The sequence below is a fragment of the Campylobacter vicugnae genome, from assembly GCF_002139875.1.
In the GTDB taxonomy this organism is placed as follows: domain Bacteria; phylum Campylobacterota; class Campylobacteria; order Campylobacterales; family Campylobacteraceae; genus Campylobacter; species Campylobacter vicugnae.
Window position 1 is genome coordinate 862,923 of the sequence record NZ_CP018793.1, and the last position, 115,343, is coordinate 978,265.

A 115,343-nucleotide genomic window follows, 5' to 3' on the forward strand; every position below is an offset into this window, starting at 1 on the left:
TCATAGCAACATGAGGTAGCTCGCTAGGAAAGACCAAAAGCCCAAGTGTAAGAAAGATGAATATCTGCATCATCCAAGCTATTCCATCAAAGAAACCAGTTAAATTCTTTTTATACAAAAACTCCTTTTTATTAGCGATAATTCCAGCTACATATACTGCAATATATCCATTACCGCCAATCTTTTCTGTCAAACCAAAAAGCACAGCAACCAAAGCTATTAAAAGCACTGGATATAACCCCCAAGAGCCCAGCTTTACTCTATTTATAAGGCTTGGGATTATAATACCAAATACATAACCCATTGTGCCACCAAGGATAAACTCAAGTATAAGCTTGATACTCATTGTGTATGGATCTATAACTGTAGTAGCTGTAAGAAGTCCAAGTAGAGTAATAGTTAAAAAGATAGCCATCGGATCATTGCTACCACTTTCAAACTCAAGTAGCGAAGCAAGATTATTTTTAAGCTTAGTTGAACGCATTATAGAAAATACTGCTGCTGCATCAGTCGAGCTAATAATCGCACCAAATAGTAGCGACTCAAGCATAGAAAAACCAATTATATAATAAGCAAATACTCCAGTAATCACAGCTGAGATAACAACCCCAAAAGTTGCTAATACTATACCACTTTTAAAAATAGGTTTTATTGATTTATAATTGGTATTAAATCCACCAGAAAATAGTATATATATAAGTGCTATAGTTCCTACATTTTCAGCTATTTTAGCATTATCAAATTCAAGTCCTATAAGCCCATCGCTACCTGCTAGCATACCAATTGCTAAAAACATAAGCAGTGCTGGAACTCCATATTTATCAGATATTTTGCTAAATAAAACACTAAGGATAAATAATCCTCCAAATATAATCAACGAGTTATCCATAATTATCCTTGATTTAAGTTATTATTTATTTTGCACTTTAAAGCCTTACTAATAATAGCTTTAGCCACAGCTTCTCTCTCTTTAATTAAATAAAAATGATCTCCAAAATCAGTATAAAGCCCCTTCTCAATAGTATCAGCAAATCTTATGATAGTATTTACATCATACCCTAGATTTTTTATAGAGTTTGCTATTAATTCTGATTTTTGCTCATTACTAACAGCAATTATTGCTGCTATGCAATTTTTAATATGAGCTTTTTCTAAAGTAGTTTTTTGAATAGCATTTCCATAATATACATTATCACTACTATTCTTACCACGCTCTACTAAATTTAAATCATTTTCAAGTGCTATATATGAGCAACCTTTAGCCTTTAATTGCCTTACTATTTCACGACCAAGCTTACCATATCCACATACTACAAAATGGTTTTTATACTCTGGAATATCTATATTTACAAGCTCTTCTATCTCATCTTGTTCTTTTGTAGTTACAACTGCTTGCATTAGCTCATCTTGCTCTTCCATGCTATCAGCGATTTTGCTCACATTTTTTAAGATAAATGGAGTAAGAACCATAGATATAACTACTACAGCAGTTAAAATCTGCAATGTTTTATCATCAGCCATACCTTTTACAGATAATAATGTAAATATAGCTAGAGCAAACTCTCCAACTTGAGCTAAGCTTAGCGCTGCTTTTAATGCGACTTTTTTTCTAGTTGATATCATTAAGAATAGATAAATAATCAAAGCTTTAATTATTAAAACAGTAATCAAAACTAAAGCAATTATAAAAAGATTATTAGCAATTACATTAAAGTTTATCTGCATACCAACTGTTATAAAAAATAGACCCAAAAGAAGATCTCTAAAAGGTATAAGGTCTGTCTCAATCTGATGCTTATACTGTGTTTCAGCTATTAGCATACCAGCGATAAAGGCTCCAAGCGAATAACTAAATCCAAAATAGTGTGCTAAAAAGCTAGAGCCAATAACCATAAATAAAATAGTAGTTATAAATATCTCTTTTGAATTTGCACTCACTACTAAATATAAAACACGACTTAATATATACTTACCAATAAAATATAATATTACAATTAATATTACAGCACTAACCATAGATGTAAATATCAAAGAGCTTACAGCGCCATCTTTTACATTAAATATATCTATCATTAAAAGCAAAGGAATAACTGCTATATCTTGAAATAATAACATTCCAAGTACCTTGCGTCCATAACGCTTTGATATATGTCCATTATCATTTAATGTTTTTAAAACTATTGCTGTGGAACTAAGAGATAATGCAAAGCCTATAATAATAGCGCTTTTAATATCTACATTAAATATATAAACCGATAAAATGCTACATGCAAAACCAGTAGCAAATACTTGAATAGGACCATATATAAATACATATTTTTTCATTGACATTAGATGCTTAATACTAAACTCAAGCCCAATAGTAAACATCAAAAATACAATCCCAAATTCAGCTACAAAACTTAAATCATGATTATTTTTTAACCCAAAAAGTTGCGAGATAAAGATTCCTGTAGCAATATAACCTATAATAGTTGGGATTCCATATCTGCGAAATATAAGATTAAATAAAACAGCACAACCAGCTGTTATTACAAATATATATATGATATTATCCATTTTCTCTACTTTTTATCATTTACAAATATTAAATCAAAACTACTACCACGCTTGACTAGCGAACCTTTATTTTGTGTTTTTATATTTGCTCTTAACTCCTCTATTACAGCTTCATACTCTTCAAGTCTTTGTTTTAAGCGCAAAATCACATCAACACCTGCTAAATTTACACCTAAATCTCTAGTAAGTCTTAAAATCATCTTAATCCTATCAAGATCTTTTTCGCTATAAAGTCTCATCTTGCCTTCGGTTCTGCTAGGCTCTACTAATCCCTCTCTTTCATATTGTCTTAGAGTTTGGGGGTGGATACTTAAAACCTTTGCTACTACGCTTATTAGATAGACTGGCTCTTCATAATCTCTCATACCGTCTCCTTTATAGTTTGCTTTGCAACATATCTCTTAATTGCGGATCAATCCGCTCAATATCTGGTAAAATTATATTAGTAACTAAATACATATCGCCATAGATGTTGCTTTTTCTATTTTTTACACCATAACCTTTCAATCTAATTTTTTGACCATTTTTAGTATTAGGCGGTATTTTGATTGATACATCTTTTTTAAATGTTTTTACATTAATTTTATCACCAAAAAGAGCAGTTTTAAGAGTTAAATCTAAATTTTTATATAGATCATCGCCATCTCTTTTATACTCCTTATCCTCTTCTATATTTACAGTAATAATTAGATCTCCTCTATGACTTCCAGCACTTTTACCTTTATTTCTAGCGCGTAGCTTTTCACCGCTATTTAATCCTGCTGGAATTTTGATTTTAATCTTTTCGCCATTTATGCTAAACTCATAATCACCGCCATTTACAGCTAGCTCAAATGAAATATTTATCCTAGCTTGAATATCTAAATTTTGCCCAAATCCTTGATCAAAACCATCAAATCCACCAAAACCTGTTGAACTAAATCCACTAAATCCTCTCTTAGATCGTCCTGCACCACCAAAATTGCCAAAAATTTGATTTAAAATATCATTTATATCTGCATTGTCGCCAAAGTTTGCTCTAGAAAAATCATGGAAACTCTGTCCGCCAAACATACTATCTCCATATTGATCATACTGCCTACGCTTAGTCTCATCGCTTAAAATTTCATAAGCTGCATTAATCTCTTTAAATTTCTCTTCTGCGCCTGGTTCTTTATTAATATCAGGATGATACTGTCTAGCTAGCTTTCTATAGGCTTTTTTAATCTCATCGCTACTAGCATCTTTAGAGATTCCCAAAGTTTCATATAAACTATTACTCATTATATAACTCCACTTATATCTTTTTATATATATTATATCATAAAAGTTGAGCTAGTGTCAATCAACTTATTTAAATTCATTTGTATAAATATTAAATTTATATTTATCCCTACATAATATAATCCAAAGCAACTTTTTAAAGGGGAATAATATGAAAAAAATAACATTAATATCACTTATAGCAGCCTCAACAATTTTTGGTGCTAATGTAGAATTTCGTGATGCAAACCCAAATTTTAACCGCATAAATCCAACTATAGACCAAAACTCAATCCTATCATATAATAGTTCAATTCAAAAAGCAAAACAGACAGTTGTAAATATATCAACAACCAAAACTACAAAGGTAAAAAATAATCTAAATAACCTAATGAATGATCCATTTTTTAAAGAATTTTTTGGTTTTGGTTTTAATATTCCAGAACAAAGAAGCAAAAAAAGCTCATCTCTTGGTTCAGGTGTAATCATCTCTAGCGATGGCTATATAGTTACAAATTATCATGTAATAGAAGATAGCGATGAGATTATAGTATCAATGTTAGATAATTCAAAAGAGTATAAAGCTAAAATAATTGGCTCAGACCCAAAAACAGATTTAGCAATTATAAAAATAGATGCTAAAAATCTAGAACCAGCATATTTTGCTGATAGCTCTAAGCTTCTTGAAGGCGATGTAGTATTTGCTATTGGCAATCCTTTTGGCGTAGGTGGAAGTATCACAAGCGGAATAATAAGTGGATTAAATAAAGATAATATTGGATTAAATCAATATGAAGATTTTATCCAAACAGATGCCAGTATAAATCCTGGAAATAGTGGTGGTGCTTTAATAGATAGCCGTGGCGCCTTAGTTGGTATAAACTCAGCTATTCTTAGCCGAAGTGGAGGCAATAATGGAATAGGATTTGCCATTCCATCAAATATGGTAAAAACAATAGCTCAAAAGCTAATTAGCGATGGAAAGATAACTCGTGGCTATATTGGTGTGATGATTGCAAATTTAACAAAAGACCAAAAAGAGATATATAAAAATAAAGAAGGCGCGTTGATTACTAATGTAGAAAAAGACTATCCAGCTAGCAAAGCCGGCCTTCAAAGAGGCGACCTTATCATCAAAGTAGATAATAAAATCATAAAAAGTGCAAATGATTTAAAAAATATAATTGGTGCATACTCGCCAAATACAAAGATTAATTTAGAATATGAAAGAGCAGGAAAAATCTACTCTACTAAGCTCCAGTTAGCTGATACAGATGTTACTGATAATACAGCTGAAAATTTAAGCATTGATGGCTTAAGCGTGCAAAATTTAAGTGAAGAGATAAAATATAAATACAAAATACCTCAAGAGATAAAAGGTATATTAATCACAGATGTCAAAGATGGTTCAAATGCTGCACATACAGGTTTTGAAAGTGGAGATATAATTATTCAAGTAAATGAGAAGATTATAAATAATATTAATGAATTTAGCCAAGAGATAAAAGCATCAAAAGCATCAAAAAGAAAACCAATAATCTGGATAAATAGAGCTGGAATTTTAATGGGGCTTGTATTGAAATAATAGCTATTTTTGGCTATAATCAGCTCAAATTTATAAGGCAGATATATGATAAAGATTCTAATGATTGAAGATGATTTTGAGCTTGCAGAGATATTAAGCGAATATTTAGAGCAATTTGAAATAGAGGTTAAGATATGTGATGATCCATATCTTGGCCTTTCTACTCTTAATACAAGTAAATTTGATCTAGTTATTTTAGATCTTACCTTGCCAGGTATTGATGGACTTGAGGTTTGCAAAGAGATACGCACCAAGCATACAATTCCTATTATTATCTCTAGTGCTAGACACGATATAAGCGATAAGATAAATGCATTTGAATTTGGCGCAGATGATTACTTGCCAAAACCATATAACCCTCAAGAGCTTCTAGCTAGAATCAAAAGCCATTTACGCCGCCAAAGTATCACAATGCAAGAGATATCCCCAGCTCCAAAAGATCTAGTATGTGATGATTTTCGCCATATTATTACTCTAAAAGGCGAGCCGCTTCAGCTTACAGTTGCTGAGTATGATATCTTAAGATATTTAATTAAAAAAGAAGGTGGTGCTATAAGCCGTGAAGAGTTAATTTATAATTGCAACTCTATAAATGAAGATAGCACAAATAAAAGTATAGATGTTATCATAGGTCGTATCCGCACCAAAATAGGCGAAAATCCAAAAGAGCCAAAATATATCCACGCTATTAGAGGCGTAGGCTACAAGCTAGAACAATAAATTAAAACCAAAAAGGGCAAAATGAGATTTTCATCAATTTTTTACACCATTACGCTTATTTTCGCCCTTGGAATTGGGGCTATAGGAATAGCATTTTTATGGCTTATAGAGTATGATAAAGCCAATTACGCAAGAGAATTAAATACTAAATACTCTATTGTAGCTAGAGCTACTTTACTTCATTTAAATGAACTAATTAATGAAGATGAGTATAAAGAACAGGTCTCAAATTTATATATGCCCCAAATAGATAATATAGAAAAAAAAGAAAAAATACTAAATCAAGCTGTAATCTTAGAAGAGATTACTACTGAATTAGGATCAAGCGCTATATTATTTTATGAGAAAAAAAACTATTTAAAAGTTACCAAAGATGACAATACTCTACTTCTTATAGATACAGCATATCAGCCATATAGATATATAATTATTCAGATTATTTTTGCTTTTGTAGCTGGAATTATCTTGCTTACATATATATTTATTATTCGTAAGATTATGCCACTTGGAAAGTTAAAACGCCAGATTGATAAATTTGCTCAAGGGGATTTAGAGATCAAAAATGTCGCCACTGGAAATGATGAGATCAGTCAAGTAGCAAGTGCTTTTTATGATGCTGTTAGCCAGATTAAAAATTTAAATAATAGCCGTCAGCTCTTTTTACGCAATATAATGCATGAGTTAAAAACACCAATTACTAAAGGTAGAATTACTGCTGAGATGATTCAAAAAAATAAAAATCAAGAGCGTTTGATAGATGTATTTGAAAGATTAGAGAGCTTAATAAATGAATTTGCAGCTGTAGAGCGTGCCACTTCTAGATTAATAGGAGAATTAAAACCTTGTAAAGTAAGAGATGTAATAGATGAGGCTATAGATATTGCTATGGCTGAAGAGTCTAGCGTTGGAATTGAGGCTATAGATGATGCTACTGTAAAAGCAGATTTTAAACTTTTAGCAATTGCATGTAAAAATATAATTGATAATGCTCTAAAATATTCAGATGATAAATTTGTTAAAATCACAATCACAAACAATGAGATAGTATTTTCATCAAAAGGTCAGCCATTAGAAAATGATATAAAGCACTATATAGAACCATTTACACAAGGAACAAATGCCAAAAAAAGCTTTGGTCTAGGTCTATATATAGCACATAATATCTTAATAGCACATAAATTAAAACTAATATATAAATATAATAATGGAATAAATAACTTTATCTTTAGTGATATAAATTTAAATCAAGGCAAAAATATAGACAAATAATCCAAGTAACGCCAATAAAAGCATTATCCACTTTTTATATATTGCTGATAATGCAATAATATTATACCCTATAAACTGCCATAGCTCCAGATTAGCCTTGCCTTGAGCTGGTGCAAATTCAATAAATCTAATCATAAAATCATCAAAAAGCCCGCCTATTCCAAAAAGATGCAAAAATAGACTAACTGGATAAAATATTATAAAAACATAAGATAATGGAATTACGCTAATTTGATACCAGCTAGCTATAGGAAAAAAGTAATAAACAGGAATATTCATCGCTAAAAATACAAAAATCTCAAGAATTAAAGTATGCATTAAAATTCTCTTTAAACTACTAAGATCGCTTCTATTGCCAAAATGATAGATATATAAAAATATAAAATAGACCCCAAGACATGAAAAATAAAACCCAATAGAAAATAGTAATTGCGGACTAAAAGCTAATCCAATCAATATTGCTAAAACCAAATTTCCAAAGCTAAAAACCTTAAGCCCACGACTAAGTAACAAAAATCCAACCACTCCCATAATATATGAACGCAAGAAACTAGGAGTAAAATCTAAAATATATAGATAAAATCCCATTAAAATAAACAAAATCAAACTAATATAAAATCTTAAATTTAAGTATGGAAAATATCGGTCTTGTAGTGGTGCAATAGTAAATCTAGCTACAAAAAATACAAAAATAAATATTACACTAAGATGAAATCCGCTAATTGCAATAATATGCGCAATTCCCCAGTGAGTAACATTTTGACGCAACTCTTTACTCATTGGAGTTGCTAAATATAAGGCGCTATATAATTCTTGCATCTTAGGATTTTGGTGTTGAGATATGATTGCATTTTTAAGAATATTAGCAAGGCTATCATTTATATCAAGCTTACTAATCTTAAAACTAGGTAAGAAAAATCTACCAGTAATATAATCTTTAAATTTAAGATTTTTAGTTATTACCCCTACTTCGCAACTACTACATTTTGGCAAGTTCTTAGAGCGAGTATAAAATATAAAGTTATCACTTTTAAACTGCAAAACATAATACTCGGAGTTTTTTCCTTGTCTTTTATCGCTAAATAAAAGATCAGCCTTAATAAAATTATATGGCTTAACTTTAAAAGCTTCATAACTTCTAAACTCTAGATACAAATTTAGAGTAAAAATCGCAATACAAATAGCAATAAATACTCCAAATTGTCTAAAGTTAGAAAATAAATTCATCTACTTTGCAATGGCTTTATAGTAGCTTAGCTCATCATTTAATAACTCAAATTTTTGATTAAGGAGTGAAATTTGGGCTGAGATTAGATTATTTTGTGCTTCTAATAGATCTTTTAACTCAGCACTTCCTTCATTATATTTACTCTTATAAATTGCAACAATCTTAGCTTGATCGTTTGCCATTATGGCTAAATTATCATATGTTGCTTTATCAGTTTGATAAAATAATAGATATTTTAAAGACTCATTTATGGCATTTTTTAGCGTTTTTTCATAGCTAAATTTAAGTTTATTAAACTCAAGCTCGCTAATTTTAATATGTTTTTTAAGCTTAAAATAGTCCAAAAATGGCAAACTAAAACTCACAACTCCACCAAGTTGATTAAAATCAAAGCTATTTTTAAACTCTTTATCGCTATCGCTTAAATTTGCACCAAGACTAAGACTAGGCAAAAGCTCTTTTTGACTTAGACGATACTCATAAAAGCTCGAATTTAGCTTTGCTACTGCTTCGTTAATATCTGGACGATTTGAAAGCTCACCAACATCAAACTGGCTAATTCCTATAAATTCAACACCATCTAAGCTAAGCTCATCAAACCTTTTATCGCTTCTAGTAAGATTTTTTAAACTCTCATAGTTGGATTCTAGCAATCTTTGTGTAGAGTGAATTTGATTTTGAATTTTTAATATATTTTGAGAACTTTGCTTAATAGCTAAAAGCTCCTCCTTACCATTTTCAAATTTGACATTAACTATATCATCAAGCATCTTTGCATTATCTAAATTTTCTCTTAAACTACGCAAAGAGTCATTAAGATATAAGATATTAAAATAACTATTTGCTACTTGACTAATAATAGTTAATCTTAAATTATCCAATGTTAATCTACTAGAGTGCATTATCCACTCTTTTGATTTATAATTATCATATATCTTACCAAATATATCAAGTTCATAACTAAGGCTAAATTTAGAATTAAACTTACTGCTAAACTCATCACTTTTGCCTATATCTCTACTGCTATTTGCTCCTATCTCGCCACTCATTGATGGGATATAGCCATCACTTGCTATACCTGCATTTAGCATAGCTACTTCTAAATTTAACACCGCTACACCAATATCTTCATTATTTTTAAGAGCCAAATCGATAAGCTCATTTAAGGTAGTTTGGTTAAAATCTTTATGCCATTGTGGAGTATAAAACTCAACATCTTTAATCTCATAATCTAGCTTTTTGCTAGCACATCCGCCAAAGATAATAGCTATAAAAATAACAATTATATATCTCATTTTAATCCCTTAGTAGTGCATCAATTGGATTTAATTTAGATGCATTTTTAGCTGGAATATAACCAAAAATTATCCCAATAAGACTAGAAACTCCAATAGCTATAACAATCGAAGCTGTGCTAAATATCATCGTAAATCCAGTATCTAAAGCATTTATAATAGTACCAACTAAATATGCTAATCCAACTCCAATTACCCCGCCAATAGCACATAGCAATATCGCCTCTATTAAAAATTGTAGTAAAATATCTCTACTTTTAGCACCAATTGCCATACGAATACCAATCTCTTTAGTTCTTTCAAATACACTTACAAGCATAATATTCATAACTCCAATTCCGCCAACCATCAGTGAGATAAAAGCCACTCCAGAGATTAAAAGACTCATTGAATTTACAGTGCTTTGAACGGTTTGCATAATAGTATCTGAATTTATAGTAAAAAAGTCCTTTGTCCCTCGTATAGAACTCATAGCCTCTATTATCCCGCTCTCAGCTACTTGAGCATTTACCTCATCATTAATTTTTACAATTATTGAGCGAATGTTTTGTTGGCCTGTTAATTTATTTACTGCTGTAGTATATGGCAGATATACAGTAATATTATCAGCACCATACGATCCAGGGTCTTTATAACCAACTCCTATAATAGTAAAAGGTTGCTTATTAAATATAATTATCTTACCGATAGGATCAACACCATCAAAGAACTCTTTTTGAGTTAAATCATCAATTATAATATTTGATCTTGAAAATCTTAAATCATCAAATTCAAAATCCCTACCATGCGTAATTGTTACCCCAGAGACATTAAGCAAATTTTCACTTCCACTTCTTAGGCTTGCATCTATATTTTTATTGCCATATGTGAGCAATCCAGTAGCATTAATCCTAGGCGTAGCATAATCTACAAAACTAAGACTCTCAAGCATCTTATAGCTTTCAATACTAAAATCTTTTAACTTCCTAGCATTTCTATCGCCAAAGTTTTTACCCAAATTCAAAGTAATTGTATTTGTTCCCATGCTATTGATATTGGCTAGAATTTTTTGTTCGCTACCCTTAGCTAAGGCAACTACGCAAATAACAGAAGCAATACCTATAATAATACCAAGCATAGTCAAAAATGATCTAAGCTTATGCGATTTAATCGCTCCAATACTCATCATAAAGCTCTCTATTAAGCGATCTTTTAAAGCTTTAAAATTTGATTCTATAGATATATTTTTAGAGCTTTTTTCATAACATTGATTATTTTTTATATCATCTTTAATTATATTTCCATCTTTAATCTCTATGATACGATTTGCCCAACTCGCTATATCTTTATCATGTGTTACTATTATAATTGTATGGCCATCTTTGTGAAGCTCTTTTAAGATCTGCATTACCATCACGCCACTAGCACTATCAAGCGCTCCAGTAGGCTCATCACATAGCAAAATCTCACCGCCGTTCATCAGCGCTCTAGCAATACTTACACGCTGCTGCTGACCGCCACTTAGATAGTTTGGCATTGTATCGATTTTATGCTCTAGTCCAAGCTTAGATAAAAGTTCTTTAGCTCTGCTAAGTCTAGTATCTTTATCTATTCCAGCATAAATCCCAGGCAAGGCAACATTGCTTTTAACATCGTTGGAGCTAAGTAGATTATAACGCTGAAAGATAAAGCCAAATTTCTTTAATCTAAGATATGATAGATCATCTTTATTAAATTTACTTATATCTTTACCATCAAGCTCATATTTACCGCTTGTTGGAGTATCTAGACAACCCAAGATATTCATAAGCGTACTCTTGCCGCTACCAGATTGCCCTATGATAGCTACAAACTCACCCTTTTTTATCTCTAAATCTATACCTTTTAATACCTCAGTTTGAGTATCACCGACTTTGAAGGATTTACGAATTCCACTTAGTTTAATCATTATAACCTCATCGTCGGTCTTCTAGAATTGTTTATCATATTTTGCATACTAGCTGAATTTAGATGAAAATATATAACCTCTTCACCCTCGCTTAATCCGCTAACTATTTGAGTATTTATACCATTTGTAATTCCAGTTGTTATAGCTCTTTGTTCTATCTCTTCTTTATTTTTAATAAAAACAAATTTACCATTTTTATCTGATTTTATAGCCATCGTTGGTAAATATAATACATCTTTATTTTCAGCAATTATTATTTTATTCTCTGTTGTCATACCTATGCGAAGAGTCTCATCGTTATTATCTACATTTACCTTAGCATAATAATATACAGCTGAACTTGAGCTAGTACTGCTTGAATTTGAATTTGAAGTGGAGTATTTGCCATCACTTAAAGTAGTCAAACCTGGGTCAATTGAGCTAATTTGTGCATTATATTTTTTAAAATTATTTGATAAAATTGAGTATTCTACTCTATTTCCTACTTTAATATTTGGTATATCTCCTTCGCTAACTTGCAATCTTATCTCCATTTTGCTTAAATCTGCGATATTTACTAAGGTTGGAGTTGTTTGATTGGCGTTAATAGTTTGACCAACTTCTACTGGCACAGATACTACAACTCCATCAAATGGCGCTCTAATATCAGTATAACCCAAATTTGTTTTAGCAGTATTAATCTCGATTCCAGTCTGTTTGATTTGGGCTTGTATCTCTTTTAATGTAGCTAATTTTAAACTATAATTATCTTTTGCATTTTCTAAACTCTCTTGGCTTGTAGCATTTTGTTTTGCTAGATTTTGCTCTCTTTTATACTGCTTTAGTGCAATATCAGCTGAAATTTTAGCTGAGTTTAACTTAGCCTCTAAAATCTCCAAAGCTGCTAATTGCTGATCTAGTGTATTTTGTTGTTTTATGCTATCTATTTGAGCTATTTTATCTCCAGCTTTTATCTTATCGCCTACTTTTACATACAGCTCTTTTATCTGACCACTTACTTGAGCACCAACATCTACTAGATTACTAGCAAATACCTCACCTACTGCATCTACACTTTGTATGATATCTCCGCGTTTAACAACTGTTGTGATATACTCATCTTTTGACTCATCATCTTTTAATCCCCACCATAAAACAGCCCCACTAACAGCTATAAGACCGGTAATAATTAATAATTTTTTTGAAATTTTCATTATTTTCCTTAGAATTTTTTATTGCCATTGTATGAAATTTATGTAAATTTATTGTTAAGATTGCAATTTAGATTTAATCAATTTTAACCATATTTAGCTACAATATTGTCAAATTTAACCCAAAAGAAAAGATCATGAAAAATATATCAATAATTATACTAGCAGCTGGCAATGGGACTCGTATGAAATCACCTAAATCTAAAGTTCTACACACTCTAAGTGGTAGATCAATGATTGCCCATGTAGTAGAAAAATCACTACAAATATCTGATGATATCACAGTAGTTTTAGGCTATCAATTTGATGAAGTAAGCTCAGAGATAAATAGAGAATTTAACAATATAAATATTGTCGCTCAAGATACTATCAACTTTCCTGGAACTGCTGGAGCTGTAATGGCAGCAAAACCTAAATTTGATAAAACTCTAATAATATGTGCTGATATGCCACTAGTTGCAACTAGCGAACTAATATCGCTAACTCAATCAAATTCTGATATAACTATAGCTGCTTTTGAATCTAAAGATCCTTTTGGATATGGTAGAGTGGTAAAAAATGGCGATCAAGTTATCAAAATAGTAGAACAAAAAGATGCCAACGAAGATGAAAAAGCGATCAATCTATGCAACGCTGGGGCTTACTGCTTTAATACGGCTTTATTAAATTCAGTCCTACCGCAAATAAATAACCAAAATGCAAGCAATGAATACTATCTAACAGACGCCATAGAACTAGCGTTAAAAGCTGGCAAAAGCGTAAGTTCTGTCTTAGTAAATGAGCAAAACTTTATGGGTATTAATGACAAATTAGCTCTAAGCAAAGCTGAAAATATAATGCAAGAGCAGATAAAAGCAAATTTGATGAAAAATGGCGTTATCATTAGACTTCCTCAAACTGTATTTATAGATAGCAGAGCCAAATTTGAAGGAGAGTGCGAGATAGAGAGTGGCTGTGTGATTAAAGGCGATTGTCTTATTAAAAACTCTATAATTAAAAGCAGTTCAGTTATAGAGTATAGCACCGTAATTGATAGCGATATTGGCCCGATGGCACACCTAAGACCAAAAAGCCACATAGTCTCTACTCACATTGGCAATTTTGTAGAGCTTAAAAATGCAAATTTAAATAGTGTAAAAGCTGGCCATTTAAGCTATTTGGGAGATTGCCAAATTGATAGTGGAACAAATGTAGGATGTGGTACAATCACTTGCAACTACGATGGTAAAAACAAACATAAAACCATAATAGGCAAAAATGTATTTATAGGTAGCGATACACAGCTTATTGCGCCACTAAATATCGCTGATGATACTCTAATAGCAGCAGGTTCAAGCGTAACACACGATAGTCAAAAAGGCGACCTAATTATAGCTAGAGCCAAACAAAATAATAAAAGCGGATTCTTTTATAAATTCTTTGGTAAAAAAGATGAAAAATAAAAATATTCTCTTAGCAGTTTGTGGAAGTATTAGTTTTTATAAGGCTTATGAAATTTTAAGTCTGCTTAAAAAAAATGGAGCAAATGTTAAAGTATTACTAAGCGATGGAGTTCTTAAATTTGCTACTCCAGTGGGCTTTGAAGCTCTTAGCGATGGTGTTTTAACATCGTTTAATGAAAGCTGGACAAATGGCTTAGATCATATAAGCTTTAGTAAAAATGATCTGCTTATCATCGCACCAGCATCAGCTAATAGTATCAATAAAATTGCAAATGGAATAGCTGATAATATATTTTTACAAACAATTCTAGCAGCCTCTTGTCCTAAGATTATAGCTCCAGCTGCTAATAATAATATGCTAGATAATCCAGCTACAATTCGAAATTTAAAAATCTTAAATGATGATGGTTTTACAATTATTGAGCCAATTACTAAAACTTTAGCTTGTGGAGATTATGGAAAAGGTGCATTAAATGAGCCATGGCTAATTGTAGAAACTGCCAAAAGAGTATTAAACCAAGATGAGTTTTACAAAGGCAAAAAGGTTATAATCACCGGTGGTCCAACAACTGAAAAAATAGATGATGCAAGAGCTATTACCAATCACTCAAGCGGTAAAATGGCTAAAGCTTTAGCTGATAGTTTTTACTATGCTGGGGCTGATGTTGTATTTATTAGCTCTATTGATTTTAACGCCCCATATAAGATAATCAAATTTAAAAGCTCAGATCAATTAAATAGCATATTAAATCAGCAAATAGTTGCTCCAGATGATATATTAGTAATGTGTGCAGCAGTTAGTGATTTTATCTGTGTTAATCCCAAAGATGGAAAGATCAAAAAAGATCAAATGGGGGATAAAATTGAGTTAAAATTAAATATCGATATATTAAAAAATCTAAATTTAAAGTGCAAAAAAATTGGCTTTAAAATGGAAATGGACGCTAAAAACGCTCTAAATAATGCTACAAATATGCTAAAAAATAAAAATCTTGATGCAGTATGTTTAAATATCTTAGGAGATGATATTAAATTTGGCTCTAATGAGACCAAAATAAGCTTTATAACCAAAGATACAGTTATACAAACAAGCCTAGCACAAAAAGAGATAATCGCATCACAAATTACTAAATTGGCAAAAAATATATGATAAATAAGCTATCTCAAATTCAATCTGCTAAAATATCAAATAGTATCCCAACGATGATAAACTCTAGCTTGCCAGTTATCATCAAAGTATTAGAACAGACTAGATTTAACCGTTATAATATTAAATTTGGCACCAAAACAATCAGCACTACAAGCTATAAAGATCTAGAAGTAGGAAGCGAATACTACGCCAATATCGGATCTCAAAGTGGCGGTATGATAAATATAAACTCACTTATTAAAAGAGAGATTATAAAGCCAGTCTTAGATGATGGCATAAATCTTATTGAGATGGTAGCAAGCTCACAAGATCTATCATGGCTCATACCATATATTAAATCCAAAATGGCAAATTCAATCTCAAAAGATGAATTTAGCATATACGCAGATATGATTATGGCATTAAATGAGAATATACTTCATATACCATTTTATTATGATAACCGCTCAGCACTAATGCAAATTAGACTTGATAAAAATCCTAAAATTTATCTGATATTTTCTTTATTTGCACCAATAATTATCTCTATAAAAGATGGAAAAATTCGCCTAGTTAGCTCGCCTTATGCTAGTCTTAGCAAGGCCTTAGCTGATGAGTTAAAGTGTGAATTTGAAATTAAATCAGTATCACCTCTGTGGCAAAAAACAGTCATAAAGGCTATAATATGAATATATTAAATCATCTAGCTATAATTATGGATGGCAATGGAAGATGGGCTAAAAATCGCTCTTTAGTGCGGACTAACGGCCATAAAAAAGGCGCAGATGTAGTAAATGATATTGCCATATATTGTGCTAAAAATAATATAAAAAATTTAACACTTTATGCCTTTAGCACAGAAAACTGGAAACGGCCAAAAAGCGAAGTTGATTTTTTACTAAATTTGCTTTTGAAATTTATCAAACTCAAAGAGGGGCTTTTTTTACAAAACAATATTAGATTTCATACCATAGGTGATTTAAGTCCATTTAGCAATGAACTAAAAGACGCCATAGCAAATCTAAAAAACAAAACCCAAAACAATAATGGACTAAATTTAATCCTAGCAATAAATTATGGAAGTCAAAATGAAATTGTAAGAGCTGTAAATTTAGCTCTTGAAAATGGATATAAAATTACAGAACAAAGCATAGCCAAACATCTAGATAGTGCTAGCTTTGGAGATGTGGATCTACTTATTCGAACTGGCGGAGAACAAAGGCTTAGCAACTTTTTATTATGGCAGTCTAGCTATGCAGAACTAGCATTTACGCCAACTCTTTGGCCAGATTTTAACAGCAAAGAACTTGAAGATATTATATCTAAGTTTAAATCCACTCATCGTAAATTTGGGGCAATTTAATGCTATTGGTATTTTTTGTTTTTGGGGTATGTCTTGGCTCTTTTGCTACTGTATTGATAAATCGATTACCGCTTGGACAAGATTTTATACTATCTCGTAGCCGTTGTCCAAAATGCCACAAAAAATTAAGCCCATATGAGCTTATACCAATATTTTCATGGATATTTTTAAAAAGAGAGTGTAAAGGCTGTAAAAGCAAGATATCAGCCATATATATAATATCTGAAATCTTAATTGGTTTTTTAGCTATTTTTGCATATTTTATAGACTCAAATTTAATCTTAGCTCTACTTTTAGTAATAATTTTTACCATTTTTTATACTCTTAGCATAATAGATTTAAGACTAAAGGCTGTACCAAATGGTCTATTAATGAGTGGATATTTTTTGGCTATAATTTATGCTTTTATAAACGATATGAGCAATATCATAGACTCTTTTACGATTATTGGTATTATGGTGATTTTAAAAAGCACCCTAATCTTACGCCATAACAATAAAGGTAAAAATATAGAACCAATGGGAGATGGCGATAGTATATTTATAGCTTCTATGGTAGCAATTTTAGGACTTGAGTGGGGTTTTATCGCTTTATTTATAGCTGCTTTAATTCAGCTTGTAATTCATTTAATTAAAAAAGATAGAGCAATAGCTTTTATTCCAGCACTATTTATAGGATTTATCGCTATTTTATCAATTAAAAATTTTACCAATATAAACTTAGGATTAATATGAACAGGGTTAATAGATATCTATTTTCAAGCTTTTTATCAACTTTTGCCTCTTTATTTGCTACGCTATTTTTAATAGTTTCAATTGTATTTTTTATCCAAATTGCTAGAATTACTAGCTATATAGATATTAGTTTTTTTGAGCTTCTTAAATTATATCTATTTATGCTTCCACAAATTCTACTTTTTACTATACCTATTGGGTTTTTTGTTGCTTTAGCGATGAGTTTTTTTCGTCTTTCAAGGGAGAATGAAAGTATTGTAATTTTTACCCTAGGATACAATCCAAAAGATATAGCCAAATTTTTTCTAAAAATATCAACTATACTATCAATTACGCTATTATTTATAGCTCTTGTTGCGATGCCTACTGCAATGAATTTAAATAACAACTTTGTAGCATATAAAAAAACCAAACTAAGCCTAAATATAAAACCAAGCGAATTTGGGCAGAAATTTGGCGAGTGGATGGTATTTATAGATAAGCAAAATATAGATGAGAATCTCTCAAAATATGAAAATATTGTTTTATATAATCACAACAAAGATAACGAAAGATTTATTACTGCTAGTAGTGGCGATATCACAAATGAAAATGCAAGACTAAATTTAATCTTAAAAGATGGCTATATTTATGATATTAAAGATAACAAATGGAATGTTTCAAAATATGATTTTCTTACAATTCGTTCCAATATCAAAGATGATTCTAGTGATAATTTTAGTATATACAACTACTGGAAACAAGCCAGTAGCGATCCAAAAGTTGCTAAAAACCTTACAATATACTGCCTTATTGCCCTATTCCCTCTAGCTAGCACTCTATTTGCACTAAGCTTTGGAATTGTTACATATAGATATGAAAAAGGTATGGTATATATTGGAATATTTGCTGTTTTATCGGCATATTTTACAGCAATTTTACTACTATCTAAACATCCATTTTATGGAATTCCGCTTGTTTTTGTGGTTACATTTTTATTAAGTCAAGTAGCATTTATAAATAAAGTAGTAAAAAAATACTGATGAAAATTGCTCTAAAATATAGCTATGATGGATCTAAATTTAGCGGTTCTCAAACTCAACCAAATGTCCAAGCCGTAGAAGATGCTATAAATGAAGCATTAAATCATGTAGGAATTTATGAACCAGTACTATCAGGCTCTAGAACCGATAAAGGCGTTCATGCATTAAACCAAATATCAACCGTACATTGCGGTGATTTTTGGAATTTAAATAGATTAAAAGATCAAATTAGCCGTCATCTTAACCCATATATTAATCTTAAGGATATATGGATTGTAGATCAAGATTTTCATCCTAGATTTAGTGCAGTAGCTAGAGAGTATAGATATATAATCTATCACGGTGATAAATCACCATTTTTGAGTGATTTTGTATATTTTTATCCAAATTTAGACCTAAAAAGGTTAAATTTAGCACTTGCTTGCTTTATTGGTAAGCAAGATTTTAAACCATATTATAAGGTTGGAAGTGGTGAAAAATCAACTATTAGAGAGATTTATAAAGCCTATGCATATCAGATTCAAAAATCTGCATTTAGTATAAATAGGTATAGTGATAAGCCAAATTTAACTATTATTAAATTTAGAGCCAATGGCTTTTTAAGAGCTCAAGTTAGGCTAATGGTTGCAAACTCTATAAAAGCTGCAACTAGCGATGAAAAGCTAGAGGAGTTTATAGAGTTTCACAAAGCTCAAAAACCATTAACTAAAATGCCAGCCCCACCAAATGGATTATATTTAAAAAAGGTGTTTTTTAAGTAGAATTGATTTTGGCGGATAAATTCCGCCATTTGATTTAAAACTATTTAAGCAAGTTAAATATTTGGATTACCATTATATTTTATATCTTTAACATCCATTTCATCTATTTTGCGCACTATACTACCTATATCATTTGAGTTGGCTTTAGATATATCGCCTTCTAAATCTTGATAGCTATATATCATAGCTACAGTACTTACGCCTTCTATTTGTTCTAACATTTTAAAAGTAGCTAACTCTCCATCTAAATCTGCAGACTCTATGATAGCTACTATCTTATCATTTTCTTTAGCAGCTACTTCGCAGTTTGAAATCTTATCTATCTTCGTAGCCACTTCTTCGCAAAGATTAGGATTCATTAGAGTTATAACCACACTTGATATATTATTCATTACATACTCCAAAAATATATTTTATTATCATAGCTTGAACCAATTAGATACTCATCATTAAATATTAGATAGTTTAAAGAAGCACCATCATAATTAATATCTTTGATAATCTCCCCATTTTGATTTATAACCTTAATGCTATTTTCTGTACTAAATGCACCTTTATTAGCACCTACTCCTACACAATATACTAAAAATTTAGCCTCATAATAAAACTCTTTTGAGCCGTTATTAAAATATGATTTTTTATCAGCAGAACCACTAATTAAAAGCTTCCCATCGATACCAACACTATAAATTGTATCTTTTTGGGCATTTATTTGCTTTACAACTCTTTTAAGTTTAGTATCAAAGTAGAATATCACACCACCTTCAATCCCAATAGCTATAACACCATTTTTTCTATCAAAAGCAGCATCTCCAGTACTTGAAGTAGTTAATTTATTTTCAAAGACAACCTTACCATCTTTGAAGTTATAATACTCAACTTCACTGCTTAAAGTAACAAAAATTACATGATTACTATCGAGTAAAAATATCTTTTTAACTCCATCAGTAGGCATTTTAAAGCTCTTTAAATTTCCATTTTCTAAAATACCAAGCGACTTGGTTCCATTATCACTTTCATACAAGATGGCCACTACTTCATCAAGCTTATCAATGCTAAATATCTTTGGAGCGATATCATTATCAAAATAATTTGAGAACTTTGGTAGATCTATCATCTTATTTAGCTCTTGAGTCTTTATGCTATAATTATAAAGCTCACCATTATCAAGCCCTATTAATAGATCATCATTATCAAGCTTGACACTTACAGCATTTGCAGGCAAATTTAGCTCAAAATCAGCCCATAAAAATGTAATAGCCATAAATAAAACTACAAAAAATCTCATTAATTTCCCCTTATAATCACCGAGTTATTTACACATACACTCACACACTCACTACACCCTACGCATCTACTATTAACAGTAGGTCTAAACATACCCAAATACTCAATCGCTCTAAATTTGCATACATCTAAACAGTTATAACATATAACTTCATTCCATGCCAAACAAGTAGCCGTATTTATCTCTACGCTTGCATTTATTTTAGCCGGATAAGCCAAATTTAACACGCTCTTACCTATAGATTCACACGCTATAGCGCACTCTTTGCAAAAATTACAACCAAGCTTATTGGGATTAAACTTAACCCTATCGCTATCAATCTCAAGAAGCTCCCTATGACAACTTTGCACACAAGGCGCAGGGCAATCTATACAATCAAATTCTCCACTAAAATATGGTGGAGTTATAAAAGCAGGCTCTCTTTGCCTAAATTTAGCAAAGAGATTTCGCCTATCTATCATTTAATACCTTGATTTAAAACATCAATAAGATTAGATGATCTATTACCCTCACCGTCTCTAAAATCAGCTTTAAAATTATTTTTAACTAGCGGTTCAGCATCTGCTTGTGGCACATGGCATTGAACACAATTAAATCTCTCCATATTTAACTCAACTGTCTTTTTACCTGTAGATAGATACATATAGTGGCTTTGTGGAGCTGGAATAGTACCCATATCTTTAGCAGTATCTGGAGTATGACAAGTCAAACATGAATTAGACTCTATAGTAATTGGCAATAAGCCCTCTAAGCTATGTGGAATAAGTGGCGGAGCATTTTCATAGCTTCTTTCATATACCTCATTGCTACCTGGCAAATCGCCTTTCCAAGTAATTACTGGATTTTTTACATTTGATTCATCTTTTAGCTCTACATTTCTAAGACCAATTTGCGTATCTTCTACTGCTGAGTTCTGTCCGGTTCCTAGATTACAAGCTGTTAAAACTAGTGCCGCAGTCGCACTAAGTAAAATATTTTGCAAACTCTTTTTCATTGTTCTCTCCTAAATTTTAATATACTAAAATTAAGTGCATCATCATCACAAGCCTCTACACAACGTCCGCAACTTATACACTCACTTCTTATATTGCCACTTTGTTTGCCTACTATGTCTAAGACTTGCATCTCAGGACAGACAACCTTGCACTTATTACAGTGAGTGCAATTTTTACTATTGTGATAGATGCGTATTAGGCTAAATCTACTAACTAATGCCCAAAATGCTCCTAAAGGACATAGATGACCACATATTAAACGCTTACCTAAAAAAGCCTCTATACAGATAATTATAATAGCTATACTAATAGCTGATCCACTAAGATATACAACACCTCTAGTAAATGCTCCTATGTAGCTTATACTCTCAAAGGCTGCTATGCTAAATATAAAGCTAAATATCAAGCTTAACGCAAATAGGTAATATCTTGAATTTGAACTTATATTGATTATATTTTTACCAATTTTTAGCTTTGTTCTTATGTATGCGCCAAGATCTGTTAGAATATTTACTGGACAGACCCAAGAACAAAATGCTCTAGGTGCTATCAAAGCATAAAAAACAACCATAATCAAAGCTCCAATTACACTTGCACTCCCTACACTAAATCCAGCTAAAAATAGCTGAAGTAGAGCATACGGATCGCTAAGACCTATCATGCCAAAAAGCTCAGAGCTACTTAAATTACCTTTTAAGATATTAATGCCATATATGTTACCAGCTATAAATAACCCTAAAATAGTTAATTGAACTACTCTTCTAGCAATTGTAAATTTCATAGCTCATCCTCATTTAGATACTTAATACCTTTTTTGCTATCTAGATGCATCTTAGTATCAACATCTTTTAACTTAGCATCATCACCTTCTACCCAGCCTTTTACATAGTTATCGCCAACTTTGCCAATTACCATATCTCTTGGTAGTACAGTTATCGCAGCTTTATCAGTTATGCATGCTAATTCGCACTTACCACATCCTGTGCAGTAGTCACTATCAACTATAGGCAATAAGAAAGCATGTTTGCCTGTTCTTTCATTACGCTTATAATCTATCCATAAAGCTTTATCTATTAATGGACATGCACGATAACACGCATCGCACTGAATTCCAAAATAAGCCACACAGTTTTTCTCATCAACAACTGCTACACCCATTCTAGCCATATTAATATCTAAAGCCCCATCTTTTGTGACTAACTTAGGATCTAGTGCCTCAGTTGGACACTCAACTACACAAGGAATATCCTCACACATATAGCACGGGATATCTCTTGGAGTAAAAAATGGAGTTCCTATACCTACGCCACTATCTTTAAATTCAGCTAATTTTAGCGTATCAAAAGGACACGCCTCAACGCATAGCCCGCATCTAATGCAACGAGTTAAAAACTCATCTTCATCTAAAGCTGCAGGCGGACGCAGTTTAAGTACAGGCTTGGCATTTGCATACTCTTTATAAACAAAAGAACCAGCAGCCAAAAGTCCAACTAAACTAAAACCCGTCTTTATAGCATCTCGCCTTTGCATTTTTACGCCTTATAAACTTTTACAGCACATTTTTTAAAGTCTGTCTGTTTAGATAATGGACATGTCGCATCTAGACAAACTTTATTAATATACACATTTTCATCAAACCATGGCACATATACAAGACCTACTGGTGGTTTATTTCTTCCACGGAAGTCTACTCTAGCTTTTACTTTGCCACGGCGACTTTCTACCCATACAACATCATTTTGAGCTACGCCAAGTTTTTTGCCATCTTCTTCATTCATATAGCAAAGTGCTTCAGGAACCGCACGATATAGCTCAGGTACACGCATTGTCATAGTACCACTATGCCAGTGCTCTAAAACCCTACCTGTACATAACCATAGTGGATACTCTTTAGTTGGAATTTCAGGAGCGTCCATAAATGGTCTAAAGAATATTTTACCTCTATTTTTAATAGATGTTTTTTCTTGATTTGTCACTTTAGCTAAATCGCCACTTGGTAGAGCTGCGCCAGCATTACCATAAAATGCAAAATCGCTATTTGGAGCTGCTTTTTTAGCATATACATCATATTTAGTATTAAATCTCCATTGAGTCTCTTTACCATCAACAACTGGCCATCTTAAGCCTCTTACTCTATGATATGTATCAAAATCTGCTAAGTCGTGAGCATGACCTACACCAAATTTTCTATACTCTTCCCATAGATATTTTTGAACAAAGAAACCATAACCTTTAAATACATTACCATCACTACCTTCTACATTTCTGCTATCGCCATGAACTTCAGTATTATCAAATCCATTCATAACTGCATCATCTGCACTATATGATTTAGCTTCAGCATTTGCAAATAATACATCATATAGAGTTGTTTCTGGAGTATAGCCAAATTTAGCTGCTTCATCTAATACGCTTGGAATTGTAAGCTTATCATCTATTTTTTTCTCACCCCAAACTTCTTTTAGTTTAAATCGTTTACTAAATTCCATCATTTGCCATGTATCACTCATAGCTTCTCCTACTGGAAGTACTTGTTGTCTCCAGTGTTGAGTTCTACGCTCAGCATTACCATATGCACCCCATTTTTCATAGATCATAGCAGTTGGCAAGATAAGGTCAGCTACTTTAGCACTAATACCTGGATATGGGTCGCTTACTACGATGAAGTTATCCATATCGCGCGCTGCTCTAATCCAGTGATTAGCATTTGCAGTATTATGCCATGGGTTATTTACATGCACCCAGATAAATTTAATTTTACCATCTTCTAGATCACGCATAATTTTCATATATGGCGCACCTGGTTTTGGGTTTAGAGTTTTTGCTGGAAGTTTCCAAATTTTTTCTGTAATTTCTCTATGTTTTGGATTTGCAACAACCATATCTGCCGGTAAGCGGTGTGAGAATGTACCAACCTCTCTAGCTGTACCACAAGCACTTGGTTGGCCAGTTAATGAGAATGCGCCATTACCTGGTTTAGCTTGTTTTCCTAGTAAGAAGTGAACCATATAGCTTTGTTCATTTACCCATGTACCACGAGTATGTTGATTCATACCCATTGTCCAAAAGCTTACTACTTTGCGTTTTTGATCTATATAGTAGTTTGCTAAAGTTTGAAGTTTTTTCTTAAATTCCTCTAAATCCTCATTATCATCACCTTTAGCTAGTTTAGCTACAAAGTCAAGAGTATATGGAGCTAGAGCTTTTTTGAAATCTTCAAATGAAATTATCCAGTGTGCATCTGGAGCAGCTGTATGTTTATGCTCAATTGTATCACCAGCTTTCATACCTAAATATGCTAAAGTTACACCCTCAGCTTCTGTTAATACTTTTGATTTTTCTTTTGCAGCTGTATCAAGCTCGCTTGGTAGATATTTAGGGTGATTGATATTTGATCTCATACCATAACCAATATCAACTGGACCTGTTGTAAATGTACAATGCTCTTTTACAAATTTTTCATCAATTGCTTCTGGGTGATTATATACAATCTCTCTAGCAATATAGTTCCAAATAGCTAAGTCTGTTTGAGGTCTAAAAATAATCTCCATATCAGCTATATTTGAAGTTCTATTTGAGAATGTAGATAGATTTATAACTTTTACATTTTTAGGGCTTTGTAGTTTTCTATCACTTACCCTTGCCCATAGTACTGGGTGCATCTCTGCCATATTTGCGCCCCAGCATACTACTGTATCAGTTAGTTCAATATCATCATAACAGCCTGCTGGTTCATCTATACCAAATGTTTGCATAAAGCCTACAACCGCACTTGCCATACAGTGTCTAGCATTTGGGTCAATATTGTTTGAGCGGAAACCACCTTTAATTAACTTAACAGCTGAATAACCCTCTTGAATAGTATATTGACCAGAACCAAACACACCAATACCAGTTGGTCCAAGCTCATTATAAGCTTTTTTAAACTGTTTTTCCATCTCATCAAATGCGCGCTTCCAGCTAACTTCAACAAATTTACCATTTTTATCAAATTCACCTTTAGAGTTAACTCTTAAAAGTGGTTTAGTGATTCTATCTTCACCATACATAATCTTAGCATTAAAATAACCTTTAATACAGTTTAGACCACGGTTTACTGGAGCCAATGGATCGCCTTTTACAGCAACGATTTTGCCATCTTTAGTAGCAACAACAATACCGCAACCAGTACCACAAAATCTACATACTGATTTGTCCCAACGCCAATCTTGTTCTTTGTTAGCAGCACTTAGTGCGCTAGGCGCAGTAAGACCAGCTGCTGAACAAGCAGCTGCAACAGCTGAGCTCTTAATAAAATCTCGTCTATCCATGTTCGACCTTTCTAAAATAATGTAGAATTGGTGTTATTATATACCTTATATTTATGTTTTAAATCTTAAATTTTTTATTTATATTGTTATTTATATTATAAATTTTAAGTAAATCTAGACTTTAATACTCTTAATATCTTTTTATTAAAATTGTAAAATATATGGTAAAATCGGTATTTAGAATATATATATAATAAATTTTAGCAATTTAAAATTTACAAAATATTTGATATTTATTATCATAAATACTAAGTAAAATTATAAAAATATATAAATAAAATATCTTGTACTTTAGCTCAATTTATACAATAGTTTATAAATTTTTAATAATTGAAAAATAAGTTTTTAAATTAAAATTAATATTTAGAATATAAAATATATAGAATATATCCGAATTTAGATCTCTCTAAATTCGGATTAAATTATCACACATTAAATCTAAAATGCATCACATCGCCATCATTTACAATGTAATCTTTACCCTCTAATCTCATCTTGCCAGCCTCTTTAGCCTTAGCCTCACCGCCACAAGCTATATAATCATCATAGCTTATCACCTCAGCTCTAATAAATCCTCGCTCAAAATCATTATGGATAACGCTAGCTGCTTTTGGTGCTTTCCAGCCCTTATGAATAGTCCAAGCTCTTACTTCTACTACTCCAGCAGTAAAGTAACTAATAAGTCCAAGCTTTGCAAATGCTGTTCGTATAATACTCTCTAAGCCACTCTCACTTGCTCCTAAGCTCTCAAGCATCTCCTTAGCTTCAGCATCATCTAGACCGATTAGCTCCTCTTCTATTTTGGCACATAGTTTTATTACTTCTGCTCCACGCTCTTTGGCATACTCTTTTACTTTTTTTACATATTCATTATCACTAGCTATCTCATCTTCATTGACATTAGCACCATATATCACATCTTTAGCCGAAAGAAGTCTAAGCTCTTTATTTAAAGCTGTAAAAACATCACTATCAAACTCACTAAAAGTAACTGCACTTTTGCCGCTATCAAGATGCTCAGCCAATGCTTTAGCACACTCTAGGCTCTCTTTAGCACCTTTTACATTTGCTTTAGCCTCTTTGGTTAATCTCTCTATTTTCTTAGCAAGCTGTTCGATATCGGCTAAAATAAGCTCTGTTTCGATAATCTCAATATCTCTAATTGGATCAACACTATTTTCTACATGAGTAACATTTGAATCATCAAAACATCTTACCATATGAAGAATTACCTCAGTCTCTCTAATATTTGATAAAAATTTATTACCAAGACCTTCACCTTTGCTAGCACCTTTTACAAGACCTGCGATATCAACAAATTCAATTACGGAGTGTTGAATTTTATTTGGTTGAACAATTTTAGCTAACTCATCTAATCTAGGATCAGGTACTGGCACTATAGCTTTATTAGGTTCAATCGTACAAAATGGATAATTGGCTGCCTCGGCATTACTAGCCTTTGTTAATGCATTAAATGTTGTAGATTTACCCACATTTGGCAAACCTACTATACCTACTGATAATCCCATTATTTCTCACCTTTTTCATAATTTCTAGCTACTTTAGCAAGATAGTATAGACATGCTCTAACTCCAGCACCACTTGCACCAGCTGGATTACACCCCCAAGCCTTGCTTACATACGCAGGCCCTGCAATATCAAGGTGCAACCACTTATCTTTATACTCATCTTTTATAAATTTATCTAAAAATATACCTGCTGTAATTGCTCCGCCATATCTACTTGAAGAGATATTTGAGATATCTGCTATATCGCTTTTTATTAACTCTTTTAAATGTTCATTAAACTCTAAAATAGTTAAATACTCACCACTTTTACTAGCAAGATTTTTAAATTCACTTTGAAGTTCATAGTTGTTTCCCATCACTCCACTAGTATATTCACCAAGACCTACAACACACGCACCCGTTAGCGTAGCCATATCTATAAGAAGTTCAGGTTCAAGCTCACTTTGGGCCCAATCTAAACAATCAGCAAGAACCAATCTACCCTCAGCATCTGTATTTTTAACCTCAACTGTAACGCCACTGCGAGTAATTAAAACATCATCTGGCTTATACGCATCGCCACCTATCATATTCTCAGTAGCTCCAAGCACAGCATGGATTTCAAAAGGTAACTCCATTTTAGCAGCACCCATTATGATTCCCATTGCAGCTGCTGCGCCACTTTTATCGCTTTTCATTGTTACCATATAATCAGCTGGTTTTAAGCTTAATCCGCCACTATCATATGTAAGGCCTTTACCGACAAACACAACTTTTTTAATGCTTTTTTGCTTTGGAGTATATTTTAAATGGATTAAACGCGGCGGATGTACTGAGGCGCGATTAACTGCTAAAAATGCGTTCATATTTTGGCTTTTTAGATAATTTTCATCATGGATAACGCACTCAATATTTAAATAGCTTAAACTTAAATTCTTAGCATCTTGAGCCATCTTTTCAGGAGTATATATCTCAGGAATTTCATTTACAATATCTCTTGAAAAATTAGTCGCCTCAGCGATTATATGAGCGTGATCAATGCCAATTTGTGCTTCATTTATAGCTATTTTTTTGCTATTGTAATCCTCAGTTGAAATTAGAATTTTTTCTATTTTGCTATCTTTTTTCTCGCTTTTATAACGATCGAATTTATAATTAGCTAGCAAAAATCCTTCAGCAATAGCCTCAAAGCTTATCTTAGTACAATCTCCGTTATAACTAGCAATCTTTATACTATTAATATTTAAATCTTTTATAGCATTTAGTGCTGATGCACTAGCGTTTCTAAGCGAATTTGGATTAAGGTCTTTAATGCCTACATATATCTTTCTTTTGCTAGGTAGATTTAAAATCTTATCTCCCTTATATGAATAAAAATCAAATTCAGCAAAATCATCTACAAATCTATGACCTAAATCCTTATCTACAATAAAAATTATCTCATAATCAGCAGCAATATCAGCTACTTTTTTATCTATTAATTCAACAAACATTTCTTCTATTTTTCCTTTCATTTAATATTCTTTTTTCCATATATTTTATACCAAAGAATAAAGTTGCTAAAAATCCACCAATAATAGGCACAGCAAAATACCAGTGAGATTCAGCCCAATCAATTCCAGCCCAAATAAGCTGACCAAAATGCCAAGCTAGTAAAATAGTAATTGCAGCCCAAGCCCAAGCACTAATTAAATTTATAAAAGCAAATTTTTTAGCACTATATCTAGTAATACCTATACTCATCGGTATAATAGTACGAAATCCATACATATAACGCTGAATAAATATTATTGGCCAGCCAAATTTTTGAAGCAACAAGTGCGCTACGGCAAATTTACGTCGCTGCTTGACTAGCTTTCTTTGAATATATTTTTTATTATAACGACCAATATAAAAATATATCTGATCTCCTACAAATCCACCAAGTCCAGCCACAAATATAATAAGTCCTAAATTCACATGCCCCTCATGAGCAAATATACCACCTAAAATTAATGCCAACTCACCCTCAGCAATGCACCACAAAAATATAATTAAATATGCCCAGTTTTTATACTCATATAGTATATTTTTTAAAAACTCTTCCATTTTTAATCCCCTAAAACTACATATATTGGTCCATAACTCTCAAGCTCTTGAATTCCACCTATGCCAATATCAATTATAAAGGCAAGTTCAATCAAATTTGCACCAAGTTTTGATATCATCTCACAAGCTGCTTTAGCCGTACCGCCAGTAGCAATTAAATCATCTATTAATAATACATTTGCACCTGGCTTGTTACCAAACGCATCAATATGCATCTGAAGTTCATCTATACCATACTCCAATGAGTACTTTTGTGAAATAGTAGTATATGGGAGTTTATTTGGTTTTCTAGCCGGTACAAATCCTACGCCAAGCTTATTAGCAAGTGTAGCACCAAAGATAAATCCACGACTTTCAATACCAACTATATAGTCTAAATTCTTATCTTTATACCTATCATAAAGATGCTCCATCAAAAACTCAAATGCTTTAGCATCGCCTAAAAGTGTAGTAATATCTTTAAATAAAATTCCAGGCTTTGGAAAATCTGCAACTTCTCTTATAATTGAATTTAAATACTCTTTTTGTGCAAGTGATAATATCTTCATTTTTTTCCTTATAAATAATTTGCCTATAGTAGTGCTTCGATTTTACCTTCAAGCTCTTTTATCCTGGCTCTTAATTTATCATTCTCAATTCTATATTGTGAGTTTCTAGTTCTAAGACCAGTAACATCGCCTTTTATTTTATTTAATTCATCAGTTAAAATATCTATATTCCCAAGACTTCTTTGAAGTTGAACTTGAAGCTTACGAATTATAATCTCAGTATCATCTAGATTGTTTTTAACGAAATCACGCATCGCACGCTCTTTTTTAAGTAAAGTTTTATAATAAAACACCATAACAATTAAATATACACTACAACAGATAAAAAATGTATAAAAAATCCAATCTAAGAACATTGACAAACTCCTAGTTTTTCAACTCTTCTTTGATGTCTGCCACCACTAAATTCAGTAGCAAAAAACACCTCAACCATATCCTTAATAACCTCAGCACCTACAACTCTAGCACCAAAACACAGCACATTTGCATCATTATGCTCTCTAGATAGTCTTGCAATAGTAGCATTATGGCTTAAAGCACAACGTATATGAGAAAATCGATTAGCTGCCATAGATATACCAATTCCACTACCACATATCAAAACGCCAAATTCATCATTATGCTTGATACTATTAGCCACCAAAGCAGCAAAATCAGGATAATCAACACTATCATTAGAATTATCAGTACCTAAATCAAATACAGATAAACCCATAGATTCTAATATCTCTTTTACCTGAGTTTTTGCCTCATATCCGGCATGATCGCTAGCTATATAAATCTTAGAAATATTCATCTAAACCTACTTTTAATTTAATTAATTGATTATATCATATTAAATGATATAAATTTAATAACTTGCACTAAATTCAAATTATCTACTTAGCCATCTCTTCTAGACTGCTTGTTAGTCGTCCGATACGATCCCAACGGATTTTATAGTTCTCATCATAGCTTAAATATACAAACCACGGAGTACCAACTATATATTTATAAGGAACCGATCCCCAAAATCTACTATCGCTACTATTTTCCCTATTATCGCCTACCATAAAATACTCATTTTGCGGTACTTTAAAATAATATGCGTTAAAATTTAAATTTGCTATCTTAGGCAGCTCTGGTATCATCACTTCACTCATCGCAAAATCCACCATACCAGCAATAGTAAATGTATCAGCCTTTAATCCACCATAATTATCCTTATCAGTATTATTATCATAGTGAATTCCACTCATCTTATATGGCTCTTTTATAAACCTTTTACCACCTAAAATTACAATATCAGCATCTTTAAATTCTTTATCTATCTCATCATCGCCACCACTTGGACGAAGATACATAGCACCAGGAGCAAACACAACCTCATCAAATTCAGTAGCAAAATTACGCTTTACATAGTGAATTTTAGGATCTTTAGGATACCTAAAAACTACAATATCTCCGCGTTTTGGCCCATCACTTGCTATTAAATGGCCATCTCCATCGCTATCAGGAAGCACTGCAATCTCTACAAAAGGAATATGTGGAGTTGGAATTCCATATGAAAATTTCTTTACAAATAGATAATCCCCTACTAGCAAAGTATTTTTCATAGAGCCACTAGGGATTACAAAAGCCTGAGCAATAAAAAATATTATAAACAAAACTATAATTACTGTTCCAGTCCAACTACTACAAAAATTATAGAATTTAGAAAAAAATTTTCTCAAAACTTAACCTTTTAATTTTCTATTTTTAGCTGATTTTAATGTATTGCTAAGTAGCATAGCTATAGTCATAGGCCCTACTCCACCCGGAACTGGAGTTATCATAGAACACTTTGGAGCTACATTTTCATAATCACAATCCCCTACTAATTTACCACTATCTAAGCGATTTATACCCACATCAATAACTACTGCACCATCACTAACCATATCAGCAGTTAAGAAATTTGGCTTACCAACAGCTACAACAATAATTTCAGCATTTTGGCAAACTTTTGCTAAATCTTTTGTTTTAGAGTGTGCAATAGTAACCGTAGCACCTGCATTTAATAACAATGCCGCCATTGGCTTGCCTACTATATTACTTCTACCTACTACTACGGCATTTTTACCGCTAACTTCAATATTATACTCTTTTAAAAGCTCCATTATGCCAAGCGGGGTACAAGGCACAAATCCATCTAAGCCGCTATTTAATTTACCTACATTTATAGCATGAAATCCATCTACATCTTTGCTTGGATCTATCGCTTCTAAAATTTTATTACTATCTATATGTTTTGGAAGTGGAAGCTGAACTAAAATACCATCTATACTATCATCTGCATTTAAAAGCTCAATTAAAGCTAAAAGCTCTCCTTGAGTAGTAGATTCAGGCAATTTATGAGCTACTGAGCCCATTTCGCAAGCTATTGTAGATTTTTCTTTACTTGCAACATAAGTTTGACTAGCCTTATCATCACCCACTAAAACAACTGCTAAAGTTGGAGTAATTCCATTGCTTTTTAGAGCTAAAGCCTCAGCTTTTACTCTCTCTTTTACTCTGTTACTTATCTCTTTACCATCAATTATCTGCATTTTTAATCCCTTTATGCATTTTTTAATTACAAAAATTGTATCATACCTAAATTCAAATTAAACTCAGGTGAGATTTATGAAATTTATTGGCTTTTTTTTGCTTTTTACTACTTTTGCTTTTGGGAGTGAGTTTATTACTAAAAGCGAATACGCCAAAATGCTATATAAAAATCCACGCGGAATAGGCTGCAATAAGTGTCATGGCAGCAAGGGCGAAGGTGCATTAATAGTCAAATATAAAGCATTTAATAAAAAAAGCAATAAATATGAAGAGAGATCTTTAATGGCACCAAGAATAAATAATCTTGAATTTCAAAGATTTAAATTAGCTCTTGAAGATTCTAAAGGTATAATGCCATCATATTTTCTTACTCAAAATGAGATTGTAAATTTATTTGAATATATAACATCATTTAATAAGGATAAAAAAGATGAGAAATAAAGATGAATTTCTAGAGGCACAAAAATATATCCCAGGCGGAGTAAACTCTCCGGTTCGTGCCTTTGGCTCAGTTGGTTCTGATCCATTAATTATTGATAAAGGTGATCGTGAGTTTATATATGATATTGATGGTAATGAGTATATTGATTATGTTTTAAGCTGGGGGCCACTTATCTTTGGCCACTGCGATAAAGATATAGAAAATGCAGTTATTAATACAGCCAAAAAGGGTCTAAGCTTTGGAGCGCCATGTCTTCTTGAGACAGAACTTGCTAAGCTAGTTTTATCTAAATTCCCTCATCTTGATAAAATTCGCTTTGTAAGCAGCGGCACAGAAGCTACAATGAGCGCTATTAGACTTGCTCGTGGATATAGCAAAAAAGATGGAATTATCAAATTTGAAGGCTGTTATCACGGTCATAGCGATGGATTATTAGTAAAAGCTGGTAGTGGTGCTACAACTTTTGGCTACTCAAGCAGTCTTGGCGTACCAAATGATATAGTAAAAAATACCCATCTAGCCAAATATAATGATTTAAATAGCGTTGAAGAGTGCTTTAAAAATGCCGATATTGGCGTTATAATAGTTGAACCAATCGCTGGAAATATGGGATTAGTACCTGGTAGTGATGAGTTTTTAAATGGACTTAGAAAAATCTGCGATGAAAAAGGAGCAGTTCTAATTTTTGATGAAGTTATGAGTGGATTTAGAGCTAGTGCAACTGGTAGCTATGGATTAAATAAAATTAAAGCAGATATAGTTACATTTGGCAAGGTAATTGGTGGTGGTATGCCATGTGCAGCTTATGCTGGTAAAAAGGAGATAATGGAGCTAATTAGCCCACTTGGTGGAGTATATCAAGCTGGTACTTTAAGCGGAAATCCAGTCGCAATGGCTGCAGGTCTAGCCTCACTAAATAAAATTTATTCTAATGAGAATTTATTTATTAATTTAGAAAATAAGAGCAAATTTATAACTCAAGCAATGCAAGAAGCTGCTAAAGAAAATGGCATTCCACTTCAAACAGATGTAAGAGGCTCTATGTGGGGATTTTTCTTCAATGAAAATCCAGTAACCAACTACGCTCAAGCACTAAAAAGCGATACAGATAGATTTGCTAAATTCCATTTTGAAATGTTAAAAAAAGGAATCTATCTAGCACCAAGCCAGTTTGAGACTTGCTTTGTTTGCGAGCCATTAAGTCAAGCTAGCTTAGACAAAACAGCACAAGCTATAAAAGAGAGTTTTAAAGCGCTATGAGTGATAAAAGTAAAAAGATAAACACAGCCATAAAGGCAGCCGATAGTCTAAGCCTTGGGATTTCAATTGTTGTTGCAATTCTTATGGGTTTTGGTATTGGCTGGGGATTAAAAGAGCTAACTGGCTCAAACTGGGGTTTAGGTATTGGAATAGTAATTGGTGTAGGCGCTGCGATAAATAATATCTACAAAGCCTATAAATCTCAAGTAAAAAGCTACGCTGAATTTGATAAAAAGCAAAAAAGAGATGAAATTTAAAAATTTAGCCCTTTTTTATATAGTTTTAGATTCTATATTGATAGCTGTTACTTCGGCTTTTGGATCGGTTGAGCTTTTAAATTCACAAGTTGCATTTATATGCTCAACTTTGATTTTATTTGCTAGTTATTTTGGATACAAAAGTAGAGTCAAAAATAAAAGCATAAATTATCAGCTAAGCGAGCAAGAAATTGAACTTTTTGAAGATGATATAGATGAGCAAACCCAAGAGCTAGATACTCAAGATAGCAATAACAAAAATGATAAAAAACCAGCCAAATTCCGTAAAATAGATATTTTAGGTGCGTTTAAGCCACTTAGACTTATTGGCTATCTTATCTTGATTGTAGCCTTTTTTGCTCTACTTAGACAGGGAATTTTTGAGCCTATATCATTTTTGGTTGGACTTGCTTTAATGCCACTTGGAGTCTTTATCGCAGGAGTTTTTTATGGCAGGAAGTAAAAGAGCTATAACCTCGCTAAATGCTTTATTTATAGGTGTTAGCTTTATCTTTATAGCTAGTGGTTTAGTAGTTAGTTCTGCTGGTGTTTTGCTAAATGATATGGGCGCTTCAAAGACACAAATTGGCCTTATTACATCATTCTTTTTTATAGGTGCTATTACTTGCACTATAGTATCTCATAGGCTTATCTCTAAGGTAGGTCATATGAGAGCCTATGCTATATTTACGGCACTTTTTGCTATTTCAGCTCTTCTTCACGATATGAGCAACAATCTAATATTTTGGGCGATTTTAAGATTTATGCTTGGATTTTGCTATTATAGTATTGTTTTAATTGTAGAGAGCTGGCTAAATGAGAAGATTCCAAATTCAGTTCGCTCAAGAGTGCTTGGATTTTATGAGATTGTATTTTATAGCACTTTTGCCATTGGGGCTGTGATTATGAGTATGGATCTTAGCACTACTAAGGTTTTTTTAATAGGAACCATCTCAATTATTCTTGGCTCAATTCCTCTAAATTTTCTTAAAATCAAATCGCCAAAAATACCAAAAGCAATAAGCATTAGCCTACCACGGATTTATAATATAGCACCATTAGCCCTTGCTACAAGTATTATAGCTGGACTTACGATGAACGGATTTTTCTCTATGGCTTCGCTATTTATAATTACTCAAGGCTATACTCCAGCACAAGCTGGTATCTTTATAATCATCGGTATGTGTGGTGGATTTATGGCTCATACTATATTTGGAACAATTTCAGATAAATTTGGCAGAAAATTGGCAATTATTCTAGCTTCTAGTATAGCTTTATTTGCTTGTTTAGGATTTATATCTGTTAATCCAGATATTATTGCACAATATATTATTGTATTTTTTTTAGGATTTGGGATATTTGTACTCTATGCCCTAGCCTTAGCTAGAGCAAATGATATAGTTACAGATAAAAATGCCTATGTAGAAGTTGTAAGAGCTTTACTTTTTAGCTATTTGATTGGCTCATTTTTATCTACTATTATAATTGGATTTTTGATAAACCAATTTGGCTTTACAGCCTTTATATATTACTATATCGTTTTATTAGCATTTTTAATAATTTTTGCTATATTTCAAAAAAATGTACCAAAAGAACAAGAAGTGGCATTTACTCGCCATAGTGGCCACAGCGTAATATTTGATGAGTTAAATAATGATAATAGTAAATAATACCCCAACCCAGCAACCAACTCAAAATAAAGATGAAAAGAAAACTTCATCAAAGGAAAATAGCACTACAACTACCTTAAATGATGGCAAAACCATACTAAAAAAACCAACCCAAGGTGTTGTAATTGAGCAGACTAAACTCGATTTAGAATTAAATAAATTCACATCAAAACTATTAAATGCTCTAAAAGCCAATATAGATGATGGCTCATATAAACAAAATGCCCTTGCCCAAATCAAATCATCTCAAGTAGCTCCAAATTTAGCCAAAGATCTAACATTAATCTTAAAATCCATAAAATCAGATCCAGCCCTAAGTCAATTAGGGGCTAAATTAGAGAGCTTTATCAAGCCAGTTGAACATATAAAAACCACAAATATAGCCCAAACCATCAAGGATACAGGCATAATGCTAGAGGCTAAACTCGCCCAAACACTAAAGCCTGAAATTTTACCAACTAGCATAAAAACCCTACTATCCCAGATGAAAAATACAGCCAATAAAGACCTAGCCCTAGCCTTTATAACTTTAGCAAATACACAAGATAGTGATCCAAATCAAAGCTTTAATGCGCTTTTAGATATCTTACAAAAAAATAAACTCAAAAATGATGAAGTTCTAAAAAGCTCAAATTTCAAACCACTTTTAGAAGCCAATGCCAAACTTGAAAATATAGCTAAATTTTTAGATAAAATAGCAAATCAAATTCAAACTAATCCCAAAAATCCAATCTCAATCGAACAAAATATCTCACGCACGATAAATCAAGCACAAAATGTGATAAAAAATATAGAAACAACCCTATCGCAAATTAATTTTAATCATCCAAATTTAAAAAATGTAAAACCTCTAAACAATCAGCTAAGCCAGATGATATCTGATATAAAAGAGAGTTTAAAAGAGCTAAAATCACACATTACCACACCTGCTACAGATATAAAAGAGCTAAAACTTATCCAAAATATAGCTAGCAATAATAGACAATCTGCTTTTTTAGATTCTCAAAATATCAAACAAATAGCCACTACTGCTAAAACAGCCACTAATAACATAAATGAAGCTATAAATATTATTAAAAATCTAGACCCAGCCATATCTCAAAAATTAAACCAAAATATACAAAATAGCAAAACTTTAGTTGCCTCATTAAATACTCAATCAAATTTACAAACACCAAATAGCATATCCTCTGCCACGCAAGCCATACAAACCTCACAAACCCAATCAATACCAAATCTAGAAAGTATAATAAATAGCATAAATCCAGCCCAAAATAGTATAAATTTAAATAACTTTATTCAGCATATTAATACCGATGCTAATAATTTTAATTTACAAGATAAATTATCAATGGCTGCTAGAAAATTATCAAATATTATTAACTTTTTTGATAAAAATAGCCAAGAAGCTAAAAATAATATAATCGAATTAAAAAGCCTAATAAAAGCTACAAATTTAGCCAAATCAGATATAGCAAATATAATGCCAAATGATAAAAATTTATCTGCTCAAGCCTTGCAAAACGATGTCAAAGCGACACTTTTAGCGCTAAAAGAGGCTACAGCTAATCAGCCAAATCAAGCAGCACTAAATCAAAATATAAATAGACTTCTAACCCAAATTGAAATGCATCAACTAATTAGCTACGCTCAAAACTCACTCCAAACATATCTACCATATTCATGGGATGCTTTAGAAAGTAGTAGCGTAGCATTTAAACAAGGCAAAAAGAATAGATTTTATGCTAAAATTGATCTAAATTTCACCCATTTTGGCCATGTAGATATCGTAATTGCATTAAGCGATAATAAATATATAGATATTAGCATTGCTACTGGAACAGTCGAATTTAAAGATTTAATCTTAGGTTCTAGCAAAGAGTTAAAAACCGCAATAACTGGTCTTGGATTAATAGTAAGTAGCTTTACACTAGCCCACAAACCTAAAAAAACCCCATATAATCAAATAGATAAAGCATTTGATTTTGGATTTAATAAAAAGGCATAAATATGGCAAAAAAGATTAAAAAAGCAGTTGCCCTAGGATATAATAAAGATAAAAATAACGCTCCAAAGGTTTTAGCTAGCGGCAAGGGCGAAGTAGCTCACAAAATCATAGAAGCTGCCAAAATATATAAAGTCCCAATCAAAGAAGATAGCGATCTAGTAGAGATTCTAAGCAAGGTAGATATCAATCAAGAAATCCCACCAAATCTTTATAAAGCCGTTGCTGAAGTATTTAGCTTTCTTTATCGCACTACAAAGCTAAAAAATTAAATCCCAAGCAAAATAAGACTCACTGCCATCACAGCCATACCACCAACTAATCCATATAAACTATCATGTGCCTTATCATAACTTCTAGCAGCAGGCAAAAGCTCATCAAAACTAATAAACACCATAATTCCAGCTACAACACCAAAAACCACTGCCAAAACTATATCGTTCAAAAATGGCATTAAAATCAAAGCACCAACAACAGCACCAACAGGCTCAGCAAGTCCAGATAGACAAGAGTAGATAAAGGCTCTTTTTTTATCTCCAGTAGCGTGATATATAGGCAAAGAGACTGCAAGACCTTCTGGAATATTATGCAAAGCTACAGCTATAGCAATCACTACACCAAAACTAAACGATTCAACACCACTAATAAATGTCGCAAACCCTTCAGGAAAATTATGCAAAGTAATAGCAAAAGCTGTTATAACTCCAGTTCTTTTAAGACGCTTTAATCCAGAAGTACTAATACCTGGATGATATATAGGTCGTGGTTCATTTTGACTTGGAAGTGGGCAAAATTTAAGTTCATCAAGGCTATCTTTTGGCTCATGTGGATTTAGATCGCTTGGTATAAACTTATCAATCAAAGCAGTCAAAATAATCCCACCAAAAAACGCAAGCAATCCTATAAGTTCAGCATTTTTATTCTCAAAAACTCTAGCAAACTCACCCATAGAATCAGGCAAAATTTCCATAAACGAGATATAAATCATCACCCCAGCACTAAATCCAAGCCCAATGCTAAGAAGTCTATAATCATCTTTTTTGCTAAAAAATGCAATCACAGCACCAATTGAAGTAGAAAACCCAGCAAATAAAGTAAGTAAAAACGCATAAAATAATTGATTAAATTCAAATTCCATTTATATACCCAAATAATAATTTTTATTATTAAACTATAATATCGCTAAATTTTAGCTTTAAAAAATAGCAAATTTAGATATTATTTATAACTTTATACCTTCTTATTAGTATAAATGAACCAACCGATATACATATATCTATTTATTATAATAATTTTGATACTAAATTTTCAAATTTATACTACTTAATAATACAAACCCTAAGATATTAAATTTACTAATCTATTTAGACTATAATATAAACTTTTAAATAATTTTAAACTATTAAGAATTATGAAAATTTCAAATCACCAAGCTAACAAGTTGGCTGATAAATAAGATAAAAGATTTAACCCCAAAGAGGCTAGATTTAGTCTCTTTGGGTTAAATTACTGAAGCAGTCTTAAGATATTTTGTTGCACTGAGTTAGCTTGACTCATAGCATAGCTACCACTTTGGGCTAGTATGTTAAATTTAGAGAAGTTTGCACTCTCACTAGCAAAGTCCACATCTCTTATTTGAGATTCAGCTGATTTTACATTTACTTGAGTAACTGTAATATTGTTTATAGTAGCTACTAATTGGTTTTGTACTGAACCTAGATCAGCTCTTAATTTATCTAGAGTTTTTCTAGCTGATTCAGCTACATCTATCATAGCTTGAGCACCACCATAGGTATTTACGCCACCAGTTTGGTCTGTCAATTGACCAGCATTAGATGCACCACCATTAAAGAAGCCCATAGCTTTAGCCATAGCAGCACTAATCGTGCCAGAATTCATATATTTTAAATTTACTGAAGCTTGATTGTAAGTAGCCGTTGCGATTGAAGCTACCGTAATAGCCGCTGCAGACATACCGCTAATAACTGACATATTATTTAAACCTATTTTAATATCTCTAGCATCTTGACGAATAAATGTCATTGTTCCTAACATAATGGCACCGCCATCTGATGCCGCTACGCTTGTACCAGCTGAATAGCCACCCATAAAACTAGCACCAGAAACTACATTTAATCTAATAGCTCTACCATCCTTAGCTGCTAGAACCAATTTACCATTATCAAGGCTAGCTTCTACGCCGGTTTCATCTTTTTTAGCATTGATTGCACCGATTAATACATTATCGCTATCGTTTGCTTTTACAGTGATATTACCAATAGTTACGCCATTGATTACTAAACCTTGAATATTGCCCGCAGATATTCCATTACTAAAAATTTGAGTATTATTAACCTTAACTTTTACACCAGTTTTATCTGAAACTCCGTTCATCATTTCAGCTACAGCTTTGTAGCCATCTGTTTGCATCGCAGTAGAAGCTATTTTTTGAAATTCATAACCATTAGGATATCCATCTATACCACTGAGTTTTACTTGAACACCGGATAATGTAGACAATACTGAAAATCTAGCATTATTTGTAGTCTCAAACCTAGTATGCCCAATAGTATTTGAGTTTGTAGCACCTATGCTTACTTTAGCAGTTTCATTACTATAAGCACCAATTTGGAAGTTTTTATTTGAGAAGTTACCATTTAGTAGTTGTTGTCCATTAAAGCTTGTAGTAGTAGCTATCATATCTAGCTCTTCAAGTAGTCTGCTAATATCATTTTGAAGTGCTCTTCTAGAATCAGAGTTTTGACCATCTTGTGCTGCTTGGATAGCTTTAGTTTTAATAGTATCAAGTATTTTAATCTGTTCATCCATAGCTTTATCTGCAGTTTGAACAATACCAATTGCATCATTACCATTAGCAATTGCTTGACCTAAAGAGTTAGCTTGGCTTTTTAGTGAATCAGCAATAACAAGACCAGAAGCATCATCAGCTGCTGTTTGAATTCTAAGACCTGAACTTAGGCGACCTAGTGAGCTAGTAAGCTCTCTATCAGTAATAAGTGAGTTAGCATGTGCATTCATAGCTGCAATGTTAGTGTTAATTCTAAAACTCATTGTATATCCTTTAAAGTAAAATAATTTGGCTTAAACTTAATCCTTTGTTTAAGCATATACCATTATATCGCACACAATATTAATTTATTTATATGGGGGGGGGGGGAATTTGATATATTTTTCATAAAATTTGCAAATTTCTTTATAAATTTAATAGAATTTGAGTTAAATTTGATAAATGTAACTATTTTATCATAAGATGAAATTTGAGAAATTTTAAAGAATTTAGCCATATAGTTAAAATGTAATGCAAGTGTAATTAAATTTAAAAGATTTGAGAGTTTGGCTAGAAATAAGGGGTGAGATGGGTGGTTATTGCAAGAAAGATAAAGATAAATAGATCTATAAAAATATTGATTAAATAGCTTTAAAACCATATAAAAGTATCAAATATAAATACACTATAAGACAAGAAGCTACTCTTATGAGTGGTAAAAGTTTTAAATTTGCTGAAGTTATTAAATAAGGTAGTAGATAGAACCCATAGGGGTTGTATTTCTTCACTTTCGTGGGGTAAAGCTTAATAGCTTGACAATAATTACGCAAAGTAATATAATTACCATGAATACAAATTTTAGCATTTATTCTTTTCTCCTTTCTATGGAGACAGAATTTGCCATAGGGGAGCCACCCTATGGCATAATCCCCATAACGCAATATATCATTATAATCTACTGATTTTCTTAAATTTTATACAACTCCACTTTTAAATCTTTACACACTATCCCATAATTAAAATAATAAAATCAACTAATATAATAAAAAGCAGCTTTTAACATAGCATAAACCAAATATTTTATAAAAATATAAAAATATAAAAATATAAAAATATAAAAATATATGCCCAATACTATTTATTTAACACATATATATTATAAAGAGTAAAATCAGATAAAATATAAAGATTAATAATCACGAATTTAGTTAAACAGTATAGCTATACCTTTAAAAAGATGAATTATAAAATAGATAATCTATATAAAGCTTATAAATAAACCATACATAAAATAATAACCATATAAAACTACTAACACTAAACACAATATAAAATTTCACACATAAACCCTATAATAAGGATAATAAGGATATAGACAATCTTATATAAAATATAAATATAAAACCCTAGATATAAAAAGAAGAATACGCAAATAGATATAAATAGATATAAATAGATATAAATAGATATAAATAGATATAAATAGATATAAATAGATATAAATAGATATAAATAGATATAAACCTAAAACATACTAGTAAAACAGATAAAGAATATAAAATATTGATTATATAATAAATATTGATTATATAATAAAATAAGATATAGAATATAACAAAGCTCGCAGCAACCTACTTTTCCAACATCCCAGTAAGGGAGAGTATCATCGGCCATGATGAGCTTAGCTTCTTGGTTCGAGATGGAGCAAGGCGTTTCCTCATCTGTATAGCCACGAGCAGTGTTAAATAAAATATCATATTAATATAATATCTTATTTAACACTACTAATGTTAAATAATATTGTTAAAAATCACTGTCTTAATATCAAACAGACCCTATAAGAATAAAAGTTTATCCTTAACAAGGAAGTGATGCTTATAAGATAAGCAAACGAGCTATTAGTACTGGTCAGCTAAAGGACTCTCATCCATTACACACCCAGCCTATCAAACTAGTAGTCTACTAGAGCTCTTAAAAGAAGATTCATCTTGGAGTTGGCTTCGAGCTTAGATGCTTTCAGCTCTTATCACATCCCAGCTTAGCTACTCAGCGATGCTCTTGGCAGAACAACTGATACACCAGTGGCTGGTTCAACCCGGTCCTCTCGTACTAGGGTCAACTCTCCTCAATCTTCTTACGCCCACGGCAGATAGGGACCGAACTGTCTCACGACGTTCTGAACCCAGCTCGCGTACCGCTTTAAATGGCGAACAGCCATACCCTTGGGACCTGCTCCAGCCCCAGGATGCGATGAGCCGACATCGAGGTGCCAAACCTCCCCGTCGATGTGAGCTCTTGGGGGAGATCAGCCTGTTATCCCCGGGGTACCTTTTATCCTTTGAGCGATGGCCCTTCCACACAGAACCACCGGATCACTAAGACCGACTTTCGTCTCTGCTTGACATGTACGTCTCGCAGTTAAGCTGGCTTATGCCTTTATACTCTACGAACGATTTCCAACCGTTCTGAGCCAACCTTTGTAAGCCTCCGTTACATTTTGGGAGGCGACCGCCCCAGTCAAACTACCCACCAGACATTGTCCTACTTGAGGATAACTCAAGCTAGTTAGCTACCCAAATAAAGAAGAGTGGTATCTCAACAATGGCTCACCATAAACCAGAGTCTATGGATCAAAGCCTCCCACCTATCCTGCGCATCTTTATCCAAATAGCAGTGTCAAGCTGTAGTAAAGGTCCACGGGGTCTTTCCGTCTTGCCGCGGGTAGGAGGAATTTTCACCTCCACTACAATTTCACTGGATCCCTCTTTGAGACAGCTCCCATCTCGTTACGCCATTCATGCAGGTCGGTATTTAACCGACAAGGAATTTCGCTACCTTAGGACCGTTATAGTTACGGCCGCCGTTTACTCGGGCTTCGATCAAGAGCTTCGCTAATGCTAACCCCATCAATTAACCTTCGAGCACCGGGCAGGCGTCACACCCTATACATCCTCTTACGAGTTAGCAGAGTGCTGTGTTTATGGTAAACAGTCGGGAGGGACTCTTTGTTGTAACCTTCAATGCTTTGGGAGTAAATCTTAATACACTGGTAGGCACACCTTATACCGAAGATACGGTGCTATTTTGCAGAGTTCCTTAAAGAGAGTTCTTCCACGCGCCTTAGAATACTCATCCCACCCACCTGTGTCGGTTTACGGTACGGGCAATTATTACTAAACTTAGAAACTTTTCTTGGCTCGATAGTATCATGGATTCTCCATCTACTCCGAAGAGCGTCAAGAGCCTTTGAGGTCTCGGATAGAGAGTTACGGATTTGCCTATAACTCAACCTACGCCCTTAGACTAGCACTTCCATCCGCTAGCTCCACTAACTTTAAGCGTCCTTCCATCGCACATAATAATTGGTATCGGAATATTAACCGATTTTCCATCGCATACCCCTTTCGGACTTTGCTTAGGACCCGACTAACCCTACGATGACGAGCATCGCGTAGGAAACCTTGGGTTTACGGCGCCCAGGATTCTCACCTGAGTTATCGCTACTCATGCCTGCATGCTCACTTCTATCCGCTCCAGCACTCCTTACCGGTATACCTTCAACGCTGAATAGAACGCTCTCCTACCACTTGTAAAAACAAGTCTAAAGCTTCGGTACTCATTTTAGCCCCGTTATATTTTCCGCGCAGAATCACTAGACCAGTGAGCTATTACGCTTTCTTTAAAGGATGGCTGCTTCTAAGCCAACCTCCTGGTTGTTTCAGTAACTCCACATCGTTTTCCACTTAAATGAGATTTAGGGACCTTAGCTGTTAGTCTGGGTTGTTCCCCTCTCGACGACGGATTTTATCACTCGCCGCCTGACTGCTGTGATTACACTTTGCGCATTCGGAGTTTGATAGGGTTTGGTACATTGGTGTATGCCCTAGCCCATTCAGTGCTCTACCTCACAAAGTTACTACACAACGCTATACCTAAATATATTTCGGAGAGAACCAGCTATCACGATGTTTGATTGGCCTTTCACCCCTATCCACAAGTCATCAGGAGCCTTTTCAACGGCCGTCTGTTCGGTCCTCCACTGGCTCTTACACCAGTTTCAACCTGCTCATGGATAGATCACATCGTTTCGGGTCTGCAGCATCTGACTATACGCCCTATTAAGACTCGCTTTCGCTACGGCTCCGGGTTTCCTTAACCTCGCCAGACACCACAACTCGCAGGCTCATTATGCAAAAGGCAGTCCATCACCCTGATAAATCATAGGGCTCTGAATGATTGTAAGCAAATGGTTTCAGGTTCTATTTCACTCTGATCACCTCAGTTCTTTTCACCTTTCCCTCACGGTACTTGTGCACTATCGGTCTAGTAGTAGTATTTAGGGTTGGATAGTGGTCTACCCAGCTTCAGACAGGATTACACGTGTCCCGCCCTACTCAGGATCCTGCTAAGTATAAACGCACTTTCATATACGGGAGTATCACCCTCTACGCTTAAGCTTTCCAGCTTATTCTATTAGTTTGTTTAAGTCTATATTGCAGTCCTACAACCCCACTAGCAAGCTAGTGGTTTGCCCTCTTACGCGTTCGCTCGCCGCTACTAGCGTAATCTCTTTTGATTTCTTTTCCTGTTGGTACTAAGATGTTTCAATTCCCAACGTTCGCTCCGCATTGCGGTAGTATATATCACTATATACTGGGTTGCCCCATTCAGAAATTCCCGGATCAAAGCCCCTTGACGGCTCCCCGAGACTTATCGCAGCCTGGCACGTCTTTCATCGCCTCTACTAGCCAAGGCATCCACCATTTGCTCTTAGTAGCTTACCTTTTTTATTAGATTATTATGTATATTCTAATTCGCATCACTTCCTTGTTAAAGATAAAGTTAAATAGATAAGAATAAAATAGATAATTATAAAGAAGTTATTTAAAACTATTTAAGAATTAATCTCTTAGTTCCTATTTATCTCTATTTAGATTTATAATATTTGAATTTAAATTTAATAAGACGGAAAGCATTAACATACTATTAAGTAAGCTTTAAAAACTTAATAGCTTGTGAAGTTAATATTTATACTCTATATAAACTATATTGGGATAACATAATATAGAGTAGTTGCAATCAAATCAAATTCAAAGCTTTAACAAGTCCTGTAAAATTGTTTTAAATATTAAAACTTGATTGTGACTTTTAACAATGGTAAATTAAATAACTTTAGACTATTTATAAAGTCTAATAAGAAAGTTTAAGCTAAACTCTCTGATTAGGCTTTAATAAATATACTATCTTTATAATAGATTATGGTGGAGAATAGCGGGATCGAACCGCTGACCTCCTGCGTGCAAAGCAGGCGCTCTCCCAGCTGAGCTAATTCCCCTTGTCAATCCCTCAAACCTAAACAAGTGTGATTGAGACTCCTTTGAAGTGATAATTGTGAGATCATCACTTTGTACTCTAGAAAGGAGGTGATCCAACCGCAGGTTCTCCTACGGTTACCTTGTTACGACTTCACCCCAGTCGCTGATTCCACTGTGGACGGTAACTAGTTTAGTATTCCGGCTTCGAGTGAAATCAACTCCCATGGTGTGACGGGCGGTGAGTACAAGACCCGGGAACGTATTCACCGTAGCATGGCTGATCTACGATTACTAGCGATTCCGGCTTCATGCTCTCGAGTTGCAGAGAACAATCCGAACTGGGACATATTTTATAGATTTGCTCCATCTCGCGATATTGCGTCTCATTGTATATGCCATTGTAGCACGTGTGTCGCCCTGGGCATAAGGGCCATGATGACTTGACGTCGTCCACACCTTCCTCCTCCTTACGAAGGCAGTATATTTAGAGTGCTCAGCCGAACTGTTAGCAACTAAATACGTGGGTTGCGCTCGTTGCCGGACTTAACCGAACATCTCACGACACGAGCTGACGACAGCCGTGCAGCACCTGTCACTAAGTTCTAGCAAGCTAGCACCCTCGTATCTCTACAAGGTTCTTAGGATATCAAGCCCAGGTAAGGTTCTTCGCGTATCTTCGAATTAAACCACATGCTCCACCGCTTGTGCGGGTCCCCGTCTATTCCTTTGAGTTTTAATCTTGCGACCGTACTCCCCAGGCGGTATACTTAATCCGTTAGGTGCATTACTGCCATGACTAGCACAGCAACAACTAGTATACATCGTTTAGGGCGTGGACTACCAGGGTATCTAATCCTGTTTGCTCCCCACGCTTTCACGCATTAGCGTCAGTTAAGTTCCAGCAGATCGCCTTCGCAATGGGTATTCCTGGTGATCTCTACGGATTTTACCCCTACACCACCAATTCCATCTGCCTCTCCCTCACTCTAGATTATCAGTTTCTCAAGCAGTTTAATGGTTGAGCCATTAGATTTCACAAAAGACTTGATAATCCGCCTACGCGTCCTTTACGCCCAGTGATTCCGAGTAACGCTTGCACCCTCCGTATTACCGCGGCTGCTGGCACGGAGTTAGCCGGTGCTTATTCGTTAGGTACCGTCATTGTTCTTCCCTAACAAAAGGAGTTTACGCTCCGAAAAGTGTCATCCTCCACGCGGCGTTGCTGCTTCAGGGTTTCCCCCATTGAGCAATATTCCCTACTGCTGCCTCCCGTAGGAGTCTGGACCGTGTCTCAGTTCCAGTGTGACTGATCATCCTCTCAGACCAGTTATGCGTCATAGCCTTGGTGAGCTATTACCTCACCAACTAGCTGATACAATATAGTCTCATCCTACACCGAAAAAACTTTCCCGACTTAACTTGTGTTAAGAAGGAGTATGGAGTATTAGCAGTCATTTCTAACTGTTGTCCTCCAGTGTAGGGCAGATTAACTATACATTACTCACCCGTGCGCCACTAACTCATAAGAGCAAGCTCTTACTTGTCCGTTCGACTTGCATGTATTAGGCACGCCGCCAGCGTTCACTCTGAGCCAGGATCAAACTCTCCATAAAAAATTAAAGTAGATAAACTACTTAAGTATTATGAAGTTTTAATCTAAAAACTTTATATTATGTATATAAGTGTTGAATCTAATATTATATAATATAGATTCTGGCTCAATCGATCACTTGTTTAGATTTCAAAGATTGACTATAAAAGATAGTTTAACATTATATAAATTAAAAAACAAAAAACGATAAAGAGATGATTTAACCAAGTTTAAAAGATGGTTAAGGTGTTTCTCAATTCGTGAGCTGGAATTATATAGGAGATATGCTTAAAAGTTGCTTAAATGGGTGGATAAATTTGAGAAATTTTATAAATTTATGAAATTCTTGAATTTTTTCTATTTATTTATTAAAATATTTGAGATAATATCGCTAAATTTAACTGAATTATTAAAAATTATCTCGTTATTTTGGATATCAGATTTAAATTTAGATATATAACCTTCATTATTTTGAATCAATATTCCATTACTTATCAAAAATTTTTCATATATAGATAAAAACTCTAGTCCTTTTAAAGTAGATAATGGCTTATATGCTTTAAGCTCGCCATTTAAATTTAACTTTTCTGCTTTTAGAGTTTGGCTATTTCCAAAAATACTAAATTTAAAATCAAAAATATCTTTAACACTCAAACTATCTATATACAACTTTGGTTCATTTGCCATAAAATCATACATTAAGTCTTGAGTATTAGAATCAAGTATAATTTTAAATAGGTTTTTATAGCTATTTATATCTATATTTTCCAATCTAATCTTAGAACTAATATCATTAAAATCTATACCATTTATCATAATATATTTACTTACTATATCAGCAGTAATATTTGCTAGAGCATCAACCTTGCTTTTAAAATTAATCTTTATCTCATCACTTGATATATCAATAGGATTTACCTTTGCTTTTAGATGTTCTATGATAAGAGTTGTTTCATTTGAAGAAAATATATGCTGGCTTAAATTATTAAATTCAATTCCATTAATATAATTAGCTTCAAATACAACTCCACTAATACCACCATTAATATCATCAAATTCTAAATTAGCCTTATTAATATTAGCTTTTATAAAATATAACTTACTAGAATCCATAATAGCTTCTATATCAATACTAGATAACTTTAAAAAGCTATGATTTTCCATAAATTTAATTGGAGATATCTTTGCATTTAAATGGATTGTATCGCTATTTATTGGAATATCTAAATCAAATTTAGCTAAAACTGCGCTATTTTGCTCTAAATCTTTAATATCTCCAATAATTTTAATTCCACTAAATATAGCCAAAGCATTATGATAGCTAGATAAATCTACATTTAGATTAAAATCTTTATATATAATAGTAGCATTTAAATCGGTAGAAAATATAGAGCTACTTTTATTTATATTATCTATTTTAAATTCTCTGTTGTCTTTAAGTATAGTTATGGCAGAATTAATTATAAAATTTGAATATAGATATGCATATCCTTGTATCCCGACTAATAAAATCAGTAAAGCGACAAGCACTAATGCAAATCTTTTCACTATCATCTCCTTTTAGTAGCCCAACTAAAATATATCCATATTGAGCCAAGTAGAGCAAATAAAAATATAGGTACGATATAAGCACGATCACCAAAATATGAAGCAAATTGTGATATAAATCCACCAGCATAATAGCTAACTAATCCAAAACTAATAGCCCATATAGCTGAGCAAATAGCATTGATAATAGCAAATTTTATCAAGCTATATTTAGTAAGTCCAATAGCTAGCGGAACTAAAGTTTTTAACCCATAGACATATTTTTTAATAAATATAATCTTATCTCCATATTTTTTAAATAAAATTTGAGCTAAAGCTAGCTTTCTTTTATGAGATTTAAAATATGGCATTACTGAGCTTTTATTATACCTACCCATATATACCAAAATCATATCGCCGATAAAATTTGCTATTGCTGCGATAATAATAGATAAAGTTAGGTTCATATTGCCTTCAAAACTCAAAAGACCTGCTCCAATAATAGCTACCATACCGCCACCAAGACTGTATAAAAATAAAATTATATAACCATAAGTTGATAAATTAGTAAGAATATCTTGCATTATCTTATCACCGATATAGCCTGCATAAGCTGCTCATAACCATATGAAGCAGTATCAAATTTGATTTTATCATCAACTGTTATTACAGAACCGCCAAGCTCTGCACCAACAAAAAAGCCTCTATTGTTAGTATAAGCATAAATATCACTAAGACCCATATCGCTAATGGCTTCACTATTTACACCATAATCCATAAAACTCACCGAAGCACTTGCGCTTAGCGTAAGTTTATTATCGTAAATATCTTTTATCACAGCTTTATTCATTACATACATTACAATAAAATTATTCTCATAACCAGCTTGCAATCCTATAGTTGCCCCACCAAGTCTAACTGGCACAGCACTCCATATGCTATTTTGATGGGCAGATATATTATCATCTATGTATTCTTGTGGTATATCATCACGCACCAACATTACACCACGACCTATTGTAGCACCAAGAATAAATCCAGCTTTAACAAATGTTGGAAAGATTATAATAGCAGATGAATTTGTAATAATAGACTGGTTAATTTTATTGGTTCTATTAACGAGATTATAGGCATTAGCACTATCTAAAAGCATCTCATTACCACCATAAAGCAGTCCAAAATTAAGCAAAATCAGCCAGATAATCTTTCTCATTTTCTCTCCTATTTTGCGTATTCTATAGCTCTTAATTCGCGTATTACATTTACTTTAATCTCACCTGGATATTGCATTTTACTCTCTATTTCTTCAGCAATCTCTTTGGCTAAAAGTACAGCCTCATCATCATTTACTAACTGAGCATTGGCAATTACTCTAATCTCACGACCAGCATTTATAGCATAAGCGTTTTTAATTCCCTCTTTTGAGTTTGCTATATTTTCTATCTCTTCTACTCTTTTTAAGAAACTCTCTAAAACTTCTCGTCTAGCACCAGGTCTAGCAGCCGATAATGCATCAGCAGCACACACTGCAGCACATTCTACACTTAGCGCCTCTTCATGACCATGATGAGCATATATAGCATTTATTACTACTGGATGTTCTTTATAACGTTTGCAAATTTCAGCACCTAAATCAACATGGCTACCTTGGTATTCATGCGTAAGCGCCTTACCAATATCATGCAATATACCTGCTCTAATAGCTAGCTTCTCATCTCCACCAGTCTCAGCAGCTATAATTCCTGCTAAGTGAGCAACCTCTAGACTATGAGCTAGGGCATTTTGACCATAGCTAGCTCTAAATTTCATTTTACCGATTAATTTAACAATTTCAGGATGAACCTTAGTAATTCCAAGATCTATTAATATATTTTCACCCTCTTCTAAAATACTAGCTTCAAATTCTTCACAAACTTTTTGATGAATCTCTTCTATTCTAGCTGGCTGAATTCTACCATCTTCTACAAGTAACTCAATTACCCTTGTAGCAATTGCCCTTCTGTAAAGATTAAAGCTTGAAAGCACAATAGCATGAGGAGTATCATCAATAATAATATCCACTCCTAAAACCATCTCAAGCGTCTTGATATTACGCCCTTCTTTGCCAATAATTCTACCTTTTAACTCATCATTTTTAATATCTACTACATTAATCAATCTCTCAGCAGCAAATTCTCCAGCAAATCTACTAGTAGCTTGAGCTAGGATATAATTGGCTTTTTTCTTAGCCTCTCTTTTAGCCTCTTCTTCATATTTTCTAACTATATGAGCTATATCGGCACGGCTTTTTTCTTCAACTTTTTTAAGTACCAATTCTTTAGCTTCATCTTGAGTAAGACCAGCTATGCGTTCCATAGTTTTTAGCACTTCATCAATCTTTTCTTGATATGAATTTTTTAAATTCAAGCCCTCTTCATATAAAGCATTAGCTCTATTTTGACTCTGTTCTAGATCATTTTTTAGATTGTTTAAGCTCTCTTTTTGAGATAATAAATTTTGCTCTTTTTTATTTATCTCATCAAATTTTTGATTATACTCTTTTTGAAGCTTACTGCCTTTTTCCTCATATCTTTTTTTAGCTTCAAACTCAGCCTCATTTACCTTAACTTTGGCATCTTTAAGTACGCTTTCAGCTTCAAATTCAATAGCCTTAGCTTTAGCTTTAGCCTGTTCTAAAAATATACTATAATTAGCATCATTTATCTTTTTAGATATTAGCCAACCACCACCGGCTCCGAAAATTAAGCCTCCTAACCCTACTAATGACATCTCTATCATAACATACCTTTTTAATATATTTTGTAGTAGGTGTGATATAAAAGTCTGCACAAATATCATGTGCATCACAAATTTTATCATCAATATACATATCTTTTATACTCACAAACACAATAACTGGTCTATATCCTAGACTATCAAAAAATCTATCATAAAATCCAGCACCATGCCCTACTCTAGCCATATTTGTATCTACTGCAATCACTGGCACTATTGCCATATCTATCTTTTTTTTATAAGCATTTGAATCTCTTGCTTCTTTAATTCCAAATTTAGATACAAAAAGGGGCAGACGCAATTTTACCATTTTTAAGCTTTTATCTACCATAAATGGGACAAATATTGTACAATTTTTTGCTAACTTGCGTCTAAGCATTATCAAATTTGGCTCTGTTTGCATCGGAGTAAAAATCAATAAATTTCTTACTTTATAAAACTTAATTAGCCTTAAAATATCCAAATTTAGTCTATTTTTATAACTATTAGCTACTCTTTTGGACTCTTTTTTTAGAGCAGTTTTAGCCATTTTTCTATAAGTTTGTTTATCATATTTAACCATAATATTAATCTTTATTTAGTATAATTGCAACATTTTACCAAAAAATTAGGAGAATTATGATGAAATTTAAAATCTTTTTAGCAGCAGTATTATTAACTATATTTACAGGCTGCGATAGATCTTCAAACGATCAATCTACCTCACCTTCAACAATACAAGCTGACTATTCAAAACCATTTAAACTTATACTAAATGATGGCAATGAACTTAAAATGCAAAAAAGAGATGATGGTTATAATATTGATATTAAAGATAAGGCGATATTTTTAAATTTCTTTGCTACTTGGTGTCCGCCATGTAAGGTAGAAATTCCATATCTTATAACACTTCAAGATAAATTTAAAGATAAACTCCAAATAATTGGCGTATCAATTGATGAGATAAGCCTAGAACAAGCTAATGAATTTAAAGAGTTGCTAAATATAAACTATCCAATTGCCTATACAAAAGCAAATGAATATCTAATCTCATCACTTGGCGGTGTAGTTGGTATTCCATTTAGTATTTTATACTATCCAAATGGCAAATTTGCTGCATCTTATAGCGGGTTAGTGCCTATTGAAATGCTTGAAAACGATATTAAAAAGGTAATTAAATAATGTTTAATTTTCTTAAAAAAGGACTTCAAAAGACCCTTAATAGCTTTACAAATTCTAAACCCGCAGATAAAAAAATTACTAAAGATGTTCTTGAGGAGCTTTTATTAGAAGCTGATGTGCCATATGAGATTGCTCAAGAGATTATCTATTATCTGCCGCCGCGTGAAATTATAGATAGAGCCGATCTATCCAGAGTAATGCAAACCTACTTTATGTATGATAGCAAAAGCGTAGAGGCTAAGCCTTTTGTTATGATGATCTTAGGCGTAAATGGTGCTGGTAAAACAACTACAATAGCTAAATTAGCAAATTTATTTAAATCAAATTCAAAAAGTGTTATTTTGGGTGCTAGTGATACATTTAGAGCTGGTGCGATAGAGCAGCTACGCCAATGGGCAACTAGATTAGAAGTACCGATAATTGCCTCAAGTCAAGGCCACGATCCAGCAGCCGTAGCATATGATACTATCAGCTCAGCAGTAGCTAAAGGTATGGATTACGCTATAATCGATACAGCCGGTAGATTACAAAATCAAAAAAACCTAGCAAGTGAGCTAGAAAAAATCTCAAGAATAAGTGATAAAGCCCTAAGTGGTGCTCCACACCAAAAAATATTGATATTAGATGGCACACAAGGAAGTGCCGGAGTTGCTCAAGCTAAGGCATTTAATGAGATAATAAAGGTTGATGGAGTTATTATCACTAAGCTTGATGGCACAGCTAAAGGTGGTGCATTATTTGGGATTGCTAGAGAGCTTGAATTGCCTATTTTATACATTGGTGTTGGCGAGAGCAAAGATGATCTTATTAAATTTAATCCAAAAGAATTTGTAGATACTATCTGCGATGCTATCTTTTAGAAGTAAAAATGGCTAAATTAAAAACTATATTTGAGTGCGAAGCGTGCGGAAATCAGCAGAGCAAATGGATGGGAAAATGTCCGCAATGTGGTGCTTGGGAGAGCTTTATAGAGCTTAGTAGCCAGCAGATAAAAGTAAGCCAAGAATTAGCAAAACTAACTAAAACTATAAATAACGCAACTCCAATATCTCAAATTCAAATAGAGCAGATAAAGCGAAAATCCACTGGTGATAATGAGCTTGACCTTGTATTAGGTGGCGGTGTAGTAAGTGGTTCGCTAGTTTTAATCGGCGGAAGTCCTGGCATTGGTAAATCTACTTTACTTCTTAAAATCGCTTCAAATTTAGCCAGTAATAATCAAAAAGTCTTATATGTCAGCGGCGAAGAGAGTACCAGTCAGATCAAATTAAGAGCCGATCGCCTAAGTGCTAATAGCGATAATCTATTTTTGCTTACTGAGATTGATCTTTCATCTATACTAGCTGAAGTGGCTAAAAATGAGTATAAAGCTATAGTTATAGACTCTATCCAAACTTTATATAGCGATAAAATCAGCTCCGCACCAGGTTCTATATCACAAGTTAGAGAGATTACATTTGAACTAATGAGACTAGCTAAAAAAGATGATATAGCAATATTTATCATTGGCCATATAACCAAAGAAGGCTCTATAGCTGGGCCTAGAATTTTGGAGCATATGGTAGATGTAGTGCTATATTTTGAAGGAGATAGCAGCAAAGAGCTTAGAATTTTAAGAGGGATTAAAAACCGATTTGGTACAACTAGTGAGGTTGGTATCTTTGAGATGAGAAGCAATGGGCTAGTAAGCGCTAAAGATATCAGTAGCAAATTTTTTACTCGTGGTAGCGCAGTTAGTGGCTCAGCTATTACTGTAACAATGGAAGGAAGTCGTGCATTAGTAGTAGAAATTCAAGCCTTAGTATGTGAAAGCAGCTACCCAAAAAGAAGCTCAACTGGATTTGATAAAAATCGCTTAGATATGATTTTAGCACTTTTAGAGCGTAAGCTTGAGATTCCACTTGGCCATTATGATGTATTTATCAATGTTACAGGTGGAGTAAAAATAAATGAACCAGCTTGCGACTTAGCTGTAGTTGCTGCTATAATATCTAGCTTTCGCAATCGTCCAATATCTAAAGAAAGCGTATTTATCGGTGAGCTTAGTTTAAATGGAGAGATTAGAGAAATTTTTAACCTTGATGCAAGACTAAAAGAGGCAACACTGCAAAAATTTAAAAATGCAATTACTCCAAACAAGCCTTTAGAAAAATCATCTATCAAAACTTTTGTAGCTAAAGATATAACTCAAGTTCTTGAGTGGATGTAATTTAAATTCAAAATATTTTAGCTATATTTAATATGAATTTGAGTACAATTATACTCTTTAATGCCTGAGTGGTGAAATGGTAGACACGCTAGACTCAAAATCTGGTAGGGGCGACCCTGTGTCGGTTCGAGTCCGACCTCAGGTACCATTTATTTAATCTTATTAAAATCTAGCTTTATAGCCTCGTTATCGATATAGCTAATACCTAAATTTAAAATATTTTGAGCTATCTCTTTGGCTTCTTGTAGCGAATGCATCTTATATGTGCCACATTGATACTCATTAAGCTCTGGGATATCGCTTTGGCTTTTTACAGCTAAAACATCATCCATAGAGAGTCTCCACGCCTTTATCACATCATCAATACTAGGAACACCTATAAGACTCATATAAAATCCAGTTCTACACCCCATCGGAGATATATCAATGATTTCAACACTATTTGAATTTAAATGATCTCTCATAAATCCAGCAAAAAGATGCTCTAAAGTATGAATACCACGCTCAGGTAAAATATCTAAATTTGGCTTACAAAATCTAAGATCAAAGACGCTTATATCATCGCCTTTTGGAGTTTTCATCACCTTAGCTAGTCTGACTCCAGGTGCATTCATAATAGTATGATCTACGCAAAAACTATCAAGTAATGGCATATTTATCCTTTATAATTTTTGCGTAATTGTATCAAAAATTAGCTGAAATTTGCTCTGATTTGATCGCACCAGTTAGCAATTTGCTCATCTACTTGATCGCCATAATTATCAAAATCAAGCGCTAAACCTACAAATCCTCCATCTCTAGATGCTTTTGAATCAGTAAAATCAAAACTTGGAGCAGCTGTAGCACCTACGATATTGGCACCAAGCTCGCTACATTTATCAAACAAAATTCCCAAAGCATCACAATATGTATCATCATAGCTAGAGCTATCACCAACACCAAATAGCGCAACTGTTTTACCACTTAAATTTAACTCTGAAAAATCAAAAGCATCCATATCATCTTGTAAATCTCCACTTCCCCAAGTAGATGAACCTATAATTAGCTTATCAAAACCATTTATCTCATCAGCTGAAGTCTCAGCAATGTTTAAAACCGTATCGATACCTAAATTTGCTGCTATCTTATTTGCTGCTTCTTCTGCATTTCCCATTGTACTACCAAAAATTACTGCTGTCATATTTACCTTTCACATTTAAATTTACTCTCAAGTCCAAAAACCTTACAATACTCACAATATACACAGCTTACGCTTCTTTTAGCACAAACTAATTTAATATTGCGTTTTTTAACTTCAGACTTTATCTTTTTCATCGTATTATGATTTAAAAAACTAGTTAGCATTACTACGCACTCTACCTCTTGAGGTATTGGTTTGCGATTTACCCTATTTTCATTTCTTGCATCCCAGTGCTCAATCTTGCTGACACCTAATCCTTGTAAAACTGCCTTAATTGGTGCTATTTCATCTGCGCCTATTACTAATACTGACATCTCTTGCCTTTATAGTATTTTGATAATTATTATTATAATATAGCTATTATAAATTTTAGCTTATTTTGATTATAATTATCAAAAATATTTTTAAAAGCTCTTTTTAGCACCATTTAAAAGATTAAATTCAAATTTATATATAATTATAACTGATAATTAGTATCAATTAATTTGCCTTATTCCTCCTTATTTTATCTTATTTAATTAAGAGCTAAATTATATTATTTAGCTAAAGGAAGTATATCTAAAATATAATAACTAAATATAAACTCATTTATTAAATTTGCGTTTATATCTATCTAAAAGCGTAATATTCCCTAAAATTCCACCTTGATGGATATATAGAATTTCATTTTGAAATTTATCCAAATTATCCATCAAAGTAAGCCACCCTACTCCATCATATAGAAGTTCAAACTCTATATTGCTATCTAAAAGTTCTTTATATATCTCATAAATTTCAAGATACAACTTGCCAAAATGATATTTTTTAGGTGGATTTAATATCTTAACTTTACTAAATGGATCAAGGGCTAAAATCTGCTTTTTTAAATATTGCGTATCTCCTACACAAGGCACGCTCCAAACCAACATATCATCTAAATTTTTTGCTAAAAATGCAGCACTACACCCTGTCCCACTAGGCAAAAATATATCAAATTTAATTCTATTTTTTTTAGCATAATCTTTTATTACTCTAGCTTGTTCTTTAAATCCTATCTCTGCTTCGCGCATTGCTACACCCTCTGGAATAAAAAGATCGCTACTTGATTTACACTCATTTTGTGCTGATTTTGATGGATTAGAGCTTATTTTAATATCCATACCATTTTTTAATGCATAAGCATAGTTTCCACATGGGTTATTTAATAAAAAATCACAAATATGATTGGTAAAATATATAAATTTAACTCCACGCATTTTAGCCAAAAGACTAATAGAATACATAGCATTTGACTGGCTTGAGCCATATGAGATTATGCGATTTATATGGTTTAAATTTGAGTTTAACAAAAAGACAAGTTTTCTAGCTTTATTACCATTAAACTCGCCACCTATTAAATCATCTCGCAAAACCCAAAATCTACGCCCTCTAAAGTAGATTGGTTCAATTGACACGCTGATTTAAAACCTTATCAATAAAATATTTAGGATCTTGTAAATCAAATTTAATTTTTATCCTAAAGCTTGCTACTGGATCTTCTAGACCATCTTTTAATATTGGCTCACTATTGCTTTTACCTGTTGAAATTAGATATTTACTTAAGTTCTCATCTTTATAAGTAGCATAGGCAAACTTCATAATCTCTAAAGCTCTTTTTTGTGATAATTCAAGATTATGCAGATATCCGCCATCGCTATCAGTGTGGCACTCTATGGTGATTTTAGCTATATTTTCTACAATATTAGGAGAAAGAATATAGTCTAAATAGACCTTAAAAATACGCCTTAAATCAAATTTAGCATCATCTCTAATAGCAGTAGAGTTGATATTAAAAATTTTAGCTGCATTCATAGTTACTTCAGCACTTTTTGAGTCAATTTGAGCTATAGTTCCTAGCTTACTTTTTAAGTTAATTGCGATATCTTCTCTGATTTTGGCGTAGTTTTTTAAACTATTTTTAGTTATTTCTATATCTTTTTGAAGAATCTCAATCTCGCTATCTTTTTGCTCAATTTCTATTTTAAGATTACTGATTTGCTCATCTTGACTATCTACTTGAGTTGTTAGCTCATCATTTTTTAGACTAATAACATCTAGGCTATTATTTATCGTGCTTGTTGATTTAGATAAATCTGAATTTAAATTTTTATAGAGTTTTTCTATAGTAGCACTATCAGGATTTGATTTTAGCTTCTCAATAAATAGATTAATACTCTCATGTTTTTTGCTTAGCTCTTTATTAGCAGCATTTAAAGCAGCGATATTATCATTTAAATCTTTTTGTAGATATACTAATTGCGAGGCTGATATAGAGTAGCGTATAACTACAACCCCAACTACAAGCACAAATACAAAAAAAAGCCCTGTCATCAATCCAGCAAAACTAAGCCAAAAGCTAGATTTTTCATCATTTGATATATCAATTCTCATTGATCATTCTTCTCATCGCTTGGTTGTTTTGATTCTGCTTGATTGCTATCATCAATAGCTTTTGATAGGCTTGTATAATCAGTTTTTTCTAGCTTTTCAAGAGCAATGTTTGCTTCATTATCAATCTCTTGTATGCTTTTTTTAAGCTCTTCAACAATAGCTGAACTACTATCCTTGCTATCACTCTCTTCATCAAAAACATATCTAAATGCTTGCATACCATCTATCATAGCTATTTTAAATCCATCAAGAGCAAGTTGCTGTTTATCAAGAATATTTACACTAAACTCCTCTAATGAACGCTCAAATTTCATAATATTCATACCAAGGTCATTTACGCTCTTATCCAATCTTGCCACGCGCTCATCGCTAATACTTTGCAATCTTGTATAGTTTTCACTCCATCTAATTTGAAGCTCTTTTATATTATTATTGAATAAATTTAAAACATTGATAATTTCAGCGTGAATTTTAATCATATCTTTTTGATCTCTTTGAGACTTAATAAGCATTCCCATAGTCTGCTTGATATGCTCACTACTTACTTTGACAGCGTCCTCTTCTGTTTTAAGTAGTTTTGTAAAATTATCAAATTTTCTCTCTATAACATTATCAAGCTCTTTAAAAAACTCCTGCTTGCTAACATAATCAAATATTACGCCAATTTTTTCAAAACTTCCTAAAGTCTCTTGCATATATCTTTGCTGAATCTCCTCAGCAGTCCAAAAAAATGGTATAGTAGCATTCTTTTGTCTGGCTATAAGTTTTTCAAACCTACTCATTCCAAATCTTTCAAAAAATATCCACCAAAGAGTTAAAAATATACCATAAGCACATAGATAAAATGAAGCACCAATCCCTGCAAATAGCTTAGTAATCTCACTTTCAAGGCTTATCATATCAACTGAGCTAAGCACAGGCATAGAAATAGCAATACTTATAAAAGTACCAAAGATACCAAGCATAGGAAAGACTCCAGTTGCAACAGATGCAAAATTATCATTTCTAACATCTTTTGAATATCTAGAAGCAAACTCATCAAAGCTACCATTAGATTTTCTATCCTTACCAATTGTAAGAAGAGTTTTAATAATATAATTTTTTAGATCTTTTTTAAAAATATCTTTTTTTTGTTCAAATAAACAACAACCAAGTTCAGCGCTATGTCTAGCAAAAAATAGAGCAACAACAAGCATAACGCCCATTATTACAACAATATCAAGACCAATATTAAGCTTTATAACATCAAAATAGCAAAGCAGACAAGCCACATAAATTAAAACCGGCAATAAAACTATTTTAAAATATACAAATTTACTCTGTCTATTTCCGCTTTCAGGCAGAGATATCTCGCCAAGTTCGCTCTCTTTTTCCATTTAAATTTCCTTTTAATTACACTAAGATTAACCATCAAAGATAGCTAAGCTTAAAGTAATTTAGCCAAAGATATCTTTGGCTAAATAGTTTAATTTTTATTGATACAGTTTAAATCCTCAAAAGCTTCTAAAAGTCTTTTTACCATACTTTCTTCGCCTTCTCTTAGCCATTTTCTAGGATCATAATATTTTTTATTTGGCTTATCGCTGCCCTCAGGATTGCCTATTTGACCTTGTAAATAGTCATGATTTTTAGCCTCATATCCACGCACACCGTCCCAGAATGCCCACTGAGTATCAGTATCGATATTCATCTTAATCACGCCATAGCTTACTGCTGCTTTAATATCAGCTAACTCGCTACCGCTTCCACCATGAAATACAAAATTTACTGGTTTATTGCTAGATGTATTAAATTTACTCTTAATATACTCTTGAGAATTTTTAAGAATCTCTGGACGAAGCACAACATTACCAGGTTTATAGACACCATGAACATTACCAAAGCTAGCTGCAATGCTAAATTTATCACTAATCTTGCCAAGTCTCTCATACGCCATAGCTACATCTTCAGGCTGAGTGTATAAAAGAGCATTATCTACATTTGTATTATCTACGCCATCTTCTTCACCGCCAGTTACACCAAGTTCAATCTCAAGTGCTATGCCAAGGTCGCTTAGAGTTTTTAAATACTCTTGACAAGTAGCTAAATTCTCCTCTAATGGCTCTTCGCTTAGATCTAGCATATGTGAGCTAAATAGAGGAACTTTGCAACTTTTGATATTCTCGCGGCTAGCCTCTATAAGAGAATCAATCCACGGTAAAAGCTTTCTAGCAGCATGATCAGTATGTAAAACCACAGGAATTCCATACGCTTTAGCTAATAGATGAACCTGTTTAGCTCCGGCTATAGCTCCTAATACATCTGCGTTTGGGCATGCTTTACCAGCATAGTAGCTTGCACCACCATTGCTAAATTGCACTATAACAGGCGAATTTGCTTTTTTGGCTGCTTCCATTACAGCATTTATAGAGTGGCTCCCTACGACATTAACTGCTGGAAGTGCAAAGCCTTCACTTTTAGCATACTCGTATAGTTTGCTAAGATCCTCACCCCAGACTACGCCAGGTTTTACGATATCTATTACTCCCATATCATACCCCTATTATTTGTATTCTATTTTTGCGCCTTTTCTTAATTCGTTCATTTTATCTTGCATTATAGATCTGAATTTTTCGCTTCTTAATTGCTCTTCTATGCTCTTTTTAACTTTATCATATGATACTGTTGTTTTAGCCTTTGAATCCTCTTTTAAGATTACATGATATCCAAATTCACTCTTAACTGGTTTTATAGTGATTGTTCCATTTTTTAGAGCAAATGCAGCCCTGCTAAATGCAGGAACCATTCTAGATTCATCAAACCAACCTAGCTCACCACCATTCATAGCGCTACCTTTGTCTATTGATTTAGTTTTAGCTAGTTCACTAAATTTAGATTTTAAAGCATCACCTTTTAGGCCTTTTAATTGCGCGATTATATCTTCAGCCTCTTTTTGAGTTGCTACTAAGATATGTTTTGCTTTTGTTTGAGCTGGGCTTACAAAAATTCTATCTTTATTTTTTTCATAAAATGCCTTTACATCAGCTTCAGGGATTTTTACTTTTTTATATTCATTTTGTGTCCAAACATTTCTTAAAACATTATCTTGGCTAAATTCAAGAGCTTCTTTATACTCTTTTGTTTTTTCAACACCATCTTTTTTAGCTTGTTCTAAAATCAATTGACCATTAATAGCCACATCTATTAACTGTTTTTTCATTTGTTCTGGAATTTTATCAAATTCTGCACCATGTGCGCCAAGAAGTGGAGTTAAATCTTTATCAGTAATCTCATTGCCATTTACAGTAGCTAATACTGCTGCATTTAGACTCATAGTAGCCGCTAAGCTAAGAGCTAGAAATAGACCTTTTTTCATCTGTTTTTCCTTAAGTATTAAATTTTTAAAATAAGTCGGCTATTATACAATAAATTTGATAATATATTATTGAATTTAGATTATATTTTTTATATTTAGCTATAATTTAAAAATGAGAACTAAAAAAGATATAAATGAAATAAAAGCTCTATTTTTAAAACATTTTAATGGAGCCAAAACTGAGCTAAATTTTAAAAATCTATATGAGCTTTTAGTTGCTGTTATGCTCTCAGCCCAATGTACGGATAAAAGAGTAAATCTAATCACTCCAGCACTATTTGAAGCTTATCCAGATATAAAGTCGCTATCTAAAGCCAATCTATCAAGTCTAAAATTGCTCATAAATAGCTGTAGCTTTTTTAATAACAAAGCTATAAATTTAATTAAAATGGCAAATTCGGTTATGAGTGATTTTGATGGAGAGATTCCACTTGATGAAAAAAACTTAATAAAGCTTGCTGGTGTAGGACAAAAGACTGCTCATGTAGTGCTTATCGAGTATCAAAATGCAAATTTAATGGCTGTGGATACTCATGTTTTTAGAGTATCTCATAGATTAGGATTAAGCAATGCTAAAACACCACAAGCTACAGAAATAGATCTAGTAAAAGCCTTTAAAACTGAGCTTAATACCCTCCACCAAGCTATGGTGCTTCACGGTCGCTACACCTGCAAAGCACTCAAGCCAAATTGTAGCGAATGCTTTTTAAATCATCTTTGCAAAGCTAGAGTTTAAACTCTTCATCCCAGCTTTGTAATGACTCATTCATAGTATCTCTAGTAGCCTCCATCATCCCAGCAAGACTAAAGAAGTAGTATCCATGTTGTCTAACATACTCAAATATCTTTTTATCTTTATCGCTTTTTGTGCGTTCAGGACGCACCATTAACTCGCCAAATTCCATCTCTTGATGCACACAAAAATTATTTGCTACATGATAATATACTCTATCAAAGATCTCATCGTTTTTTAGATTATTTTTAAATCTATCAATTCTCTCTTTTAGCTCATAAAATTTAGGATAGTATGGCTCCTTGCCACGCTCAATCTCTTTATTAGCATTCTCAACTGCCTTGCTAATCTTTTTAAATAACTCTTCGCAAAGCCTTTGTTTTTCTACACCATATCTAATCAAATCCTCTACTAGCTCTTTTTGTCTTTTTATCTGATCTTTTGCATCTTGTGGATTTATTGGCATAGGTTTTATAATCTCTTTTATACTATTTTCAGCTAAAATTTCATCTACAAGTTCACTAAAAGGCTTTTCTATCGTTCCATGAATTCTAGCCCCACCCTCAGTAGCATTATAGACTTTAAATTTATAATCATAATGAGCTGGCTCCATCATAGATTCAAAATATCCACGGAAGAAATTCCATACATCAGTAGTTTTTACTTCACCCTCTCCACCGTAAGCTATGGCAGTTTGCGGCCTTTGTCTAGCATTTGGATTGATAGTTATAGTTCCATCTTCTTTTATATAATTTTCAAATATATTTCCCTTAGCGTGGCTTGAACCATCTTTGGCAAAGGCAAGGTCTTGTCCGATAAATATAATTCTTTCACATTTAAGCCTAAGCGCCATATCAAGAGCAAAATGTGCTGAGCTAGGACCTTTACACATAAATGGAATATCATCTTTTAAGATAAATTCAAATCTAATTGGCCTATGTGCATAGCATCTATTTCTATCTTTTAAATTTAAAGCTGTCTTAGGATGAGTAAGAGATGCGGCCATAAATATTATCCCATCATCAAATTGGCTTGGCTCACTTTGAAAAAACTCGCTAGTCTTTTCAACTCTCTCCATTGTAGCGACAAAATCAGGCTTAATACCATTTATCTTAAGTACATGATATGAGGCATCAGGTATTAAGATTAACGCATGTGGAGCGACCTTTCTTAAAAGCTCAATCTGTTTATTTAAGCTAGGGCCTGTAGAAGCTATGATTGCGGTTTTATTTTTACCTATATTTAGATCTATTATATCTTTTAATTGGTAGCCGTTATAAATATGAGGCATATTAGCTACTACATGCTTTATACCAAGAAGATTATCATGTGCATCATTACCCATATTTAGCACCATTTTAGATGAGGATTCTATGATTTTATTATTTATCTTTTGAGCTATCTGGCCATAATTTTTTGCATAATAATCGCTATATATATGAAAATTATAATTTCTAATATTTGATGCAACTGCATCATAATGACAAATTAACTCAATATGTCCATCTCTATAATAATCAGGATGAACTACTATAAATCTCTCATGAAATATATCAGCACCAAAATCACAAAGATTAAATGTAATAAATATAATCTCAATCTCTGGTTCAAATACAATAATCTTCTCATGAGTTTGATTTTGTAATAGCTTAGTATAGAAATTTCCATTACCAAGCCCAAAGAAAAATAAAGAAGGATACAAAGCATACTCATCGCTAAATTTCTCTATCATAGCTTGAGTATGCTCAGCTGGAGCATTGGTATATATTGGCTCATTAAGCTCTGTATTTATGATATTTATATCTAAATTTGTCTTTCCAGCAAATACATCAAATTTAGTATTGCTTTTTAAATCATAAACTGCCTTTGCTAATCTAAAATTTATAGCACTAAGTGCTACAATATTTTTCATAAAATTTGATGGAGTGCCCTCAGCTTTAAATCTAGCCTCTAACTCACGCTGAAACTCTTCAAATGCCTGTGCTTCAAGATCTTTATCATAATTTTGCATATATCTCCTTTTTGTACTTTTTAGCATTATACTAAATTTTATCTTAAGTATCATAAGGCTGCTATTTCAAAAAAGTTAAATTTAAAAAGTTATTCACTACTTTTTCACTATGTGAAAATCTAATAAAAATACCTTAAAACCGCACTTTAAGCTCTATAAAGTTATAAATTTAATTTATCTTATTTTAAGCATATTTGTGAATTTGGATAAATATGTGAATAAAACATAATAAATTCACATATTTATATCTTAACCTTCAAAAGTTGCTATCTCTACTGGGTGATTATGCGACTTCTCTACAAAGCGAGTATAAGCTGATTGAAATACAAGCTCAATAGTCCCAGTAGGACCATTTCTATTTTTACCAATTATTATCTCAGCACTCTCTTCTATCTTATTTCTAGTAAATTGCGATTTATACTCTTTGCCATCTTGTTTAGCCTTTTGCTCTTTTTCTCTCTCTTCTTGTTCTAGATATACATCATTTCTATATACAAACAAAATGGTATCAGCATCTTGTTCAATTGCTCCAGACTCCCTTAAATCGCTAAGCATCGGGCGTTTATTGGCTCTTGATTCTAGACTTCTATTTAGCTGCGAAAGAGCGACAACTGGTAAATTTAACTCTCTGGCTAAAAGCTTTAATCCACGTGAAATCTCTGCAATTTGCAAATGGCGATCACTATATGCTGATGAGTTAGTCATCAAACCGATATAATCTATTACACATAGTTTAATCTCTGGATGGGAGCTTTTTAACTTTCTCATCTGTGTGCGTACTTGATGAATTGTAGCATTACCACTATCATAAACAAAGAGCTTCTTTTGACTCATTTGATCACATGCACTACTAAGCTTTTCTATCTCATCGTTATCCATATCTGATGTCATTAGATTTTGTAAATTTATCGATGTTTTAGCACTTAGCATTCTTAGCATTAGCTGAGTAGCTGGCATCTCTAAAGAGAAAAATACTACACCTAGATTTTGATCTAGTACTTTTTGGACTAAATTTAAAACAAAGGCCGTCTTTCCCATACCTGGACGAGCTGCTATAATGATTAAATCACCATCTTTAAACCCTTTTGTTCTCTCATTAAGCCCACGAAATCCAGTATCAAGTCCAACTACTTCATGATCTTTGGCTAATTTATGCTTATTTAGCTCCTCTATTAAATCAGTTACAATCTCTTTAGCATTTTTAATCACGCCACTACCAAAACCATCTACTAAAGAGTATATCTGACTACTAATCTCATCTACCATATCACGGCCAGGCTTATTCTCATTTACCTTGCTTGGGATTTGATTTGCTACTTTTACAAGTGATCTTTTAATAGAAAATTCCTTAAGTTCTGTGGCGTACTTTTTAATATCTAAAATTGAATTTGTAGTAAGAACGCTATTAAAGACCTCTTCATCAAATTTAGCTCCTAAATGTTTTTTGACAAAGGCTATATCTACTGGATCATCACTATTTAAACAGCTTTGCATAGCTAAAAATATATCTGCGTGACCTTTTAGATAAAAATCTTTAGCATCTATAATATCATATATCTCACCTAGATTATCTTGTTCAAATAATATAGCACTAAGTATCGAGCGCTCCATATCTAGATCATATAAATTTGAGTTTATCTCATTCATTTCTAGCCTTTAGCTCATCATCTATCTCTTGTAAAAATCTATCTACTAGCTCAGACTCAGGCAATCTAGCTACCACTTCTCCATGACGCATTATAAGACCATTTCCCTTACCAAATGCAATTGCCACATCTGCACCCTTTGCCTCTCCAATTGCATTTACTATACAACCCATTACGCTTATATTTAATGGGGCTGTGATGTGAGCTGTCTTTTCTTCTACTATTTTTATAGCACTTACTAGATCACTTTGAAGTCTTCCACAAGTTGGACATGATATAATATTTAACCCGCTTCTTTGCACTCCACTATCTTGTAAAATTGCCTTAGCGACTCTAATTTCTTCTTCAAGCTCACCAGTGATACTAACTCTCATCGTATCGCCGATACCTTCCATAAGCAAACCACCAAGAGCAATAGCTGATTTAATAGTAGCGTGAAATACAGTTCCAGCTTCTGTAACTCCTAAATGAAATGGATAATCCACCATTGGACGCAACGCTCTATATGCTGCCATTGTATTTACTGTATCGCTACTTTTTAAACTTACTGCAATATCTAAAAAATCAAAATCCTCTAAAAGCTTTATATTATATAAAGCACTTTGCACCATTGCTTCAACACTTCTGCCATATTTTTGTTCAAACTGCTCTTCTAAGCTTCCACTATTTACACCTATTCTTATTGGTAGATTACGCTCTTTACAAGCATTTACAACTTTTCTTATCTTTTCTTTGCCGCCGATATTTCCTGGATTTATCCTTATAGCATCAACAAATTCAGATACTGCTAAAGCATAAAGATGATTAAAATGGATATCAGCTACAATTGGCAATGGACTAGACTTTTTAATCTCTCTAAGCCCTTCAATATCCTCTTTATTAAACACAGCACAACGCACTATATCGCACCCAGCAAAGTATAATCTATTAATCTGTTCTAAAGTACCAGCTACATCTCTAGTTTTGCTAAATGTCATTGACTGCACACTTATTGGCGCATCACCACCTATTTTTACACTACCTACTTGAATTTGTCTTGTTTTATATCTTTGCATTAGAGTCACTTTAATAATTTTTAAATTCATAAGTTTAGCTAAATTTTAATAAAAATATCGTAAAAGTAGATAAATTAATGTTATTATTAAATATTAATTTAGAAAAATAAATTTAAATCCATATAAGCTTTTTTAGATAAAATTTTACCTTTGGATAAAAATAAAAAAGGTAAAATTAGTGATAAAAATTATAACTCAAATTCTTAGCTTTACTTTTATATATATGGCGATATTTGCCATTATGAGATTTATGATGCTATCTAGCCTACCAGATACAAATAGCAATGGCTGGGGCGAGGTATTTTTATATGGGCTTGGGCATGATATGAGAACATTTAGTACCATATTTTTACCTATTTTTCTATGTGGGTTTCTTAGCTATTTAAATGGATTTATTAGATTAAATTTATCTAAAGCCTATCAAATTTTCTCTACAATTTATATGTCCATTATATCATTTATTGTGGCTATTTTTGCATTTATTGGCTACTACTATTATCAAATTTATCAAAATAAAATTGATATGTTTATCTTTGGATTTAAAGATGATGATACCGCTGCTTTAATATCAATCATATATAATGATTATCCAGCAATTTTAATACTATTATACGCTTTGGCTTTTGCTATTTTATGTGGATATTTAAATAATAAAATTTTAAAAATTAAATTTAAAAAATCCAACCAACCACTTTGGATTTTAATTGTTTGTAATATTGTATTAATTTATGCATATGCTGTGGCACTTCGGGCTCATCCAGTATATAATGCGCTTCGTGCCTCTACATATCAATTTAGCTCATTTAAACCATTTAATGAGATATCTACTAATCCCATTATGGCTCTTTCATGGGCTAGTAAAGAGTATAAAAATCAAGCCAACTTCCCATATGTGGATATAAATAGAGGTAAAGAGCTGCAAAAGAGATTATTTGATATGTTTGCTACTACAAAGCAAAACCCTAATCACGCTAAAATGCATATACATTTTAATCTCATGGAGAGTTTTGGGCTTGGGCTGCTTCAAGAAGATAAAGCTATGCAAAAAGTACTTTTAGGCTCCCTTGATGAACATTTTAACTCTGATTTTGTATTTAAAAGATTTTTACCTTCTACTAATGGCACGATAGATAGTCTAAATAGAATACTATTTCAAAGTCCTATAATCAACCTTACAAGTAGTAAATTTCAAAAACAAAAACTACCATTAACCCTAATTGATATCTATAAAAAAGCTGGATATAGAGTTGTCTTTGCTTACGCTGGTAATGCTGCTTGGTACAATATAAACTACTTCTTAAAAGCTCAAGGTGTAGATGAGATTATAGATGAGACTATACTAATGCAAGAGTATAAAAATGCCAAAGAGTCTAAGCATCCATATGGGATAAAAGATGAATATATGTATAACAAGATTTATGAGATTTTTAATAATGCAATCAAACCAACTCTAATTATCTCTCTTGGGATTTCAAACCATCCACCATATATACACAAAGGCAAAAATGAGCTAAATTTAGATCTAAATAGCTCTGAGATTAGTCGTTATTCTACTGACTATAAGGCACTATTAAATGCATATAGCTATGCAAACAACAGCTTTGGAGATTATTTAAATAAGATCAAAAATAGCAAATTCAAAGATAATATAATAGTAGCTGCATCTGGTGATCATGCAAATAGAGAGTATAAATTTGATCACAAAAATGAGAGCGCCTTTGGAATTAGTGTGCCATTTTATCTATATATTCCACAAGTTTTACAAAATAATATCTACTATGATAAAAATAGAATTGGCTCGCATAAAGATATATTTCCAACTCTATATAATCTTAGTCTAAATAATACTAAATATCTAAGCATGGGTGGTAGAGATATGTTATCTAAACCTAATGATACTAAGATGGAGTTTGCAATACATATAAATGTCTGGGCTGATAATGATGGCATATATCCAATATCAAGCACTAAAGGATATAGATATCAAAACCCAAATACATTAAAAAATAGTAATGATAGCTTTGAGCTTGATGAATCAAAAGCTCAGTTTCATAAGCTATATGAAGAGTTTAGTTACTATCAGTTAGCTTGGAGACTAGGATTGATTAAGTAGTTAAATTTGATTTACTAAATAAGCAAATTTGATAAAATAAATAAACCCGCTATATAAAGCGGGTTTTATAAATTAGTTTTCTAATTTGTAGTTTTCAATTAGATTGAAGTTTAGATATTTATAGATCTCATCTTCTTTTCCTGCTAATTTAGCTGGAACAATCTTCATATACTCTTCTACACTTGGCAATCTACCTAGCATAGCACATACTGCAGCTAACTCAGCAGAACCTAGATAAACTTGAGCGCCCATACCCATACGGTTATCGAAGTTTCTTGTAGAAGTTGAGAATACAATTGCATTATCTGCAACTCTTGCTTGGTTACCCATACATAGTGAGCAGCCTGGAACCTCTGTTCTAGCACCTGCAGCACCAAATAGTGAATATCTACCCTCAGCTCTTAGCTGTGCTTCATCCATTTTTGTAGGTGGAACAACCCATAATCTAGTAGGTACTTGACCTTCACCTTTTAGAACTTCTGAAAGCGCTCTATAGTGACCGATATTTGTCATACAGCTACCAACAAATACTTCATCAATATTTTTAGGGCGTTTAGGATCATTTAAAATTTCACTTAGCGTAGCTACATCATCTGGATCGTTTGGACATGCAAGAATTGGCTCAGTAATCTCATCCATATTAATCTCAATTACAGTGTGATATTTTGCATTTTTATCAGCTTGTAGTAGCTCTGGATTTTCTAACCATTGTTTCATCTTATCACGGCGGCGAGCTAGAGTTTTATCACTACCATATCCAGCTTCAATCATAGCATCAATAAGCACAATATTTGATTTTAGATACTCTATTACTGGCTCTTTATTTAAAGCAATTGCACATGCTGCAGCACTTCTTTCTGCACTTGCATCGCTTAGTTCAAATGCTTGTTCAACTTTTAGATCAGGCAATCCTTCAATCTCTAAAACTTTACCAGCAAATACATTTACTTTACCTTTTTTCTCTACTGTTAGTAGGCCTTTTTTGATCGCATAGTATGGAATTGCATTTACTAAATCTCTTAGAGTAATACCAGGTTGCATTTTACCAGTAAATCTTACTAGTACAGACTCAGGCATATTTAGCGGCATTGAACCTAAAACAGCAGCAAAAGCCACAAGACCAGAACCAGCTGGGAAGCTAATACCAATTGGGAAGCGTGTATGAGAATCTCCACCAGTACCAACGCTATCTGGTAAAACCATTCTATTTAACCATGAGTGGATAACTCCATCACCTGGTTTTAAGCTTACACCACCACGACTAATCATAAAATCAGGTAGAGTTTTATGCATTAAGGCATCAGTTGGTTTTGGATATGCTGCTGTATGACAGAAGCTTTGAAGTACAAAATCAGCTGAGAAACCAAGGCTTGCAAGCTCTTTAATCTCATCTCTTGTCATTGGACCAGTTGTATCTTGACTACCTACTGTTAGAGTGATAGGCTCTACATACATACCAGGGCGAACGCCATCGATACCACATGCACGGCCAACCATTTTTTGAGCTAATGTATAGCCTATGCTATCATCAGTTGCTGGTTGAGCTGGTTTAGTAAAGATATCTTCAGTACCCATGTTTAATTCAGCTCTAGCTTTTGAACATAGACTTCTAGCAATAATTAATGGAATTCTACCTCCAGCTTTTACTTCATCTTTTAATGTATTTGGCTCAAGATTAAATGTTTTAACCACAGCTCCATCTTTTACAATCTCACCTTTATATGGATAAATTTCAATCTTATCACCAGTTTCTAAACCATCTACATTTACTATAATTGGTAACGCACCGCTATCTTCTGCAGTATTAAAGAATATTGGAGCAATAATACTTCCTAAGATTACGCCACCTGTTTTTTTGTTTGGAATTCCAGGAATTTCACGACCGATATGCCACTGAATAGAGTTAATACCACTTTTTCTTGAACTTCCAGTTCCCACTACATCGCCTACATAAACAACTTCACGGCCACTTTGTTTTAACTCAGCAATTTTTTCTAAACTACCTGGTTGGCGTTTCATTAGCATTGCGTTTGCATGAAGTGGAATATCAGATCTGCTAAATGCTTCACTAGCTGGACTTAAATCATCAGTATTTGTCTCACCAGGAACTTTAAATACTATAGCTTCTATCTTTTCTGGAATATCAGATCTAGATTTAAACCACTCAGCTTCAGCCCAACTTTTGATAACTTCAGCTGCGAATTTATTGCCCTCTTTAGCAAGAAGCGCTACATCATTAAAATAATCATGAACAAAAATAGTGTTTTTAAGCACATTAGCTGCTGCAGCCGCTACGCTCTCATCGCTACTTCTTAGACTAGCTACAAGCACGATTACACTATATCCACCAAGCATTGGTTCAAGCATTTTTACAGCATCAGTTTTGCTAATTAAGCTACAAGCTAAACCGTGGTTTATAATCTCGTTTAAAAACTCAGCCTTAACCTTTGCAGCATCATCAACACCAGGATTTACACGATTTGCAAGCAGATCTATAAGCTCAGCAGTTGGTGCTGATTTTAATAATTCACATACCTCTTTTGTCTGCTCTTTAGTAAGCGGAAGCGGTGGAATACCAAGTTTTGCACGCTCTTCTTTAGCGTTATTGTATTGTTCAAAAAAGCCCATTTACATCCTTTAAAAAAAATTTTGATAATTCTACCAAAAAAATCAAAAATTTAGTAGTAAAAAATAACTTAGATTTTATCTTTTAGTATATTTTAATTTTTCAAGAAACAAAATTTGAATTAAAAACAAAAAAGCTACCAAATTTATCTGAATTTGATAGCTAAAAAATTTATTAAAAGCGTGAGCGAAGGCCTATATTTTTATACTGTTCAATTTCGCTAATATAATCAAAATGCAACTTATCAAGCTCATTTGTCATATATGAGATTAGTTTGGCATCAGATTTTTTATGCCCTGCTACAAGCGAGATAAATTTCAAATATGGAATCGCATGAGATGGGACACGACCCTCTGATTTAGCAGGAAATGGAAATTTTTGAATAAAATACAGCACTGCCTTAGCTATCTCCTCCTTGCTTGATCTTTTATCTGATACGATTATAATGAGATCTTCTAAGGTAATCTTTGTTTGAGCTTCATCTTGCAAGGCTGCTTTTTTTGCATTTTTTTTATCTTTGTTTAACGACTTAATAACACTTACGCCAATTACACCTAAAACGATGGCCACAGCGACCATCGCAATAAATATCATACTCTCGTTCAACTAAAACCTCCTAAACAAACTTATAACTTCGTACTATATGACCTTTTACGATAGGAAAGCAAGCTTACAACTATCATCACAAGTAGAGCTATCCATACGAAATTTGGTACTGGTACAGCATCACCAGCTGCATAACTATGCATTCCAACTAAGTAGAAATTAACACCAAAATATGTCATAATAATCGCACTGTAAGCAAACATAGAAGCTACGGCAAATGCGTATTGAGAATTTACTTTTGGTATAAATCTCATATGAACTACAGCTGCATAAACTAAAATACTAACTAAAGCCCAAGTCTCCTTACTATCCCAGCCCCAATATCTTCCCCAGCTCTCATTAGCCCATACTCCGCCTAAAAAGTTACCAACAATAAGCAAGCTAAGACCTAAAATCATTGCCATTTCATTAATTCTTGTAGCTTCAATTATATTTCTTGTTAGCTCTTTATTCTCCTTTTTACCTTGAAGGGCAAATAGCACTAAAGTAAATAATCCAAGAAGAGAACAAAGCCCTAAAAATCCATAACTAGCTGTAATTACGCTTACATGTATTGTTAGCCAGTAGCTTTGTAGAACTGGAACAAGATTTGTAATTTGTGGATCAAGCCAACTAAGATGCGCTACAAATAGAGTAACTCCAGCTAATATAGAAGTAAGTGCAAGAGATATAGCTGAACTTCTAGCAAACATTGTCCCGCTAAATGCCAAACACCAAGCTATAAATACTAAACTCTCATATCCATCGCTCCATGGTGCATGTTCAGCAATATACCATCTAAGCCCCATACCAACAGTATGGGCAATAAAAGCTAAGATATTAATCCAATATACAATTTTAAAAATTAAATTTATTTTAATTTTAGGGCGTAACATCTTAATAAACACTACTATTAAAAGTGCAAAACCGGCTAAGAGATATACTGGAGTTAAATTTTGAAATATCTTATATTTATTAAATGCTAATTCTAAATTTACTCTATTACTATCAGGCATTACTGCAGCACCAAATTCAGCTTGATATTTTTTAATAGCTTCTATAGCCTCATCAGCTTTACTCCATTCGCCACTATCTTGTGCTTCAAGTACTGCTGTAAAGTATCTTTGTAGCATTATAGCTACATTTGAAGCCTCTTGGCCGCTTAGCTCCATAAGGGCTCCGCCAGGACTTAGCCAAGTGTTATTAAAATCATCTTTTTTCGGTATTACTCTAAACATCTCTCCTATAAATACCATATAAAGAATATTTAGCTTCTCATCAGCTTTTATAACATCTTTATCAAAAAGTCCTCTTGTAGCTGGTGCTTTACGATTAGCAAGTTCTGTAAATTTAATTAGCTTATACTCTATTTGACCATCTTTATTAGGGCCAAAGAAATCATCAAAACTAGCATATTTTTGACTTTTTGGAATTCCTAATACCTTTTTTAACTCATCATCGCTAATTTTAATAATTGGTACTGAACGCCAATTTTCTGAATTTGCCATCATTGATAAAAATATAGCATTAGCACCCATTGATTGAAACTTATCACTGCGGTAAATTTTATTTAAAATCTCGTGTGCCATAGTATCAAATGGCTTCATTCTACCATCTGGACCTTGTATAATTACCGTTGATACCTTATCTATATGGCTTTGTGGAATTTGTGGCATTGATAAGGCATATCCCTTACTCGCACCAAAAATTGCCATACCAGCTATCAAAATAGTGCAAATTGCCTTAGTATTTGCCTCATTTACAGCTTTAGCAAGTTTTCTAAATCTTGAATGAGGATTCATAACATTTAATAAAAGCCCTAAAGTGAGCAAGAAATACCCAAAATATGTAGGCCATTTGCCTGGATCGCTATTTACTGAAAGTATTGTACCACCTTCATCAGAGTCATAACTACTTTGGAAGAATCTATAACCTTTATAATCAAGGACATTATTCATATAAATTCTATAATCCATCTTAAAATCTCCATCTTCAACTACAATATCACTACTATAACTCATTGGGGAGTTTGATCCTGGATATCTAGCTAGCTCAAAATCTTTTAGATATATGCTAAATGGTAATGTAATAGCCATTGGAGACCATGCTACATAAAATCTTTGCCCCCCAACCTCAACAGGCTCAGGCGGATAGTAGCTTAGCAAGGCTACATCTTTACTCTCATTATTGTAGTTTAAAGTTGCAATTATCGCATCGGCACCAGTTACATTTTCTCCAGCTTTTTCTACCCCTTTTATAGCACTTACTTTCATAGTTTTAGGTGCAAAATTTACCCCACCCATACTATATAATCTAAGCCCAGCAAACTCAACTTCTGTATCCTTTGGCAATTGGCCTTTACTCATATCACTCATAACCATATAGCTGATATCTTGATTGGTTTTGATGTAAAATTTGCCATCTTTTAAATAAATTTGAATATATTTACTTCTTGTTGGTTTAGCTCCAAAGCTAAAACTCATATCACCTACTTCAAATTTATCACCAAGCTTCATAGTAACTGATTCGCTATTGCTCTCATCAGAAAATAATAGCTCTAAAACAGGCTCTCCATTTGGACTATCTATCCATGCCGGAATCGCATTTGGAATAAAATCTTTATACTTTAATGTAGCTAATTTATCATAGATTTTTAATCTTAAATTAAAATCATTACCAATAGTACTAGATATATATTTTGGCTCTGAGACTGTATAGGTATTATTATCATCACTAGAGATCATTTGAATATAGCTTTGCATACTTCTAATCTCATTGCTTCTATCATTTTCTCGGATATTCATCTGACCTTCAAAACCAAAATATCTTGTAATACCCGCACCAACTAAAATAAATAAAAAGCTTAAGTGAAATATTAAAACAGGAAGTTTTTTGAGCTTAAATAATCTATATTCATATATATTATAGACCAAATTTACACCCAAAATAAGCTGAATCAGCGCAAACCATCCAGCACCATATACTAAAGCCCAAGCAGTTTGAGTGTTATACATACTCTCAATAATTGTCGCAGCGCCACTTGCTACACCAAAAATTAAAAAAAATACAACAGCCGAACCCATACTAAAAAATAACTTATGAATAATGCCCATAAATACCCTTAAGAAAATTTGAACCATGATTATATTAAATGTAAATAAACATTTTTAAAATAATCTTGTATTGAATTTGAGTTATTTTATAGCTCAAATTTGGCTTGCTATCTGCTCAGCCTTAGCTAAAAGCTCTTTTGCGCCTTTGGCTATAAACTCATTAGCTAAAATCTCTCCAGCCTCTTTATATTCAGATTTATTAAATACTCTTTCATTTTTCAATATTTCTTTACCATCTGGAGTGCCTAAAATTGCTCTAACACTAATTTTATCACCATCTAACCTTGCACTTACTCCAATTGGGGCTTGACATCCACCATTTAATCTATGCACAAATGCTCTTTCAATAGTAGTTTCTATAACACTCTTTTCATCATTTAAAAACTCAATCGCATCTAAAATATCATCCCTATCTACTGCTTCTATGCCCAAAGCTCCTTGCCCCATTGCTGCAATAGTATTAAGCACAGATACATACTTTACCTCTTTATGGAGTTCAAGACGATTAATTCCAGCCATAGCAAGTATAATAGCATCAAATTCGCCATCTTTAAGCTTAGCAATTCTTGAATTTACATTTCCACGAAGCGAGATAATTTCTAAATCAGGTCTAAGAGCTAGAAGTTGCATTCTTCTACGCAAAGATGTAGTTCCAACTCTTGCACCATTTGGAAGCTCATCAAAGCTTTTAAAATTCATACTTAGCATAGCATCATTTATATCTTCTCTACTACAAACACAGGCTAATTTTAACCCATCTGGAAAAGTCGTTGGCACATCTTTTAAACTATGCACAGCAATATCAGCCCTTCCATCAAGCATTGCATTTTCAAGCTCTTTAGTAAATAAACCTTTGCCACCAATCTTAGCTAGTGGAGTATCTAAAATTACATCGCCTTTAGTCTTCATAGTAATAATCTCTACACTATGACCACGAGCCTCTAAAAGATCCCTAATATGATATGTCTGCCAAAGTGCTAGGGCGCTATTTCTACTTGCGATTTTAATATTCATCTATCTCTCTCCTCTATAATCTCTACATCTATTACATCATCATTTTGGTTGGCTTGGCTATATCTGTCTTGGTTATTTTGATAATTAAGAGTATTAAATTTAGCATAAATCTTTAAAATCAAAGCAACTACAATTATAATTATTCCAAAAATATCACTTATTATTCCAGGAATTATAATAGCAAATCCACCAATAGCAAGTCCTAAACTACCAAAGATATCTTTGATATTAAAGTAGTTTATATTTTGAAATAAATTAGCAAATCCATAATTTAGTATCAAAATTACGCCAAGTAATGCACTAAGAAAAATCTCACTAAATAGACTAAAAAATCCAAATTCTAATACATATAAAACAACCAATACTATCTCTAAAAAGATATATGGTAGCAATGAAATTCTAATCATACAAGCTCTTTTAATTTGCCTAAAATTTCGCTAGAAGCGACTTTTTCTTTTATTAGACCATCACGAATGATTAGTTCAACCTCATCATTAGCTAATCCTTTGCCTACTACTACACCAAATGGATTTCCAATCAGTTCAAAATCAGCTATTTTAACTCCAAACCTTTCATCTCTATCATCTAATAATACCTCAATTCCAACACTCTCAAGCGCACTCTCAAGTTCTAGAGCAAATTTAGCCTGAGCTTCATCTTTGAAATTTGATACAATTATATGAACGCTAAATGGAGCGCACTCTTTTTTCCATACGCATCCTCTTTCATCATGGCTAGATTCTATCACAACTGCTTCTAATCTACTTACGCCAATACCATAACAACCCATAATAAACGGCTTAGCTTTGCCATTTTCATCTAAAAATGTCGCATCCATCGCAGATGAATACTTATCTCCTAGCTGAAATATATGACCAACTTCTATACCTTTAGTCATACTAAGAGTACCACCATCAAGTGCTTTATCTCCAGCCTTTACAGCTACTAAATCCTTAAATCTATCTTTATTGAAATTTATAATACTTACACCAATTGCGTGATAATCTTTTTGATTTGCGCCACAAATCATCTCACTCTCACCATCAAGCTCATTATCAATATAGAAATTGACCCCTTCAGGAAGACCAATTGGCCCACAATATCCAGCTACTAATCCAGCATTTTCAATCTCATCTGTATTAGCATCACATAGCTCTAATGCGCCACAAGCATTTAGTGCTTTTGTCTCTTGAAGTTCATCATCTCCACGCAAGAAAAATATTACAATCTCACTTCTATCTTCATATATAGCCTTTTTAATAACAGCTTTGATAGTATAAAATGGATCAATCTTAAAAAACTCGCTAACTGCTGCAATAGTCGAACAATCTGGCGTATGAAATTTAAGCATTCCATTGCTTTGTGGGCGTTCTGCACTACAGGTGCGTTTAGCCCTTTTAGCAGCTTCAACATTTGCAGCATAATCTGAACTATCACTGATTAAAATATCATCTTCACCATTATCAGCAAGCACCATAAACTCTTTACTTCCACTACCACCAATAGCTCCACTATCAGCTTCAACACATCTAAAGTTTAAGCCAAGTCTAGTAAAAATCTTACTATATGTTTTTTGCATAAGATCAAACTCACGCTTTAAATCATCATAACTTGAATGAAAGCTATAACTATCTTTCATTATAAACTCGCGACATCTTAAAAGACCAAATCTAGGTCTTGCCTCATCTCTAAATTTAAGTCCAATCTGATATAAATTCAAAGGCAGTTGTTTATAGCTATTTACTCTTCCGCGAACCATATCTACAATGCTTTCTTCGTGTGTTGGCCCTAGAACAAAATCATTACCTTTTCTATCATTTAGCCTTAAAAGTTCGCTTCCAAATTTAAAAAATCTCCCACTTTGCTTCCACAACTCACTAGGCACTACAAAGCTCATAGATACTTCATTTGCACCTGCTTTATCCATCTCATCTCTTACGATATTTTCTATCTTTTTAAGCACCCTTTTACCAAGTGGCAAGAAGTTATAAAGTCCGCTACCAGTTTGTTGAATAAATCCAGCCCTAAGCAAAAACTGATGACTAGGCAAAGTAGCGTCCTTTGGAGCTTCTTTAAGTGTTGGGATATATAATTTGCTAAATTTCATTACTCTTCCTCTTTTAGTTCTGTTTTATTAATTTTTATATCAAATAGATACTCTAATGCATTAAGTATCTCATCATCATTTCTATCTTTTAATCTCATAGTAGGCGTATGTAAAAATGCTTTAAAAACTTGATGAACTAGCTTTCTAGCTTCATTTTCATCACAGCACTTTATATATCCTTTTTTTATTGCTTTTTCTATCTCTTTTTGAGCTATATTTCTAGCTTTAAATCTTAATGCTTTAATAGCTGGAGTGCTATTTTGTGATGAACGCCACTTAAAAAACTCAGCCGTCATCTCTCCTACTATTGCATATGCTACGCCAGCTTGTTCCTCACGCAAATTTAAATTACTTTTTACTATACTTTCTAAATCATCAACTGCATAAACACTTATATTATCATAGTAGCTAATATCAATATCTCTAGGCACAGCAATATCAAAAAAATATCGGTTAAACTCTACAATCTCTATAATCTCATCAGTGATAACAGGCATATTAGCACCAGTAGCACTAAAGATTAACTGATATCTATTTATCAACTCACCAAGACGCTCCCAGGACGCAATACTAGCTAGCTCGCCTAACTCACTTTGTAGCTGAGCAGCTCTATTTTGATCTCTATTTACTATTATTACATTTACTTTAGATGCTATTAAATGCTTACACGCTAATGCACTCATCTGTCCAGCACCTACTACAACTGCAGTCATACCGCCTAAATTGCCATATATCTCTTTAGCTTTAGCTACTGCTACGCTTGAGACTGATACTGGATTTTTACTAATTGTAGTAGCAGCCCTAATCTTAGACGCACATTTAGCCCCAAAATGTATAGCATAGCTAATATTATCACCACAATTACCATTGTCATATGCAAATTTAAATGCTTCTTTAAGCTGACCAGCAATTTGAGTCTCGCCAATAACCAAACTATCAAGGGAGCTAGCTACAGCAAATAGATGATGAATAGCTCCATCATCTTCATAAACATCAGCCCTAAGCTCTAAAGCATCATATGGCACAAGAGTTAAAATTGAAATAGAGTTTAAAATATGTCTAATACACTCTTTTACATTAGCTATATATGCAAAAACTTCAACCCTATTACAAGTGCTAAGCACCATAGATTCAAAGATATTTTCATTAGCACTTAATAGACGAAGCATCTCTTTTTTGCGACTCTCATCGCTAAATGATAGCTTCTCTCTAATACTGATATCTGTATTTTTATGCGTAAAGCTAATACTTATATAGTGCATTAAAACTCCCTATCTATCATACTTGAAACTATCTCTTTTAGTCCTTCATCGCTTACTGAGGCTATTGCTTTATACCCAAGCTCTTTGGCAAACTCTTTACATTTATGAACGATATTAAACTCATCAAATTTACCTTTAATCCATTTGGTTTGATTCTCATCAAGCTCTTTACCCCATAGGCTTTTTAATATCTCTTTATCATCTAGATTTAAAGCATTATATAAAAAGATATATGGAAGAGTTGTTTTGCCCTCTTTGTAATCACTAAATGCAGGTTTACCAAGAGTTGTCTCATCAGCACTAATATCTAATATATCATCAACTATTTGAAATGCTAGGCCTAAATTTCTGCCGTAATTTGCATATGAATCACTATCTATACCAGCTATTATAGCTGCACTTTTAGCTGAAGCTTCTATTAAAACAGCAGTCTTTAGCTCAATCATCTTTAAATACTCATCTAAATTTGGGCTAAACTTAGAACCAAGATCTACATCCATCATCTCTCCAATGCTTAAATCAAGAACTGCCTTAGATATAATTTTAGCAATTTGTGGATCTAAGCTTACAATCTCATAATATCCCTTAGAGTATAAAATATCACCCAGCATAATGGAATTTTTAGAGCCATAAAGTGCATTTATACTAGGCTTACCGCGTCTAATAGTAGAATCATCTATTACATCATCATGCAATAAACTTGCTAAGTGGATAAGCTCTATTACTGCACATAGCCTAAGTGAGATCTCATTTTGACCGGCTATTTTTAAGATTAGCTTACTTCGTAGTTTTTTGCCACTACTTATCTTCTCAAACATATCAAGAGCTCTTGGATAGCCACACTCCTTGACAAATTCATGCAAAATCTTATCAACCATAAATCTTCCTATCTATCTGGTATATACTCTATCTCAACCCTAGAAGCCTGATCCATTATATATGAATCCAAGACTACTGTCCCATCATAATGCCTATACTCTTTAAAATCCAAATATAGATCTACACTATCTCTAAGTGGATCTTTGATAAAACCAAGAATAGGCTGATGATACATCTCTAGCCCTCTTCTAAGACTAAGCACTATCTGGCGTGGATAGTTTCTAAATTTAGTATGGACAACTAAATTAGTATTATCATAAAGTGTCCATGAAAACTCAAATTCATCACGAATTAAGTGAAGCCTATCTATTAAGATAATCTTAGCTTTTTCATCTTTTTTAAGGATAAATTCCTTATAATGAGTCCATTTAGGTTGGGCACCAAGCAATAAACTAACGCAAAAAAATGGTAAAAGCCAAAGAGTTAATCTACTCATTTTGTGTTAAAATTTTCCCCGTAATATCTATATATATATCATTTAGTCCGCTCTCCATAATATCAGGATTTAATGCTTTAAAGCTATCTATTTGAGATTGTGTAATTCCACTACTCTCAGCTAACTCTCTTAAAGCCACAAGCTCACTAAATAAAATTTCAAGCTCATTTTCTACTATATTGCGATTTGCATTATAAACAATATCAAAAAACTTATCCCTAGGCTGACCACCAAAAATATCATCAAATATCACTATTTACTCCTATTAAATTACCTAATTATATCTCTTTGACCCTTACTGTTTGGCGGGGTGAGTACGCCATTTTGTTCTAATTGTTCGATTATACTTGCAGCTCTATTATAGCCTACTTTTAAGCGTCTTTGTAAGTAGCTAATTGAGGTTTTTTCTTCGCTTAATACTATACTTTTAGCCTCATCATATAACTCATCTATCTCACCGCTAAATTCTCCAACACCGCCGCTACTACTAACACTATCATCTTTTAAAAAGCTATTTTCATATACTACGCTCTCTTGAGCTTTTAAAAACTCAGCTATATGATCAATCTCTTCTTCACTAGCAAATGGAGCATGTAACCTTACTATTCCAGGGCTTCCAGGAGGCGTAAAGAGCATATCTCCTCGCCCTAGCAGACTCTCAGCTCCCATCTGATCTAGTATAACCTTGCTATCTACTTTTTGCCCTACTCTATAACTAATTCGGCTTGGTAAATTTGCTTTAATCAGCCCAGTTACTACATCTACGCTTGGGCGCTGAGTTGCTACTATTAGGTGAATCCCGCTAGCTCTAGCCATCTGTGCTAGTCGCCCGATATGAAACTCAACTTCTTTACCGCTTGTCATCATAAGATCAGCAAGTTCATCGATGATAACTACGATAAATGGCAGAGTCTCACCTCCATCTTTTTTCATCTTTTCGTTATAGCTTTCTATATTTTTGGTGCGAGTTTGGCTCATTATTCTATACCTACGCTCCATCTCAGCAACTAAATTTGCAAGTACTGCTATAGCCTTTTTAGGCTCTGTTATTACTGGAGTTAATAGATGTGGAATATCATTATACATACTAAATTCAAGCATCTTCGGATCTATCATTATTAAGCGTAAGGTCTTAGGTGAGTTGCGATATAATAGGCTTAATACCATCGCATTTATACCTACACTCTTACCGCTTCCTGTAGTTCCTGCGATTAATAGATGTGGAAGTTTTTTAAGATCGGTTATAAATGGATCGCCTACTATATCCTTACCAAGGGCTAAAGTTAGCTCACTTTTAGCATTTTTATAGATATCGCTTTCTAAAATCTCTTTTAGATATATTGTCTCTATATTTTTATTTGGTATCTCTATACCTACTACATCTTTACCTGGAATTGGGGCTTGAATTCTAATAGTTTGAGCCTTTAAAGCCATAGCTAAGTCATCTTGGAGTGTTAAAATCTTGCTAACTTTAACATGTGCAGCAGGTTTAAACTCAAATGTAGTTACCACAGGTCCAGAGTATGTACGAACTACATCGCCATCTATTTTAAATCTTTTTAATTTATCTAAAAGATCAGCGATTTTTTGATCTATTTCAGCCTCATTAATACTCTTGCTTCTCTTAGGCGGGTCTTTTAAAAAATCAAGGCTAGGTAGCTTAAAATCTTTTGGCTTTTCTACTTTGCCCTTTTCTATCTGGTTTAAAAGCTCCTTATTTTCAGCTACTTCGCTAAGAATTATAGCGCCACTTGATGTGGATTTTGGCTCTTTAGGCTCATTTATGTTTAGCTCATCATTTAAAATATTAGGCTCATTTTCTAAATTCTCATTTTTGCTAGTTTCAAGGTTAATTTCTAAGCTTGCAACATCATCATTGCTATCTAGCATTTGAGGTTTTGATTTAGATTGCTCAAGCTTAGTAGGTTCTACTTCTTTAGCTTTTGGTTTTGCTTCTAGTTCAATTTTACTCTTAACAACAAAGGCTTTTTTAACCATTACATCTAGCCTATCATCAAAGGTAAGCCCACAAGCAATAAAAAATATCATAAGAATAAATATAAATGTTCCAGCACTTCCTATAACGCTTCTAAGAGCTTCAGAGCTAAAGCCACCAACTACACCGCCAGCCATAGGATCAAACATAGAACAAAATAGCAAAAATGAGTAAAATAGCATTAGTGAGCCAATGATATTACCAGCTACTTTTAAGCTAAATTTTGTATAAGATTTATAAAGATTATAAACAGGATATAACAAAATAAATGGATAAAAATATGATGCATAGCCAAATAGCCTTACATTATACCAGCCTAAGACACCGCCATAACTCCCTACAAATGAAGCATACGGAACGATAGTCGCTACACCAAGATATACAAGCATACATACAGCTATAACAAGAAAAATCTCTCGTAAAATCGTAAATTCCTTAAATAAAAATCCGCTGATTATAGCAAAAATTTTGTTATATATTGCTTAGTTTTAGTAGTTTTATAGTAGCTATATCAAGTAGCCACCACCTTACCTTAAAGGCTTTGGTGGCTTTTAGGTTAATATTATAAATTACATATAATTTAATAAGCTAATCTTGCCAATCATAGATGAAGTTTGTAGCATAGCTTCAAACTGCATAAGTTGCTGTTTGTAAATTAGCATAGTCTCACCTAAATCAGCTCCTATAATATCACTTTTGACACTTTCTATATTGACAAACATCATATTAGCTCTAGTGCCTGAACTCTCTAATACATTGGTAAATGAACCTATTTGCGTATGGAGTTTATTTACATGGTCTTGGATATGGTCTATTCTTTTTAAAGCACCTTGAATTCCAGTAGTTCTAGCATCAGTACCATTAGGATTTCCTCTATAGCTACCCTCTCTTACTGCTGCAATCATATCATCTAAGTCTTTAAATATATCCACACTTGGCTCATCTATACTTATCATATTATTAGCTGTAAAGTTAAATAGCGAGCCTTCTACGCTAGAGTTAGCTTCTTTTCCAAACTCAGGCTTATCATCGCTAAACTCTTCAAAAATAGTAACTTCGATACCTGTTACAGTTTGACTCTTATCTGTAATTTGCATTTGACCTCTATAATTTAGCTCTACATTTACACCAGCAGAAGCTGCATCAACTGCTTTATTATAAGCTTCAAATCTACCAGTAGCATATACAGGATCATTTATAACTATATCTTTTATATTTTTTAATATATTAACATCTGCTGCAGCAGCACCATTAAAAGCTGTATCAACTGCTTTATCAATTATTGTATGAATTTCTGGGTCATTAATATTAGCTTTTAATTCTGATTTAACTGTGGTAGCATTTGGAATATTAGGTGGTAATGGAATAGTATTTACAGTATCAAACAACTTCTTCATATTTTCATTAAAACCATTTGATATATCATCTTCAGGCATATTTCCAGCTGCTACCATAGCTACTATATCATTTATCTGCTTATAGCTAATATCATCAGCCGTGGTTACTACACCATCAGTTGTCTTAGTAGCTTCATTATATTTTCCTAGCATTATATTGCCTTGATATACCGGATTAGCTGGTGGATTTACTGGATTACCATCTTGATCAACTTGAGTAATGCTTAGAGATGTAGCTGGTGGCGTAGCAGCTGATATAATGTCAGTAAATTGAATTTTTACCTCATAATAATTGCCATTTTTAGATTTAATATGCATTGTCATATTACTATCAGGATTATCTTGCAATCCAGCTCCGGCTACATCTTTGATCTTTGTAGCATCTGTGGCAAATTCATTTTTGCCTTTTATTATTTGTGGGACAGAGCCTGTTAGGATATTATCTTTTTGTTCAAATTGTAATTTATTATAATCAGTTGCGTTATTTTTAGCTCCTAGAGTATCTTCAAATCCACTTTTTATAAATTCAGTTAGATATACCTTGCCATTTTTGACATTTTCTTCTATGGTAGCTAGGTCGCTTAACTCACTTACATCTACCCATGAGCCATCTTTATCACGGACTTTAGTGCTAGACATTTCACGAACTTGATCAGCATCATTTGGATCAAAAGTTGTAAAGTCATTTGCATCTATACCATTATTTCCAAGATCATTTAAATCTAGTGCAAATGGTGGATTACCGATATTTTGTACAACTTGATTATTAACTTGAAGTTGGTTAGTATTATTTAAATTAATTGTATATGTTTGATTGTTGTTACCCACTGCTGTAATTTCAGTTATATTACCATCGGCGTCTTTTGTAGTTGTTATTTTATAATTACCAGATGTAGCTGGGTCTATATTTATCTCATAATTGCCAACCTTATACTTCTCAGTTGATTGTTGCGGAGTAAGGCCAAATAGATGAAGTTCGGTCATTTGATTGCCATTTCTGATATCTTTGATCTCTATTTGACCACTATTATTCATAGTTACTTCTACTAGTTTATTTTTATTATCCTTATCATTGCCTAGAGCATAACCTATATTATCTAGTAATCCTTGTATAGTTGAGTCTGGGGTCATTGTGATTTTAGTAGCAAATGTAGTGCCATCTGGTTTTCTACCTTGTAAGAAAAATGTAGTATCTTGATCAACTAATTTATCTTTTTCAAAATCGCCAGTTTCCATCTTATCAACTTTATTATACTCCTCACTTCTGTAATTCTCACCGATTAAATCTCTTAAATCATCTTCTACGCTTATATATTTTACTGCATCATTTGGATGTTCTAATTTATTATAGTGATTTATCAAATTTACATTTGTAGTTATAATTTTATTATAGTCATTATCAGAACCTAAAAATAACGCCTCTCCATCAATATTGTATTGTGATGTTTGATTAGGGCCAATAACAGCCTTTATACTTTGGTCATTGCCATGATAATTACCTAGACTATCTATAGGTTTAGTATCAAGAGCAGTTCCAGAAAATAGATATTGTCCATTTATCGTAGTATTTGCTATATCGATTAAATTTTGTTTAATTCCTTCTAGGTCATTGGCGATTGCGTTTCTAGATGTAGCATCGTGAATATCATTGGCAGCTTGGATTAATTTGGTTTTAAATTCAGTCAGTTTAAGCACAAAATCATTTAAAGCTTGGTCACTATTTTTAGAAAATTCAGTAGCTTTAAGTGTGCTAGTTTCTACTTGCTTGAGCAAATTACCTTCATACTCTAGCCTAGCAGCATCTACATATATAGCACTTCCTTCATATGAGTGTTGAATCTTAAGCCCTGAGCTAAAAGCTTGTTGCGATTGATACAATGTAGATGAGTTTTTTTGATAGTTATAGACATTGGTAAAGTTCATAAGCTGATTAGTGATACGCATTTGCTCTCTCCTAAAAGTTTAGGAGAGAGCAAGCAAATAGCGTTCCAAATTTGAGTATTCTTGCAAAGGCAAGAGATTGATTTACAATCCTAAAACATTAACTATAATGATAAATCCTATAGCTGATCCTATCATTGCAATAGGTAGAGTAATAATCCAAGCCAAACCAATTGGTTTTAACATTCCCCAATTAGCATTGCGATTATATAATCCAATACCTAGCACCGCACCGATAAGAACATGCGTAGAGCTAATTGGCAGACCCATTTTAGTCGCTATAAGAATAACTATACTAGCAGCTAATTCAGCGCTAAATCCAGTCGTAGGCAGTATCTCAGTAAGCTTTGTCCCAACAGTAGTGATAACCTCTTTACCCAAAAACCATAACCCAACTACAAGCGCTACACCAAATGTTATCATAGCAATTGTAGGAATTACAGTAGTGCTATTTATAGCTCCACTTTTTAACACATCTAAGATAGCAGCAAATGGCCCAACTGCATTTGCTATATCATTTGCACCATGAGAAAAAGCAAAAGCTGAGGCAGTGAATATCTGAAACCAGCCAAATATTCTATTAATACCTTTTTGTGGGTTATCTTTTTTCATCATATTTACTATAGAAAAGCTCACTAAATACGCCACCGTACCAATAACACATAAAATCCATACAGTCTCAATAGCACTAAAGGTTAAATTCATATGCTTTAACCCTTTAAATAGCAATGTAGATGAGATAATCATAGCTGAAATTGCCGCTAAAATAGGTATATGCAGTCTCATATACTTCATAGCATCAATTAGTTTTTCTTGTTTTTTAAATTCTTTAATTTTATCTCTAAATGGCCCTTTGCCAATGATATTTTCATCATAACTCATAGCAATAGCTCTAAGCTCTTGAATTTGCTCAGATTCATTTTTGCTAGATAGTTCATTGATATAGCTCTCTTTAAAGCTTCTTTTTTGAGCTTTAATAGCTTTTATCTGAGATTGCAACTCTATGCTTGGTGTGATGATTTTAGACTTAATATAGCCAAAAACTATATAAGCAATAACTCCACCCATAAGAGGAGATAATACCCAGCTAACAGCAATACTACCTATAGAACTCCATTTAACCATATTTAAGGTATTGCCATCATTGTAATATATATATCCCATCATAAGACCAGAACCTACGATACCACCTACAATAGCATGAGTAGTAGATACTGGCAAGCCCTTTTTAGTCGCTATAAATAGCCAAATTCCAGCACTCATAAGAGCTGAAAGCATAACCGCAGCAAATATCATAGGATTTATATCGCCATTATTTGGCAGTGTAACTATACCACTTCTAATAGTGTTTGTAACCTCTGCACCAGCAAATATAGCACCGCTTAACTCAAACACAGCTGCTATAATCAGTGCTTGTTTAATAGTAAGAGTTTTAGCCCCTACGCTTGTACCAAATGCATTCGCAACATCATTACCACCAATATTAAAGGCCATAAAAAGACCAAAAACACTAGCTAAAATAAAAAAGATTAAATGATGACTAGATATATATCCATATCCCCACACAAAAAAGACAACTAAGGAAATAATAAAAATCGAAGTAAAAAATATATTATCCCTACCCAAGCAATACCTCCAAATTTTCTTTTATTTTAGCTTTTTAGGCTTGAATTTTGACTGAATTTACGCAATATTTGATTGATTCTATATAGCTTTTTACGCTTGCTTTAGATTGATATGCAATATCAAAAGCAGTTCCGTGATCTACGCTTGTTCGAATAATTGGCAAATTTAAACTTACATTAATCGAACTATCAAAATACAAGGCCTTTAATGGCGCAAGACCGATATCATGATACATAGCTACTAAGCGATTTATAGATTTAAGAGAATTAGGTGTAAATGCCGCATCAGGCACAAGAGGTCCAGTAAAAATAGGCTTACCAAGAGTAGCATTTACAGCCTCTATGGCCATTTTTATCTCTATCTCCTCTTTGCCTCCAATAGTTCCATTATCGCTTGCGTGTGGATTAAATCCTAAAACTCCTACTTTTTCAAATTTACTCGAATAGTAAAAGTTTAGTAAAAACTTCTTTATAGATTTAAATTTAATCTTTTTGCTAACATCTTTTAACCCGATATGATCGCTAAATAAAGCCACATATAACTCATCACACCCAAGCATCATAATCGCATCACGATCAAAATAATCACTAAGTGCATCAGTATGGCCTTTATATGGAATCTTAGCCTTTTTCCAACTCTCTTTATTAATAGGCAAAGTTACTAATGCATCAGCTCTTCCCTTGGCTGTGAAATTTAGAGCATTTTCAAAGCTAATAAATGAGAATTTTCCACTTTTTTTACTCACCTTACCTGGTTTAATCTCAAAATCATCTCCACACTCATAAATCTTAAAATCATCTGGAATATAGATATTTAAAAGCTTAGCAGCACGGCTAAGTAGCTTTGAGTTTATAAAATATATTGGATTGCAAATTTGGCTTATTTTTTTATGGCTTTTTAATGCAATCTCTATACCTACGCCATTTATATCACCTACACTTATTGCAATTTTAGGCTTCATTAATTAACCTTTTCATATCTTTTATAGCTTGATTAAGCCCTGTAAAAACCGAACGCGCTATAATACTTTGACCGATATTTAGCTCAAAAATCTCTGAAATACCAGCGATTAATCCTACATTTTGATAGTTTAATCCATGACCAGCTGCTACCTTTAAACCTAAGTTTTTAGCAAATTTGGCTGCGGTTTTTAATCTATTAAATTCAATTTTTAAAAGCTCTTTAGCATCTTGATTTTCAATAGATTTAATGCTAAATTTAGTTTTTGAAATATTAGAATAAGCCATTAAATAGGCATTAGCAAAGCTTCCTGTATGCAACTCAATAGTATTAACACCTAGATGTTTAGTTGCTTTTATATCATCTAAATTTGGATCTATAAATAGCGATACATCAATATTTGCTCTATTCATTGCATTTATGCTTGATACTAGCTCTGGGCTATTTAAATTTAGACCGCCTTCAGTAGTTAGCTCTTCTCTTTTTTCTGGTACTAATGTAGCACGGTGCGGGCGTAAATCTACTACTATATCAGTAATAGCTGTAGCACACTCTAGATTGACTGGTATAGGGCAAAGATTTATAATATTTTGCGTATCGATATCATCTATATGTCTGCGATCTTCTCGTAAATGTATAGTTATCTGATCAGCTCCAGCACTAACAGCTATATACATAGCATTTAATATATCTGGATCATTTACCTGTCTTGCTTGTCTAAGTACTGCTATATGGTCGATATTTACACCTAATTTCATATTTGTCCTTATGAGTTTATAAATTTTCTTTGCTCTTGAAAATATGGCTTAAGAGCTTCATAGGCTAGGCCTATTTTTTGAAATTTATCTGTATAGTTTTTTTGAATTTCATCTGATTTAGTCGTATGACGATCTGGGTGATAGACTTTAGTTAAATTCAAGTAGCTAGTTCGCACCGTCTCATAATCATCTCCAACTTCACATCCAAGAGTATGAAAATGCTCTTCTAAAAGAGTAGCTAACATAGTAAATCTACGCTTATACTCTTTGGAATTTAACGCATTAAATCTGCGTTTAAACTTCTCAAATTCATCTTTATTATAGTTGAAATTTACTACATATTTTAGATGTTCTCTGCTACTTATAATATTTGATAGGCTCTCTATATCTTTTAAATTTTGCGGAGTGAAAAGTAGCCAATTTTGGCGTGGAAAATACTCACAATTTACATCATTAAATCCACGCATTAGATACTTAGCAAATAGCTCTTCACTATTTTTAAGATCAAATAGCACCTTTGAGTTTTCAAATTTAATATCTATATCTATTAACACCTGTAGTGAAGTTGGATTTTTATAGATTAGCTTAATATTTTTATGGTGAGTAAGCCAAAACTCAACCCCGCTACCAACAGTTTTTTTATATAAATTTGCTATAAATTTTAGCAAATATTTACGCTGGATCAGCTCATTTTCGCTATAAAATATAATAATTCTATCACGAGTACCAATCACATTGGCAAAACTTTGGCGAATTTTATAGATAAGATTTAGATACAGATCGCAATCATCAGTCACGATAGTAATTGACTCTAATGTCTGTGTAATCTTCATTTCAAGCCCTATCTTTTAATTTTGGGCTTTTAAAGCAAATTGCGTTCCATTAAAACTATGAATCTACCCAAATAGTAGGTTCATCTAACTCACAATACTCTTTTAGAATTTGATATGGTTTATAGTCGCTCTTATACTCTAAGCTTTCACAATTTTTGACATAAAATCCTAGATAAATCCATGGCAATTTATGCGCTTTAGCTAGTAAAATTTGATTTAAAAGTGAGTATTTACCAAGACTTAAATGAGCATAATCAATATCCCAAAAGCAATAAATCGAGCTAATTCCATCATTTGTAATATCTATAAGATCTACGCAAATAAGCTTATTATCATCATAATAATCCACCTCAAAGCCAAACTCTCCAGCACCATCTACATAAACGCTAAAATAGCGTTCATAACTCATTTGATGATACTCCCAGCCTCGCTTATTTTGCATAAATTTATGATATTTTTCATATAGATTTATATGTTCTTGGCTTAGATGTGGGCGAGTTACTACAACCTCTATACCAGCATCTTTATTTTTGCGAATTACTCTTTTTAGGCTTTTGGTGAATTTAAATTTTTGAGCGTCTATTCTTAAGCTTTTGCACTCATTGCAATCTTTGCAAATTGGCTTGGAAAAATACTTGCCAAATCTTCTATAACCATGCTCTACTAAAGCAGAATTATAAGCATATGACGCTTCATAAATATATTTATAGCTACTTCTAGAAGAACGACCCTTAAGATACGCACATGGCGTATCAAGGGTGCTAAATTCAATCTCAGTCAAGTTTTTTAATATCCGAATATTTGATAAATTCCATAAACTCATCTCTTAGCCTAGCCTCTTTATCGGCTGGTTCTTGAGACTCTATGAATATATCTTTGAATTCATCTCTATTTGGATTTGGCTTTGGTTTTGAAACTGGGGCTTGAGCCTTTTGCTCTTTAACCATCTGGCCTTTTATCTCTTTTAAACTATCTAAAAAATCCATAAACTACCCATTTTCTCTACTAGATTTTACCTTTTGAATTGCTGCTGTAATAGCTGCAATTACCTCTTCTTTGTTCTCTTGATTGTGATCATGAGTATTTTCTAAAATATCTTGAAGTCTCTCTTCAATATAGCTAGTATCAAAAAACCCTCTTCTAAAGTGTCTTCTTTTAGATATAGCTAAAAGAAATGGCAATGTAGTTCTAACACCTTCAATTGTAAATTCATCTAAAGCACGCTCAAGCTTGCTTACTGCTAAATCATAACTTCTAGCTTTTACTATTAGCTTAGCTACAAGTGAATCATAAAATGGCGGTATAGAATATCCTTGATACATATGGCTATCTACCCTTACTCCTGGGCCAAGAGCTGGAAAGTAGCCTGTGATTTTGCCTGGACTTGGAGCGAAGTTTTTCCATACATTTTCAGCTGTAATCCTAGCTTCTATAGCTACACCTTGAGGTTTAACCTCTGTTTGGTCTATATCTAGAATTTCCCCTGAAGCAATGCGAATTTGCCTAGAGATTAGATCTACGCCCACAATCTCTTCAGTTACGCCGTGTTCTACTTGAATTCTTGTATTCATCTCCATAAAATAAAAATTATTATAATCATCTAGCAAAAACTCAATTGTACCAGCATTAGTATATCCTACAGCCTTAGCTGCTGCAACTGCGGCCACACCCATTCTCTTACGCAAATCCTCACTAATAGTAGGACATGGCGCAATCTCAATCACCTTTTGGTGGCGTCTTTGAATAGAGCAATCACGCTCACAAAGGTGAATTAAATTACCATAATTATCACCTAAAATTTGAAATTCAATATGCCTTGGTTTTACAATTAACTTCTCCATAAAGACTTCATCGTTATTAAAAAACGCCTTAGCCTCTCTTTTGCAACTCTCATAACTACTTTCTAAATCTTTAGGATCCCATACCTCTCTAATACCACGACCGCCGCCGCCGCCGCTTGCTTTTAAGATTACTGGATAGCCTATTTTTTCAGCTTCTAATTTTATAGTTTCAATACTCTCTTTATTTAACGCTTCAGTACCTGGCACAACTGGAATACCATTTTTATGCATTAGATTTCTAGCGATATTTTTATTACCCATTTTTAAAATAACTTCAGATTTTGGCCCAATAAATGTAAGACCAGCATCTTCAACCATCTTAGCAAATTCATAATTTTCACTTAAAAATCCATATCCAGGATGTATAGCATCAGCACCACACGCCTTAGCTACTTCTACTATTCTAGCAGCATCTAAATAGCCTTTGATTGGGTCTTTGCCTATCTCATATGCCTCATCAGCAACTTTTACATGTAAAGAGTCTTTATCTGGTTCTGTGTAGATAGCTACATTTTTGATATGTAAATCTTTACACGCCCTAACAATTCTAACAGCGATTTCACCACGATTGGCAATTAAAATTTTATATATCATAAAGTTACCTTTAAAAAATTTTCCACCCATTTTAGCTAAATTTGGATATTTTTTAGCTAAAAATATAAAAATAAATGTAAATTTTAAATATTGTGTTACACAAAAGCCTAAGCACTACTTTATAGCTCACTCTTAGCAATTAAAATAAATGCATTAATACTACAAAGCCATAGCTATTATAATTTATTTTAGCTAAGCACTCCACTAGGAAGGCATACGATTCTATCTACAAGATATTTGGCGTTTTGATTGGAATCTTTCATACAGTTTTTATACATCTTTAATTGGCTTAGCAACTTCCACGCTGGGCGCATCATCACATCATTATCATTGGCAAACTCTAGCAGCTCATCACGCTTACTTCTATCTTCTAAGATTATACCCATTAGCCAGTAGTTGCTATTACACTCTATAGGTTCATTTATAAACTTTATCCCCATCGTCTCAAAAAACTTCGCATATCGTTCTGCTTGTCGTCTTTTACTCATTAGGCATAAATCTAGATTTTCTATTTGAGCTTTTAGTAGTGCTGCATTGAGATTTGGCATTCTATAGTTATAGCCTATTTCATCATGGTCATACTCATATAGGTGTGGGATTTTAGCAGTTGTGCTTAGATGTTTGGCTCTTTTTGCTAGTGCTTCATCATCAGTAATTAACATACCGCCACCGCCACTTGTTATAACCTTATTACCATTAAATGAAAATACTCCAGCTAGACCAAACCTACCACAATGAATATCTTTATATTTGCTTCCTATACCCTCAGCAGCATCTTCTATAAGCATAATCCCCCACGACTGGCATATCTGAGCTATCTCATCTATTTGACACACCATCCCAAAAGTATGCATAGGCACACATGCACTTATATGCTTATTAGTATGTTTATTATAGCATTTACCATATCTTTTAACACAATGCAAATCTAAAAAATCACTTAAGCTCTTAGGACTCATTCCCATAGTCTCCATATCCACATCAACAAATATAGGACTAGCCCCCAAATAGCTAATAGCATTAGCAGTCGCTACAAAACTCAAGGGCTGAGTTATCACCTCATCATCAGCCTTTACTCCAGCACACATTAGCGCCATATGTAGTGCTGCTGTACCGCTACACATAGCTACAGCATATTTAGCCCCTGTATAACTAGCTATATCTTTTTCTACATCTACGACAAATTCCCCCACGCTAGAGACATATCCAGTATCTATACATCTCCATAGATACTCCATCTCTCTACCTAAAAGTCTTGGCTCATGAAGGGGGATTTTTTTACGGTTATACTCATTTTTGATAAATCTTACTATCTCTTCACATCTTGGTTTGCTATATTTATTACTACATTTTTCCATCTAGATACCTACCTTTTTCTATATGATTAAACTCAGGTAAAACTCTCATAAACTCTGTCATTATCGCATTTTTATCAAATTTATTATCATATATCATAGCTTTTATATTTTGTTTGAATATTTCTAAATTTTCTGCGTTATTTATCACATCATTTTCTATCACGCCAATAGTATCAAATCTATCCATATCTAGCTTTTCGCTACCGGTGTAGAACTCTTCATAATCTTTCTCCCCTGTCGTATCACTACTGCTAAATAGACAGGCCCACTTTTTAGCCTTTGCTAGCTCTTTGGCTTTGGCTCTAGCTTCGTTCTCATCTTCGCATATATATGGCTCATAGCCTTTAGCATTTAGATATTTAATTGCTATATCGCTAAATTTGATTAAATTTAATCTCTTATCTAATTTTGGGAAAAATATATCACGATTACTTCCATATATAGCACTAATCAAACATAGCTCGCCACTTTCTTTAGGAGTGATAAAGTATCTACGCACATCATTTGGAGCCACTATTGGCTGAAGTTTTCTCATCCTTTGCTCAAACCCATATAGCAAGCTCCCATCGCTAAATGCTACATTAGCAAACCTAGCCATACTAACTGGAGTTACACTAGATCTATAAAAGGCATACATCTCCATAATTCTCTTACTAGCTCCCATCATATTGGCTGGATTGGCAGCCTTATCGCTACTTACAGTAAAGTATCGCTTGGATTTTTTCATCATCTCATCGCTATTAAATATATTTGTTTGGATTAATCGCATTAGAGTATATGGATCTTTTTCGCTTCTTACATGCTTTAACGCACTTAAATTTAATACATAATCATACTCATTGCTAGATATAAGCTTATTAAATATCTGCGAACCAGCATCAATAGCATATGTAGCAAACTCTCCACTTATATAGCCATAGCTACTTCTAATATCACGCACTAGCTCTACTAGATTATTTTCACTAATATCAACTACATCAAGGGTTTTTGGCTCTCTAGCAAATATCTCTTTAACCACAGCTGAGCCGATACTTCCAGCTCCACCAACTACTAAAAATTTAGATTGATTTACTATATCTTTTAGCTCTGTATCCACTCTAGCCATATCAGAACTAAAAAGGGGCTCATCTCTACCTATAAGGCTTAATATATCTATCATTTATCATACTCTTTTAGATTTAAAGTTTTAATTATAGCTGAATTTAAAAAATTTGAGAAGTACAAGATATTTTACCTCTGGTATCCAGAGGTAAAAAGGACTTGTAAAGTTTAATGAGTTTTGTGCGAGTTGTATTAAGCACTCTACGGACGACCGCACACCGCAAGTAGAGTATATCATTGCGATCCAATTTCTTAGCATAATATCTTTAAACTTAAGCAGATACAATGAGCGTGATAATCTTAAATTTAATTATCACTACTTTATAGAATAATTATATTAACTCACCAACTCTACTGTAGAAGTTTTAAGATATTTTGCTGTACAGCATTGGCCTGACTCATAGCGTAGCTTCCGCTTTGAGCTAGGATATTATGTTTGGAGAATGTAGCACTCTCACTAGCAAAATCCACATCCCTTATTTGTGATTCGGCTGATTTTACATTTACTTGAGTTACGCTTATGTTGTTTATAGTAGCAATTAGCTGATTTTGCACCGAACCTAGGTCTGCTCTAATCTTATCTAGAGTCTTTCTAGCTGATTCAGCTACATCTATCATAGATTGAGCACCACCATAACTATTTACACCACCTACTTGATCAGGTGTGCTATATACATTTGAGAAACCACCTTCAAAATATCCCATCGCTTTTGCCATATTGTAGCTAATAGTTCCTGAGTTCATATATTTTAAATTTACACTGGCTTGATTATACGCTTCAGATGCTATAGAAGCTGTACTAATCATGGCAGCAGCATTAGTAAATCCAGACATTGTAGATAAGCCATCTATACCTATTTTAATATCTCTAGCATCTTGGCGGATAAATGTCAAAGAACCCATGAAAGCAACACCACCTCCAGCAGATCCATTTGATGCACCAGTCATATCTCCACCCATAAAGCTAGCTCCAGAAAGAGCTCCAACCCTAATAACTCTACCATCTTTAGCAGCTAAAACTAAGCGACCATTTTGAATGCTTGCCTCTACACCGGTTTCATCTTTTTTAGCATTGATTGCACCGATTAATACATTATCACTATCACTAGCTTTAACTGTGATATTACCAATAGTTACGCCGTTAATTGTTAAATTTTTAATAGTACCTACAGATACAGTATCACTAAAAATTTGAGTATTATTAACTTTAGCTTTTACACCAGTTAAATCGCTTACGCCGTTCATCATCTCAGCAATTGCTTTAAGACCATCAGTTTGCATTACATTTGAAACGATTTTTTGAAATACATAGCCACCAGGATATCCATCTATACCACTGAGTTTTATAGTGAATCCACTTATTGTTGAAAAATGAGATACTGCAATATTACAAATTGTCTCAAACCTAGTATGCCCAATAGTATTTGAGTTTGTAGCACCTATACTTACTTTAGCTGTTTCATTACTATAAGCACCAATTTGGAAGTTTTTGTTTGAGAAATTTCCATTTAGTAGTTGTTGGCCATTAAAGCTTGTAGTAGTAGCTATCATATCTAGCTCTTCAAGTAGTCTGCTAATATCATTTTGAAGTGCTCTTCTAGAGTCACTATTTTGACCATCTTGTGCTGCTTGGATAGCTTTAGTTTTAATAGTATCAAGTATTTTAATCTGTTCATCCATAGCTTTATCTGCAGTTTGGATGATACCTACAGCATCATTTGCATTAGCAATTGCTTGACCTAGCGAGTTAGCTTGACTTCTTAAGCTATCTGCAATTGCCATACCAGAAGCATCATCAGCTGCTGTTTGGATTCTAAGGCCTGAGCTTAGGCGACCAAGTGAGCTACTAAGCGCTCTATCATTTACTACAGCATTTGCATGTGCATTCATAGCTGCGATGTTAGTGTTAATTCTAAAACTCATCTTTAAGTCCTTTTCTTAAAAATTTAAAGTTGTAGGAGTATAAGCAAATGGTGTTCCAAATTTGAAATTTAAAAGAATTAAAATATTTAGATAAAATTAAAATTCCATAAAAAGCCGTATATATGGGGTTAAGAGCTTGATTGGGTCAAAGCTTAAATAGCTATATACAAAATTTATTAGCTTTAAGTAGAAGCTTAGATGGAGCTAGCCTAGATGAATTTGAGAAAATATCTAAGAAAAATAAAATAAATAGCAATAACTTAAAAATGTTAAAAATAATTATGAACACGAAGATTTTAAAAAAATCTATTTTATATTGAATAAAGAAAAAAGGATTTGAATAGATATAAGATATTAAGTGGTGGGTTTACCAGAATTAGCATACACTCAATAAAATACCTATTTAACTATATCTATAGATTATCCAACTTTAATAATGACCTAATTAATAACTTTATTTATTGAAACTTATTAATACTCAACTACCAATTAAAACACAGATTATAGCATATATTTTAATAGATTAAAAAATATAAATAAATTAAAAAATTATATTATTTTGATTTATTAATTATATATTTACTAAATATAATATATAATCAGTTGTTTATTATGTATTGTTAAATTAGGTTAATGTTCATAAGACCTTTCTTATAAAAAAAGAAAAATGAAAAGGGGTGAGTATTATATTTTTATAAAAAATATCAAAAATTCAAAATTGTAAAACAAAATTTTATATGTTATTTTTTAAACAATTCATTTATATGTAAAATTCTATTATCAAATAAACTACTACCACTAAAAAGAATAATATTGTTAATTTTATGATATAATTATCTACTACTAAAAAAGATAGCAAAGAGTAAATATAGCTATTATTATTTTGTGTATATTTATCATTTCTGCATTTGAAACAGAGATAAAACATTTAAAACAATATATTATTTATTATCTTTTTTGCTAAAACAAAATGAAAGGTAAGATGAAAAATTTATTTGAAATTTATGATAATGAAACCAAAATTGGAGAAATGAAAGTATATGCAGTAGGTAAAAACGAAACATATTATTTTTCATATGATAAACAATGGTTAAAAAATGGATTTGAAATAGACCCAAATTTACCTCTCAAGGATATGGAATTTATCTCAAAAGATCTTTGGGGTATCTTTTGCGATATCAGTCCTGATAGATGGGGAAGACTTATCCAAAAAAGAAAAGCAAACAGCGAACTTACCAATAGTGAATATTTGATTGGGGTTAGTGATTATTTTAGAGTAGGTTCTATTAGAATCAAAAGAGATGGAGAATTTGTATCTTCAAAAACTGATATTCCAAAATTAACAAATATAAATGAACTTTGTCAATCAGCCAATAGAATAGAAGAAGGCGAAAGTTTAGATAGCGATATAAAAAATTTATTAGCTCCAAGCGGGAGTTTGGGTGGAGCTAGACCAAAGGCTAGCATTCTTAAAGATAACAAACTTTATATCGCCAAATTTCCATCAATCAAAGATGAATATAAGCAAATTTCAAAATGCGAACAAACTATGTTAGAAGTGGCAAAAATAGCAAAAATCAATGTTTGTAAAACACAACTTTATGAAACGATAAAAGGAACTGCTTTATTAGTTGAAAGATTTGATAGGATAGGAAATGAGAGAATACCATATAAATCAGCAATGACGCTTTTAGGGGTTAAAGAGAGTGAAACAAGTGATGAAAAAAGCTATGTCGATTTGGCTTTTATATTAGATAGTAAAAATAAAAAAGAGCTATTTCGTAGAATGGTTTTTAATGGTTTATTTGGCAATACGGATGATCATTTGAGAAATCACGGCGTTTTATATGACAGAGAAACAAAAAGTTGGAATTTAAGTCCAGCATTTGACATTACGCCTGATACGATAATATACTCAAAGCAAAGCCACGCTTTAAATTTTATAGATTTTGTAAATTTGCCTTCTATTGAATTATTTAATGAAATAAAAGAATTTTTTGAGATAAATGAAAGCGAATTTAAAGAAATTTTATCTGATATGCTGATTGCAAGAGATGAATTTGAAAAAATAGCTAAAAAAAACGGAATAAATAGTGATAACTTAAAAATGTTAAAAAATAATTACGAACACGAAGATTTTGAAAAAATTAGAAATTTATATAGAAATAAAGCTTATGAAAATACTAATAATAAAAAACCAGTAAAAAGAAATATTAGTGAATTTAGTCTATGATAAACAACGAGTAGAAGCTAAATTTTAAATATATCCAACCTAAGATAAGCTAGGAACTATTTTGCTTTTTTTAATATTTTCCATAAATTCCTTATACATATTTTTTGCTTTTTCTAGCAACTCAGCATATGTATATACCTCTATATTATCATCTTTTAATTTCTCAAATTCTCTTGAAGTTATATTAATTCTGTTTGTCTCATCAGTACTAGTAGATTCTGATATAATACATATTGCCTTGATATCTTCAAGTCTTATATCATCTTTATTTGGTTCGGTTAAACTTTGTTTTACCCCTTGTTTATATTTTTTGATTTGGTCATATAAACTTGAATAAGTAACCAATGCATGATCCTTTGGATTGTTTTTCTTAAGTTCTATTATAATAGGATATTTTTCTTCTTGCACTTTTATCAATATATCTATACGACCGATTTTATCTTTATCTCCGCTTCTTATTTTTATATATTGTTCTTTTATTCTTTCAAAATTTATATCGTTATTAGTATTCCAGTAAGGATTTATTAACCAAGGGTTGTTATATAAATGATCTTGAAAAATCTTTTCGGTACTTGTTGAATCGTTCATCAATTTTTCAAGTCTATCTATAGCCTTTAGCCTACGATCAATAATATCTGCAGTTTGTATTTGTTCTGCTTTTGCTATCTTTTCCATAAATTTTGACATAAGACTAAAAACAGATTTGGCATCTTCGGATATTTCATTGATCTCCTTATCTATTTCATCAATGCTGATATTATTTACAACATTTGCAATTGATGTGATCATAGAATTTACTTCTTTACTGTATATTTCACTATCATCATTTAATCTTGTAACAAATAAACTTAGTAATTTATTATTTATTGTTTTTTCATCCTCTGTTAATTTGCTCAACCATTCTTTATAACTATCATTATTTTTAATTCTTTCTGGCAATGTATCTACAGCATTTCTCATTCTAAAATCATTCCATTTAGAAATAAATTTTCTTCTAATTTTATCCATATTGTCAATAAAAATTTTTACATCATTATTTGATTCATCAAGCCCTTGCCTACTAGACGTTATTGGATCATTATCGGTGTCCAAAAAATCAACTTGAATTTCTCCGACTATATATTGTGAAGCTATTCTTGCATCAGGCTTATTTTTAAAAATATTTTCATCGGCAATTTTATTATTCATATATGCTATTACAAATGCTCCATTGCCGTCTTTAGATAGATCTTTTGGTTTTTCTACACTGCCTATCCACCCTTTTATTTTGTTATTTCTTATATAGCTAGAAATATTTGTGTCGTTATCTTGAAATTCTTCTATTATTATATTAGCATTGTTAAAAATAGCTTTAATTTCATCTTCTTTATAGCCAAAATATAAAACAAGTTGCAAATCGTTATAATATGAATTTTTTGATAGTTCTATATCTTTGTTATCTATTTTTAAAGAAAAATCATTAGAAGTTAAGTAAAACCTTTTTGATAGTTGATTTGTTAAATTTGATTCCGATGTTTGTGTGAATTTTCTTCTTAAATCAAAAATTTTAACTATAAACCCTGAATCAAAATTCATATAATTAGAATATTCACTAGGCAATTCATTTAGAAATCTAATCTTAGCAACATATGGGTCATTTTTAAGCATCTCATTGTAATCCAACATAAAATTTATCCATTGCGAATCATCTTTTGTTTTCGTAAAAATTTCATATTGATTACCTATGCTAAAAGTGGCAAGCTTTCCTATACCTTTTTTACCCATAGGTTTTCTTTGAGGCAGACCATTAATAGCGACTTCTGATTGTTTTGGATTGCCTATTTTACAATATTTATTATTTAGCTCATCAATACTCATACCTTTACCATTATCGGCGATAATTATATATGATTTTTCTATTTTTATATCAACTTTGGTTGCATAAGCATCGTATGAGTTTGCGACAAGTTCAGCCAGTGCTGGGGGAGTGCTGCTGTATAAATTTCTACCCAAATGAGTAACAGCATTATTTGTAGTTGAAAAATTAATTTGTGTCATCCGTGTATCCTTGATATTGTTTTAAGTGTCTCAAAATACTTTTTCCTATATGCTCACCTAGTTTTGGAGGAACAGCGTTGCCTATCTGCCTAGCTATTTTACGCATATTTACCTTTTCATCTTCATTTATAAATTTATACTCTATTGGAAATGACTGTAACAAAGCACCTTCTCGTAAAGATATGGCTCTATCTTGCTCAGGATGTCCGAATCTTCCTGTACCATAGTTTATAAACTGAGTGGTAAGCGTAGGAGCTACATCATCCCAACTCATCCTGCCATATACCGACTTATAGCTTTGTCCGCTTGATTTTTTATAACAATTTGGTAGCAATTCTTCATCCCAATCTTGCCATGAACCACCTGGTTTTGATTGTTTTATTCTTTTAATATTTATATCTGTAAGCATAGAGCTTATATGAAGCTTATCTTTTTTGTTGTCGTATACACCAGCTTTAATTTTAGGAACTGTGAATATTACATCTTTAATTGTTATTTTTTTTTCTTGAGATTCTACAAAATCAATATTTCCAAATTTAGAAGCTAAAAGCAAAAGTCTTTTTCGTCTTTGAGCGACACCATAATTGCTAGCATCGTGAATCTTAAAATTTACATTATATCCTTGTAATTTTAGGCTGTCAACAAAATCGACAAAGACTCTCTCCTTTCTTAGCTCTGGAACATTTTCCATAGAGACTATTTGAGGTGAAGTTTGTTCAATTAATCTTAAAAAATCATATAACAAGCCCCAATCTTTATGAGAAGATCTATCTTTTTTATTTTTTTGATGTGCTGAAAATGGCTGACAAGGAGCACAACCAACCAATACTTTAATGTCAGTATCACCAAATAATTCATCAATCTCTTTGCTATCTACATCACGAACACTTTTATGTATAAATTTTACTTTGTTATTTTGCTCATAAGCAAATTTACAACTTTCATCTAAATCTATTCCAGCTACGACTTTTATGCCAGATTTACCAAGTCCATAAGTGAGTCCGCCTATACCACAAAAGAGATCTATCGCAGTTATTTTCATATTTTCAACCATCATTTTAAATGCCATATTCTATCTTAAAATAGTTTAGGAATCTTTTAAATGCCTTTATATTCCACTCTTTATTAAAATTTAGCTTCCAAAGCTTTTATTTGATTTAATACTATCTAACTTCTCTTTTATAGCATATCTTATAAAAGCTGAAGCAGAAAAGCTCATATTAAATGCTGTTTGACTAATATCGTGGTGCTCTTCTTCTGTGAAATATATCGTTATTGTCTTTTTTCTTTTGAAATTTTCTATTCTTTTTTATTTGGGATTGTCTTTCTTTTTTTGAGCAATATCAGTATCCCCCCCCCCCTAGCTGAATTTAGAAATTCATTCTCATCTTTAAAGTCCATAATATATCCTTTCTTAATTAAATTTTTTATATTTAATTTAATTGATTTTTCAAATTCTTTATAAAAGCATTCAAATTCATTTTTATATATTTCTATCACTGGAATGATTATCTCTTGTGTATTGCTTTTCTTTTGAAGAGATATCTTTTTTCATCATATCTTTAGTCGTGTTAGAAAGTGCTTTTAAAAATAGCTCTTTTTCTTTATTTTCTATATCTTCTAAATTTGGCTTATGTTTTTCTTTGTTAATACTCTTTTGTTCTTGTATTGAATTAAATTTATTAATATTATTGATTAGCTGTTGCTTTTGCAAATTTTCATCTTTAAAATAACTTTGAATAAAGCTTCTCATAAAGGCTTGAACTTCGGGCGATAAAGTTGTTAAACTTTCTACTGTTTCAGCTATTGATTTAATTGTATTTTTAACAAATTTAGATGAGTTATCAATTATGTTTTTATACTTGCCGTCTGGAGTTTTGTCTTTTATATAATTAAACATCTTGTTTATTTTAGTTTCTTGTTTTGCTAACTCTGGCTGACCTATGGCGATTAAATAATCAAAGTCTTTACTAAAAGCTGATGGCTCACTACCTAAAAATATATTAAAATTTTTATACTCTTTTCCGTCAGCCTTAATAGAAAAATTAACTTTATGAGTTGCAAATGTTCCATTTTTTTCATTTTGTTCTCTTACTATTTTATCTAGCTCAATAAGAGATTGAAAAACAGAAACGCCACCATCTTCTCCTTTTATATATCCTTCACCAGCTGAATTTTTAATCAACTCACTAAGCATAGATACATCTTGAAAATTTTTAGCCGTTCTATCTAGGTTGAAAGAATTTAAAGCAAAAGCATATTGTATGCTATTTAAATCGTCTTTAGAAAAATTTAATTTCGTTTCGTTATTTTTATCTATATTATCGGTTTGCATTATTTTCTCCTTATTGGTTAGTTGGATTATATTTTCTTTGATTAATCTCTCTAACATTTGCGGTTTTAGCTGTGAGGCTTGTTTTGAGGCTAATATCATTTTTTGTGGCTCTATTAAATTTAGATCCATTTCATATCCAGCATTTTTAGCAAGTTCATTCATAAATATTCTTTGTGTTCTGCCGTTGCCTTCACGAAATGGATGAAGTGCGTTAATCTCCATTAATAACTCTGAAGCTCCCTTAGCAAAGCTATCAATATCTTTACAATCTTTTAAAAAATTTTTATCTTTTAATTCATCAAATATAATTTTAGAATATTTCTTTAATTCATTACCTGGGACAAAATGTTGGTTACCCTTTAGAAATACTCCATCTAGCCCAATATCTGCTCTATCAAGACTAGCAAATGTATATACATCATCAAAAAGTTTTTTTATGTATATCTTTTAAATGTTGATAGTCAAAATTGCCTTTAATTGGACTAAATTAGAATCTAAAAGCTATCTATCAAAATCATTTTTAGGGATACCATCATCTAAAAATTTAAACACTTACACCCCACTCTTTTTTATATTCGGCGATTATTTCATCAGCTGTTTTTTCATTTTTTGCAATTTTTATCATATTAATAATGTCTCTTTCATTTGCAAACATATTTTCAATAGCGTGTCCGCAAATGGTAGATCTTATAGCTTCATATTGCTCTTTATTTAAATCATCTTTATATTTATCAAGTATAGCTAAGCTCTCTTCTAAGCTATGCACTTCTGGATATCTCATTTTTTCTCCTTTATAAATTTTCTATTTTACTATTTTGTTCTAAGTCTGAATTATTTAAATCACTTACTCCCCACTCTTTTTTATATTCGGCGATTATTTCATCAGGTGTTTTTTCTTGTTTATCTACTTTTATGAGATTTATAATGTCTTCTTCATTTGCAAACATATTCTCAATAGCAAATCCACAAATAATAGATTTATTTTGCTCGTATTGCTCTTTAGTTAAATCATCTTTATATTTATCAAGTATAGCTAAGCTCTCTTCTAAGCTATGCACTTCTGGATATCTCATTTTTTCTCCTTTATAAATTTTCTATTTTACTATTTTGTTCTAAGTCTGAATTATTTAAATCACTTACTCCCCACTCTTTTTTATATTCGGCGATTATTTCATCAGCCGTCATCTCGCCTTTTAAAATTTTAATGTTATCTATAATATTTCTTTGGTTTAAAAACATACCTTCTATTGCAAAACTACCTATATTAGATCTTATAGCTTCATATTGCTCTTTAGTTAAATCATCTTTATATTTATCAAGTATAGCTAAGCTCTCTTTTAAGCTATACACTTCTGGATATTTATTCATCTATTTTCCTTTCTAAGGCTTCTGTTTTATAGAATATTTAAATTTTTATGATGGATTATATAGCATATATTCTTACGATGTCAATAGATTAAGTTAAATATAATTATATTTTGTAAAATACATTTTGTAAGTTTTTATAGAGTGCGATACCCAAATACAAGCCATCAAAGAACTCAAGCAAACAACAGAGTAGATATAGATAACGCTCAAAATAGCATAAATTCTAAAATATTAATCAAAGAGATAAAAATCGGCAAAATATTTATCAACTGACAAAACCTATAAATCAAAGTATTCCAAGCAGTGTAAATAAATCCAAAAATAAAGGCAATTAAATGGAAATTAAAATTAAGATAAAGTATAAATCACCTAAATAAGTCAATTTTGTATTTATTTGTATTTTCATATTTTTTTTGCATTCTGTACTTATTAATAATTTCATTAGCATAACTATCTATTATAGTAAAAAATTCTCCATTTTGCTTAACTGCTACTAATTTGGCATTTGATAGAGTTTGCTCTTTGTCATCTAGAATTTCACTATTGTTATCATAGAAATAGATCTTATCGCATACTCCAAGTAGCTCTTTTAGGTTATCAAAACTCTGTCCAAATCTTCTTTCTAAAGTTTCATTGTCTATATTATGTCCGCCTTTGCTTACTCTAATTGCTACTCTTTTTTTAGATATTTCAACATTTTCTAAGCCTATATAAAAAAGCGTAATATTATAGTCTTTGTTTTTAGCCAATTTTATAAATCTAACAATGCCTTTTCCACTAAGTGTTGTTTCAAGATTAAAACTAGCACCACTATTTAAAAATTTATTTCTCATAGCAATAGCTAATTTACCTGCTTTATTTTGTATATATGAGCTTTCGTAATTACCTAATTCCTTTGCTAACTCATCGCTATTTACTCTATAACCATAAAAATCATTTTTTAAAAGCTGATTAATGTAAAATGTGCTTTTGCCACTCCCATTTACTCCAGCAAAAATATATAATTGTTTAGTATCTTTTATATTATCCATATAGCAAAACCTTTTATATTGGGACTTTGATTTTATTATATTCTTATTTTACCTAATTCAATCTTTTTTATCATAAATAGCAAACTAAAAAACCTTACTCCCTTTAGGATTTCCTACAACAGCAAAATACCTTTTATCTCTTATCTCTAAAAGCTCGATATCCTTATCGCTCAAACAAGCCTTTGAAATATTAGCCATAATAACTCCTACAATAGTGACTTATTAAAATAGTAGTGACTTAATTAGTAGTAAAATTTTTTGAGAATTAATAGTATTTTTTCAAAATCAATTGAGAAAAAACAGCACTAGAAAACTCTCTCTAAGTATGAAAAATAGGCAATAAAATTGAATAAATAAAAAAGGATTTGAATAGATATAAGATATTAAGTGGTGGGTTTACCAGGACTCGAACCTGGGACCATCCGGTTATGAGCCGGATGCTCTAACCAACTGAGCTATAAACCCACTTGAATAGGAGTTGGAATTATATAGAATAATTCCTTAAATCTATATAAAACAACTCCATAAATCTAAATTTATATCAAATTTAAATTCTATTTTGTCTATCTTTCATTTTATTAAATTCATCATCAATTACTGATAAATTTGGCTCTTGAGACATCTTTTTGAGCATATTATTGTAGCGATTAACCAGCCAAATAACAAGAGATGATAATACAAATCCTGGAAGTAACTCATAAACTACACTTGATAACCCAAATAGTATCCATAATAAAACAGTTACACCCCCAGTGATAATACCAGCTAGAGCTGATAACGCACTCATATGGCGTGAATATAAGCTAAATAATAGCACAGGTCCAAAGCTCGCACCAAATCCAGCCCACGCATTACCCACAACTCCAAGAACTGTATCACTAGAATTAAATCCTATAATAGTAGCAATCACAGCAACAGCTATAACAGAGATTCTACCAGTTAAAACCTGAGCTTTATCGCTTACTTCATGCTTATAAAAAGCAAAGATAAAATCTCTAGTAACAGAACTAGCGCTAACTAAAAGCTGAGATGATATGGTGCTCATAATGGCTGCTAAAACTGCTGAGATAATCACACCTACTATAAATGGATGAAATAAAGTATCACCAAGCTTTAAAAATACAGTCTCTGGATCTGATAGCGTAATGCCATTTTGTGTAAAATATACAAAACCTATAAGCCCACTAGCCATAGCACCCACTAAGCCAATAACCATCCACGAGATTCCGATGCGTCTAGCCGAGCTAAGCTCTTTAGCATCTCTAATAGCCATAAACCGCACAATAATATGTGGCTGACCAAAATAACCAAATCCCCAAGCCAAAAGCCCCAAAATACCTAAAAATGTCTGTCCAGCAAAGATATTTAAATGGTCATAATTTGCTGCGTGACTATACTCATTTAAAAGTGTTAAAAAGCTTGAGCCTTCTGGAATTTCAATGCTAAAATATGCAACTAAAGGTATAAATACAAGAACTAAAAACATCAAAATACCTTGAAACGCATCTGTAAGGCATACAGCCTTAAATCCTCCAAAAAATGTATAAAATACCACTATACATAGAGTTACTGCAGCACCAAGAGCAAAATCTAAACCAAAAAAGCTCTCAAATGTCTTGCCTCCTGCAATAATTCCACTACTTACATAAAGCGTATAAAATACCAAAATAAAAATTCCTGAGATTATACGTAAGACTTTTGTTTTGTCTTTAAATCTATTTTCTAAATAGTCTGGTATTGTAATACTATCGCCTGAAATTTCAGTATATACTCTAAGTCTGCTAGCAAGATATTTATAGTTTGCCCACGCACCAATACTAAGCCCTATAGCTATCCAAGCATTGCAAATACCACTAAGATATAAAGCACCAGGAAGTCCAAGCAACATCCATCCACTCATATCACTAGCACCAGCACTAAGTGCAGTCATAAATGGACCCAAAGATCGATTATCTAGCAAGTACTCATTTAAATTTGACTTTTTGTTATAAGCTAAACGACCAATAACTAAAAGAATCGCAAAATAAAGCCCAATGGCTAAATAGGTAGTAAAATCCAACTTAACTCCTTTATATTATTTTCTTTTTTTAATATATTTTTCATCTATATAACCCATATCAGCAAGCTTATCAAATATCCTAGCTAGTATTGGCCCTGCTGCACCGCCCCCACTTGCACCGTGTTCTACTAATACAGTTACTACATATCTAGGATTCTCATATGGTGCATATCCAGTCATCCATGCATGTGAGCGCTCATAATACTCCATATCAGACTCTTTTATTCTTTCTTTGTCTTCTTGACTGATACCTACTACTTGAGCGGTTCCTGATTTGGCTGCGATAGTTACCTTTGATGGGCTTAATACTCTAAAGCCTGTTCCACCTGGGACATTAGCTACAGCATACATCCCTTCTCTTATATATTTTAGGGCTGATTTTTCTTTTTGGGTTAATATATCTTTGCCTATCCACTCTTGTTCTACTCCACCAATACTACTGATAAAATGCGGAGTAATATCATATCCCATTGCAAATATAGCCGTATCTCTAGCAACTTGCATTGGAGTAGCTAAGAAGCTACCTTGACCTATACTTGTATTTATCGTATCACCTTGATACCATGGCTGATTTAGCCTAGCCTTTTTCCACTGAGCATTTGGGACTATGCCTATATATTCATTTGGTAAATCTACGCCCGTTTTTACACCAAAGCCATACTTTTTAAGCACTGGAGCCATAACTTCTATACCTACATTATAAGCACCACGATAAAAATATGTATCACAACTATCACGCAAAGCCTCTACGATAGTCATCATCTCAGAGCCGTAATTTTTCCAGTTTCTAAATTTTCTATCGCCTAGCTCAAAATATGGATCACAAAGTAGCTTTGTAGTAGGTCCTATTTTGCCACTTTCAAAAAATGCCATTCCCATAGCCATCTTAACAACGCTACCAGGAGGATAAAGAGCATTTACAAGCTTATTGGTAAATGGATGGTCTGGACTATTCATCATCTCATTCCAATCGCTTTGACTAATTCCGGTTACAAATTGATTTAGATCATATTCAGGAAGGCTCGCAGCTGCTAAAATAGAGCCATCTATAGCATCCATTACAATAACAGCACCAGCTGGTCTATCAAAGGCCTCATATAGATACTTTTGCAACTCTAAATCCATAGTAAGAGTGATATCTATACTGCTTGGTTCTATATATTCTACCTCTTTTACTATTTTATTAAGTGCAGTTACCTTCGTAACTCTTTGCCCCTCTATACCTTGTAAAATTTCATTATAATATCTCTCAATCCCACTTCTACCAGTGTAATTAGTAAGTTTAGAGAGCGGATTGGTCTCTATATCTTTTAAATTTGCCCTACCTACATACCCAATGATATGACTAGCTAAATTTCCAAATGGATAGTGCCTAATAGATACTGGCTTTACATCGATATTATCACGCAAATTTAACCTAGCAAAGTGAGGCAAAACCCTATCATAATCTAAAAAATTAACCACATTTACAAAATCTTGAGAATATGGGGAGTCGTTTTTAATATACTCTCTTTTAAGCCTTGTAGCATTTAAATCTGGAAAAATTGAGATAATAAAATTTATCTCATTATCAAGTATACTCATATTTCGCCTAAGATGTGGCTTAATAGATATCTCAAATCCGAGCTTATTTACCGCTAATGGTTTGCCATTTTTATCTAAAATTTGACCACGAACTGGAGCGATATAATCAGTTTTGATAGCGTTTTTTTCAGCAATTTGTTCATAATATTCATTTGATTTAATACTTAAATAATAAACTCTAGTAAGAAGTATAATCCACACAAGGGCTATAATTCCATATACAATAGTCATTCTCATAAGATTCGCCCCCTAAATATCACAAGAGCAATCAAAGACTCTATCGCACCATATAACAAATATTCATAGCTTAAGTTCATTCTAGGCTGATTTAATACATATAATACTATATTACTTACTCCAAGAGTGATGATATAGCCAGAAAATACATAGATGGTAATTAATAGCTTTCTCCATTTGATATTAGTTTTTAACCAATCATTTATAAGATAATAAAATAACAACCAAGCCAAAATTACAGAGCAAAACTCAAATCCATTTAACTGCTCAGCAAATACCAAAAAAGCAAAGCTTAAATACCATCTTTTATCTTTTGTTCCAAGTGTTCGCTCTATCTCATCACTAAGCATAACCAAATAGGCAAAAAATATCCCAATTAACGAAGGTAAAAATATAGCCGTAATACTAAATATCTCATAACCTACAATAAAAATACAAAAAAGGCTAAATCTTAAAGATTCTGAATTAGTGCTATTTCGTTGCATACTGGAAAGTGCTTACATTTAATACAATCAGCCCAAATTTTTTGTGCTGGTAATCTCTCTTTAGAGATCTCAACAAATCCTAAATTTTTAAAAAATTCACTCCTGTAAGTAAGGGTGAAAACTTGAGCTATTTCTAAGGCTCTAGCCTCGTCTAAAAGGGCATTTACTAACCCGCTACCAACTCCTTTACCTCTATAATTAGAATCTACTATTAAACTTCTAACCTCAGCCAAATTTGAAGCGTGAATATGAAGAGCGCTATATCCAATTAGCCTATCATCATCAAAAGCCAATGTATATGAGCGAATATTAGTAGCTATCTCATCATCACTTCTAGGCAAAATCACCCCATTTTCTACCTCAGGGCGAACCAAAATTTGCATACTTGCTATATCTTTTAATCTTGCTTTTTTATACTCTATCATTTTACACCAAATACTGCATTATATATTGCTTTTGTAGCTTTTTCTATGCCTGTTTTTTTACTACTTGAGACTAAAATAGCTGCTGGGTCTATCTTTAGTACTGCTGATTTTTGACTCTGATTGAGCTTATCTGATTTTGTATATATATTTAATACACTTTGATCAGCTCTTACAAACTCATTTAAATAAAGAGTTAAATTTTCATCTCTTTCTAAACTAGCATGTCTAGAATCAATAAGATGAACAAAAGCTTTAATATTTATCCTTTGTCTTAGATATTTATCTAGATTTTTTTGCCATGCGCTATGCATACTTTTGCTAACTTTTGCATATCCAAAACCTGGTAAATCTACAAATATCAAAGGGACTTTTTCTATTCCGTTATCTACTATTACTTCAAAATAGTTTATCAATTGCGTTTTACCTGGAGTGGAGCTAGATTTAGCCAAGCCGTTATGGTTTGTTAGGGCATTTATTATAGAGCTTTTACCTACATTACTACGCCCTAAAAATGCCACCTCGCTTATGCCAAATTCAGGTGAATCATCAATTCCTTGAGCTGATAGTAAAAATTTTGCGCTAACAATTCTCATTTATCTTCTACCTGGAATATAAATTTAACCGGTTCTTTATCTTTACTTTTGACATTATAGATGCCTTTTAATTGTTCAACTATAATCTCATCGCCAAATATCTTTTTATCACTATCAATCTCATGTAAAAATGCATTGCCTTTTAAAATGTAGGTTTGATTTTTTGGTTCATATGTTAATACATCTCCACTGCCATTATAAGTTTTACCATTTAGCAATATAGTAAATTTAGCTTCGCTTATAGCTTCATATTTATAGGGTTGGTGTTTTTTATCAAAATAAATTTTGACCCTTTTTGCATTTAGTCTATCGTTTTTGCCCTTTTTTATTAACACATTACCTACAAGCTCACCAAGCCCTGCTTTCTCATCGGCATAGAAGCTATCAGCACTTACTTCTACTTGATTTGCATAACTAAAGCCATAAATCATCGCCACAGCTACAAAAGCTCTAATTATCTGTAAAACCAACCTTTAACTCCTTTTGCTGTTATATGATTACTATCTAGCTCGTATATTACGCTATTTCCTAATATTTTATCTCTATTTTGTATCAATTCAAATGGGTAATTGCTTAGTAAAATTTTTTCAACACTTCCATATAAAATTTCACTAGAGTTATATCTTAAATTTGTAACTAAATTTAGATATTTTACATCGCCAATAAATGTTATATTATCATCTTTATATATAGCTTCATTGGCGTTTATGTTGTGGGTATCTTTTTGAATGAAGGTTATATCTGGATTAATAAATTTATTATAATCATCATAGGCTATAACGCTGCTTGATATAAACTTAGCATATGTATTAGTTGCGTTTATATCATAGCTTACAACTCCATCAGCTTGCATATTTGCTACTTTTATATTGCCATCTTCAAGAGTGTGATCATATGGATTTTGCAACATTAAAGCCACCACGCTCATACTAAAAAGAGCCACAACAAAATAAAATATCTTTATAGCCAACGCCCTATCCACTCATCGCGTAAATTTTCTCTATCAATGATAATCTCTATCATCTCTCTAACTGCACCATGACCGCCATTTTTACTTAATTTTATATCTGGAGTAAGTGCTTCAAAAGCATCATTTGGCGCAAAACTAATAGCTACATTTTTTAACAATCTCATATCGTTTAAATCATCACCGATAGCTGCTGCATTTTCTAAACTTAATCCTTCTAATTCTAAAATCTCTTTAGCCTTAGCAAGTTTATCACTTACTCCTTGAAAGCAGTACTTAATCTCTAGCTCTTTTGCTCTATCGGCTACTATTTGAGAGCTTTTACCTGTAATTATGGCCGAAATTTTACCCATACGGTTCCACTGCTGTATGGCAAATCCATCTTTTACATCAAATCTTTTAAATTCATCAGATGAATTAGTTTTATAAAGACCGCCATCGCTCATACATCCATCAACATCTAAAAATATTATCTCTATCATAATACTCCTTTGGTGCTTGGAATTCCTATTTTATCATTTTTAGCTACTGCTCTGCGAAACGCTACGGCAAAAGCCTTAAATGTAGCCTCTGCTATATGGTGAGAGTTGGTTCCTCTTTGTTTAATTAAATGCAATGTAATACCTGAATTCATCGCAACCGCTCTAAAAAACTCCTCCACAAGCTCACTATCAAAACTTCCAATTTTTGGATTCATATGCGACTCATAGACTAAAAATGCTCTATTAGATAGATCCAAAGCACACTCCACAGCAGCCTCGTCCATTACAACAACTGCATTGCCGTATCTCTCTACTTTATCAAGCGGATATAGAGCTTCCTTGATAGCTTGACCTAGTACGATACCGCAATCTTCAACACTATGATGATCATCTATATGCAAATCACCTTTGCAATGAAGTTTAATATCCATTAAAGAGTGCTTTGCAAGTGCAGTTAGCATATGATCAAAAAATCCAATACCAGTATTTATATCACTATTTCCACTTCCATAAATTTCAATCTCTAAACTAATATCAGTCTCTTTTGTAGTTCTTTGTTTTTTTATCATTATATTTCCTAATCTCTAGCTATAAATGCACCTTTAAACTGGCCACTAGATATAAAATCACGAGCCTCAGCTTCACTTCTAAATCCTATTAAGAATACTCTATAAATTGGCTCACCATTTAAACTATACTCACGAACTGTTGTTTTATAAATTCCATTTGTATTATTATATTGAGCTTTATAGGTATTTGCTCCAGATAGGCGTCTAAATGCACCGATTTGCACCATAAAATTACCACCTGTATATGTATGTGTTTTGGCTGTTCTATTAGCTGGAGTTTCAATCTGCCCATAAAATCCAATAACTTCTAATTTA

Annotated in this window: 104 protein-coding genes, 3 tRNA genes and 3 rRNA genes (2 of these 110 cut by a window edge); 25 read left to right on the forward strand and 85 right to left on the reverse strand. The window is 32.7% G+C overall.

The window, feature by feature from the left end:
* The 4 genes in view from CVIC12175_RS04525 to CVIC12175_RS04540 are tightly spaced (at most 10 nt apart) and all read right to left on the reverse strand, a layout consistent with a single transcriptional unit that may run on beyond the window.
* A protein-coding gene (locus CVIC12175_RS04525) for a potassium/proton antiporter (RefSeq protein ID WP_086254519.1) crosses the window boundary here: on the reverse strand, positions 1-889 show its 5' portion. The gene continues 548 nt to the left of window position 1, outside the view; only the first 889 of its 1,437 coding nucleotides appear in the window; the start codon lies at positions 887-889; its stop codon lies beyond the left edge, outside the window.
* 2 nt (positions 890-891) lie between these two features.
* Complete coding sequence (locus CVIC12175_RS04530; protein ID WP_086257010.1) at positions 892-2,559, reverse strand: cation:proton antiporter; 1,668 nt, start codon at positions 2,557-2,559, stop codon at positions 892-894.
* A gap of 5 nt (positions 2,560-2,564) precedes the next feature.
* Entirely contained in the window at positions 2,565-2,924 is a 360-nt protein-coding gene (locus CVIC12175_RS04535) for a heat shock protein transcriptional repressor HspR (protein WP_086224609.1), read from the reverse strand.
* A 10-nt stretch (positions 2,925-2,934) separates the two neighbouring features.
* On the reverse strand, positions 2,935-3,822 hold the full coding sequence (locus tag CVIC12175_RS04540; RefSeq protein ID WP_086248425.1) for a DnaJ C-terminal domain-containing protein: 888 nt from the start codon (positions 3,820-3,822) through the stop codon (positions 2,935-2,937).
* Between the two features lie 151 nt (positions 3,823-3,973).
* Here CVIC12175_RS04540 and CVIC12175_RS04545 point away from each other — a divergent pair, with 151 nt between their 5' ends.
* Genes CVIC12175_RS04545 through CVIC12175_RS04555 form a run of 3 tightly spaced genes read left to right on the forward strand, consistent with a single transcriptional unit; the run spans position 3,974 to position 7,375 of the window.
* Positions 3,974-5,386: a Do family serine endopeptidase gene (locus CVIC12175_RS04545; protein ID WP_086276575.1), complete on the forward strand. Its 1,413-nt coding sequence runs from the start codon at positions 3,974-3,976 to the stop codon at positions 5,384-5,386.
* Positions 5,387-5,431: 45 nt separating this feature from the next.
* Positions 5,432-6,106 (forward strand): response regulator transcription factor, encoded by a 675-nt coding sequence (locus CVIC12175_RS04550; RefSeq protein ID WP_086246366.1) that lies wholly within the window; start codon positions 5,432-5,434, stop codon positions 6,104-6,106.
* Between the two features lie 21 nt (positions 6,107-6,127).
* Entirely contained in the window at positions 6,128-7,375 is a 1,248-nt protein-coding gene (locus CVIC12175_RS04555) for an ArsS family sensor histidine kinase (protein WP_086315884.1), read from the forward strand.
* Here the strand turns inward: CVIC12175_RS04555 and CVIC12175_RS04560 are convergent.
* Genes CVIC12175_RS04560 through CVIC12175_RS04575 form a run of 4 tightly spaced genes read right to left on the reverse strand, consistent with a single transcriptional unit; the run spans position 7,346 to position 13,018 of the window.
* On the reverse strand, positions 7,346-8,602 hold the full coding sequence (locus tag CVIC12175_RS04560) for a ComEC/Rec2 family competence protein (RefSeq protein WP_086257007.1): 1,257 nt from the start codon (positions 8,600-8,602) through the stop codon (positions 7,346-7,348). The genes CVIC12175_RS04555 and CVIC12175_RS04560 overlap by 30 nt on opposite strands.
* Positions 8,603-9,898: a TolC family protein gene (locus CVIC12175_RS04565; protein ID WP_086257006.1), complete on the reverse strand. Its 1,296-nt coding sequence runs from the start codon at positions 9,896-9,898 to the stop codon at positions 8,603-8,605.
* Between the two features lies 1 nt (position 9,899).
* Positions 9,900-11,825 carry a MacB family efflux pump subunit gene (locus tag CVIC12175_RS04570; protein WP_086257005.1) on the reverse strand — a complete coding sequence of 642 codons (1,926 nt, stop codon included), beginning with the start codon at positions 11,823-11,825 and terminating at the stop codon, positions 9,900-9,902.
* Positions 11,825-13,018 carry an efflux RND transporter periplasmic adaptor subunit gene (locus CVIC12175_RS04575; protein WP_086257004.1) on the reverse strand — a complete coding sequence of 398 codons (1,194 nt, stop codon included), beginning with the start codon at positions 13,016-13,018 and terminating at the stop codon, positions 11,825-11,827. Before CVIC12175_RS04575 ends, CVIC12175_RS04570 begins: the two co-directional genes overlap by 1 nt.
* Before the next feature lie 131 nt (positions 13,019-13,149).
* Between CVIC12175_RS04575 and glmU the strand changes: the two genes are divergently transcribed.
* From glmU to truA, 7 genes are read left to right on the forward strand one after another with little or no spacing between them, the layout of a single operon-like run.
* Positions 13,150-14,457, forward strand: a complete 1,308-nt coding sequence (glmU, locus tag CVIC12175_RS04580; protein ID WP_180379741.1) for a bifunctional UDP-N-acetylglucosamine diphosphorylase/glucosamine-1-phosphate N-acetyltransferase GlmU — start codon at positions 13,150-13,152, stop codon at positions 14,455-14,457.
* Positions 14,447-15,607, forward strand: a complete 1,161-nt coding sequence (coaBC, locus tag CVIC12175_RS04585) for a bifunctional phosphopantothenoylcysteine decarboxylase/phosphopantothenate--cysteine ligase CoaBC (RefSeq protein ID WP_086302261.1) — start codon at positions 14,447-14,449, stop codon at positions 15,605-15,607. Before glmU ends, coaBC begins: the two co-directional genes overlap by 11 nt.
* A complete protein-coding gene (locus tag CVIC12175_RS04590) occupies positions 15,604-16,275 on the forward strand; it encodes a hypothetical protein (RefSeq protein ID WP_086302259.1) in 672 nt (223 codons plus the stop codon). The genes coaBC and CVIC12175_RS04590 overlap by 4 nt, the downstream gene beginning before the upstream one ends.
* The gene (uppS, locus tag CVIC12175_RS04595) at positions 16,272-16,949 is read left to right on the forward strand and encodes a polyprenyl diphosphate synthase (protein WP_086302256.1); all 678 of its coding nucleotides are present in this window, start codon (positions 16,272-16,274) and stop codon (positions 16,947-16,949) included. The genes CVIC12175_RS04590 and uppS overlap by 4 nt, the downstream gene beginning before the upstream one ends.
* Positions 16,949-17,683, forward strand: coding sequence for a prepilin peptidase (locus tag CVIC12175_RS04600; protein WP_086309508.1), 735 nt, complete (start codon positions 16,949-16,951; stop codon positions 17,681-17,683). The genes uppS and CVIC12175_RS04600 overlap by 1 nt, the downstream gene beginning before the upstream one ends.
* Positions 17,680-18,705, forward strand: a complete 1,026-nt coding sequence (locus CVIC12175_RS04605; RefSeq protein WP_086256105.1) for an LptF/LptG family permease — start codon at positions 17,680-17,682, stop codon at positions 18,703-18,705. Before CVIC12175_RS04600 ends, CVIC12175_RS04605 begins: the two co-directional genes overlap by 4 nt.
* Positions 18,702-19,466 carry a tRNA pseudouridine(38-40) synthase TruA gene (truA, locus tag CVIC12175_RS04610; RefSeq protein ID WP_180380702.1) on the forward strand — a complete coding sequence of 255 codons (765 nt, stop codon included), beginning with the start codon at positions 18,702-18,704 and terminating at the stop codon, positions 19,464-19,466. Before CVIC12175_RS04605 ends, truA begins: the two co-directional genes overlap by 4 nt.
* Before the next feature lie 53 nt (positions 19,467-19,519).
* On the opposite strand, the gene CVIC12175_RS04615 is transcribed toward truA, so the two are convergent.
* From CVIC12175_RS04615 to folD, 15 genes are all read right to left on the reverse strand, one after another.
* Positions 19,520-19,858, reverse strand: coding sequence for a chaperone NapD (locus tag CVIC12175_RS04615; RefSeq protein ID WP_086256103.1), 339 nt, complete (start codon positions 19,856-19,858; stop codon positions 19,520-19,522).
* Entirely contained in the window at positions 19,858-20,754 is an 897-nt protein-coding gene (locus tag CVIC12175_RS04620; protein WP_086303139.1) for a WD40 repeat domain-containing protein, read from the reverse strand. Before CVIC12175_RS04620 ends, CVIC12175_RS04615 begins: the two co-directional genes overlap by 1 nt.
* The gene (locus tag CVIC12175_RS04625; protein ID WP_086257000.1) at positions 20,754-21,215 is read right to left on the reverse strand and encodes a 4Fe-4S dicluster domain-containing protein; all 462 of its coding nucleotides are present in this window, start codon (positions 21,213-21,215) and stop codon (positions 20,754-20,756) included. Before CVIC12175_RS04625 ends, CVIC12175_RS04620 begins: the two co-directional genes overlap by 1 nt.
* On the reverse strand, positions 21,212-21,748 hold the full coding sequence (locus CVIC12175_RS04630; RefSeq protein WP_236861050.1) for a nitrate reductase cytochrome c-type subunit: 537 nt from the start codon (positions 21,746-21,748) through the stop codon (positions 21,212-21,214). The genes CVIC12175_RS04625 and CVIC12175_RS04630 overlap by 4 nt, the downstream gene beginning before the upstream one ends.
* Entirely contained in the window at positions 21,745-22,530 is a 786-nt protein-coding gene (napH, locus tag CVIC12175_RS04635; RefSeq protein WP_086303137.1) for a quinol dehydrogenase ferredoxin subunit NapH, read from the reverse strand. Before napH ends, CVIC12175_RS04630 begins: the two co-directional genes overlap by 4 nt.
* Entirely contained in the window at positions 22,527-23,279 is a 753-nt protein-coding gene (gene napG, locus CVIC12175_RS04640) for a ferredoxin-type protein NapG (RefSeq protein ID WP_086303135.1), read from the reverse strand. Before napG ends, napH begins: the two co-directional genes overlap by 4 nt.
* 2 nt (positions 23,280-23,281) lie before the next feature.
* Positions 23,282-26,059: a periplasmic nitrate reductase subunit alpha gene (napA, locus tag CVIC12175_RS04645; RefSeq protein ID WP_086303133.1), complete on the reverse strand. Its 2,778-nt coding sequence runs from the start codon at positions 26,057-26,059 to the stop codon at positions 23,282-23,284.
* A 425-nt stretch (positions 26,060-26,484) separates the two neighbouring features.
* Entirely contained in the window at positions 26,485-27,588 is a 1,104-nt protein-coding gene (ychF, locus tag CVIC12175_RS04650) for a redox-regulated ATPase YchF (protein ID WP_086276593.1), read from the reverse strand.
* On the reverse strand, positions 27,588-29,060 hold the full coding sequence (locus CVIC12175_RS04655) for a leucyl aminopeptidase (RefSeq protein WP_086303147.1): 1,473 nt from the start codon (positions 29,058-29,060) through the stop codon (positions 27,588-27,590). The genes ychF and CVIC12175_RS04655 overlap by 1 nt, the downstream gene beginning before the upstream one ends.
* A complete protein-coding gene (locus CVIC12175_RS04660) occupies positions 29,050-29,655 on the reverse strand; it encodes a DedA family protein (protein WP_086248443.1) in 606 nt (201 codons plus the stop codon). The genes CVIC12175_RS04655 and CVIC12175_RS04660 overlap by 11 nt, the downstream gene beginning before the upstream one ends.
* 2 nt (positions 29,656-29,657) lie before the next feature.
* Entirely contained in the window at positions 29,658-30,203 is a 546-nt protein-coding gene (locus CVIC12175_RS04665) for an adenine phosphoribosyltransferase (RefSeq protein WP_086256097.1), read from the reverse strand.
* A 23-nt stretch (positions 30,204-30,226) separates the two neighbouring features.
* Positions 30,227-30,559 carry a hypothetical protein gene (locus tag CVIC12175_RS04670; protein ID WP_086246344.1) on the reverse strand — a complete coding sequence of 111 codons (333 nt, stop codon included), beginning with the start codon at positions 30,557-30,559 and terminating at the stop codon, positions 30,227-30,229.
* Positions 30,550-30,999 carry a ribose 5-phosphate isomerase B gene (gene rpiB, locus CVIC12175_RS04675; protein ID WP_086256096.1) on the reverse strand — a complete coding sequence of 150 codons (450 nt, stop codon included), beginning with the start codon at positions 30,997-30,999 and terminating at the stop codon, positions 30,550-30,552. The genes CVIC12175_RS04670 and rpiB overlap by 10 nt, the downstream gene beginning before the upstream one ends.
* An 82-nt stretch (positions 31,000-31,081) precedes the next feature.
* Positions 31,082-31,915: a signal peptidase I gene (gene lepB / locus CVIC12175_RS04680; protein WP_086248446.1), complete on the reverse strand. Its 834-nt coding sequence runs from the start codon at positions 31,913-31,915 to the stop codon at positions 31,082-31,084.
* A gap of 3 nt (positions 31,916-31,918) precedes the next feature.
* Positions 31,919-32,770 (reverse strand): bifunctional methylenetetrahydrofolate dehydrogenase/methenyltetrahydrofolate cyclohydrolase FolD, encoded by an 852-nt coding sequence (gene folD / locus CVIC12175_RS04685; RefSeq protein ID WP_086246341.1) that lies wholly within the window; start codon positions 32,768-32,770, stop codon positions 31,919-31,921.
* A 76-nt stretch (positions 32,771-32,846) separates the two neighbouring features.
* Between folD and CVIC12175_RS04690 the strand changes: the two genes are divergently transcribed.
* Genes CVIC12175_RS04690 through CVIC12175_RS04720 form a run of 7 tightly spaced genes read left to right on the forward strand, consistent with a single transcriptional unit; the run spans position 32,847 to position 38,677 of the window.
* Positions 32,847-33,212, forward strand: coding sequence for a c-type cytochrome (locus tag CVIC12175_RS04690; protein ID WP_086246340.1), 366 nt, complete (start codon positions 32,847-32,849; stop codon positions 33,210-33,212).
* Positions 33,202-34,473, forward strand: coding sequence for a glutamate-1-semialdehyde 2,1-aminomutase (gene hemL, locus CVIC12175_RS04695; RefSeq protein ID WP_086303132.1), 1,272 nt, complete (start codon positions 33,202-33,204; stop codon positions 34,471-34,473). Before CVIC12175_RS04690 ends, hemL begins: the two co-directional genes overlap by 11 nt.
* Complete coding sequence (locus CVIC12175_RS04700) at positions 34,470-34,730, forward strand: AtpZ/AtpI family protein (protein ID WP_086246338.1); 261 nt, start codon at positions 34,470-34,472, stop codon at positions 34,728-34,730. Before hemL ends, CVIC12175_RS04700 begins: the two co-directional genes overlap by 4 nt.
* Entirely contained in the window at positions 34,699-35,193 is a 495-nt protein-coding gene (locus tag CVIC12175_RS04705; RefSeq protein WP_086303130.1) for a hypothetical protein, read from the forward strand. The genes CVIC12175_RS04700 and CVIC12175_RS04705 overlap by 32 nt, the downstream gene beginning before the upstream one ends.
* Positions 35,180-36,400 (forward strand): MFS transporter, encoded by a 1,221-nt coding sequence (locus CVIC12175_RS04710; protein ID WP_086256994.1) that lies wholly within the window; start codon positions 35,180-35,182, stop codon positions 36,398-36,400. The genes CVIC12175_RS04705 and CVIC12175_RS04710 overlap by 14 nt, the downstream gene beginning before the upstream one ends.
* Positions 36,384-38,408, forward strand: coding sequence for a flagellar hook-length control protein FliK (locus tag CVIC12175_RS04715; RefSeq protein ID WP_086256993.1), 2,025 nt, complete (start codon positions 36,384-36,386; stop codon positions 38,406-38,408). The genes CVIC12175_RS04710 and CVIC12175_RS04715 overlap by 17 nt, the downstream gene beginning before the upstream one ends.
* A gap of 2 nt (positions 38,409-38,410) precedes the next feature.
* Positions 38,411-38,677 (forward strand): FlhB-like flagellar biosynthesis protein, encoded by a 267-nt coding sequence (locus CVIC12175_RS04720; RefSeq protein WP_086246334.1) that lies wholly within the window; start codon positions 38,411-38,413, stop codon positions 38,675-38,677.
* On the opposite strand, the gene zupT is transcribed toward CVIC12175_RS04720, so the two are convergent.
* The 11 genes from zupT to CVIC12175_RS04775 all read right to left on the reverse strand — a co-directional run bounded on the left by zupT (position 38,674) and on the right by CVIC12175_RS04775 (position 52,963).
* Positions 38,674-39,543 carry a zinc transporter ZupT gene (gene zupT / locus CVIC12175_RS04725; RefSeq protein ID WP_086256992.1) on the reverse strand — a complete coding sequence of 290 codons (870 nt, stop codon included), beginning with the start codon at positions 39,541-39,543 and terminating at the stop codon, positions 38,674-38,676. The genes CVIC12175_RS04720 and zupT overlap by 4 nt on opposite strands.
* Before the next feature lie 368 nt (positions 39,544-39,911).
* Positions 39,912-41,477: a flagellin B gene (locus CVIC12175_RS04730; protein ID WP_086315885.1), complete on the reverse strand. Its 1,566-nt coding sequence runs from the start codon at positions 41,475-41,477 to the stop codon at positions 39,912-39,914.
* A 1,334-nt stretch (positions 41,478-42,811) separates the two neighbouring features.
* A 5S ribosomal RNA gene (rrf, locus tag CVIC12175_RS04735) occupies positions 42,812-42,930 on the reverse strand.
* Between the two features lie 141 nt (positions 42,931-43,071).
* Positions 43,072-45,977 (reverse strand): 23S ribosomal RNA (locus CVIC12175_RS04740).
* 475 nt (positions 45,978-46,452) lie between these two features.
* A tRNA-Ala gene (locus CVIC12175_RS04745) sits at positions 46,453-46,528 on the reverse strand.
* 81 nt (positions 46,529-46,609) lie between these two features.
* Positions 46,610-48,121, reverse strand: a 16S ribosomal RNA gene (locus tag CVIC12175_RS04750).
* The 16S, 23S and 5S rRNA genes sit together here with 1 tRNA gene alongside, the layout of an rRNA operon.
* Positions 48,122-48,456: 335 nt before the next feature.
* Positions 48,457-49,647 carry a YdgA family protein gene (locus tag CVIC12175_RS04755; RefSeq protein WP_086257203.1) on the reverse strand — a complete coding sequence of 397 codons (1,191 nt, stop codon included), beginning with the start codon at positions 49,645-49,647 and terminating at the stop codon, positions 48,457-48,459.
* A 2-nt stretch (positions 49,648-49,649) separates the two neighbouring features.
* On the reverse strand, positions 49,650-50,210 hold the full coding sequence (locus CVIC12175_RS04760) for a DedA family protein (protein WP_086257204.1): 561 nt from the start codon (positions 50,208-50,210) through the stop codon (positions 49,650-49,652).
* Positions 50,210-50,839: a lipid-binding SYLF domain-containing protein gene (locus CVIC12175_RS04765; RefSeq protein ID WP_086257205.1), complete on the reverse strand. Its 630-nt coding sequence runs from the start codon at positions 50,837-50,839 to the stop codon at positions 50,210-50,212. The genes CVIC12175_RS04760 and CVIC12175_RS04765 overlap by 1 nt, the downstream gene beginning before the upstream one ends.
* An 8-nt stretch (positions 50,840-50,847) precedes the next feature.
* Complete coding sequence (gene rny / locus CVIC12175_RS04770) at positions 50,848-52,404, reverse strand: ribonuclease Y (RefSeq protein ID WP_086254697.1); 1,557 nt, start codon at positions 52,402-52,404, stop codon at positions 50,848-50,850.
* Positions 52,334-52,963, reverse strand: coding sequence for a 5-formyltetrahydrofolate cyclo-ligase (locus CVIC12175_RS04775; protein WP_236861051.1), 630 nt, complete (start codon positions 52,961-52,963; stop codon positions 52,334-52,336). Before CVIC12175_RS04775 ends, rny begins: the two co-directional genes overlap by 71 nt.
* A 56-nt stretch (positions 52,964-53,019) precedes the next feature.
* Here CVIC12175_RS04775 and CVIC12175_RS04780 point away from each other — a divergent pair, with 56 nt between their 5' ends.
* The 4 genes from CVIC12175_RS04780 to CVIC12175_RS04795 all read left to right on the forward strand — a co-directional run bounded on the left by CVIC12175_RS04780 (position 53,020) and on the right by CVIC12175_RS04795 (position 55,919).
* Positions 53,020-53,562 carry a TlpA family protein disulfide reductase gene (locus tag CVIC12175_RS04780; protein WP_086249398.1) on the forward strand — a complete coding sequence of 181 codons (543 nt, stop codon included), beginning with the start codon at positions 53,020-53,022 and terminating at the stop codon, positions 53,560-53,562.
* Positions 53,562-54,422: a signal recognition particle-docking protein FtsY gene (gene ftsY, locus CVIC12175_RS04785; RefSeq protein ID WP_086256408.1), complete on the forward strand. Its 861-nt coding sequence runs from the start codon at positions 53,562-53,564 to the stop codon at positions 54,420-54,422. The genes CVIC12175_RS04780 and ftsY overlap by 1 nt, the downstream gene beginning before the upstream one ends.
* An 8-nt stretch (positions 54,423-54,430) precedes the next feature.
* Positions 54,431-55,771, forward strand: a complete 1,341-nt coding sequence (gene radA / locus CVIC12175_RS04790) for a DNA repair protein RadA (protein WP_086256407.1) — start codon at positions 54,431-54,433, stop codon at positions 55,769-55,771.
* 62 nt (positions 55,772-55,833) lie between these two features.
* A tRNA-Leu gene (locus CVIC12175_RS04795) sits at positions 55,834-55,919 on the forward strand.
* A 1-nt stretch (position 55,920) separates the two neighbouring features.
* On the opposite strand, the gene luxS is transcribed toward CVIC12175_RS04795, so the two are convergent.
* The 8 genes from luxS to CVIC12175_RS04835 form a co-directional block, all read right to left on the reverse strand.
* The gene (gene luxS / locus CVIC12175_RS04800; RefSeq protein ID WP_086257206.1) at positions 55,921-56,424 is read right to left on the reverse strand and encodes an S-ribosylhomocysteine lyase; all 504 of its coding nucleotides are present in this window, start codon (positions 56,422-56,424) and stop codon (positions 55,921-55,923) included.
* 38 nt (positions 56,425-56,462) lie between these two features.
* A complete protein-coding gene (locus tag CVIC12175_RS04805) occupies positions 56,463-56,951 on the reverse strand; it encodes a flavodoxin (protein WP_086249394.1) in 489 nt (162 codons plus the stop codon).
* 2 nt (positions 56,952-56,953) lie between these two features.
* The gene (locus tag CVIC12175_RS04810) at positions 56,954-57,265 is read right to left on the reverse strand and encodes a DUF2325 domain-containing protein (RefSeq protein WP_086249393.1); all 312 of its coding nucleotides are present in this window, start codon (positions 57,263-57,265) and stop codon (positions 56,954-56,956) included.
* A gap of 270 nt (positions 57,266-57,535) precedes the next feature.
* Positions 57,536-58,384, reverse strand: coding sequence for a 1-aminocyclopropane-1-carboxylate deaminase (locus CVIC12175_RS04815; protein ID WP_086257207.1), 849 nt, complete (start codon positions 58,382-58,384; stop codon positions 57,536-57,538).
* Positions 58,374-59,360, reverse strand: a complete 987-nt coding sequence (locus CVIC12175_RS04820; protein WP_086257208.1) for an OmpA family protein — start codon at positions 59,358-59,360, stop codon at positions 58,374-58,376. The genes CVIC12175_RS04815 and CVIC12175_RS04820 overlap by 11 nt, the downstream gene beginning before the upstream one ends.
* Positions 59,357-60,736, reverse strand: a complete 1,380-nt coding sequence (locus tag CVIC12175_RS04825; RefSeq protein ID WP_086247212.1) for a MotA/TolQ/ExbB proton channel family protein — start codon at positions 60,734-60,736, stop codon at positions 59,357-59,359. Before CVIC12175_RS04825 ends, CVIC12175_RS04820 begins: the two co-directional genes overlap by 4 nt.
* Before the next feature lie 89 nt (positions 60,737-60,825).
* Positions 60,826-61,890, reverse strand: a complete 1,065-nt coding sequence (fbaA, locus tag CVIC12175_RS04830; RefSeq protein WP_086302693.1) for a class II fructose-bisphosphate aldolase — start codon at positions 61,888-61,890, stop codon at positions 60,826-60,828.
* Positions 61,891-61,902: 12 nt separating this feature from the next.
* Entirely contained in the window at positions 61,903-62,715 is an 813-nt protein-coding gene (locus tag CVIC12175_RS04835) for a peptidylprolyl isomerase (protein WP_086302695.1), read from the reverse strand.
* 112 nt (positions 62,716-62,827) lie between these two features.
* On the opposite strand from CVIC12175_RS04835, the gene nth reads away from it, so the two are divergent.
* Positions 62,828-63,451 carry an endonuclease III gene (nth, locus tag CVIC12175_RS04840; RefSeq protein ID WP_086302697.1) on the forward strand — a complete coding sequence of 208 codons (624 nt, stop codon included), beginning with the start codon at positions 62,828-62,830 and terminating at the stop codon, positions 63,449-63,451.
* Here nth and CVIC12175_RS04845 read toward each other — a convergent pair.
* The 3 genes from CVIC12175_RS04845 to ispG all read right to left on the reverse strand — a co-directional run bounded on the left by CVIC12175_RS04845 (position 63,441) and on the right by ispG (position 68,160).
* On the reverse strand, positions 63,441-65,459 hold the full coding sequence (locus CVIC12175_RS04845; protein WP_192940145.1) for a motility associated factor glycosyltransferase family protein: 2,019 nt from the start codon (positions 65,457-65,459) through the stop codon (positions 63,441-63,443). The two genes, nth and CVIC12175_RS04845, sit on opposite strands and share 11 nt — an antisense overlap.
* A gap of 249 nt (positions 65,460-65,708) precedes the next feature.
* The gene (locus CVIC12175_RS04850; protein ID WP_407932377.1) at positions 65,709-67,097 is read right to left on the reverse strand and encodes a replicative DNA helicase; all 1,389 of its coding nucleotides are present in this window, start codon (positions 67,095-67,097) and stop codon (positions 65,709-65,711) included.
* 1 nt (position 67,098) lies between these two features.
* Entirely contained in the window at positions 67,099-68,160 is a 1,062-nt protein-coding gene (gene ispG, locus CVIC12175_RS04855; protein WP_086247234.1) for a flavodoxin-dependent (E)-4-hydroxy-3-methylbut-2-enyl-diphosphate synthase, read from the reverse strand.
* A 178-nt stretch (positions 68,161-68,338) separates the two neighbouring features.
* On the opposite strand from ispG, the gene CVIC12175_RS04860 reads away from it, so the two are divergent.
* On the forward strand, positions 68,339-70,273 hold the full coding sequence (locus CVIC12175_RS04860) for an LTA synthase family protein (RefSeq protein WP_236861052.1): 1,935 nt from the start codon (positions 68,339-68,341) through the stop codon (positions 70,271-70,273).
* A 72-nt stretch (positions 70,274-70,345) separates the two neighbouring features.
* Here the strand turns inward: CVIC12175_RS04860 and CVIC12175_RS04865 are convergent, their stop codons facing one another.
* From CVIC12175_RS04865 to CVIC12175_RS04970, 22 genes are all read right to left on the reverse strand, one after another.
* Positions 70,346-72,901, reverse strand: a complete 2,556-nt coding sequence (locus tag CVIC12175_RS04865; RefSeq protein ID WP_086257211.1) for a bifunctional aconitate hydratase 2/2-methylisocitrate dehydratase — start codon at positions 72,899-72,901, stop codon at positions 70,346-70,348.
* A 172-nt stretch (positions 72,902-73,073) separates the two neighbouring features.
* Positions 73,074-73,505, reverse strand: coding sequence for a hypothetical protein (locus tag CVIC12175_RS04870; RefSeq protein WP_086248917.1), 432 nt, complete (start codon positions 73,503-73,505; stop codon positions 73,074-73,076).
* A 20-nt stretch (positions 73,506-73,525) separates the two neighbouring features.
* The gene (locus tag CVIC12175_RS04875; protein WP_086257212.1) at positions 73,526-76,597 is read right to left on the reverse strand and encodes a cytochrome c biogenesis protein; all 3,072 of its coding nucleotides are present in this window, start codon (positions 76,595-76,597) and stop codon (positions 73,526-73,528) included.
* A 93-nt stretch (positions 76,598-76,690) separates the two neighbouring features.
* A complete protein-coding gene (gene hemC, locus CVIC12175_RS04880; protein WP_086315887.1) occupies positions 76,691-77,611 on the reverse strand; it encodes a hydroxymethylbilane synthase in 921 nt (306 codons plus the stop codon).
* A complete protein-coding gene (locus tag CVIC12175_RS04885; protein WP_086315888.1) occupies positions 77,608-78,018 on the reverse strand; it encodes an FxsA family protein in 411 nt (136 codons plus the stop codon). Before CVIC12175_RS04885 ends, hemC begins: the two co-directional genes overlap by 4 nt.
* Complete coding sequence (locus tag CVIC12175_RS04890; RefSeq protein ID WP_086315889.1) at positions 78,015-79,718, reverse strand: proline--tRNA ligase; 1,704 nt, start codon at positions 79,716-79,718, stop codon at positions 78,015-78,017. The genes CVIC12175_RS04885 and CVIC12175_RS04890 overlap by 4 nt, the downstream gene beginning before the upstream one ends.
* Positions 79,718-80,980 (reverse strand): glutamyl-tRNA reductase, encoded by a 1,263-nt coding sequence (gene hemA / locus CVIC12175_RS04895; RefSeq protein WP_086256394.1) that lies wholly within the window; start codon positions 80,978-80,980, stop codon positions 79,718-79,720. The genes CVIC12175_RS04890 and hemA overlap by 1 nt, the downstream gene beginning before the upstream one ends.
* Complete coding sequence (locus CVIC12175_RS04900; protein WP_086257217.1) at positions 80,980-81,858, reverse strand: polyprenyl synthetase family protein; 879 nt, start codon at positions 81,856-81,858, stop codon at positions 80,980-80,982. The genes hemA and CVIC12175_RS04900 overlap by 1 nt, the downstream gene beginning before the upstream one ends.
* Before the next feature lie 8 nt (positions 81,859-81,866).
* Entirely contained in the window at positions 81,867-82,295 is a 429-nt protein-coding gene (locus CVIC12175_RS04905) for a hypothetical protein (protein WP_086247197.1), read from the reverse strand.
* Positions 82,288-82,548 carry a DUF2018 family protein gene (locus CVIC12175_RS04910; protein ID WP_236861053.1) on the reverse strand — a complete coding sequence of 87 codons (261 nt, stop codon included), beginning with the start codon at positions 82,546-82,548 and terminating at the stop codon, positions 82,288-82,290. Before CVIC12175_RS04910 ends, CVIC12175_RS04905 begins: the two co-directional genes overlap by 8 nt.
* Before the next feature lie 17 nt (positions 82,549-82,565).
* Positions 82,566-84,680 carry an FtsK/SpoIIIE family DNA translocase gene (locus CVIC12175_RS04915; RefSeq protein ID WP_086257218.1) on the reverse strand — a complete coding sequence of 705 codons (2,115 nt, stop codon included), beginning with the start codon at positions 84,678-84,680 and terminating at the stop codon, positions 82,566-82,568.
* Between the two features lie 180 nt (positions 84,681-84,860).
* Positions 84,861-87,632: a flagellin N-terminal helical domain-containing protein gene (locus CVIC12175_RS04920; protein WP_086257219.1), complete on the reverse strand. Its 2,772-nt coding sequence runs from the start codon at positions 87,630-87,632 to the stop codon at positions 84,861-84,863.
* Between the two features lie 81 nt (positions 87,633-87,713).
* Positions 87,714-89,255 (reverse strand): inorganic phosphate transporter, encoded by a 1,542-nt coding sequence (locus tag CVIC12175_RS04925; protein WP_086257220.1) that lies wholly within the window; start codon positions 89,253-89,255, stop codon positions 87,714-87,716.
* A gap of 34 nt (positions 89,256-89,289) precedes the next feature.
* On the reverse strand, positions 89,290-90,216 hold the full coding sequence (gene pdxA, locus CVIC12175_RS04930) for a 4-hydroxythreonine-4-phosphate dehydrogenase (protein WP_086247192.1): 927 nt from the start codon (positions 90,214-90,216) through the stop codon (positions 89,290-89,292).
* Positions 90,206-90,973, reverse strand: coding sequence for a pyridoxine 5'-phosphate synthase (locus tag CVIC12175_RS04935; protein WP_086315890.1), 768 nt, complete (start codon positions 90,971-90,973; stop codon positions 90,206-90,208). The genes pdxA and CVIC12175_RS04935 overlap by 11 nt, the downstream gene beginning before the upstream one ends.
* A gap of 8 nt (positions 90,974-90,981) precedes the next feature.
* The gene (locus tag CVIC12175_RS04940) at positions 90,982-91,806 is read right to left on the reverse strand and encodes an adenylosuccinate lyase (protein ID WP_086247190.1); all 825 of its coding nucleotides are present in this window, start codon (positions 91,804-91,806) and stop codon (positions 90,982-90,984) included.
* A gap of 55 nt (positions 91,807-91,861) precedes the next feature.
* Complete coding sequence (locus CVIC12175_RS04945) at positions 91,862-92,587, reverse strand: arginyltransferase (protein WP_086302706.1); 726 nt, start codon at positions 92,585-92,587, stop codon at positions 91,862-91,864.
* Positions 92,580-92,792 (reverse strand): hypothetical protein, encoded by a 213-nt coding sequence (locus CVIC12175_RS04950; protein ID WP_086247188.1) that lies wholly within the window; start codon positions 92,790-92,792, stop codon positions 92,580-92,582. Before CVIC12175_RS04950 ends, CVIC12175_RS04945 begins: the two co-directional genes overlap by 8 nt.
* Before the next feature lie 3 nt (positions 92,793-92,795).
* Entirely contained in the window at positions 92,796-94,241 is a 1,446-nt protein-coding gene (locus CVIC12175_RS04955) for an acetyl-CoA carboxylase subunit A (protein WP_086247187.1), read from the reverse strand.
* 188 nt (positions 94,242-94,429) lie between these two features.
* Positions 94,430-95,599, reverse strand: a complete 1,170-nt coding sequence (locus CVIC12175_RS04960) for a LegC family aminotransferase (protein WP_086302708.1) — start codon at positions 95,597-95,599, stop codon at positions 94,430-94,432.
* A complete protein-coding gene (locus CVIC12175_RS04965) occupies positions 95,586-96,758 on the reverse strand; it encodes a polysaccharide biosynthesis protein (protein WP_086302710.1) in 1,173 nt (390 codons plus the stop codon). The genes CVIC12175_RS04960 and CVIC12175_RS04965 overlap by 14 nt, the downstream gene beginning before the upstream one ends.
* Positions 96,759-97,051: 293 nt before the next feature.
* Positions 97,052-98,623: a flagellin B gene (locus tag CVIC12175_RS04970; protein WP_086257223.1), complete on the reverse strand. Its 1,572-nt coding sequence runs from the start codon at positions 98,621-98,623 to the stop codon at positions 97,052-97,054.
* 982 nt (positions 98,624-99,605) lie between these two features.
* Between CVIC12175_RS04970 and CVIC12175_RS04980 the strand changes: the two genes are divergently transcribed.
* The gene (locus tag CVIC12175_RS04980; protein ID WP_086302714.1) at positions 99,606-100,856 is read left to right on the forward strand and encodes a type II toxin-antitoxin system HipA family toxin; all 1,251 of its coding nucleotides are present in this window, start codon (positions 99,606-99,608) and stop codon (positions 100,854-100,856) included.
* Positions 100,857-100,895: 39 nt separating this feature from the next.
* Here the strand turns inward: CVIC12175_RS04980 and CVIC12175_RS04985 are convergent, their stop codons facing one another.
* From CVIC12175_RS04985 to CVIC12175_RS05015, 6 genes are all read right to left on the reverse strand, one after another.
* Positions 100,896-102,893, reverse strand: coding sequence for an ATP-binding protein (locus CVIC12175_RS04985; protein ID WP_086302716.1), 1,998 nt, complete (start codon positions 102,891-102,893; stop codon positions 100,896-100,898).
* Complete coding sequence (locus tag CVIC12175_RS04990) at positions 102,880-103,962, reverse strand: DNA cytosine methyltransferase (protein ID WP_236861054.1); 1,083 nt, start codon at positions 103,960-103,962, stop codon at positions 102,880-102,882. The genes CVIC12175_RS04985 and CVIC12175_RS04990 overlap by 14 nt, the downstream gene beginning before the upstream one ends.
* A 414-nt stretch (positions 103,963-104,376) precedes the next feature.
* The gene (locus CVIC12175_RS05000) at positions 104,377-105,672 is read right to left on the reverse strand and encodes a Fic/DOC family protein (RefSeq protein WP_335582312.1); all 1,296 of its coding nucleotides are present in this window, start codon (positions 105,670-105,672) and stop codon (positions 104,377-104,379) included.
* A 100-nt stretch (positions 105,673-105,772) separates the two neighbouring features.
* The gene (locus tag CVIC12175_RS05005; RefSeq protein WP_086302720.1) at positions 105,773-106,009 is read right to left on the reverse strand and encodes a hypothetical protein; all 237 of its coding nucleotides are present in this window, start codon (positions 106,007-106,009) and stop codon (positions 105,773-105,775) included.
* Between the two features lie 10 nt (positions 106,010-106,019).
* Positions 106,020-106,301, reverse strand: coding sequence for a hypothetical protein (locus CVIC12175_RS05010; RefSeq protein WP_086302722.1), 282 nt, complete (start codon positions 106,299-106,301; stop codon positions 106,020-106,022).
* A 10-nt stretch (positions 106,302-106,311) separates the two neighbouring features.
* On the reverse strand, positions 106,312-106,596 hold the full coding sequence (locus tag CVIC12175_RS05015) for an antitoxin VbhA family protein (protein ID WP_086302724.1): 285 nt from the start codon (positions 106,594-106,596) through the stop codon (positions 106,312-106,314).
* A 141-nt stretch (positions 106,597-106,737) separates the two neighbouring features.
* Here CVIC12175_RS05015 and CVIC12175_RS08725 point away from each other — a divergent pair, with 141 nt between their 5' ends.
* Entirely contained in the window at positions 106,738-106,869 is a 132-nt protein-coding gene (locus CVIC12175_RS08725) for a hypothetical protein (RefSeq protein WP_257789264.1), read from the forward strand.
* 92 nt (positions 106,870-106,961) lie between these two features.
* On the opposite strand, the gene CVIC12175_RS05020 is transcribed toward CVIC12175_RS08725, so the two are convergent.
* The 12 genes from CVIC12175_RS05020 to CVIC12175_RS05075 form a co-directional block, all read right to left on the reverse strand.
* On the reverse strand, positions 106,962-107,627 hold the full coding sequence (locus tag CVIC12175_RS05020; RefSeq protein ID WP_086302726.1) for a zeta toxin family protein: 666 nt from the start codon (positions 107,625-107,627) through the stop codon (positions 106,962-106,964).
* Positions 107,628-108,015: 388 nt separating this feature from the next.
* Positions 108,016-108,092 (reverse strand) — tRNA-Ile (locus CVIC12175_RS05025).
* Between the two features lie 82 nt (positions 108,093-108,174).
* Complete coding sequence (gene putP / locus CVIC12175_RS05030; protein ID WP_086315892.1) at positions 108,175-109,686, reverse strand: sodium/proline symporter PutP; 1,512 nt, start codon at positions 109,684-109,686, stop codon at positions 108,175-108,177.
* Positions 109,687-109,701: 15 nt separating this feature from the next.
* Positions 109,702-111,507, reverse strand: coding sequence for a penicillin-binding protein 2 (gene mrdA, locus CVIC12175_RS05035; protein WP_086315893.1), 1,806 nt, complete (start codon positions 111,505-111,507; stop codon positions 109,702-109,704).
* Positions 111,504-111,992, reverse strand: a complete 489-nt coding sequence (locus CVIC12175_RS05040; RefSeq protein WP_086315894.1) for a hypothetical protein — start codon at positions 111,990-111,992, stop codon at positions 111,504-111,506. Before CVIC12175_RS05040 ends, mrdA begins: the two co-directional genes overlap by 4 nt.
* The gene (locus CVIC12175_RS05045; RefSeq protein ID WP_086247180.1) at positions 111,959-112,417 is read right to left on the reverse strand and encodes an N-acetyltransferase; all 459 of its coding nucleotides are present in this window, start codon (positions 112,415-112,417) and stop codon (positions 111,959-111,961) included. The genes CVIC12175_RS05040 and CVIC12175_RS05045 overlap by 34 nt, the downstream gene beginning before the upstream one ends.
* A complete protein-coding gene (yihA, locus tag CVIC12175_RS05050) occupies positions 112,414-113,010 on the reverse strand; it encodes a ribosome biogenesis GTP-binding protein YihA/YsxC (protein WP_086247179.1) in 597 nt (198 codons plus the stop codon). Before yihA ends, CVIC12175_RS05045 begins: the two co-directional genes overlap by 4 nt.
* Entirely contained in the window at positions 113,007-113,480 is a 474-nt protein-coding gene (locus CVIC12175_RS05055) for an LptA/OstA family protein (RefSeq protein ID WP_335582301.1), read from the reverse strand. Before CVIC12175_RS05055 ends, yihA begins: the two co-directional genes overlap by 4 nt.
* The gene (locus CVIC12175_RS05060; protein ID WP_152023634.1) at positions 113,465-113,992 is read right to left on the reverse strand and encodes a hypothetical protein; all 528 of its coding nucleotides are present in this window, start codon (positions 113,990-113,992) and stop codon (positions 113,465-113,467) included. Before CVIC12175_RS05060 ends, CVIC12175_RS05055 begins: the two co-directional genes overlap by 16 nt.
* The gene (locus tag CVIC12175_RS05065; protein WP_086248894.1) at positions 113,971-114,459 is read right to left on the reverse strand and encodes a KdsC family phosphatase; all 489 of its coding nucleotides are present in this window, start codon (positions 114,457-114,459) and stop codon (positions 113,971-113,973) included. The genes CVIC12175_RS05060 and CVIC12175_RS05065 overlap by 22 nt, the downstream gene beginning before the upstream one ends.
* Complete coding sequence (hisB, locus tag CVIC12175_RS05070; protein ID WP_086315896.1) at positions 114,456-115,028, reverse strand: imidazoleglycerol-phosphate dehydratase HisB; 573 nt, start codon at positions 115,026-115,028, stop codon at positions 114,456-114,458. Before hisB ends, CVIC12175_RS05065 begins: the two co-directional genes overlap by 4 nt.
* 8 nt (positions 115,029-115,036) lie before the next feature.
* Positions 115,037-115,343 carry the 3' portion of a septal ring lytic transglycosylase RlpA family protein gene (locus CVIC12175_RS05075; RefSeq protein ID WP_236861056.1) on the reverse strand. The gene runs 464 nt beyond the window's last position, so 307 of the gene's 771 nt are visible here — the last part of the coding sequence; the start codon falls outside the window, past its right edge — the gene reads right to left on this strand; it ends in the stop codon at positions 115,037-115,039.

Bases quoted from the DNA above. Each gene is read 5' to 3' on its own strand.
- CVIC12175_RS04965 (WP_086302710.1), bottom strand. From the start codon at position 96,758: ATGATAGATATATTAAGCCTTATAGGTAGAGATGAGCCCCTTTTTAGT.
- CVIC12175_RS04530 (WP_086257010.1), bottom strand. From the start codon at position 2,559: ATGGATAATATCATATATATATTTGTAATAACAGCTGGTTGTGCTGTT.
- CVIC12175_RS04760 (WP_086257204.1), bottom strand. From the start codon at position 50,210: ATGCAAGATATTCTTACTAATTTATCAACTTATGGTTATATAATTTTA.
- CVIC12175_RS04805 (WP_086249394.1), bottom strand. From the start codon at position 56,951: ATGACAGCAGTAATTTTTGGTAGTACAATGGGAAATGCAGAAGAAGCA.
- CVIC12175_RS05015 (WP_086302724.1), bottom strand. From the start codon at position 106,596: ATGAATAAATATCCAGAAGTGTATAGCTTAAAAGAGAGCTTAGCTATA.
- CVIC12175_RS04820 (WP_086257208.1), bottom strand. From the start codon at position 59,360: ATGAGAATTGATATATCAAATGATGAAAAATCTAGCTTTTGGCTTAGT.
- CVIC12175_RS04765 (WP_086257205.1), bottom strand. From the start codon at position 50,839: ATGAGAAAGATTATCTGGCTGATTTTGCTTAATTTTGGACTGCTTTAT.
- CVIC12175_RS04885 (WP_086315888.1), bottom strand. From the start codon at position 78,018: ATGATTAGAATTTCATTGCTACCATATATCTTTTTAGAGATAGTATTG.
- CVIC12175_RS04545 (WP_086276575.1), top strand. From the start codon at position 3,974: ATGAAAAAAATAACATTAATATCACTTATAGCAGCCTCAACAATTTTT.
- CVIC12175_RS04825 (WP_086247212.1), bottom strand. From the start codon at position 60,736: ATGGAAAAAGAGAGCGAACTTGGCGAGATATCTCTGCCTGAAAGCGGA.
- CVIC12175_RS05005 (WP_086302720.1), bottom strand. From the start codon at position 106,009: ATGAGATATCCAGAAGTGCATAGCTTAGAAGAGAGCTTAGCTATACTT.
- hemC (WP_086315887.1), bottom strand. From the start codon at position 77,611: ATGAATATTAAAATCGCAAGTAGAAATAGCGCCCTAGCACTTTGGCAG.
- CVIC12175_RS04900 (WP_086257217.1), bottom strand. From the start codon at position 81,858: ATGGTTGATAAGATTTTGCATGAATTTGTCAAGGAGTGTGGCTATCCA.
- CVIC12175_RS04875 (WP_086257212.1), bottom strand. From the start codon at position 76,597: ATGGGCATTATTCATAAGTTATTTTTTAGTATGGGTTCGGCTGTTGTA.
- CVIC12175_RS04565 (WP_086257006.1), bottom strand. From the start codon at position 9,898: ATGAGATATATAATTGTTATTTTTATAGCTATTATCTTTGGCGGATGT.
- CVIC12175_RS04560 (WP_086257007.1), bottom strand. From the start codon at position 8,602: ATGAATTTATTTTCTAACTTTAGACAATTTGGAGTATTTATTGCTATT.
- CVIC12175_RS04890 (WP_086315889.1), bottom strand. From the start codon at position 79,718: ATGAAATTTAGCAAATTATATATCCCAACACTTAAAGAAGCTCCAAAG.
- CVIC12175_RS04605 (WP_086256105.1), top strand. From the start codon at position 17,680: ATGAACAGGGTTAATAGATATCTATTTTCAAGCTTTTTATCAACTTTT.
- CVIC12175_RS04625 (WP_086257000.1), bottom strand. From the start codon at position 21,215: ATGATAGATAGGCGAAATCTCTTTGCTAAATTTAGGCAAAGAGAGCCT.
- coaBC (WP_086302261.1), top strand. From the start codon at position 14,447: ATGAAAAATAAAAATATTCTCTTAGCAGTTTGTGGAAGTATTAGTTTT.
- pdxA (WP_086247192.1), bottom strand. From the start codon at position 90,216: ATGAAGCCTAAAATTGCAATAAGTGTAGGTGATATAAATGGCGTAGGT.
- CVIC12175_RS04600 (WP_086309508.1), top strand. From the start codon at position 16,949: ATGCTATTGGTATTTTTTGTTTTTGGGGTATGTCTTGGCTCTTTTGCT.
- napH (WP_086303137.1), bottom strand. From the start codon at position 22,530: ATGAAATTTACAATTGCTAGAAGAGTAGTTCAATTAACTATTTTAGGG.
- CVIC12175_RS05040 (WP_086315894.1), bottom strand. From the start codon at position 111,992: ATGCAACGAAATAGCACTAATTCAGAATCTTTAAGATTTAGCCTTTTT.
- CVIC12175_RS04555 (WP_086315884.1), top strand. From the start codon at position 6,128: ATGAGATTTTCATCAATTTTTTACACCATTACGCTTATTTTCGCCCTT.
- CVIC12175_RS04575 (WP_086257004.1), bottom strand. From the start codon at position 13,018: ATGAAAATTTCAAAAAAATTATTAATTATTACCGGTCTTATAGCTGTT.
- CVIC12175_RS04630 (WP_236861050.1), bottom strand. From the start codon at position 21,748: ATGAAAAAGAGTTTGCAAAATATTTTACTTAGTGCGACTGCGGCACTA.
- uppS (WP_086302256.1), top strand. From the start codon at position 16,272: ATGAATATATTAAATCATCTAGCTATAATTATGGATGGCAATGGAAGA.
- CVIC12175_RS05065 (WP_086248894.1), bottom strand. From the start codon at position 114,459: ATGATAGAGATAATATTTTTAGATGTTGATGGATGTATGAGCGATGGC.
- CVIC12175_RS04540 (WP_086248425.1), bottom strand. From the start codon at position 3,822: ATGAGTAATAGTTTATATGAAACTTTGGGAATCTCTAAAGATGCTAGT.
- CVIC12175_RS04865 (WP_086257211.1), bottom strand. From the start codon at position 72,901: ATGGGCTTTTTTGAACAATACAATAACGCTAAAGAAGAGCGTGCAAAA.
- CVIC12175_RS04550 (WP_086246366.1), top strand. From the start codon at position 5,432: ATGATAAAGATTCTAATGATTGAAGATGATTTTGAGCTTGCAGAGATA.
- CVIC12175_RS04655 (WP_086303147.1), bottom strand. From the start codon at position 29,060: ATGTTTGTTGAATTAATAGATAAAAAAGTAGCTGATATTGCTGCTGAT.
- luxS (WP_086257206.1), bottom strand. From the start codon at position 56,424: ATGCCATTACTTGATAGTTTTTGCGTAGATCATACTATTATGAATGCA.
- CVIC12175_RS04920 (WP_086257219.1), bottom strand. From the start codon at position 87,632: ATGCGTATCACTAATCAGCTTATGAACTTTACCAATGTCTATAACTAT.
- ychF (WP_086276593.1), bottom strand. From the start codon at position 27,588: ATGGGATTATCAGTAGGTATAGTAGGTTTGCCAAATGTGGGTAAATCT.
- CVIC12175_RS04715 (WP_086256993.1), top strand. From the start codon at position 36,384: ATGATAATAGTAAATAATACCCCAACCCAGCAACCAACTCAAAATAAA.
- hisB (WP_086315896.1), bottom strand. From the start codon at position 115,028: ATGATAAAAAAACAAAGAACTACAAAAGAGACTGATATTAGTTTAGAG.
- CVIC12175_RS04810 (WP_086249393.1), bottom strand. From the start codon at position 57,265: ATGTCAGTATTAGTAATAGGCGCAGATGAAATAGCACCAATTAAGGCA.
- CVIC12175_RS04775 (WP_236861051.1), bottom strand. From the start codon at position 52,963: ATGGTTAAATATGATAAACAAACTTATAGAAAAATGGCTAAAACTGCT.
- CVIC12175_RS04970 (WP_086257223.1), bottom strand. From the start codon at position 98,623: ATGAGTTTTAGAATTAACACTAACATCGCAGCTATGAATGCACATGCA.
- CVIC12175_RS04950 (WP_086247188.1), bottom strand. From the start codon at position 92,792: ATGGATTTTTTAGATAGTTTAAAAGAGATAAAAGGCCAGATGGTTAAA.
- CVIC12175_RS04710 (WP_086256994.1), top strand. From the start codon at position 35,180: ATGGCAGGAAGTAAAAGAGCTATAACCTCGCTAAATGCTTTATTTATA.
- CVIC12175_RS04730 (WP_086315885.1), bottom strand. From the start codon at position 41,477: ATGAGTTTTAGAATTAACACTAACATTGCAGCTATGAATGCACATGCT.
- hemA (WP_086256394.1), bottom strand. From the start codon at position 80,980: ATGCACTATATAAGTATTAGCTTTACGCATAAAAATACAGATATCAGT.
- CVIC12175_RS04990 (WP_236861054.1), bottom strand. From the start codon at position 103,962: ATGGCATTTAAAATGATGGTTGAAAATATGAAAATAACTGCGATAGAT.
- CVIC12175_RS04615 (WP_086256103.1), bottom strand. From the start codon at position 19,858: ATGAATAATATATCAAGTGTGGTTATAACTCTAATGAATCCTAATCTT.
- CVIC12175_RS04915 (WP_086257218.1), bottom strand. From the start codon at position 84,680: ATGCTTGTATATCTTGGTGTAGCGACTATCGTTCCGTATGCTTCATTT.
- CVIC12175_RS04720 (WP_086246334.1), top strand. From the start codon at position 38,411: ATGGCAAAAAAGATTAAAAAAGCAGTTGCCCTAGGATATAATAAAGAT.
- CVIC12175_RS04960 (WP_086302708.1), bottom strand. From the start codon at position 95,599: ATGGAAAAATGTAGTAATAAATATAGCAAACCAAGATGTGAAGAGATA.
- nth (WP_086302697.1), top strand. From the start codon at position 62,828: ATGAGAACTAAAAAAGATATAAATGAAATAAAAGCTCTATTTTTAAAA.
- ftsY (WP_086256408.1), top strand. From the start codon at position 53,562: ATGTTTAATTTTCTTAAAAAAGGACTTCAAAAGACCCTTAATAGCTTT.
- mrdA (WP_086315893.1), bottom strand. From the start codon at position 111,507: ATGAGAATGACTATTGTATATGGAATTATAGCCCTTGTGTGGATTATA.
- CVIC12175_RS04535 (WP_086224609.1), bottom strand. From the start codon at position 2,924: ATGAGAGATTATGAAGAGCCAGTCTATCTAATAAGCGTAGTAGCAAAG.
- CVIC12175_RS05045 (WP_086247180.1), bottom strand. From the start codon at position 112,417: ATGATAGAGTATAAAAAAGCAAGATTAAAAGATATAGCAAGTATGCAA.
- CVIC12175_RS04660 (WP_086248443.1), bottom strand. From the start codon at position 29,655: ATGGAAGAGTTTTTAAAAAATATACTATATGAGTATAAAAACTGGGCA.
- napA (WP_086303133.1), bottom strand. From the start codon at position 26,059: ATGGATAGACGAGATTTTATTAAGAGCTCAGCTGTTGCAGCTGCTTGT.
- CVIC12175_RS04590 (WP_086302259.1), top strand. From the start codon at position 15,604: ATGATAAATAAGCTATCTCAAATTCAATCTGCTAAAATATCAAATAGT.
- CVIC12175_RS04935 (WP_086315890.1), bottom strand. From the start codon at position 90,973: ATGAAATTAGGTGTAAATATCGACCATATAGCAGTACTTAGACAAGCA.
- CVIC12175_RS04620 (WP_086303139.1), bottom strand. From the start codon at position 20,754: ATGAGATTTTTTGTAGTTTTATTTATGGCTATTACATTTTTATGGGCT.
- fbaA (WP_086302693.1), bottom strand. From the start codon at position 61,890: ATGGGAGTAATAGATATCGTAAAACCTGGCGTAGTCTGGGGTGAGGAT.
- CVIC12175_RS04665 (WP_086256097.1), bottom strand. From the start codon at position 30,203: ATGAAGATATTATCACTTGCACAAAAAGAGTATTTAAATTCAATTATA.
- CVIC12175_RS04835 (WP_086302695.1), bottom strand. From the start codon at position 62,715: ATGAAAAAAGGTCTATTTCTAGCTCTTAGCTTAGCGGCTACTATGAGT.
- CVIC12175_RS04980 (WP_086302714.1), top strand. From the start codon at position 99,606: ATGAAAAATTTATTTGAAATTTATGATAATGAAACCAAAATTGGAGAA.
- rny (WP_086254697.1), bottom strand. From the start codon at position 52,404: ATGATAGAGATGTCATTAGTAGGGTTAGGAGGCTTAATTTTCGGAGCC.
- CVIC12175_RS04940 (WP_086247190.1), bottom strand. From the start codon at position 91,806: ATGAAGATTACACAGACATTAGAGTCAATTACTATCGTGACTGATGAT.
- napG (WP_086303135.1), bottom strand. From the start codon at position 23,279: ATGCAAAGGCGAGATGCTATAAAGACGGGTTTTAGTTTAGTTGGACTT.
- CVIC12175_RS04985 (WP_086302716.1), bottom strand. From the start codon at position 102,893: ATGACACAAATTAATTTTTCAACTACAAATAATGCTGTTACTCATTTG.
- CVIC12175_RS04570 (WP_086257005.1), bottom strand. From the start codon at position 11,825: ATGATTAAACTAAGTGGAATTCGTAAATCCTTCAAAGTCGGTGATACT.
- CVIC12175_RS05020 (WP_086302726.1), bottom strand. From the start codon at position 107,627: ATGGATAATATAAAAGATACTAAACAATTATATATTTTTGCTGGAGTA.
- CVIC12175_RS04690 (WP_086246340.1), top strand. From the start codon at position 32,847: ATGAAATTTATTGGCTTTTTTTTGCTTTTTACTACTTTTGCTTTTGGG.
- CVIC12175_RS04700 (WP_086246338.1), top strand. From the start codon at position 34,470: ATGAGTGATAAAAGTAAAAAGATAAACACAGCCATAAAGGCAGCCGAT.
- CVIC12175_RS04955 (WP_086247187.1), bottom strand. From the start codon at position 94,241: ATGATATATAAAATTTTAATTGCCAATCGTGGTGAAATCGCTGTTAGA.
- radA (WP_086256407.1), top strand. From the start codon at position 54,431: ATGGCTAAATTAAAAACTATATTTGAGTGCGAAGCGTGCGGAAATCAG.
- CVIC12175_RS05010 (WP_086302722.1), bottom strand. From the start codon at position 106,301: ATGAGATATCCAGAAGTGCATAGCTTAGAAGAGAGCTTAGCTATACTT.
- zupT (WP_086256992.1), bottom strand. From the start codon at position 39,543: ATGGAATTTGAATTTAATCAATTATTTTATGCGTTTTTACTTACTTTA.
- yihA (WP_086247179.1), bottom strand. From the start codon at position 113,010: ATGAGAATTGTTAGCGCAAAATTTTTACTATCAGCTCAAGGAATTGAT.
- folD (WP_086246341.1), bottom strand. From the start codon at position 32,770: ATGCAGATAATTGATGGTAAAGAGATAAGTAACAGAGTAAAAGAGAGA.
- ispG (WP_086247234.1), bottom strand. From the start codon at position 68,160: ATGCAAAGATATAAAACAAGACAAATTCAAGTAGGTAGTGTAAAAATA.
- CVIC12175_RS04670 (WP_086246344.1), bottom strand. From the start codon at position 30,559: ATGTTCTTAGATTGGATTTTTTATACATTTTTTATCTGTTGTAGTGTA.
- CVIC12175_RS04905 (WP_086247197.1), bottom strand. From the start codon at position 82,295: ATGAGTAGATTAACTCTTTGGCTTTTACCATTTTTTTGCGTTAGTTTA.
- hemL (WP_086303132.1), top strand. From the start codon at position 33,202: ATGAGAAATAAAGATGAATTTCTAGAGGCACAAAAATATATCCCAGGC.
- CVIC12175_RS04780 (WP_086249398.1), top strand. From the start codon at position 53,020: ATGATGAAATTTAAAATCTTTTTAGCAGCAGTATTATTAACTATATTT.
- rpiB (WP_086256096.1), bottom strand. From the start codon at position 30,999: ATGAATATTTCTAAGATTTATATAGCTAGCGATCATGCCGGATATGAG.
- CVIC12175_RS04845 (WP_192940145.1), bottom strand. From the start codon at position 65,459: ATGCAAAATTATGATAAAGATCTTGAAGCACAGGCATTTGAAGAGTTT.